This is a genomic window from Acidobacteriota bacterium (assembly GCA_028875725.1).
Lineage (GTDB): Bacteria > Acidobacteriota > Thermoanaerobaculia > Multivoradales > Multivoraceae > Multivorans.
This window is the reverse complement of record JAPPCR010000005.1, coordinates 7501-122843: the sequence shown is the minus strand read 5'-3', so window position 1 is coordinate 122843 and position 115343 is coordinate 7501. Positions and strand designations below refer to the sequence as shown.

Here is a 115343-nt window from a genome sequence, read left to right as displayed (position 1 = left end):
TCAGGATCCCGAGCGCGACGAGATCGCCGACATGGAGCGGTTCCTGGAACGGCTGGTGCGCCGCGTCAAGGTGCCGCTGATGATCGACAGCACGGATCACGAAGTGATGGAACGCGCCCTGACCTGGTGCCAGGGACGGTCGATCCTGAACTCGATCAACCTGGAGGACGGGCTGGAGCGCTTCGAGCGCGTCGTGCCGCTGGCGAAGGAGTTCGGCTGCGCGGTGGTCGTCGGCCTGATCGACGAGCAGGGCATGGCGGTATCCGTGGAGCGGAAGCTCGAAGTCGCCTCCCGGTCCTACGAGCTCCTGACCGGGAAGTGGGGCCTGGAGGCCCAGGAGATCTGGTGGGATCCGCTCGTCTTCCCCTGCGGCACGGGCGACGAGGCCTACCTGGGTTCGGCCAGGGCGACGATCGAGGGCGTGCGTGGCGTAAGGGAGGCGTTCCCCGGTACGCGGACCATCCTCGGCATCTCGAACGTCAGCTTCGGCCTGCCGCTCGCGGGCCGCGAGATCCTGAATTCGGTCTTCCTCTACCGGTGTACCCAGGCGGGTCTGGACGCGGCGATCGTCAACACCCAGGGGCTGGCCCGCTACGCCGAGATCCCGGTGGCGGAACGAGTGCTGGCGGAGGCCCTGCTCGAGCTGGAGCCCGGCGAGGTCCAGGCGGGACAGCGGGCGGTCGAGGCGTTCACCGCCGCGTTCCGCGAGCGCAAGGGCTGGCAGGAACAGGCGCCGCGGGATCTGCTGCCCCTGCCGGAGCGGCTCTCCCGCTCGGTGGTCGAGGGCAGCAAGGAGGGGCTCCGCCCGGACCTGGACGCGGCGCTCGCCGACCCCCGCTGGCCCGAACCGCTCGACATCATCAACGGACCGCTGATGACCGGGATGGCGGAGGTCGGCCGGCTGTTCAACGCCAACGAGCTGATCGTGGCCGAAGTGCTGCAGAGCGCCGAGGTGATGAAGGCGGCCGTCGACCACCTCGAACCGCACATGGAGCGCCTGGAGGGCATGACCCGCGGCCGGGTGATCCTCGCCACCGTCAAGGGCGACGTCCACGACATCGGCAAGAACCTCGTCGATATCATCTTGACGAACAACGGCTTCGAGGTCGCCAACCTGGGGATCAAGGTGCCGAGCGAACAGTTGATCCAGGCGGCACGGCAGCACCGCCCGGACGTGATCGGCCTCTCCGGGCTGCTGGTCAAGAGCGCCCAGCAGATGGTCGCCACCGCCGGCGACCTGCGGGACGGCGGCATCGACACGGACCTGGTCGTGGGCGGGGCGGCATTGACCCGGCGGTTCACCCACAACCGGATCGCCCCGGAATACGGAGGCGTCTGCACTTACGCGGGCGACGCGATGAGCGGCCTCGATCTGATCGAACGGCTCTGCGACGGCGACCGCCGGGGCGAGGTGCTCGAGCGGATCGAGGCTCTCCGCGAGCGGGACCGGGCGCCGGCGCGGACCGGCGCGGGGGCGAAGGCGGCGCCGGCGGCGGAGCGGCGGAGTTCGACCGTGCGCGTCGACGTTTCGCCTCCCGTGCCGCCCGATCTGGAGCGGCACGCCGCGCGCTTCGATCTCGACGACGTGTGGCCGCACCTCAACCTGCAAATGCTCTACGCCAAGCACCTCGGTCTCAAGGGCTCGGTGGAGCGCCTGCGCGCGGCCGGCGATCCCAAGCTCCTCAAGGTCGAGGCGGTGGTCGAGGAACTCAAGGACTTCGCCCGGGAAGCGATGGAGGTGCGCGGCGCGTGGCGGTTCTTCCCCGCGCGCAGCGAGGGCAACCAGCTCATCCTGCTAGAGCCGGGCGGCGGCGAAGCGGCGGCGGAGTGGCTGCTGCCGCGGCAGCCGCGCAGGGATGGGCTCTGTCTCGCCGACTATGTGTTGCCGGCCGGCGACCACGTCGCCCTCTTCGTCGTCACCGCGGGGGCCAGCGTGCGCGAGACGGCGGAACGCCTCAAGCGCGAAGGCGAGTACCTGAAGAGCCACGCCTACGCCGCGCTGGCGCTGGAGACCGCCGAAGCGGCCGCCGAGCTCCTGCATCAGCGGCTGCGCGCCGAGCTCGGCTTCCCCGACCCGCCGGAAATGACGACGCGCGAACGCCTGGCCGCGAGGTACCGCGGCAAGCGCTACTCGTTCGGCTACCCCGCCTGCCCGGACCTCGCCGGCCAGCGCCAGCTCTTCGCGGCGCTCGAGCCGGCCGACATCGGCGTCGAACTCACCGAGGGCGACATGATGGACCCCGAGGCGACCGTCTCGGCGCTCGTGTTCCATCATCCCGACGCGCGCTACTTCGGAGTGTGAAGGGAGCGGGATTCACCTAAGCCCGCGCCGCCGCCTTCTTCTCCCGTTTTTCCCGCTTCTCCTGCCTGGCCCGCTGGAGCGCGGCCGTCCGGTCGAGGTGGTCGTCGCCCAGGCGCTCCAGGTACTCGTCGTAGCTGCCGAGGAAGTCGTTCACGCCCTGGTCCGAGATCTCGATGATCCGGGTCGCGAGGCGGCTCACGAACCAGCGGTCGTGGGAGACGAGGAGCAGCGTGCCCTCATAGGAGGACAGGCCTTCGATCAGCGCTTCGATCGCCTCCAGGTCGAGGTGGTTGGTCGGCTCGTCCAGCACGAGAACGTTCGGCTTGAGGACGACGTGGCGGCAGAAGAGGAGCCGCGCGGCCTCGCCGCCGGAGAGGCTGCCGATCCGCTTGATCGCCTCGTCCTTCGTGAACAGGACGGCGCCGAGCTGGCCGCGGACGAAGCCGATCGGTTCGCCCGGGCAGCAGTCCCAGAGCCAGCTCTCGACCGTCTTCCGTTCAGCGCCGTCCCTGTCGAGCAACTGCTGGCGGTGGTCCTGGGCGAAGTAGCCGGGGTGGGTCTCGTACCCCCAGTCCACCTCGCCGGCGTCGGCCCGGACCTCGCCGAGCGCGATCTTGAGCAGGGTCGACTTGCCGATGCCGTTGGGGCCGATCACCGCGACCCGTTCACCGCGGCCGACCTCGAGCGAGACGTCTTCGAGCACCTGGTTGTCGCCGTAGCTCTTCGAGATGTCGTCGAGCGTCAGCACGCGCTTGCCCGAGGGACGGCGGGAGTCGAAACGGAACAGCGGGTAGCGGCGCGAGCTCTGCGGCAGGGGCTCGATCGTCATCCGGTTGATCAGCTTCACGCGGCTCTGGGCCTGCCGGGCCTTGCTGGCCTTGTAGCGGAAGCGATCGACGAACTTCTGGTGGTGGTCGATCTCCTGCTGGCGCTGCGCGATCTCGGCCTCCCGGCGGGCGCGCTCCTCGACCTTCTTCTGCTCGAAGTTGGAGTAGGCGCCGGGATAGGCGGTCAACGCCTCGTAGTCGATGTCGAGGATCTGGGTGCAGACGTTGTCGAGGAATCGGTGGTCGTGGGAGACGACGACCACGACCCCCTTGAAGTCGGTCAGGAACTTCTCGAGCCAGCGGATCGACAGGATGTCGAGGTGGTTCGTCGGTTCGTCGAGCAGCAGGACGTCCGGGGCGGCGGCCAGCGTCTGGGCCAGCAGCACCCGGAGCTTGAAGCCGCCGGAGAGGATCGACAGCGGCTCCCGGTGGACCTCCGTGTCGATTCCCAGTCCCTCCAGGATTTCGGCCGCGCGCGACTCCAGGGAGTAGCCGTCCCAGCGCATCACGACTTCCTCGAGTTCGGCGTAGCGGTCGCCGTCGAAGTGCTCGTCGGCGCGCTCGAGCAGGCGGTCCTTCTCGACCATCGCGTCCCAGAGCTCGGCGTTGCCCATCATGACGACGTCGAGAATGGGCACCTCCTCGTACTCGAAGTGGTCCTGCTTCAGCACGCCGAGCCGGCAGCGCCTGGGGATGGAGATCGAGCCCTCGCTGGCCGGCTCCTCGTCGCTCAGGATGCGCAGCAGGGTCGACTTGCCCGAGCCGTTCGAGCCCACGATGCCGTACCGCTCGCCCTTGGCGAAGCGGACGGTCGCGCCCTCGAACAGGGTCTGCTCGCCGAAGCTCTTGGCGAGGTTGGAGATGGAAATCATGCGTTAGTCTGCGCGGTTGTAGAGCGTCCCGCCCGGGCGACGGCGGGGCGGAACGAGCGGCGGGGCGGCGAGTCAGGATAACAACGGGATGGGCGGCAAAGAGGTGACGGTGAGCCATGCCGAGTGAAGTGCGCCGCAAGACCCGCGCGGCGGCGCCGGGCGGGACGCTGGACTCCGTGCTCCCCGTCGTCGGCTGGGCCGGAGGCGCCTTCCTGGGCGCCGTGCTGGTGTTCGGTGGCGTCGTCAAGGCGCTCGACCCGCAGGCGTTCGTCAAGCTGGTCGAGATCGAGGGCCTCGACTTCCTGCTGCCGGCCGTCGTGGTCACCGCGATCGCGCTGGCGCTCGAGATGGGTCTCGGCAGCGCGCTGATCCTGGGGCTTCGCCGGGTGTGGGTGCTCGGGCCCTCGGCGCTCCTCGTCGCCTTCTTCCTGTTTCTCACCGGCCGCGCCTACTACCGCGACCTGCGGGGCATCGCGACCGAGGACGAAGCCGGCTGCGGCTGCTTCGGCAACCTGGTCGAGCGGACGCCGGCGGAGGCGTTCTGGCAGGACCTGGCGCTCATGGTGCCGGCGCTTGCGCTGGCGTTCCTTGGCCGGCGCGCGGCCGGGGGCGCACCCTGGATCCGGCTCGCCGTCGTCGGCACCCTGACCGTGGGGCTGCTCGCCTTCGCCCGCGCCGCGCCGGACCTCCCGCTCGACAACCTCGCGACGCGGCTGAAGCCCGACCTCACGATCGACGAGATCTGCAGCGGCGACGGCGACAGCCGGCTCTGCCTGAGCACGGTCGTGCCGGAACTGGAGGAAGGCGAGCACTGGCTGGTCATCGCCGACCTCGACGAGGACCTCGGCAAGGCCGTCGACGGCCTGAACCAGCACGTCTTCGCCGGCGGCCGGATGTGGGTCCTGAGCTCCGCGACGCCGGACGAGAACCGGGCGTTCTTCTGGTCGTACGGCCCCGCCTTCGAGATCCGCGAAGCGCCGCCGACCTTTCTGGCGCCGCTCTACCGGACGCTGCCGCGCTCGTTCCGGGTCAAGGACGGCGTGGTGGCCGAGACGGTGTCGGGCTTGCCGCCGGAACCGTAACTACAGCTGGCGAGCACGCTCCTCCAGGTACACCGCCACCTGCGCCTTGCCGACGCTGCCATCGGCGACGCCGAGGACCAGTTCCGCGATCTCGTCCGGATCGGCCACCACTTCGAGATCGTTGAGCCACAGGAAGGCAAGAGAAGCGGCGAGTGCGGTGCGCTTGTTTCCATCCAGAAAGGGATGGTTCTTGCAGAGATGGAAGAGGTAGGCGGCGGCCATCTCGAAGAGGTTCGGATGGAGAAACTGCCCGCCGTATGTCGCGGCGGGCATTGCCAGGGCAGACGCCAGTAGGCCGTGATCGCGCACTCCTTCTGTGCCGCCGTACCGTTCGATCTGCTCTGCCTGGATCGCAAGCGCTTCGTCAAGCGTGAGGAACTCCGGTTCCACTCGCCCGAACGCCTCGGTCCTACTGCGCCAGACGTCGGAAGGCGCCGGCGTAGCGCTTGTGCATGCGATCCAGTCCCCGCTTGAGCTTCGCTACGCGGTCTTCGTCACGGACCGGGGAGATCAGGATGACGTCGCCGTCCGTCGAGACCTCCAGCATCGTGTCGCTGTCGATTCCGGTGGCCTCGAGGATTCCCTTGTCCAGGACGAGGGCGTGACTGTTTCCGGTTCGGGTCAGGCGCTTCTGCATGGTAAGGACATCCTAGCATTCATGTACGTACACGGGGTGCTCGCGAGGGCTCGTTCGCGAACTCGGCGGCCAGGTCGATGCCGCCGTTGCGCCACGTGACGTCGGTGGCCTGGAGTCGGCCGGCCGGGGCGAAACGGGAGACGCCGGCTTGTTCGAAGGCACGGCGGATGGTCACGGGCAGGTGGCCGGCCACGGCTATGCCCTGAAGCCGGCCGCTCCAGTCGTCCAGCGGCGGGACACTTTCGATCGCGTGGATGCGGACGGTGCGGAGGCCGGGCGACGGACTGATCCGCGGGCCGGGGTCGACGATGACGGTGCCGGCGTCGAGTGCGTCCCCATGCCAGTCGAGGCCTCGAAGGTCGGCGTCCTCGCGGGCGAGGCGGACGCCGGCACGGTCGGCGGCGTTGCTCCGGCCCGGACATAGTTGGAGCGCCAGTTCCCTTAGAGCTTCGGCGAGGGCGGCGGCGAAGGTGGGGGCGGTGTCCGGTTCGGCGAACACGGCGTGGACGGACAGGCAGCCGCGCTGGTCGAAGGTCGCGATGTCGAGCGCCATGCCGCGGGCGGCCTGCTCCGGGTCGGCGCCGGGGCCGACCCAGCCGAGACTGAGCCTGGGGCCGAAGGCGATGAGGCGCCCTGTGGCGGCGGACTGGAGGGTATCGATCGTTGCCTCTTCGCCGTAGGCCACGACGAGGCGAGCGGAGGCGTGGAGTGGCGTCTCGACCGCTTCGTCGCCGCCGGTCCAGGTGACGGCGGCGTAGGCGTCGTGCAGCCTGGGTAGTCGCCGGCCGAGGGCGGCGAGGAAGGCCGGCGCGAAGTGGGGCTCGGCGCGGGAGGACTTGAACAGAGCGGGAGCGCGTGCCGCGAGCGCTGGCAGGAGGGACTGGATGATCAGGCCGGGGGGCTCGGCCGGAAGAACGACCAGGCTGAAGCCGTCATCCCGCTGGCGGTGCGGCCGCTGAAGTTCGGCGGCCGCGGCATCCTCGAGCATGCCTTCGCCGATGCTCTTCAGGCCGTGGTTCAGGCCGGCCGGCGAGAGGCCGGTGGATTGAAGCAGGCCGGGGTCGAGGTCGCGGCGCTCCGGGCTGTTGGCGTCGAGGAAGGCGTCGAGCGTGTCGTTCCAGGCGGCGAGCAGAACGTCGTCCGGGATGGCGCGGAGGGACGGCGCGGCCGCGGCCAGCCGTTGCGCGACGACCGTGGCTGTGGGTGCGCTCACGCGGCGCCCAGTTCCTCGGCGGTCAGGGAACAGCCGCGCAGTTCGGCGCCGCTCGCGCGGCCGAGCAGGCGGAAGGCGCTGCCCTCGCGGACACCGAGGTCCTCGGTGAGGACGTGGCAGACGGAGCCGAGGTTGGCGAGATCGAAGAGCGCCAGCAGGCCGGTTTGGCCCTCCTCGACCTCTTCGAGCGTGTCGGGGTCCAGCACGCGCCACGGCATCCAGGACGGCGTGCGCAGCCGCTCGCCGCCGGGGCGGGAGTAGGCCTGGCTGGTCAGTTCCGTCATGCCGTACTCGCGCACGACGGCGTCCGGCGCGAGGCCGAGCAGGGTGCGGGCGCGTCGCCGGACCGCCTCGGGCGTTGTCTCCAGCCGCTGGCCCTTGAAGCCGCCGGTTTCGAAGACCCGGCTCCCGGCGGGAAGGCGAATGGCGCCTCCCGATTCGCCCTGGAGACGGTCGAGCAACAGGACGAGGGCCAGGGCGGTCGCGAGGACGAGGACGGCTTCGCCTTCGGCCTGCGCGCCCAGCCAGCGGCAGGCGAGGTCCAGGTCGATGCCGCTGCTCGAGACCGCCCAGGCGCTGCCGGGCGCGGCGTGGCGCTCGAAGACGTGGGCCGCCATGAACGAGAGGCTCGAGTCGGGGGCGATCGCGCGGTCCGGGATGAGGGAGAGGATCGGCAGGCGTCCGGAGCCGGCCGGCAGGCAGGCGGCGGCGAAGGTGGCGTCGATCACCGTCCGGTAGAGATCGGGGTAGGAGTGGTAGTGAACGCTCCGGCGTTCCGCGCCGCGGGTGGTGCCGCTGCTTCGGAAGATCTCCAGCGGTTCGGCGGCGGCGAGCCGCAGCGACTTGAAGGCGGAGGTGGGCACGGCCGGAGCGGCGCGCCAGTCGTCGAGCGTGGCGGGAGTGACGCCGCGGCGATCGCAGAGCCGGCGATACGGCTCTACCCGCTCGTAGCCGAAGCGGGCAGCGGCCGCGGCGAGTGCGTCGAAGTCGCCGTCGACCCCGAGGATGAAGCGTTCGATCCGGTGGAGGAGCTGTGTCATGAGAAGAAGGCGGCGGCGGTGGTGGCCGGATGGCCGGCGAGATCGACTTCCTCATCGTCGACCGGGTCGGGCCACCACTCGGCCGGAAGGTGTCGCCGGTACGCGCGCTGCAGAAACCGGCGGTCGAAGAGGGCGATGACGCCGCGGTCCTCGGCGGAGCGGATCAGCCGGCCGGCGGCCTGGACCACGCGGGTCATCCCGGGGACGACGAAGGCGTACTCGAAGCCGCGCTCGAAGCGCTCGTCGTAGTAGGCCTGCAGCAGCCTTTGCTCCATCGTCACCGCGGGCAGGCAGGGGCCGACCACGGCCACGGCGAGCAGCGCGTCGCCCGGGTAGTCGACGCCTTCCGAGAACACGCCGCCCGCCACCGCCAGGAGCAGGGTGTCGCCGGCGAGCGGACTGGTCAGCGTGTCGAGCACTTCCTGGCGCCGCGCTTCGCTGGTCGTCTGCTGCTGGACGACCAGGTTGCGGCCGCAGTCGGGCAGCCGCTCCTGGACCTCGGCGAGAAACCGGTAGCTGGGGAAGATCGCCATCGAGTTCCCCGGCACGGACCGGGCGAACTCGGCCAGCCGCTCGGCGATCGGGCCGTAGTTCTGGTCGCGGGTCCGGTAGGTCGTCGTGACCGAGGTGTCGACGACGACCCGCCGGTTCCCGGCCGGGAACGCGCTCGGCACCTCGAGGGTCGAGGTGCGGTCCGGGTCGAGGCCGAGCAGGTCGCGGTAGAACTCGAACGGTTGCAGGGTCGCGGACAGGCCGATCGTCGAGCGGCAGCGGTTGATCGTGGCTCCCAGGAAGGAGCTCGCGTCCTTGCACAGGATGGCCAGGCTGGGCGCCCGGTCGATCCGCCGGAACAGGAAGCTGAAGGACTCCGCGTGCTTCGGCTGCGAGGCGAGCTGGAGGGTGTTCAGGAACCGCAGCAGCTCGAAGTAGAGCTCGACGAAGGCGTCGTTCGCGGCGAAGGAACGGGTGTCGCGGCGAAACTCCAGGTAGTCCACGAAGCCCCGGTCGAAGGCGGCCCGCAGGCGCCAGAGCTGTTCTTCGGGCGCGGCGCCCTCGGCCACCGCGTTGCGGTCTGGCGTGTCTACTGCCAGGTCGACCTCGCCCTGGATCAGCTCCTCCAGGGCGGCGCAGAGTTCCCGCAGGCGCTCGGTCGGCCCGCCCTCGGTGCCGCGGGCGGCCCGGCGCAGACCCGCGCGAGCCGCCCGGCAGCTTGCCGCCGAGAGCTCCGGGCTGTAGTAGCCGCGGCCGCGATCGATCAGGTTGTGGATCTCGTCGACGATGAGAACGGTGCCGGATAAGTCGGCGTCGCCCTGAAACTCGGTCAGCTTGACGAAGGGGTCGAGGGCGTAGTTGTAGTCGCCGACCACGACCTGCACCCGCCGGCCGAGTTCGAGGCTGATCTCGAACGGGCAGGCCCGGACCCCCTTCGAGACGTCGAAGATCGTGTCCGGTTCCAGCAGGCCGTGCCCGTCGAGCAGCCGGGGGATGACCTGGCTCCGCTGCAGCTTGACGTAGTAGTCGCGGGCGTACTGGCAGTAGTCCTCGTGGCAGATGATCTCGTCGTTTGCGCACATCCGCGCCTTGGCGCGGAGGTGCAGGGCGTGGAAGGCGCGCTCACGGTTCAGCAGGTCGATCACCCGGTTGGCCATCGCCTGCTGCGTGTTCTTCGCGGTGAGCACGAACACGCGCAGGTCCCGCGCCAGCGCCTCGCGGAGCACCGGGAACAGGACGGCGGCGGTCTTGCCCAGCCCGGTCGGCGCCTGGACCAGCAGGTGCTCGCGCTGCTCGACGGCGAGGCCGGAGCGGTCGATGATCTCCTGCTGGCCGGGCCGGGGCTGGTGGAAGGGAAACTCCAGGCGTTCGGCGGCCAGCTCGCGGCGCTGGCGCTCGGCTCTCTCCGACTCGTACTCGCGGACGAGCCGGTTGAGTCGCTGCCGGATGTCGGAGTCGAGCTCCTCGAAGTCGAGTTCCACGTCGAGGCGGTCGATCCCGGCGGTGCCGATCTCGATCAGAACGAGTTCGGCGCGCACCGGCAGCGCGGCGGCGACGCCCGAGCGGTGGACGATCCAGGCGTAGATCGCGGCCTGCCGGCGGTAGGTGGCGAGCAGCGCCGGCGAGGGCTCCGTGTTGGGCCGCACGGACTTGATCTCCTCGATCGCCAGACGGCCGTCCGCGTCCCGGTAGATCCCGTCCGCCCGGCCGGTCAGGGTGATCTTCCAGCCCCGGTGTTCGAACTCGAAGGACAGCTCGACCTCGCGCCGGTAGCTCGGCTCGCGCTCCATCGCCTGTTCCTGGTAGCGGCTGTGGATCGCCTGGCCCACCCAGAGCCGCTCGAAACCGCCGCGATTGGCGAACCCGAGGTGCCTCGCGGCGCTGTGTTCGAGCAGGTCCGCCACGGACAGCCGGAGCGTCCTCCCGTCGTCGTCGAAACGCGGCGGCATAGGCGGCGAGACTACCGTTTCAGCGGTTGTCTTCCGGGGGCCGATGGCATAGCCTCGTTTGCTATGCCTGACAACTTTCCCGGTGCCGACAGCCCCCTCGATCTCGGCAATGTGACCAAGGCGCTGCGCGAGCGCCTGGGCGGTCTGAAGATCATCGCCGTGGTGGTCGTGGCCGGCCTCCTGGCCCTGTCCAGTGTCTACACGGTGCAGCCCGAGGAGGTGGGGGTCATCCTCCGTCTCGGCAAGTACGCGGGCACGACCGAGCCTGGCCTGCGCTTCAAGATCCCGCTGGTCGACGACTTGACCAAGGTGCCCGTGAGGCGCCAGTTGAAGCAGGAGTTCGGCTTCAGCAGCGAGAGCGTGGGGGTGCGAAGCTCCTTCGTGTCCAACCCGGACGAGGCGAACATGCTGACCGGCGACCTGAACGCCGCGGTCGTCGAGTGGGTGGTCCAGTACCGGGTCGTCGACCCCTACCAGTATCTCTTCCGGGTTCGCCGCCTGGACGCGACCTTCCGCGACATGAGCGAGGCGGTGATGCGCAAGGTGGTCGGGGACCGCACGGTGAACGAAGTGCTGACCGTCGGCCGGGCCGAGATCGAGGGCGCGGTGAAGGTCGAGCTGCAGGAGTTGTGCAACCAGTACGAGACCGGGATCGCCATCGACCAGGTGGTGCTGCAGAGCAACAACCCGCCCGAGCCGGTCAAGCCGTCCTTCAACGCGGTCAACCAGGCCGAGCAGGAGCTCGAACGGCTGGTCAACGAAGCCGAGGCGGAGTACAACCGGGTCATTCCCCGAGCCGAGGGTCAGGCGCTGCAGACGATCCAGCAGGCTGAGGGTTACGCGCTCGACCGGGTGAACCGGGCCCAGGGCGACGCGACCCGTTTCAACGCCCTCTACGAGGAGTTCCGCCAGGCGCCGGAGGTGACGCGCAAGCGGCTGTTCATCGAGACGATGGAGCGCGTGCTGCCGAAGGTAGGCCGGAAGATCGTCGTCGACGAGGACGTCGACGGTCTGACGCCGATCATGAGCTTCGAGGGAGTCAGCGCCGCGAGAACCTCGCGGCAGGTCGCGGCCCAGCAGGCCGGGGAGGGAACGCCGTGAAGGTCCTGACCATCCTCCTGGTCCTGGTGGTGCTGCTCGTCGCGAGCAACGCGCTGTTCATCGTTCCCGAGGATCGCCAGGCGATCATCACGCAGTTCGGCGCTCCGGTTGGTGACGCGATCGATACTCCCGGACTGAAGTTCAAGCTGCCCTTCATCCAGAAGGCCCACTACTTCGACCGCCGCTTCCTGGAGTGGCAGGGTTCCGCCGAGGAACTGCCGACGCGCGACAAGGTGTTCATCTTCGTCGATACCTACGCCCGGTGGCGGATCTCCGACCCCCTGCTGTTCTTCCAGCGGTTGCGGGACGAGCTGGGCGCGCAGTCGCGGCTCGACGACATCCTGGACGGCGAGACCCGCAACGCGATCGCCAACCACGACCTGATCGAGGTGATCCGCAGTTCCAACCGCGAGGCCGCGGCTGACGAGTCGTACCCGGACGCCGGCGGCGGCCTCGACGAGGACGGAGGCGGCGGCCTCGAGGAAATCGTCACCGGCCGCGACAAGATCCGCCAGGACATCCTGGCCGCGGCCCAGGACCGGACCGCGGATCTGGGCATCGAGGTGCTGGACGTGCAGTTCCGGCGCATCAACTACGGCCAGCAGGTCGAGCCGGATGTGTTCAACCGGATGATCTCGGAACGGCAGCGGATCGCCGACCGCTTCCGCTCCCAGGGCCAGGGCCAGGCATCGGAGATCCTCGGCAACATGGATCGCGACCTGAAGCGGATCGAATCGGAGGCCTACCGCCAGGCGACCGAGATCCGGGGCCGGGCGGACGCGGAAGCCACCGAGATCTACGCCTCGGCTTACAACCAGTCGGTCCAGTCGAGGAACTTCTACGAGTTCCTGCGCACGATGGAGGCCTTCGAGAAGACGATCGACCCGAACACCTGGTTGGTCGTGTCGACCGACAGCGATTACTTCAGCTTCCTGAAGGCGAGCGGCCCATAGCTGCCGGTTCGGCGGTCAGTCGATAGATGACCGGCCTGATTGGACTCCTGGTCATCCCGGGCATCGCCTGGCTGCTCTCCACGAACCGCTTCGGGGTCCGCTGGCGGACGGTGGTCACGGGCATCGCGATCCAGTTTGTCCTTGCCCTGCTGATTCTGAAGACGGCCCCTGGTCGAGCCTTCTTCGCCGGCGCGACGGAAGTCGTGACGGGTTTCCTCGAGTTTGCCGACGAGGGCTCACGGTTCGTCTTCGGCCAGGGGTTCGACCTCGTTCCCTTCGCCTTCCGGGTGCTGCCGACGATCATCTTCTTCTCGAGCGTGGTCGCGGTCCTCTACCACCTCGGCGTCATTCAGCGGGTGGTCAAGGTCTTCGCCGTGGTGATGACGAAGGTGATGGGCACTTCCGGCCCCGAGTCGCTGTCCGCCTCGGCGAACATCTTCGTCGGCCAGACGGAAGCGCCGCTTCTCATTCGCTCCTACGTCGGCAAGATGACCCGCTCGGAGCTGATGGCGGTGATGACCGGCGGCTTCGCCACCGTCGCCGGCGGCGTTCTTGCCGCCTACGTCGGGATGGGCATCTCGGCCGGCCACCTGATCGCGGCCAGCGTCATGTCGGCGCCGGCGGCCCTGGTCATGGCCAAGCTGATGGTCCCGGAGACCGAGACGGATCGGGTCTCGGCGGATACCGACTTCAAGGTCAAGACCCCCTGGGCCAACATGATCGACGCCGCCGCCCAGGGCGCCGGCGACGGTCTGAAGCTGGCGCTGAACGTTGGCGCCATGCTGCTCGCCTTCATCGCCCTGGTGGCGCTGGTCAACGGCCTCCTCGGGCCGGTGGGGGGCTGGATCGGCCTTCCGGGCCTGAACCTGGAGATGATCCTCGGCTTCCTGTTCCGGCCCCTGGCCTGGGTCATGGGGGTGCCGTGGGCGGAGGCGGACGCGGTGGGGACGCTTCTCGGCCTGAAGACCGCGGCCAACGAGTTCGTCGCCTACTCCCGCTTCGAGGACATCTCGGCGGACAACCAGTTGTCGGAGAAGTCCCGGGTCATCGCCACCTACGCCCTGTGCGGCTTCTCGAACTTCTCGTCGATCGCGATCCAGATCGGCGGCATCGGCGGCATCGCCCCGGAACGCAAGAGCGAACTGGCCAGCCTCGGGCTCCGCGCGATGATCGCGGGCACCCTCGCCTGCCTGCAGACGGCGACGATCGCCGGCCTGCTGATCTGAGCCACCCGCCCGCGGCGAGATCGGGGAGAGGGTCCCAGCGGACGCTCGCCCCCACTTGCTGGATGTGGGGTTGGGGGCTCGCTTCGGTCGACTGCGCTTCACACCGGCCTGCGTTGATGTGAGGGTCTCGACAGGCGCTTGTCTCCAGCCCGCTGGGACCCTCTCCCCGATCTCGCCACGGACTGGACGTCGTCACGGCCGGGCGTCACGCTGCGGTGCAGGCTACGGTGCGTTCCCGGCTGAGCTGGCGGCTGAGGGAACGAGGATGAGCAACTGGATCGCGTCGAAGAGGAAGTGGGCCGCGATGGCGGGCCAGATGTTGCCTCGCCAGATGGTGAGGTAGCTGAAGGCGACGGAGAGGAGGGCGACGCCGAGAAGGAGGAACGGCTGCTCGTAGTTCAGGTGGGCGAGCACGAAAAGGACGTTCGACGTCGCGAAGCCGGCTCTCGGCATCAGGAAGCCGCGAAAGAAGATCTCCTCGACGACGCCCGCGGAGAGGCTGACCATGAGTCGGATCAGCACAGGGAGACTGCCCATCCAGAGAACCATGCCCGGCGCCTCGTTCGGCAGGTTCTCGAAGCCGCCGGCGGCGCCGACGGCGAGTGCCGCGATCAGCACGACGAACAGGACGCTGGCCCAGAGGACGACGCCGGCGCCGAGACCGATTCCGACCTCGACCGGCACGCTCTGGCCGGTCCGGGTGCGCAGACCGAGCTGGCTCAGCACGACCGTGCGGGCGTCGTGCCCGCAGCGCCAGTAGCCGAGGAACAGCCAGAGTGCCAGCGTCACGACCAGGAGGGCGTGCATCAGGAACAGGTTCACGGGAGAAAGGCGCTCGAAGTCGATCTCGTCGACGCGGGACGGCAGGCCGATCTGCCCGGCGGCGGCGAACACGCCGAACCAGAGCACCAGGGCGAGCAGGCCGATCGCGGCGAGGCGGCGCAGGTCGCCCCACGTGGCGTCGGCGAAGCCGGGCGGCAACAGACCGCGCGCCGCCGTGGATCGGTCGATCCACCAGGCGCACGCGGCGCCGGCCACCAGCGGGAGCGCCAGGCGAATCAGGGTCACGGCCGGCATCCTACTGGTAGGGTTCGGCGCTGCCGCGAACCACCCGGGAGAGGGCTTTGGACCGATTTCCAGGCGTTGATTTCATGAACTTCGACTCGCTGCTCAGCGGCGAGGAACGACTCATGCGGGACACCGTCCGGCAGTTCGTCGACGAGCGCGTGAAGCCCATCATCGAGCACTGCCATCGCGAGGCGAAGGCGCCGATGGAGCTCGCCCCCGAACTGGGCGATCTGAACCTGTTCGGGGCGAACTTCTCGGAGTACGGGCTGCCGGGCCTGGGCGATGTCGCGTACGGCCTCGTCATGCAGGAGCTGGAGCGCGGGGACTCGGGCGTCCGCAGCATGGTCTCGGTCCAGAGTTCCCTGGTCATGTACCCGATTCTCGCCTTCGGCTCCCGCGAGCAGAAGGACCGGTTCATTCCCGGACTCGCGAGCGGCCGGATGATCGGCTGCTTCGGGCTCACCGAGCCGGACTTCGGCTCGAACCCCTCGGCGATGCGCACGCGGGCGCGCCGGGACGGGGACTGCTGGGTGCTGAACGGCGCCAAGCAGTGGATCACGAACGGCAACGTCGCCGACGTGGCCGTCGTGTGGGCGCGCACCGACGAGGGGATCCGGGGGTTCCTCGTCGAGCAGGGGACGGAGGGCTTCACCAGCGCCGAGATGCACGGCAAGTTCTCGTTGCGGGCCTCGGCGACCGGCGAACTCTCGTTCCAGAACTGCCGGATTCCGGCCGACAACATCCTGCCGGGGACCCGGGGTGTCGGCAGCGCGCTGCAGACCCTGAACCAGGCGCGCTACGGCATCTGCTGGGGGGGCCTCGGGTCGGCGATGGAGTGCTACCACACGGCGCTCGAGTACGCCCGGCAACGGGTGCAGTTCGCCGGTCAGCCGATCGCCAGCCACCAGCTCGTCCAGGAGAAGCTGGCCTGGATGATCACCGAGATCACCAAGGGACAGTTCCTCGTCTACCAGTTGGCGGGGCTGAAGACGGCGGGGACGATGGAGCCCCAGCACGTGTCGATGTGCAAGCGGAACAACGTCTGGGTGGCGCGCGAGTGCGCGAAGCTGGCGCGCGAGATCCTGGGCGCGAACGGCATCTCGGACGAGTACCCGGTGGTCCGCCACATGCTGAACATCGAATCCGTCTACACGTACGAGGGCACGCACGACATCCACGGCCTCGTGATCGGCGCGGCGATCACCGGCATTCCCTCCTTCAACCCGCCGATGAGCCGCGAGCAGGCGCGCGAGGCCGTCGACCGGCCGGTGCCTGCCGCTGCCGCCGCGGGGGCCGGCTCGTGACCGGGGAGCTCCGGGACCACGACTTCGTCGCCGTCACCGAGGCCGCCGCGGTCGCGGCGGCCCAGACGATGGGATACGGCGACCGCCACCACTCGGACCACGTCGCCGTCGAGGCGATGCGCGGGGTCCTGGCGGACATGGCGATCGACGGCCGGGTGGTGATCGGCGAGGGGGAGCGGGACAAGGCGCCGATGCTCTACGTCGGCGAAGAGGTTGGCCGTCGGGCCGCGGGCGATCTGCAGGTGGACTTCGCGGTCGACCCCCTGGAGGGGACGAATCTCTGCGCCACCGGGGCTTCGGACGCGATGGCGGTGCTCGCCGCCTCCGAGCGTGGCGGCCTGCTCCACGCCCCCGACATCTACATGGACAAGATCGTCGTCGGCCCGACCGCTCGCGGGAAGGTCGACCTGGACGCTCCGGTCAAGGACAACCTGAAGGCGATCGCGGCCGCCTTCGACTGCGCCGTCAGCGCCCTGACCGTGGTCGTTCTCGACCGGGACCGGCACCGGGGCCTGATCGACGACATCCGGAGCGCCGGAGCGCGCATCAAGCTGATCGGCGACGGGGACCTGTCGACGGCGATCGCGGCGGCGGTCCGCGGCACCGGGGTCCACGCGGTGATCGGTGCCGGCGGCGCGCCGGAAGGAGTGATCACGGCGGCGGCGATGCGTTGCCTCGGCGGGGAGATCCAGGGGCGGCTGTCGGCGCTCTCCGACGAGCAGAAGCGGCGGCTCGCCCAGTTCGACATCGAGGATCCCGACCGCGTCTACACCACCGAGGAGCTTGCGCCGGGGGACGACATCCTGTTCTGCTGCACGGGCGTCACCGGCGGCGACCTGCTCCGGGGCGTCCGCTTCTTTGGTGACGGCTTCCGGACGTCGACGTTGACCATGTCGCTCAAGGAGGGCGTCATTCGTTTCGTCGAGACGATTCACCGTGGCGAGGACGGTGGTCCCGTCTACTTCTATTGAGGTGGGGAACGTGGACGACCCAGCGGCGGAACGGCCGTGATCAAGCCGGACCACTGGATCAGCGCCTGGGGCGAAGCGGGCGGCGTCGACCCCTTCGAACCGGACCAGGTGAACGCGGCCAGTTACGACGTCCGTGTCGGCGACCACTGGATCTGCCCAACCCGCGACCCGGAGGAGTTCCACGGCGACAGGATCAAGCTGTTCCCGAACGAGGTCGTGCTCGCCACCACCCTCGAGTTCGTGCGGATTCCACGTTCGGTGGCCTGCGACCTGAAGCTCAAGTCGACGCTAGGCCGGTTGTGGATCAACCACTCGCTGGCCGGCTGGTGCGACCCGGGATTCGAGGGGAACATCACCCTGGAGCTGCAGAACCTGGGCCCGGTGCCGTTCGTGCTCGACGCGGGCCGCCGCATCGCCCAGCTCATCTTCATCGCGATGGAGTCCGAGCCGCGGACCGCTTACGGCGAGCCGGGGGCCGGCAGCCGCTACCAGCACCAGCGCGGCGCGACCCGCGCCCGATCCTGAGTTGGAGGCCGCCGTGCCGGAACCTGTTCACCAGACGATTCGGCTCTCCATCGACAGCCGGTACGAGAACATCGAACTGGTCAAGGCCGTGCTGGACGAAACGCTCGAGTCCCTGCCGATCGACGAAGAGACCGGCTACTGGATGGGCATCGCGTTGCGGGAAGCACTGACCAACGCGATCAAGCACGGCAACGCGCTGGATCCCGAGAAGAAGGTGGACGTGTGTCTCGCGGTGGGCGAGAGCGGAGTCGACATCACGGTCGAAGACCAGGGCAGCGGCTTCGATCCGGGCGCCGTGGCGGACCCGCTGGCCCCCGACAACCTGCTCAAGACGGAAGGCAGGGGCATCTTCTACATGCGCAGGTTCATGGATAAGATCGACTACGATTTCGGCGCCGAGGGCGGCACGAAGGTCCGGCTTCACAAGAAGTTCGGCACCCCGGGCGGCAGCGCCGAAGCAAACCAGGGAGGAGCGAATGAAGATTGACAAGCGCCAGCGGGATGGAGCGACGATTCTCGATCTCCAGGGCAGGATCACGATCGGCGAGGGCGACGTTGCCTTGAGAGAGGCCGTCCTCGCGGCGGTCGGCGAAGGCGCTACGAACATCCTGCTCAACATGGGGCGGGTGCGTTCCATCGACTCCTCCGGCGTCGGTGAGCTGGTTGCCGCCTACACCACGGTAACCAACCGGGGCGGCAAGCTGCGCCTGTTCTCCATGCCGAGCAGGGTCCTCGGGGTGCTCCAGATCACGCAGTTGGTTACCGTGCTGGACATCCTGGAGGACGAGGACGAGGCAGTCGCTTCGGTCGCCTGAGAGAGCGGTGGACGCGGAAGGCAGGGGGCGGTCGCGGGAGCATCGCCACCACGGGGTCGGCGGCGGCCGGCTGGCTGTCGTCTGCCTGTCCCTGCTCCTGGTTCTTGGTCTCGCCGGCGGCGCCTGGCTGGGCGCCAGCGACGACCCGGAGGACACGGGACGGGACTCGATCTACAAGTACCTCACGCTGTGGGAGGAGGTACTTCGGCTGATCCGCGGTTCGTACGTCGAGGCGACCGACGGACGTAGCCTGACGGCGGGCGCCATGGATGGCGTGACGGACGCCCTCGATCCCTTCTCGGTCTACGTACCGCCGGGCGAAGTCGAGTCGTACCGGGCAGCGCGTGAGGTGGGCCGCCGGCACTCGGGCGTCCTCGTGCTCAAGGAGCGCGGCACCGCCTATGTGGTCGCGGTCGACGGCGGCAGCCCGGCCGAGGCCGCGGGCCTGGAGCGGAACGACATCGTCGCCGGTATCAACGGTCGCTCGTCCCGCGCGATGCCCCTGTGGGAACTGCGGCGTCAGCTCGCCGCTCCGGTCGGTTCCGAACTGGACCTGGAGCTGGTGCGGCGTGGCAACAGCGTCGACGTGAGCCTGACCCTGGACGAGTACGAGCCGCTTCCGCCGGAGTTCGAGGAGATCCGGGGGGTCGGCGTGTTGAGGATCCCGAGCTTCGGTTCCGGCACGGCGGCCCAGGTGGAGGCGTTGCTCGACGGCTACGCCGGCGACTCCCTGCTGATCGATCTCCGCGGCGTCGCGGGAGGTTCCGCGAGGGCCGCCTACGCGGTGGCGGGCCTGTTCGCCGTTGGCGAACTGGGCAGCTTGATCGACCGGGAGGACCGGAAGCTCGAGACCTTCGAGGGCGTGGGGGGGCTGTACTCGGGAGACATCGAGGTCCTGACCGATCGGAGTTCGCAGGGACCGGCCGAGATCCTGACCGCCGTTCTGCGTCAGGCGGTCGACGCGGACCACAGCGGCGAGTCGACCTTCGGCCATGCCGGAACGTTGCAGCAGATCGAGTTGCCGAACGGCGGCGGCCTCCTCGAGACGACCGCTGCCTTCTACACGGACCCTGAGGGTGCACGGCTGAACCGCAGAATCCGGGTCAGCGCCGAACACCGCCTGAGTGCGTTCGCCCTGGGCGAGAGGGACGACGGCCTGGATCCGGTCCTGGACGAGGCTCTGATTCTCATCCTGGAGGCGCCCGCCGAGCCGAACCAGCAGTAGCCGTAGCTACGCCTCCCTTCGCTTCGCCCGCTCCCACAGCCGTTCCAGTTCCTCCACTCGGTAGTCGCCGCCGGGTTCGAGTTCCGTCTCCATCGCCGCGAAACGGCGGCGGAACTTCCGGTTCGCCGCCGCCAGCGCGCGTTCCGGGTCCACGTCCAGGTGGCGGGCGAGGTTGGCGACCGCGAACAGCACGTCGCCCAGCTCCTCTTCGACCCGCGCCTTCGCCTCGACGGACTGGCCGGCCTGGTCGCTTGCCGTCTCATCGTCCAGTTCGCCGAGTTCCTCGGCCACCTTGGCCCGCACGGCTTCGATCGAGTCCCAGTCGAAACCGATGCCGGCCGCCTTCTGGCCGAGCCGGTAGGCGCCGACCAGCGCCGGCAGCGAGACCGGCACTCCGTCCAGCACGGAGCGCTCGCCGTCGGTGCTCCGCTTCCGCTGCTCCCACATTGCCGCGACCTCGGCCGCGGAACCGGCCTTCGCCTGGTCCTTCTCGTCGCCGAACACATGGGGGTGTCGCGCGACCATCTTGTCGATCACTCCGCGGATCGCCCCGGCAAGCGGCACTTCCTCCAGCTCGGCGTCCGTCAGCCGGGCGACGTACACCGCTTCGAACAGCAGATCGCCCAGTTCCTCGCTGATCGCGGCGGGATCGCGTTCGTCGATCGCCGCGGCCAGTTCGTGGGCCTCTTCGATCAGATACGCCCGCAGATCCGCCAGCGACAGCTCACGGTCCCATGGGCAGTCGACGCGCAGCCGGTCGATCAGATCGGCGATCGGAGCGAGCGAGCAGGAGTCGGTTCCGGCCGCGTTTCCTTTGCTAGGGTGTTGCATCCTGGGAAGCGGAGGTCGGAAGTGAAGGTCACCGACAGAAGGATGTTCACGGACGACGGCGAACTGCGGGAAGAGTACCGCTTCCTCGAGCAGCAGAAGGCCGGGCCGACCGCCGAACAGCCGCCCTCGGGCGCCAGTCAGGACAGCCCGACGAGTCCGGGCGAGGCGCCGGCCGGCGGGGCTGGGCAGGCTCCGTCCGCGACGCCGTCCCCGGGCCCCGAGGAGGCGGCCTCCCGGATGCCGCCGCGGGGGGCGCAGTCTCCCGGCTTCATGGACCTGGTCGCCGTACTCGCCGAGCCGATCGCCTTCCTGCTCGGCGACGCCCAGCTACCGGACGGTCAGAGCGCCCAGGATCTGCCGCGGGCCCGGCTCCACATCGACCTGCTGTCGGTGCTGCAGGAGAAGACGCGGGGCAACGTCTCCGAACAGGAGACGGCGCTGCTCGAGGATCTTCTCGCGCAGCTCAGGATGCGGTACGTCGAGAAGAGCCGCGGCTGACTGCCTGCTGATCCGGCCCGTCCGAAGGCAGTACCCGGACGTGATCTGAGCATTGTACAGGCAGATTGATGCCGCCAGGGACTTGACAACAGATCGCTTAGGTCTTAGGGTTTCTAGCGCGCTGGGCCAGGCAGGCGGTTGAATCCGCACCCGCCCGGAAGCGCCGCAGAACGGAGAAACCGACCCGTCGCGCTCACCGCGCGGACGATTCAGGAGAGAGAGTCTTGAGCAAGATCATTGGCATCGACCTGGGGACGACGAACAGCGTCGTCGCCATGATGGAGGGTTCGGATCCGAAGGTGGTTCCGAACTCGGAGGGAAGCCGGACCACGCCGTCGATCGTCGGCTTCACGGAGAAGGGCGAGCGGCTTGTCGGCCAGGTCGCCAAGCGACAGGCGGTGACCAACCCGGAGAACACGGTCTTCTCGATCAAGCGCTTCATGGGGCGGCGCCTGGGCGAGGTCTCGGAAGAGCAGAAGATGGTCCCCTACGCGGTCTCGAGCGCCGGCGACGACGTGCAGATCGGAGCCGCGGGCAAGACCTACACGCCGCCCCAGATCTCGGCCATGGTGCTGCAGAAGCTGAAGCAGGCGGCCGAGGACTATCTCGGCGGTCCGGTCGAGCGCGCCGTGATCACGGTTCCGGCGTACTTCAACGACGCCCAGCGTCAGGCCACGCGGGATGCCGGCCAGATCGCCGGACTGACCGTCGAGCGGCTGGTCAACGAGCCGACCGCGGCGGCGCTTGCCTACGGCCTGGACAAGGAGGGCGATCGCACGATCGCCGTCTACGACTTCGGTGGCGGCACGTTCGACATCTCGATTCTCGAGGTGGGCGAGGGCGTGGTCGAGGTCAAGGCGACGAACGGCGACACGCACCTCGGGGGCGACAACATCGACCAGCGGATCATCGACTGGCTGCTGGAGGAGTTCAGGAAGGACCAGGGCATCGATCTCGGCCAGGACCCGATGGCCATGCAGCGCCTCAAGGAGGCCGGCGAGAAGGCGAAGATCGAGCTGTCGGGCGTCCAGGAGACGGAGATCAACCTCCCCTTCGTGACCGCCGACGCCTCGGGGCCGAAGCACCTGAACGTCAAGCTCTCCCGGAGCAAGCTGGAGCAGCTCACCGAGGACCTGGTCAGGAGCACGCTCGAACCCTGCCGCCAGGCGCTCAGGGACGCCGGCCTCGGTACCAGCGACATCGAGGAGATCGTCCTGGTCGGAGGCCAGACCCGGATGCCGGCCGTACAGGAAGCGGTCAAGGAGTTCTTCGGACGGGAGCCCCATCGCGGCGTGAACCCGGACGAGGTGGTCGCGATCGGTGCCGCGATCCAGGGCGGCGTGCTGGCCGGGGACGTCACGGACGTCCTGCTGCTGGACGTCACGCCGCTCTCGCTTGGCATCGAGACGCTGGGCGGCGTCTTCACCAAGCTGATCGATCGCAACACGACGATTCCCACCCGCAAGAGCGAGGTGTTCTCGACCGCCGGCGACAACCAGACATCGGTCGAGGTCCACGTGCTTCAGGGTGAGCGCGAGATCGCCGGCGACAACCGGACGCTCGGCCGCTTCCACCTGGTGGGTATCCCGCCGGCGCCTCGCGGCATGCCGCAAATCGAGGTCACCTTCGACATCGACGCCAACGGCATCGTCAACGTGTCGGCGAAGGACAAGGGCACCGGCAAGGAGCAGAAGATCACGATCACGGGCTCGGGCGGCATCGAGAAGGACGAGATCGAACGGATGGTCTCCGATGCCCAGGCTCACAGCGACGAGGACAGGAAGCGTCGCGAGGCGATCGATGCCCGCAACCGGCTCGACTCCCTGGTCTACGGCACGGAGAAGAACCTCGCCGAACACCGGGACAAGCTGTCCGACAGCGACCGCGGTGAACTCGAGTCCGCGATCGAGGACGCGAAGAAGAGCATGGAGGGCGAAGACGCCGCCGCCATGCAGAGCGCGTCCGCGCGGCTGACCGAGGCGTCGCACAAGCTGGCGCAGGTCATCTACGAACAGACCAGCGCCCAGGCGGCTCCCGACGCGCCTCCGGGCGCGGGCGGCCCCGGGGACGGCGGTCCCCAGGCCGCCGATGACGACGTGATCGACGCCGACTTCGTCGACGTGGATGAAACGTCCGGAGACGGCGGAACCTCCGGGGACAAAGGGGCCAGCTAGGTGACGCCGCCGCGGTCGTCGCGTGGGCGCCGTCCCCCGTCCCGCCGGCGGCGGGTGGGGGGCGGGCGCTACGTGATGATCAGCAAGGTCGCCGAGCGCTACGACATCCATCCGCAGACCCTCCGGCTGTACGAGCGCGAGGGCCTGCTGGAGCCGCAGCGCAGCGACGGCAACACCCGCCTCTACGATGAGGACTCCCTGAACCGGCTCGAGTCGATCCTCACGCTGACCCGGGACATGGGGGTCAACCTGGCCGGAGTCGAGGTCATCCTTACGCTGCAGGAACGGCTGGCGCGGCTCGAGGCCGAGCGGGACCGGCTACTCTCGATCGTTGAACGCGACGCGGCGGACCGCCGCCGGGGTGTCCGGCGCCGGCACGCCCTGGTCTGGGTGCGAAGCGGCGCGCTGGTCAAGGTCGAGGACGAGGATTGAACGGGGAAGATTGCGAATTCTGCCAGGGGCGCGGCTGGATCGTCGACCTCGCCACCAACCGCGCGCGCCGCTGCACCTGTCACGCGACCCGCGTCCGCGGCCGCCGCGTCGACGACCTGGGCATTCCGCCCAAGTACCAGGGTTGCCGTCTGACGAACTTCCGGCTCGCCGGGGACGTGGGCGACCAGCTCCTCACCGCGCGCCGCGACTGCGACCAGTACATCGAGGAGTTCATGGAGCTCGACGGATCGCTGAACGAAGCCGGACTGGTGTTCATCGGCCCGAGCGGCCGGGGCAAGACGCACCTTGCCGTGGCCGTGCTGATCGAGCTGGCCGAGCAGTACGGCGTCGGCGGCCGCTTCGTCGACTTCACCAGCCTGGTCGCCGACATCCAGGCAACCTTCCAGCCCGACGCTCCGCGGAACCAGGCCGACCTGCTGCGTCCGCTCCAGGAGGCGGAGGTGGTCGTCGTCGACGAGCTCGGCGCGCGACGGCCCTCGCCCTTCGTCTCCGACACCCTGTACCTGCTGATCAACGGCCGCTACATGGCCCGCCGGCCGACCCTGTTCACGAGCAACTACTACCTGACGTCCGAGGCCGACGGCGACAACGCCGAGGCCGCTGCCCGTACCCTGGCCGGCCGCGTCCCCGCCAGCCTGATCAGCCGCCTCCACCAGATGGCGAAGCCGATTCTCATCGACGCCGTCGGCGACTACCGGCACGAGTTGCAGGCGCACCAGCATCGGTAACACCCGTCTCGCGGCATCGGCCGGAGGGGGGAGGGTCCCAGCGGACGCTCACGCCTTCTCGGAGTCTGGGGGTTGGGCGCCGGTGCGTCGGCCTTCCGACCGGCATCCGGACGTATTTCCAATAACGTATGGAACAGGCGATGGGAGTACGCGGGTCACAGACCGTCAAGCGGTACCTGACCAACCTTGGGCTGGTCGCCGTGGCCTGTCTGCTGCTGGCGACGGCGTCGGCAGTGCATCCCGGTGCGGCGACGTCTCCTCCGTCGATCGTTCTGCCGGAGGAGATTCGGCTGGGGCTGGCCACGGACCTCGAGCGGGTCGAGGTTGCCTGCTGCGACGGGCCTTCGTGGCTAGCGGACGATGCGGGCCGGCGGTACGAGGTTGCCGGTTCCTTTGAGGTGCTGGCGGCGCCGGGGACGGCGAGCCCGGGAGTCCATCGCCTGCAGGTGGCGGCGTTGAGGGATCGGGTGCAGGCGGAGAAGCTGGCCGGCCGGCTGGCGGATCTGCTCGATCAGCGGGCTGACTCGGTGCTCGACGCGGGCACCGGCCTGTACCGGGTCCGGGTGGGACGCTTCGCTGACCGGGAGGCGGCGGAGCAGGCTCGCGGCCGCCTTCATGTCGAAGGGTTCGACGACGTCTGGATCACCATCGAGGGCCAGGTTCTGGAGGAGCCGGGCTTCGAGGTCGACGGGATCGGCAGGGTTGTCGGACGGAGGCTGCGGCTCGAGTCGGCCGACGGTGTCGTTCGCATCCTCGGTCGCCGTTACCGGGGAGCGCTCGAGGTCTTCCTGAGCGATCGAGCCGGACTGAATGTCGTCAACGCGGCGCCGCTCGAGGACTACCTGCGCGGCGTCGTACCGGTCGAGCTCGGTCCGGACCTGTACCCGGAGCTCGAGGCGATCAAGGCGCAGGCCGTGGCCGCGCGCACTTACGCGGTAAAGCGCCTGGGCGAGTTCGAAGAGGAGGGGTACGACCTCTGCGCCACGCCGCTGTGCCAGGTCTACGGCGGCCTGGAGGTTGAGCACCCCGTCTCGGACCGCGCGATCGCGGCGACCGGCGGCGAGATCCTGCTTCGTGACGGAGCGCTTCAGGAGGCTCTGTTCACGGCGAGTTGCGGCGGCAGCACGGAGCTCGTCGATCACGTCTTCCCTCTTCTGGCGGGCGGGGGCCCCATGGCAACGGCCTGTGTCGAAGGGGGAGTCGTGACCCTGGGGGGCGGCGCCGAGGGCTCGCCCGCAAGGCACCTGTTGAGGTCGGTCGGCGTTCGAAGTGTGCGCGAGAGACGGGTCGATGAGCGACTGGACCGCGCCCGTTCCGGCGGCGATCTGGAAGTTGTCGAAGGGAGCCTGGGCGGCCTCGACGGCGGCTGGCTCGACCTGCGCCAGCAGGGTCGCCGCCGGCTGGTGCCGTTGGCAGCCGAGTCGGCTCTGTTGGTGACCGAGGTTCCGCTTGGGACGCCCCCTGGCGAGCTCGGCGTCCCGGCACCGTCCCTGACGGCCGCGCCGGGCGACCGGCTGCGCGTCTACCTGGTCCGCGGCCAGGTGGTGCTGGTCGTTCACGAGACGCCGAGGCTTGGAGATCAGCCGAAAGCGGAACCGTGGTCGCTCTGGCGTTCCCACGGTTCACTGCGCGCCGCGGTCGAGAAGCGTTTCCCCGGCCTGGGGCTCAGGTCCATGAGAGTGCTCGAGCGCGGCGTCTCGGGTCGGGTGGCCCGCATCGACCTGATCGGTGAAAAGGGCACGGTGGAACTCCAGGGTCTGGCCATCCGCTGGCTGCTCGACATCCCCGAACACCTCGTCCGGGTGACCGCCGAAGCGGGCGACGGCGGCGTTCCCGGCTGGCGCTTCGCCGGCCGCGGCCGCGGCCATGGCGTCGGCATGTGCCAGGTCGGCGCGTACCTCATGGCGCAGCGCGGTTTGACCTACCGGGAGATCCTCTGGCACTACTACGGCGCGGTCGAGATCGGCAGTTTCTCATCGTGAGCGTCGATCGGACTGCCGACGCCTGGCTGGACGACCCCGAGCCCTGGCGCGAGACCCGGCGGCTGGGCCGGGCTCTGACCGCGATCGAGGGCGGCGTGGATACGCAGGCCCTCGCGAGGACGGCCTGGCGGCGCGCCGGCCGCGCGATGACGATCGGCCTGACCGGACCGCCCGGAGTCGGCAAGAGCACCTTGACGGCCGCTCTGGCCCGGGAACTTCGGCAACGGGGGGACCCGGTGGCGGTGCTCGCCTTCGATCCGACCAGCCCGCTGACCGGCGGCGCCGTGCTCGGCGACCGGGTGCGGATGTCCGACCTGGAAACCGATCCGGCCGTCTTCATCCGCTCGATGGCCTCGCGCGGCGCCGGCGGGGGACTGGCGCAGGCCGCTGCCGCGGCGACCGACCTGCTCGATGCCGCGGGCTTTCCCTGGATTCTGGTGGAGACCGTGGGGACCGGGCAGGCCCAGACCGCCATTCGCCGGAACTCGGACCTGGTGGTCCTGGTGACGGCGCCCGGTCTGGGCGACGGCGTTCAGGCGATCAAGAGCGGGACGATGGAGATCGCGGACGTGTTCGTCGTCAACAAGAGCGATCTGCCGGGCGCCGCCGCCGCTCGGCGGTCGATCGTGGAGATGCTCGACCTGGCGGACGGAGCCGGTGGCGAGCCGCCGGCTGTGCTGCCAACCGTGGCGCGGACGGACGAAGGCGCGGCGGAGGTCCTGGACGCGGTGTCCGCGTGTTTCGAACGGCTGCGGGCCGGAGGCGAGATTCGCGACCGGCGGGCGGCCCGCCTGCGGCGCCGGGTGCTCGACCTGTACCGCGCCGAGGTCCTGCGGCTCGCCATGTGTTCGATCGACGACGACCGGTTCGCGCGGACGCTCCTCGCGGCCAGCGCTTCGAAGGCGCTGGACGGGGAGGCCGATTCGCAGCAGAATCGGGCGCCGCTGGAAGCCGGGCCGGCCAGCGATCCCCGTGATCCGGTCGATCCCTACGATCTGGCGGACCGGTTGGTCGGCGAGTTCGTCGGCGGATTCCGGCAACACCGAGGCGCATAGCAATGATCACGGGTCTGGACCATGTCGCGATCGCCGTCCCTTCCATCGAAGAGGCGAGAGCGTTCTACGAGAAGCTGGGCTTGGAGATCGCTGCGATCGAGGTGGTCGAGCACGAAGGAGTGCGGGTAGCGATGATCCCCTGCGGCGGCACGCGGATCGAACTCCTGGAGCCGCTGTCGAACGATTCTCCGGTGGGGCGCTTCCTCGAGCGCCGCGGCCCGGGCATACACCACCTCTGCATGCGGAGCGACGACGTTCACGAGGACGACGGGAAGCTGCGGGAGGACGGCCTGTCTCTCCTGCGCGAGCGGCCCGGCCCCGGCGCCGAGGGCGCCACGGTTCAGTTCGTCCACCCGAAGAGCGCCGGCGGCGTGCTGCTGGAACTGTCGGAGCCGGCGCGGTGACGGGTCGTCTGATTCTCGAGGACGGTTCCGTCTTTCACGGCGAGAGCCTGGTCGAGGGCAGCCGCTTCGCGGAGGTCGTCTTCAACACGTCGATGACGGGCTACCAGGAGATCCTGACGGACCCCTCCTATCGGGGTCAGATCGTGATCATGACCCAGCCTCACATTGGCAACTACGGGACGTACGACGACGCGGAGGAGTCGCACCGGATCTGGGTGGAAGGGTTCGTCGTCCGCGAGTTCACGGCCCGCCGCTCGGGACTGGGCGATGGCGAGCTGGGCGCTTACCTGAACGCGGCGGGCGTGCCGGCGCTCGCGGGCATCGACACGCGGGCCGCGGTGCGGCGCCTGCGCGACCACGGCGCCATGCGGGGGTTGATCACGAGTTGCGACCGGCCGGACGCCGAGCTGGTCGAGGAAGTGCGGCGGCAGCCGACGATGGAGGGGCGGGCCCTGGTCGACGAGGTGACCTGCGAGGCGCCGTACGAGCTCGAGCCGGAGGGCGAGGAGAAGGTCCGCCTGGCGGTGTACGACTTCGGCGTCAAGCGGAACATCCTTCGCTCGCTGGTCCGGCAGGGCGCCCGGGTCGTCGTGCTGCCGGCGCGCACGCCGGCTCGCGAGTGCCTCGCCCTGGAGGTCGACGGCGTGGTGCTCTCGAACGGACCGGGAGACCCGGAACCGCTCCAGGAGATCATCGGCGAGGTGCGGGAATTGATCGACTCCAGGACGCCGCTGTTCGGTATCTGTCTCGGCCACCAGCTCCTGGGTCTGGCGCTGGGCGGCACGACGTTCAAGCTGAAGTTCGGGCATCACGGCGGCAACCAGCCGGTCCGGGACGAGGAGACCGGCGAGGTTTCCATCACGAGCCAGAACCATGGCTTCGCGCTCGCCGGCGACAGCCTTCCCGACGACTGCCAGGTGGCGGCGATCAATCTGAACGATGGAACGGTAGAGGCCTTCAAGGCGACCGGACGGCCGATCTTCTCGGTCCAGTACCACCCGGAGGCGGCGCCGGGGCCGCACGACGCCGCGCGACTGTTTGGGGAGTTCCTCGACGTCTGTGGTTGATGCCCACGAGTCGGGCGCTTCGGCGCGGGGCCGCCGGGTGGTCTGGTGGATCGCCGCGCGCTACCTGCTCGGGGGACGAAGCCGGCTTCTGACGGGAACGGCGAGGTCGGCCCTCGGGTCGACCGGTCTGGGTGTGGCGGCGATGGTTGTCTCGATGGCGCTGATGAGCGGTTACACGGGCTCCGTCGAGACGCGGCTGCTTCAGAGCGGGCCTCTGGTCGTCACGCCCCTGGGTGAAGCCGCGGGGGATCTCGCCGCGGCCGACGAAACGGCGGGTCGACTGCGACGGCTGCCCGGAGTGGAGCGGGTCGGCGTCACGCTGGCCGGTCAGGGCGCGCTGGCGAGCGGGACGAATCCGGCCGGCGTGGACGTCTGGTTCCGGGGCGTCCTGCCGGGGGCTTCCTCCTTCGGGGCCGGCGACGAAGAACTTGGACGGAACGCCGACGGCATCGACGCGATCGTGCTCGGCCGCCAGCTCGAGCGGACGCTTGGCGCGGCGCGCGGGGACCTGCTGCGCCTGACGGCGATCGTGGGTTCATCCTCGGGCCAGCCGCGCTTCGCCTACCGCACGCTCCGGGTCGCCGGGGCCTTCGAGACCGGGTTCTCCGAGTACGACCGGAGGTACGCCGTCCTCCACCGGGACGCAGTCGAGGCCCTCGGCGCGGTCGGAGTGGTCCTGGAAGTGGCGACGTCGCCGGGCGCCGACCCGTCGGTCGTGCACGGGAGAATCGAGGAGTTGGTGGGCGGCGATGCGCTGGTCACCGACTGGCGCCGGGGCAACCGGGAGATCTTCGCGGCGCTTCGGCTGCAGAAGTGGGGCCTGTTCCTGGTGCTGGGCCTGATCGTGCTGGTGTCGACCTTCAACATCGCCGCTGCGCTGGTCGTCATGGTGCGGGAGCGGGGCAGGGACACGGCGGTGCTCGGGGCGCTGGGGCTTGGCCCGCGACGGCTCAGACGAGTGTTCCTGGCCTGCGGGTTGAGTCTGGGCGCCGCGGGCACCGGCCTCGGTCTGCTGCTCGGTTCGCTGGTCAGCGTGATCATCACCCGCTACGAACTCGTACGGTTCGATCCTGGCGTGGCGGAGATCTACTTCATCAGCAGCGTTCCGTTCGACGTGCGGCCGCTGGACCTGCTGGCCGTGGCCGGCTTCAGCCTCCTCGTCGTCGGGCTCGCGTGCTGGTGGCCTGCCCGGCTGGCGGCGTCGCTCGAGCCGGCGCGGGCTCTCCACTGGGAGTAGCCGAACCGGCCGCCGAAGCCGCCGGCCAGACGTGGAAGGAGGGGCTGCTGGAAAGCAACCCCTCCCGGGTGTGAATCGCGTCTCAGTCAGCCCGTGGCCGCTGAGCGGAAGTTGAGGGTTTAGGGCAGGTCCGGACTGTGTCCGGGGGTGGGTTGCAGTTTCGCTGGACGCGGACGCGTCCAGTCGCGACCCGGTGGGTGACGGCACGGGAGCCAGGGCGCGAAGTCGATTGGCCGGTTGCCGATCGATCCTTGCCTGTGGTTCGGTGCCGCCTCTGACAAGAAGTATACGCGACCCGGCGCCAAAGTGTTTCCTCCGCGTCGTGTTTTCGGTACGCGCCGCGATCCGGGAACGCGTCCGGTTTGCCTGTACACTCCGCGCGCTCATGCCGAAGCGGACGGACATCGAGTCGATCCTGATCTTCGGCTCGGGGCCCATCGTCATAGGCCAGGCGTGCGAGTTCGACTACTCCGGCACCCAGGCCTGCCGTGTCCTGCGCCGGGAGGGCTACCGGGTCATCCTCGTCAACTCGAACCCGGCGACGATCATGACGGATCCGGAGATCGCGGACGCGACCTACGTCGAGCCCCTCGTGCCCGACGTGGCGATGAAGATCATCGAGCGCGAGCGGCCGGACGCGCTGCTGCCGACCGTCGGCGGCCAGACCGGGATCAACCTGACCCTGGCGCTGGAAGAGTCCGGCGCGCTCGAGGAGTCCGGGATGAAGCTGCTCGGCGCGGGGATCGAGGCTCTGCGCCTGGGTGAGGACCGCCTGCTCTTCAAGCGGGCCATGGTGGAGGCCGGTCTCGAGGTGCCGGAGAGCGGTATCGCGAGCACGCTTGAGGACGCGCGGAGGATCATCGACCGCCTGGGCTTCCCGGTCATCGTCCGGCCGAGCTTCACGCTGGGAGGCGAGGGCGGCGGCGTCGTGTTCAACCGCGACGAGATCGACGACGTGATCGTCCGCGCCCTGCAGGCGAGTCCGGCCTCGACCGCCCTGATCGAGCAGTCGGTTCTGGGCTGGAAGGAGTTCGAGCTCGAAGTGATGCGCGACGTGGCCGACAACGCGATCGTCGTCTGTTCGGTCGAGAACGTCGATCCGATGGGCGTGCACACGGGCGACTCGATCACTGTGGCGCCGCAGCAGACGCTGTCCGATCCCGAGTACCAGGACATGCGCGACGACGCCTTCACCGTGATCCGGAAGGTGGGCGTCGCGACCGGGGGCTCGAACATCCAGTTCGCGGTAGAGCAGGGCAGCGGGCGGCGCGTCGTGATCGAGATGAACCCGAGGGTGTCGCGAAGTTCGGCCCTGGCGTCCAAGGCCACCGGTTTCCCGATCGCCAAGATCGCCGCGCAACTGGCGGTCGGCTACACCCTGGACGAGATCTCGAACGACATCACGGGAAAGACCTACGCGGCCTTCGAGCCGACCCTCGACTACACAGTCGTCAAGATCCCGCGCTGGGCGTTCGAGAAGTTCGAGCGCACCGCCGGCACCCTGGGCACGTCGATGAAGTCGGTGGGCGAGGTGATGGCGATCGGCGGGAACTTCCGCGAGGCGCTGATGAAGGGTCTCTCCGGCCTGGAACTGGAGGCGGCGTGGCCGCGCCAGGAGGAGCTCGTCAGCGATCCGGTCGGTCTACGACGGCGGCTCAGCACGCCCAACTGGCAGCGCCTCTTCGGGGTCTTCGCCGCACTGCGCCAGGGCTGGACGGTCGACGAGGTGGCCGCGGCCTCGGACATCGACCAGTGGTTCCTGCGCGAGATCCGGACGGTCGTGGAGATCGAAGCGGAACTCGCCTGCTGGGACCTCGAATCCGCTCCGGACGAGCTGCTCCGCCGGGCCCGGCTGAGCGGGTTGAGCGATCAGCGGGTCGCCTCGCTGTTCGGAAGCGGGGAGGACCTGGTGGCCCGCGAGATCACGAAGCGGGGGCTCGACCGCGTCTTCAAGCGCGTCGACACCTGCGCCGCCGAGTTCGTGGCGGTCACCCCGTACCTCTACTCGACGCCCGGGGTGGAGGACGAGGCCCTGCCCACCGAGCGCCGGAAGGTGATGATCCTGGGCTCCGGGCCGAACCGGATCGGCCAGGGGATCGAGTTCGACTACTGCTGCGTTCACGCCGTCTTCGCCCTCCGGCGGGCCGGCTACGAGACGATCATGGTGAACTGCAACCCGGAAACCGTCTCGACGGACTACGACACCTCGGACCGGCTCTACTTCGAGCCGCTGACGTTCGAGCACGTGATGGCGATCTATCGCCGCGAGCAGCCGCTGGGCGCGATCGTCCAGCTCGGCGGCCAGACTCCGCTCAAGCTTGCCCACAGCCTCGAGGCCGCGGGCGTCTCCATTCTGGGCACGTCGCCGGAGGCGATCGACCTCGCCGAGGACCGCCGGCGCTTCGGCGATCTCCTGGCGGAGGAGGACATCCTGGTGCCGGCCAACGGCTCCGCGGTGTCGCTCGACGAGGCCTGCCGGGTGGCGGACGAGATCGGCTATCCCGTCGTCGTGCGGCCGAGCTACGTGCTCGGCGGCCGGGCGATGTCGATCTGCTACGACCAGCCGACGCTGATCAACTACATGCGCCGTGCCGCCGACGTCTCGCCGGGGCGGCCGGTGCTGCTCGACCGCTTTCTCGAGGACGCCTTCGAGGTCGACGTCGACCTGGTGGCGGACGGGGAGCGGGCGGTCGTCTGCGGCATCATGCAGCACATTGAGGAGGCCGGCATCCACTCCGGCGATTCGGCGGCGGTGCTGCCGCCCTACCGGGTGGACGAGGGGGACCTCGACAAGATGCGCGACATCGCCACGCGGCTGGCCCTGAGGCTGGGCGTCGTCGGCCTGATGAACGTGCAGTTCGCGATCTACGACGGAGAGGTCTACGTGCTGGAGGTGAATCCCCGGGCCTCGCGGACGGTGCCCTTCATCGCCAAGGCGGTCGGCCTGCCGCTGGTGCAGATCGCCACCCGGGTCATGGTCGGGGAGACCCTGGAGGAGATCGGTCTCGTCGAGGAACCCCCGGTTGACCGCTTCTTCGTCAAGGCGCCGGTCTTCCCGTTCGACCGCTTCCCGGGCGTCGATCCGGTCCTGGGTCCGGAGATGAAGTCGACCGGCGAGGTGATGGGTATCGGCCGCAGCTTCGGCAGCGCCTTCGCCAAGGCCTGGCTGGGCGCCGGTCACGCGCTGCCCGACAGCGGCGCCGCCTTCCTGTCGGTCAACGACCGGGACAAGCCGGCGCTGCTGCGAGTCGCCGAGCGCCTGCGGGACCTCGGCTTCGAACTTCTGTGCACCGCCGGCACCGCCTCGTTCCTCAGCGAGCGGGGCATCGAGACACAGCGCGTGAACAAGGTGGCCGAAGGACGGCCGCACGTGGTCGACTACCTGATCAACGGCGAGGTCGGCCTGATCGTGAACACGCCGCTGGGCGGCGAGTCGTACAAGGACGACATGGAGATCCGCACGACCGCGCTCAAGTTCGACATCCCGTGCGTGACGACGATCTCGGGGGCGATGGCCGCGGTGGACGCCATCGAGGCGCTGCGCGAGAGCCTGCTGCAGGTGACCGCGCTCCAGGATCTCGGCTCGGCGCCGGTGACCGAAGCCGCGGTCGCGTCGTCCGCGGCGCGTTGACCCGGCTTCAGCCGCGGCGGATGCGCTCGACCTCGCTCTCCAGGCGCTCGGCGAGACGCCGCAGCTCGACGCGGTAGTTCTCTTCCTCCTCGAGCCGCTTGGCCGGGTCCGCGGCGAGGTTTTTGCGGTGGAGGATCTCGAGTTCGGCCACCTTCGCCTGGTGGCGGCTGCGGGCGTCTTCGATCCGCCGCCGCTGGTCTTCGTCCAGGGCGTCCTGCCGGGGCGCCGCGATGCCCCGGTTCTCGAGCTTCTCGAGCGCCCTCTCGTAGGCCGACTTCACCGGCTCACCCCTCGTATCGCAGGCTCATTTTTCGTACTCGCCCCAGACCGTGCGCAGGCGATCCGAGATCTCGCCGAGCGTTGCGCGCCGCCGGACGCAGTCGAGGATGCGGGGAACCAGGTTGTCTTCGCCCGCTGCCGCCTGCCGCAGCCGGTCGAGGGCGGCCGTCGCCGCACTCGCGTCGCGTTGCTCGCGGACCTTTCGGACCCGCTCGACCTGCCGGGCTTCGGCGGCCGGGTCGACGGCGAGGAACGTCGCCTCCTCGTCTTCCTCCTGGGTGTAGGCGTTGACGCCGACGATCACCTCGTCCCTGGCCTCGACCGCCAACTGGTGGCGGTAGGCGGCGTTGGCGATTTCGTTTTGCTGGTAGCCCGACTCGATCGCCTGGGCGGCGCCGCCGAGCTCTTCGATCTGCTCGATCATGCTGCGGGCCTTGGCCGCGAGTTCCCCGGTGAGCGCCTCGATCGCCCACGAGCCGCCGAGCGGATCGGCGACGTCGGCGACCCCCGTCTCGTGAGCCACGATCTGCTGGCTGCGCAGCGCCACCCGCGCGGAGGTCTCGGTCGGCAGACCGAGGGCTTCGTCGGCCCCGTTCGTGTGCAGCGACTGGGTGCCTCCGCAGACGGCGGCCAACGCCTGAATCGCGACCCGGGCGACGTTGTTCTCGGGTTGCTGCGCGGTCAGGGTCGAGCCGCCGGTCTGGGTATGGAAGCGCAGCCAGCAAGAGCGTTCGTTGCGCGGTTCGTAGCGCTCGCGGACGAGCTCGGCCCAGAGGCGGCGGGCGGCCCGGAACTTGGCGACTTCCTCGAGGAAGTTGTTGTGGGCGTTGAAGAAGAAGGAGAGCCGCGGGGCGAAGCTGTCGATCTCGAGCCCGCGCGCCAGCACCAGGTCCACGTAGCAGAGGGCGTTGGCGAGGGTGAAGGCGATCTCCTGGGCGGCGGTGGAGCCCGCTTCGCGGATGTGGTAACCCGAGATCGAAACGGGATTCCAGCGCGGAACGTGCTCGGAGCAGAAGACGATCAGGTCGGTGACCAGGCGCAGGGAGTGGGGCGGCGGGTAGATGTGGGTGCCGCGGGCGATGTACTCCTTCAGGATGTCGTTCTGGACCGTACCGCCGACGTTTCCCCAGGGCGTACCCTGCTCCTCCGCGACCGCCAGATACATGGAGAGGAGGATCGACGCCGTCGAGTTGATCGTCATCGAGGTCGTGACCTGACCGAGCGGGATGCCGTCGAACAGGGTCCTCATGTCCTCGACGCTGTCGATCGCGACACCGACGCGCCCCACCTCGCCGCGGGCGGCCCGGGCATCCGAGTCGTAGCCGATCTGGGTAGGGAGATCGAAGGCCACCGAGAGGCCGGTCGTGCCCTGCTCCAGGAGGTAGCGGTACCGGCGGTTCGACTCGGTGGCGCTGGCGTAGCCGGCGTACTGGCGCATCGTCCACAGTCGCTTGCGGTACATGTCCTGGTAGAGGCCGCGCGTGAACGGGAACTCGCCGGGCGCGGCTTGAGCCCCGTTCTCCCCCGGCAGGTCGTCCGGCTCAAAGAACGGCGGCAGATCGATACCCGAACTCGTGGCGCGGTTCCTGGTCACGGCAGAGGAGCTTATCGCCGCCTCGAATCCGCAGGATCCAGTGCTTCTCTCCGAAGGTGCTCCGCATTTATCGATTAGGCGCTATAGACGGATGAATGCCCATATCTAGTGGCCACCGGAGGCTCCTGGCGCTACATGAAGTGGTTTTTGCGGCGATTCTGCTTGCGCCGAAGGGGCGTTCTGAGCTACAGTTCGGCATTCACCGCTTATGCGCACGGGACCGCGTCGGGACCGTGTCGACCAGGGAGGGAGCAGATGTCGGTCAATGGTTCACGCGCTCACGAAGGCGGTCAGGGCAGGGTTCTGGAGGCGGCGCAAGCCGGCGGCCGGCAGGTGGTAGCCGCGCCCGCTGCGGCCGGCGCCGCGCTCCCTGCGGAGACCCGGAGCGCGGCGGCCACGGCATCGAGCCCGGCGGGCCTGACCATCGAGCGCCGCTACACCGAAGCCGGCGTCCACCCCTTCGACAGGGTCGAATGGGACGTCCGCGACGCGGTCATCGCGAACGAGAAGGGCGAGACCGTGTTCGAGCAGCACGGCGTCGAGGTGCCCAAGGCGTGGTCGCAGACGGCCACGAACGTGGTCGTATCGAAGTACTTCCGCGGCCAGTTGGGCACTCCCGAGCGCGAGTCCAGCGCGCGGCAGTTGATCTCGCGCGTGGCCGACCGCATCGCCGACTGGGGCCGTGAGGGGGGCTACTTCTCCACCGAGGCGGACGCCGGGTCGTTCCATGCCGAGCTCACTCACATCCTCGTGCACCAGTACGCCTGCTTCAACTCGCCGGTGTGGTTCAACGTCGGGATCGAGGAGCACCCCCAATGCTCGGCGTGCTTCATCAATTCCGTCGAGGACACGATGCAGTCCATCCTCGGTCTCGCCAAGACGGAGGGGATGCTGTTCAAGTTCGGCTCCGGCACCGGCAGCAATCTCTCGTCTCTTCGTTCCTCGGCCGAGACCCTGGCCGGTGGAGGCACGGCCTCCGGCCCGGTTTCCTTCATGCGCGGCTTCGACGCCTTCGCCGGCGTGATCAAGAGCGGCGGGAAGACCAGGCGCGCCGCGAAGATGGTCATCCTGGACGCCGATCACCCCGACATCGTCGAGTTCATCCGCTGCAAGGAAGTCGAGGAGCGCAAGGCCTGGGCGCTGATCGAAGCCGGCTACGACGCGGGCTTCAACGTCGCCGGCGGCGCCTACGACTCGATCTTCTACCAGAACGCGAACCACTCCGTGCGCGCCACCGACCAGTTCATGCAGGCGGTGGTCGAAGACCGCGAGTGGACGACGACCGCCGTCACCGACGGCCGGCCGATGGACACGCTCCGGGCGGCGGAACTGCTGGACATGATCGCCGAGTCGACCTGGGTGTGCGGCGATCCGGGCATGCAGTTCGACAGCACGATCAACCACTGGCACACCTGCCCGAACACGGACCGGATCAACGCCAGCAACCCGTGCAGCGAGTACATGTTCCTGGACGACACCGCCTGCAACCTGGCGTCGCTCAACCTGATGCGCTTCTACGACCCGGCCACGGGGTTCGACACCGCGTCGTTCCGGCACACTTGCGAGATCATCATCACGGCGCAGGAGATCATCGTCGACAACGCGAGCTATCCGACGCCGAAGATCGGGGAGAACTCCCACGCCTACCGGCCGCTCGGCATCGGCTACGCGAATCTCGGCGCCCTGCTGATGGCGCGGGGCCTGCCCTACGACTCGGCTGCCGGCCGCGACTACGCCGGTGCGGTGACCGCCCTGATGTCGGGTGCGTCCTACCTGCAGTCGACGCGGATCGCCGCGATCAAGGGCCCGTTCGAGGGCTACGAGGCGAACCGCCAGCCGATGCTGCAGGTCATGCGCAACCATCGGGCCGCGCTCAAGGAGGTCGATCCGGCGCACGTGCCGCTCGAGCTGTTGAACGCGGCCAAGAAGTCCTGGGACGGCGTGGTCGAGGAGGGCGAGCGGAACGGTATCCGCAACAGTCAGATCTCGGTGCTGGCCCCGACCGGCACGATCGCGTTCATGATGGACTGCGACACGACCGGAGTCGAGCCCGACATCGCGCTGGTCAAGTACAAGAAGCTGGTCGGCGGCGGGATGATCAAGATCGTCAACCGCACCGTTCCTCTGGCCCTGGAGCGGCTCGGCTACGAGAAGTCGGAGATCCAGCAGATCGTCGAGTACATCGACGACCACGACACGATCGAGGGCGCGCCCCATCTCGCGGATGAGCACCTGGCGGTGTTCGACTGCGCCTTCAAGCCGGCGAACGGCTCGCGGTCGATCCACCACATGGGGCACCTCCGCATGCTGGCGGCGGCCCAGCCGTTCATCTCGGGGGCGATCAGCAAGACGATCAACATGCCGGAGGAATCGACTTCGGAGGAGATCCGGGACGCCTACATCGAGGGCTGGAAGCTCGGTCTCAAGGCGGTCGCCATCTACCGCGACGGCTGCAAGCGCTCACAACCGCTGTCGACGACGAAGGACGCCGGCGACGACCTGGAGGCCGAAGTCGCGGCGAGGGCCGCGGCCGGCATCACGCGCCGCCGCTTGCCGGACGAGCGGCAGGCCATCACCCACAAGTTCTCGATCAACGGCCACGAGGGCTTCCTCACCGTCGGCCTGTACGAGGACGGCCAGCCCGGCGAGGTCTTCCTGCTGATGGCCAAGGAGGGGTCGACCATTTCGGGTCTGATGGACTCCTTCGCTCAGGCGGTGTCCGTGGCGCTGCAGTACGGGGTGCCGCTTCAGATCCTCGTCGACAAGTTCACCCACAGCCGCTTCGAGCCGTCGGGATTCACGAAGAACCCCGAGATTCCGATGGCCAAGTCCGTCATGGACTACGTCTTCCGGTGGCTGGCGTCGAAGTTTCTGTCGCGCGAGGCGCAGGAGGTCGCGGGCGTGATCCAGCGGTCGGAGCCGGCGGTGCGGGCAGGGTCACCGGCGGACGTGGAACCCGCGGAGGCGGAGAACGGCGCCGAGGCGCCCGCCCGGGAGGGCGGCAACCTCGCTCCGGTGACGTTTCTCCTGCAGCAGGACGCGCCGTCGTGCCACGACTGCGGCTCGATCATGGTGCGGAACGGCAGTTGCTACAAGTGCATGAACTGCGGTTCCACCAGCGGCTGCAGCTGATCCGGGCCGGCTGCTAGTCTGCCGGCATGACAAGACGGTTGGCGGTCGGCCTGCTGGTCGGCTTGGGCGTGGCCGGGGCGGTCCTCGTGGCGGTTTTCGGCTTCCTCGTGTCGAGCATCCTCGCGGGTGGCGAGCCGCCGGAGGTGTCGGAACTCGATCCGATCCTGACCAGCTTCCAGTTGGACACGCTGGACGGGTCGCGGCTGGGTCCGCCGGACTTGCGGGGCGACGTCGTCGTGGTCGACATGTGGGCGTCCTGGTGCAAGCCCTGCGTTGTCCAGGCGGAGATCCTCGAGCGGCTGCGCGAGGAGTACGCCGGCCGGGGTGTGTCCTTCCTCGCCCTGAACAGCGGGGAGGACCTGGAAACGGTCCGCGGCTACGTCGAGAAGACACCGTTCAGCTACCCGGTGCTCCTGGACCCCGAAGACGAGGTGATGGGCGCCGCGGGACTCTACGCCCTGCCGACCCTCCTGGTGCTGGACCCTCGGGGCGACGTCTCCTACATCTCGATCGGCATCACCGGGGCCAGCGTGGTTCGCAACGCGATCGAGGAGGCGCTCGCGTCCGCGACCGGCTGAGGCCCGGGGCAGGCAGCGGTTCCCGCGAACCGGGAGGGCCATCGCGTCGTGATCAACATCCGCAACCTCTCGATCAAGTGCGGCTACTGCAACACCTACCAGACGCTCTGCGCCTACCGCCCTCGCGACGACTGGAACGTCTACGTCTACGAGTGCGAGAACGATGTCTGCGACCCGGAACGCAGCCGGACTCTGGTCGAAGTGCCGCGCGAGCTCGATGAGTTCGCGCGCCGGGATCCGGCCTGGGAACACGGGCGGCGCCACACCGGCGGCGGCCACGGCCACGACCACGACCACGACTGAGCCGACTCCCCGGAAGCGGCCCCTGTCGGCCGAACGCCTGGAAGCGCTGGCGGCCCTTGCCGGCATCAATCGCCTTGAACTGACCATCGAGAAGCTCGTGCTCGGCGGCGACGGCCTCGCGCGGTGGCGCGGGATGCCGGTCTTCGTCCCGCGGGCCGCCCCTGGCGATGTGGTCGAGGTCAGGATCACCGAGCGCCGCCCGAGCTACGCCCGCGCGGAGATCGAAGAGGTGAAGACCCCGGGGCCGCTGCGGCGAGAGGCGCCGTGTCCGTTCTACGAGCGTTGCGGCGGCTGCCAGCTCCAGCACATCGAGGACGCGGCGCAGTTGGGACTGAAGGCGGCGGCTGCAAGGGAGACGTTGCGCCGGCTGGGCGGCATCGACCCGGCCCAGCTTGCCGCGTGCCGCCTCGAGGAGCCGGTCGGCGAGAGGACGTGGGGTTACCGGCTGCGCACTCAGGTCCACCTTGCCAGACGTTCGGAGGGGGACGCGCGTTCCGAGGGGTCCGTCGGCGTCGGTTTCCGGCGGCGTCGCAGTCACGACCTGGTCCTCGTCGACCGCTGCCCGGTGCTCGCTCCGGCTCTCGAGAACGAGCTGCGCGGTTTGTCCTCGCTGCCTGGCGACCCGGCTGCCGCTTCGAAGAAGCTGCCGAGCCGCCTGAGTCTGGCGGCGGCCGGCCTGGAGCCGGACAGCCCGGTCGTGGCGGCGCCGCCTGTTGACGGACTGCCGGGCGGCGATGTCGAGATCGACCTGCTGGGCAGGAAGCTCAGCTACGACGCCCGTTGCTTCTTCCAGGCCCACGGCGGGCTCCTGGAGTCGCTGCTGCTGTCGGCAGTCGGGCCCTTCGAGGGCGACGCCGCCGTGGAGCTCTACGCCGGCGTAGGCTTCTTCACCGCTGGACTCGCCGACCGGTACGGGTCCGTCACGGCCGTGGAAGGCGAGTCGGTGGCCGCCCGCTACGCGCGGAACAACCTGCGCCGCAACGGTCTTCGCCACTGCCGCGTCGAACGGTCGGCGGTCGAGAGCTGGGTCGACCGGCGGCGCGGCGGTCCCGGTCTGGAATCCGGCCTCGACCGGGTGCTGGTCGATCCGCCCCGCGGCGGCCTGGCGCGAAAGGTCCGCAGCGCCCTCCTGAACGCGGCGCCTCGCCGCCTGACCTACGTCTCCTGCGACCCCGCCACTCTCGCCCGCGACCTCGGCGACCTGACCCGCGACTTCGACCTCGAGTCCATCTCCTTCTTCGACGTCTTCCCGCAGACGGCCCACATCGAAACCGTGGCGCAGTTGCGACGGCGTCGGTGATACCCGTTCGCGTCGGCTGGGGCTGACTACTCCTCCACCCACGGCGCACCGTTCAGATGCACCTGGTAGTGGTTCGCCAGGCCGGCCTTCCTGTGCCGGGATGCGGCCTGGAACTCGGGGTTCATCGTCATCTCGATGAAGGCCCGGCGGGTTGGAAAGACCATGATGGCCGCGACATGCCACTGGGGGTCGGAGGGCCCGATCATCACCTGATCGACCATTGTGGTGAACGCTACGTGGCCTCCCAGGTCGGCAAGAACCTGGCCCGCGGCGGCTACGTATCGCTGGAAGGCCTCCTGGCCGGAGACTTCGGCTGCTTCGGTGCCGTACTCCTCGTCGCCGGGAACGTACCGCGCGCGGTCGTTGAACTGGAAGAGGTTGAGCGCGGCAACGGGGGCCTCGGGATCGAGTCCACGGAGGGTCGTTACCTGGCTTTCGTCAGGATCGAACTGCGTCTTCAAAGCGATGCTCCTGCAGGTCGCGCCGGTAGCTGGCGCCCTGGCCCCGGGTTTCAGCCACGATGACTTCGAGTGTTTCCACGCGATCGTGAAGGGAGCCCCATCGGTCCGCCAGGCGTTGCCAGAGCAATCGGGCCAGCGCCTCGACGGTCACGTTCGCCACGGGCAGCAGGACGACCTCCGATGAGGGGAACTCGTATTGCCGCTGCCCGAAGGTCGCCGTCACGGTGTCACCTTGCCCGAGTTCAAGATGCGGGCACTCCGCCGGCAGCAGGACCTTCTCGTCCAGTGCCGCGCACTGCGCCCGGATATCCCGCTTCGCCGCGGCGACCGGCACCAGGAACTCGAGCCCGTCCACCCCGGACCCGCTCAGTTCCACGCTCACCCGGTAGTTGTGCCCATGAAGCGCCTCCGCCTCGTCCGCCGAAAACACGGTGAAGTGAGCCGCCGAGAACTTGAAGTCCTCTTTGCCGAGCTGCAACGAGTAGGTGCCGGACACGGCCCGATCGTAGCGTCCTGAGGAACCGGATGCCGGCAGACCGGCGCACCGACACCCAGCGATCTGGACAGCTCTGCTCTGGGGTCCCCACTATCCCCAGGCTGACGCGCAGTGATGCGCCATCAGCTTGGCCGATCGGCAACGACGACCCGTCCGCCCGGCGTTCCGGGGGAGGGTTCCCAGCGGGCTGGAGGCAAGTGACTTCCTCCGCCGGTCCAGTCACTGACGCCGATGTGAAGCGCCGCCGACCGAAGCGAGCGCCGTCCTTCCCACAACCCAGAGAGCGCGAGCGGCCGCTGGGAACCCTCCCCCGGAACGCCCCAGCGGACGGGTTCTTCCTCCGTCGCTGCGCCGCAGCCGTGTCGCTACAGCAGCTCGGCGACGGCGTGCTCGACTTCGCCGTTGTCGGGGAAGCGACCGAGCTCTTTCTTCGAGAAGACGGGGCGGCCGTCGAGGGCGACCTCGAAGACGCCGCCGCCGCCGTCGACGAGTTCGGTGTCGAGGTCGAACCGCTCCTTCAACTGAGCCGCCAGACCGGCGGCTCGGGGGCGGTAGTTTCACATCACGCAGTATTCGATCGTGACTCGGCTCATCGGATTCCGTCCCGGTTGTTGTCTGTGACTGCGAGCGACTACGGTAGCATGCGCCGATGCGAATGCTGGAGCCGGTCGAGCAGTTCTCGACCCACGAAGTTGGTCCGCGGAGGGACCTCGATCCGGAGCGGGTGGCCCGCCTCGCGGAGCGCGTCCGCGCGATGCTGATCGAGCTCGGTCTCGATCTCGACGACCCCAATCTGAAGACCACCCATGAGCGAGTGGCCCGCATGTACCTGGAGATGTTCCGGGGGATGGACCAGGGCACCAAGCCGCGGGTCACGACCTTTCCCAACGACGAGAACTACCAGGCGATGGTGATGGAGAAGGACATCCCGTTCTACTCCATGTGTTCCCACCATCTCGTGCCCTTCTACGGTCACGCGCACATCGCCTACGTTCCCGGCGACAAGATCCTGGGCCTGTCCAAGTTCGCGCGCATCCTGGAGTTCTACGCCAAGCGGCCGCAGCTCCAGGAGCGGCTCACCGAGCAGGTCGTGAGCTTCCTGGATGACGAACTGCGGGTCCGCGGCGCGATGGTCGTGATCGAGGCCCGGCACCTCTGCGTCGAGATGCGCGGGGTCGAGAAGTCCGGCGTCATGACGGTGACGTCGGCGCTTCGCGGCATCTTCCATGAACGCCCGATTCGGGAAGAGTTCCTGGACCTGCTGAAGGGACGGTGACGTGCGGCGGCTCGGCCTGGCTCTTGCGTTCGGCGTTCTGACCGCCGGCAGCGCCCAGGCCGCCGAGAGCCTCGAGCGGCTCCATCCGGACGACCTGATCAATCCTCTCCTGGGCCCCGGGTACACGAGCTGGCTGGTCGGCCCCGTGGGGCAGCTTGCCGACGAGGAGGAACGGACCCTCTATCTCCTTCTGGAGTCGGACGAGGAGGCCGCCGCCTTCGTCGACGAGTTCTGGAGCCGCCGCGACTCCGGTCTGCGGCGGCAGTTCGACCTCCGCGCGTCCGAGGCGGACAAGCGCTACTCGGAATCCGGCCGGCTCGGCCGGCGCACGGATCGTGGCATGGTCTACATCCTGTTCGGCGACCCGGAGAAGACGGAATGGGAGGAGCATCGCGACATCGATGACCCGGACGTCCAGCTCTGGACCTACGCGAAGAGCACCGCCAAGGGGCTCAACGGCAGGAAGCCGGCACGCCGCTACCGCTTCGCCCGCGACGGCGACATGATGCGCCTGTTCTCGAACGATCCGGCCGACCCGGACAACCGGCGTCGCCGGATGCTCCGCCGGATCCGCGAGCCCCCGCGCCGACCCTGGCGGTAGGGGGTCAGACCCGCGGCGTTCCGCCGCCGGCCGCTAGGGTTCACCGATCGAGTCGAAATCGAGCCGTTCCCCGGGGTTCACGGTGGAGTCGTCGCCGGGGAAGAGGAAGTCCCTCATGTGACTCGTGAGGGTGGCCTGCGCGGCCGGATCCATGAAGTTCAGGCGCAGTTCGTTGATCACCTTGATCTCCATCGCCGCCCACTCGTCCCAGCAGCCGGCGCAAACGCGCTTGGCGATCTCCTCACCCGTGGCGCCGGGCACGGGCGGCCCGGCGAGCGCGTCCCGTTTCCGGCCGCAGCGCGCGCAGATGATCACGGTCGTTCCCCGGGATCCTCGGAGCCGGCTGCCGCGATCTCATCCTGCGTGTCCCGGTACCGCTTCTTGATGCCCGCCTTCTGGCGGTTCCGGACGAGCCAGCGCAGCAGCCTCGATTCGTTGATGCCGACCACGAGGTCGTCGAGCGCCTCGTAGATCGCGGGGTCGTTGATCAGCCGGGCCGCGGTGCCGTCTCCCTCCGCGACCTGGTCCAGGGTCGAGTTCAACCGCTTGAGGAGTTGTTCGACTTCGGTGGTCAGCGATTCGCTCAGTTCCTCGTCGTTCAGGAGCCGGGGCAGGAGGCCGTCGGCCTCGCGCAGGTCGGCGGTGACTTCCCGGAGATCCGCGGCGGCAACCTGGGTGTCCGCCAGGGTCGTCTCGAAGCGGGCCTTCAGTTCACTGTCGCGGAGCAGCGCCGGCGCCAGCCCGTCGCCTTCTCGCAGGAGCCTCAGGGTCTCATCCAGCTCCTCGATCGAAGAGGCGATCCGGTCGCCCATCTCGCGGTCGGTGAGCAGGCGCCCGAGGACTCCGTCGCCGGCCTCCACCTGGCTGGTCAGGCGATCGATTGACTCCAGCGTGTGGATCACCGTGTCGGTGATCCGCTTGTCCTCGCGGCCGGCGACCAACTCGCCGAGCAGCCCCTCGCCGCGCTCCATGCGGGCGAGGATGTTCGACAGGGAACGGGCGGTCACGACCGCATGGTCGACCACGTCCGCGCCGCTGGCGATCAGTTCGTCGACGTCGGTCGGCAGGGCCGCCGGAATCTCCTCGCCGGGATTGAGGAGGACGGCTTCGGGCGAACCCGAGGTGATCTCGACGTACTTGTCGCCCAGAAGACCCAGGGTCTTGAGGCGCGCCAGGGAGTCTCGGCGCAGCCGGCCTGCATAGCGGCGCTCGACGCTGATCCGCACCTCCAGCAGTTCGCTGTCAGGGTCTTCGCTGAGCAGGATGCGGTCGACCCTGCCGACGGTCACGCCGTTCAGTTGGACGGGGTTCCCCTCGACCAGCCCCGCGGCGTTCGGGAACATGGTGCGGTAGCTGTTGGTGGGCGTGAACAGGGCGCTCTGCTCGCCGATCGCGAAGATGAATGCGGCCAGCGCGACGACGGCCGCGAGTACGGTCAGACCCACCCTGATTGTGTTCGAGTCACGCTGCATCGATGTCCTCCTGTGCGGGGCGGGGCCGACCCTCGAGGAACGCCCGGAGGGCGGGGTCGGTGCTTTGTTCCGCTTCCTCCCAGCAGCCGAGGAACCGGAACCGCCCGTCGTGAAGCAGTGCGAGGCGGTCGCCGACGTGGCGGGCCAGGCGAATGTCGTGCGTCACCACGACCGAAGTCGTTCCGAACTCGTCTTTGGTGTTCCTGATCAGACTGGAGATGGTCGCCGCGGTGACCGGGTCGAGCCCGGCGGTCGGCTCGTCGAACAGGACGACCTCGGGCTCCAGCACGAGCGAGCGGGCGAGCGCGACCCGTTTCTTCATGCCGCCGGAAAGCGCCGCGGGCATCCGATCCTCGATCCCCGACAGTCCGACCCACGCGAGCGCCGCGGCCACCCGCTCGCGAATCTCCTCCTCGCTCACGCGCTCGTGCTCGCGAATGGGAAAGGCGACATTCTCCAGGACGTCGAAGGAGTCGAACAGGGCGCCCGACTGAAACAGCATCGCGATCCGCCGGCGCACGGTGTACAACTCGCGCTCGGTCAACTGGACGAGGTCCGTACCCTCGAACAGCACTTCGCCGCCCTCGGCAGGGTCGAGTCCGTTGAGTTGCCGCAGCGTGAGGCTCTTGCCGGAGCCCGAACGGCCCAGCACGACCAGGCACTCGCCGCGCAGAACATCGAAACTCAGGTCGTCGAGCACGGCTCGCTCGCCGAAGCGCCGGCAGAGTCCGCGCACGACGTAAAGCGGTTCCCGCACCGCTTTCCGGCTGCCGGCGGGCCTAGACGAGGACATGGAACAACTTCGTCAGAAAGAAATCAGACACCAGCACCATGATGGAAGCCCAGACGACGGTGCGAGTGGTGGCATGCCCAACGCCTTCGGCGCCTCCGCTTGCGGTCAGGCCGTTGTGGCAGCCGATGATCGCAATGAAGCACGCGAAGAAGACCGACTTTCCAAGGCCGTTGAAGACGTCCTCCATGGTGAGGGTCTGCAGGACGTCGTTGACGTACAGGCCGACGGAGAGGTTCAACTGATTCACAGCGACGAACAGGCCGCCGAGAATGCCCAGCAGGTCGCCGAGGACGGTGAGCACGGGCAGCATGATGAGAGTTGCCGCGAGCTTCGGAACAACCAGCTTCTTTACGGGATCCGCGGCCATCGAGCGCATGGCGTCGACCTGCTCCGTGACCTTCATCGTGCCGAGTTCCGCGGTCATTCCGGATCCGATCCGGCCGCCGACGATGAGGGCCACGAGAACGGGTCCCAGTTCCCGGGTCAACGACTTGGAAACCACGCTGCCGATGTAGTACTTGACCCCGAGTTCAGGCAGGCTGTACGCGGTCTGAAGGGCCAGCACCATGCCGGTGAACAGAGTGGTCACCGAGGCGACGCCGAGGGAGCTGACGCCGAGGTGACCCATCTGATTCAGCCATGACCGGAACTCGTACGGGGGGCTGACGAGGGCGGAAATTCCGCGCGTAGTCAGTAGCCAGATGGCGCCTACCTCTCGCAAGGGCGCCTTGAAATCGATCAGAATCCTGTGTCCAGCCTGTTGCATCTGCCCCAAGGGAAGAGTCTGTTGGAGTCGCTCCTCGTGGCGGGTGCTTGGTGTAGCTTCTTCCAACCCACGGCACCGAGCAGAACCTTGTCGATCCAGAACCCCACGAACCTGCGCCGCACGACTCGGCGCAGCAAGTCTACGGCGAAAGCTCCCCGGGAAGGACGGGGTGGATGGTCGGTGGCGCTGGCCACCCTGACCGGGAACGTCTACCTGTTTCTGGGCAGCGCCGTGATGGGTGTCGCCGCGGCCGTCGCCTCCTGGTTCCCGGGCCGTGACTGGGCCGGAGTCCAGGCTCGTCTCTGGGCTCGGGGGTTGCTCCGGTCGAGCGGTGTCCGGCTCGAACTCCGCTACGCGGGGGGCAGCCACAGGGTCTGGCGGGAGGCCATCGGGGACCGACCCGTGGTCTACATGGCGAACCACCGGAGCCTGTACGACATCGGGGCCCTGCTGGCGACACTGGACCTGCCGGTCCGCTTCCTGGCCAAGCGCAGCCTGTTCCGTTTGCCGTTCTTCGGCTGGGGTCTCAGGGCGGCCGGTTTCGTCCCGGTGGACCGGGAGGACCGGAGTCGGGCCGGCGAGACGTTCGCGGCCGCCACGGAACGGTTGGCGTCCGGTGTGTCACTGGTCGTGTTCCCGGAAGAGACGCGCAGCTCCGGGCCGCGGATGAGGCCGTTTCAGCGGGGCGGGTTCCTGCTCGCGCTGAAGGGGCGAGCTCTGGTGGCGCCGGTGGGCATTCGCGGTACCGGCCGCATCCGGCGAAAGGGCGCTCTGACGGTCCGGCCTCAGGTCGTCGAGCTGTCCTTCGGCGAGGTCGTCGACCCGGCCGCCGTCGGGGTGCGGGGACGGCGGTCGTTCATGCTCGATGTGGAGCGGCAGGTGGGCCGGCTGGCGGGCCTCCGGACCGCCTCGGACACGGGAGAAACGGATGGCTGAAGCGATCGAGAGCAGGGTGCGGGAGTGCCTCCGGACCGTGACCTTCCCGGGGATGAAACGCGACATCGTGTCGTTCGGTTTCGTGCAGCGGGTCGCGGTCACCGGCGGCGACGTGGTCGTGGATCTGCGGGTGCCGACGCGGGACCCGGAGGCCGCCACGGAGATCAGACGGCGCATCGTCGATGCCGTGGGGAACCTCGACGGCGTATCCGGCGTCCAGGTCTCGCTCGAGGTGGCCACCGCGCCGGCGCCGGCAACGGCTCGTGACCCCTCGCTGCTGCCGGGGGTGTCCCATGTGGTCGCGGTGGCCAGCGGCAAGGGAGGCGTGGGCAAGTCGACGGTGGCGACCAACCTGAGCGCCGCGATGGCGGCTCTGGGCCTGCGGGTCGGGCTGCTCGACGCGGACATCTACGGTCCGTCCATCCCCCTGATGTTCGGCATCAACCGCCGCCCGGAGATCGTGAACGGGAAGATCCAGCCCTTCGAGCGCCACGGCGTGCGCGTCATGTCGCTCGGGTTCCTTCTCGATCCGGACACGCCCGTGATCTGGCGGGGCCCCATGGTGATGAAGGCGCTGGGCCAGTTGCTCGGCGACGTGGACTGGGGCCGGCTCGACTACCTGCTGCTCGACCTGCCGCCCGGCACCGGAGACGCGGCGCTGACACTGTCGCAGAAGTTGCCCCTGTCCGGCGCGGTCATCGTCTCGACGCCGCAGGACGTCGCGCTGATCGATGCCCGCAAGGGGCTCGCCATGTTCCGCAAGGTCGAGGTGCCGGTGCTGGGGATGGTCGAGAACATGTCGACGTTCGTCTGCCCTCACTGCGGCGAGACGACGGACGTCTTCAAACGCGGCGGCGTCGAGCGGACGGCCGAGTTGCTCGACTGCGAGGTTCTTGGAGCGATTCCGTTGGACGGCGCACTGGTCCGGGGCAGCGACGACGGGTTGCCGATCGTGGTCTCCGACGCCGGCGGCTCCCACGCGGCGATCTTCCGCGGCATCGCGGCGGCGGTCGAGCGGCGGCTGCTGGAGGTGGCCTCCGAACGGCCGACTCTGACGATCGTCTAGGGATCCGGCTTTCGAACTCATGCCTGTCGCCGTGATCGCCGATGCCCACCTGGGCGGTCCCGGGGGCAGCGGGGAAGATCTGGCCGAGCAGCTCGGCGCGCTCGACTCCGGTCGCTGCGCCCGGGTGTTGTTCCTAGGCGACCTGTTCCATCTCTGGATCGGATCGCGGCGCTTCGAAACACCCGAGATACGGCGGCTCGCGTCCGCGATCCGGAGCCTCAGGCAGCGAGGAATCCGGGTCTCCTACGTCGAGGGGAACCGCGACTTCTTTCTGGCAGACGGCGCTTACGGCGACCTCTTCGACGACTGCGGCCGGGAAGTCGGCTTCGACGCCGGAGGCGCGAGGTACCTCGCGGTTCACGGCGACGGGCTGAATCCGCGCGACTGGCGCTACCGCTGCTGGCGGCGTCTGTCGAAGAACGCGGTCAGCCGGTGGTTGACCTTCCGCTTGCCGCGATCGACAGGCCGCCGTCTCGTCGCGTCCACGGAGCGGGGCCTGGCGCGAACCAACCGTGAGCACAGGGCCCGGATCCCGGGCGCGGTCATCCGGCGCTATGCGGCGCGCCGGCTGGCCGAAGGCAACGACGTGCTGCTGCTCGGACACTTCCACGCCGCCCGCCGCTGGACCGTTGGTGACGGCGAGGTGCGGATCGCTGACGCCTGGTTTCACGATCGGAAGTTGCTGTGGCTGGGCTGACGGCTCCGCTTCCCGACCCGTACCCGGTCCGCCGCGCCGCGGGGATAGCGGGCGTGGTCGAGCCGCCCGGTTCGAAGAGCATCTCGCACCGCGCCCTGAACCTGGCGTTGATCGGGCGGCAGCCCGCGACGATCGAGAACCTGCTGGAGGCCGACGACATCGCGGCTTTCCGCGCTGCGCTCGTGGCGATGGGCTGGCGCGTCCGTTCCGTTTCGGGCTCGGGGCTGCGGGTGGAGCCGGGGCAGGAGGACGGCGCTGAACATGCCATGCGGCTCGATTGCCGGAGCGCCGGGACCTTGCTGCGACTGCTGGTCGCCACCTGCGCGGTGACCCCGGGCGAGTGGATTCTCGACGGCTCCCCCCGGCTGCGCGAACGGCCGATCGGCCCTCTGGTCGCGGCCCTGCGGCAGCTCGGTGCCGGGATCGAGGAGCTCGGCCGGCCGGGCTGCGCTCCGGTTCGGATCCGGGGCGGAAGGCTGGCCGGCGGCCGGGCAGAGATCGACGCCGGCGAATCGAGCCAATACGTGTCCGCGCTGCTGATGGCGGCGCTGAACGCGGAGGGCCCGATCGAACTCCTGGCGCCAGTTCTCGTCTCTAGTCCGTATGTGGACACAACTCTCGAAGTCATGGCCGATTTCGGCGCTCCGGTAGAGGTGCGCCGGGACGGCGAAGCCCGCGAGTTCCGGGTGGAACCGCGCAAACCCGAACTGGTTGACGGTCGCTATCGCGTCGCGGGCGACGATTCGGCCGCCGCCTATCCGGCGGCGGCCGCCGCGATCTGCGGCGGCTCCGTGCGCCTGCGCGGCCTCGCGCCCGCGTCGACCCAGGGCGACCGCGCCTTCCTGGGCCTGCTCGAGCGGATGGGCGCCGAGGTGTGGAAGACAGAGGACGAGATTCAGGTGGAGGGCGGCGGCGCCCTGACCGCGGTCGACTGCGACCTCTCGGCGATGCCCGACCAGGTGCCGACGCTTGCCGCCGTGGCGGCTTTCGCCAACGGCACGACCTGGATCCGCAACGTGTCGCATCTGAGGATCAAGGAGAGCGATCGTCTGGCCGCGGTGGCGACCGAACTGCGGCGCGCCGGCGCAACCGTCGACGAACTGGAGGACGGCCTGCGGATCGACGGCAATCCCGGCCTCGTCGCTCCGCCCGGCTCACTGCGCATCCCGATCGACACCTACGACGACCACCGCATCGCGATGAGCATGGCCCTGGTGGGGATGCGCCGGGGAGGCCTCTCCATTCGGCGTCCGGAGGTCGTCTGCAAGTCCTATCCGGGCTTCTGGGCGGACCTGGAGGAGATCCGGCGATGACACGCATTCTTCGCATCCGTCACCCGTCGCTTCGACCGGTTCCCAAGGGCACGGGGGCAACCGATCTGAACGAGATCCTCGCGACAGACCGCGATCGGGCCGCGTTCCTGCTTCAGGGCGCGGCCCTGCTGGCTCATGTACGGGCGGCCGGGTGGCGGCTCGAGGCCTGGCAGGAGCTTCGCGTGGATGCTGAGGGCGTCCTCCGGATTCCCCCGGCGTCGGTGCAGCCCGCGCGTGACGACCGGCTGCCGCAGGCCCTGTTGAGGCAACTCGTCGTGCTCCTGTTCGGAAGCGAGAGCGCGCCCGGTCGAAGCTCTGTTCGGGCGGTGCTTCGGCCCCTCTTCGAGACCTGGCGAGACGAACTGCTGCCTGTGTCCGGAAACCGGATGGTTGCCGACATTCTGGCTCGGGCGCCCTTTCTGTTGCGTCCCAAGTTCGAAGCCGCGCGCGCCTCCCTCTTCGCGGTCCTGGAGGATCGGGACGGCGAGCGGGTGGCTGTTGCCGGGCAGTCCCGGTGGCGGCGGATTCTGGCGGGCATGGACGGCGGCGAACGCCGCCGCATCGCTGCGGGCGGCGATGCGGCGCGGTCGTACTGGCAACGTGTCAGAGATGCCGACTCCGAATCCCCGCCGCTCGACGCGCCGGAGGACCGGTCGGCGCTGGCGCGCCTCCTTCTCGAGGACGGCCGCTTCGAGGCCGCTCTGAGGCTGGTCAAGGACTCCAGGCGAACAGACGACATCCTGATTCGCCTCCGGGCTCAGCTTCGGCTAGGTCGGACGGTTGCCGCGCGGCGCAGTCTGAGTGCGTTGGAGAACCGGTCGCTCTCGGGTCGGCGCGCACTGGAACAGTGCGAACTGGCGATTGGAATCCAGGCGGCTGCGGGGCGTTCGGATCAGCTTGGAAGCTGGTCGGAGAGGGTGCTCGATGCCACGATCGGTCCCCAGGCGGCGCACGGTCGAGCCATGTGCGCGCTGGCGAAGTGGGAGCTCGGCGAGCTTGACGCAATGGCCAGTCTGCTGGAACCCGCGGTTGGGGAGCCGGACCAGTGGATGGACGTTTTGGCGAGGGCTCGGCTCGCTTCGGCGAACGGTCGGTTCAGTGAGGCGGAAGGACTGCTGGCTGCCGGTCTCAGGCGCCTCAGGGAGCGTCTTCCCGTGTACGAGCGCGCTCTCCTGTGGAACGAGTTGGCGACGGTTCGACTGGCCGTGAACGACTTCGCCAGCGCCGAGCGCGCGGCGCGCATCGCGGTGAGCCTGTTCCGGCGTTGCGATGGACCTGCCGGGAGAGCCGCCGCGCACGGGAAGCTGTCGGAGATCCGGATTCGGACCGGACGGTTTACGGGAGTCCCCGAGACGATCGAGAATCTGCGTAGGGAGAGCCTGATGGCGGGTAGCGCCCCCGGCGTCGTGGAGGCGCGCCTGCTCGAAGCGCGTCTCTTCGTGTCGTTGGGACGCTGGGAATCGGTGCTGGAGTGCTGCGAAACCGCCCTGGAGAATCTGCGCGGTCGGCGAACGGGGTGGCGTCAACTCCGCGCGCTGCGCCTGCTCTCGGCTCGTGCCCTGGTTCAGCTCGGACGTGGCGAGGAGGCGGTGGAGGAGCTCTCGGAGGCGCTCGAACGTCCCCTCGCTGCCTGGACGCCGGCGGAAGTGGACGACCTGTCGCCCCTGCTGCTGCTTGCCGGACTCCGCGACGAGGCGCGCGCGGTCGCGGTCGGCGCGGCACAGGAGGGACTTTGGGGGGCGGTCGGCGAGAAGCGGTCACCGAGCTCCGCGGACTGGCGGCAAGTCGAGGCGCAGGGCCCCTTCCGCGCCGCGCTCACTGTTCACGACCTGGTCTGTCTCGAGGCCGAAACGGTTCCCGTGGAACTGGTGGCCAGCGCCGTGCGCGTCCTCTCGGCCGCCGGCGCCGAAGCGCTCGTCCAGCGTGTGGATGGCGCGCGCGTCGGTCCCTGGCGGGCGCTTCGGCTCTTTCTGGCCACGCCCGACCCCGATCCGGACGCCTATCGGATCCTGATGGCCGCGGCCGGTCATCCGGAGGCCCGACTCGCGGTTCATGGCTCCGCGGGAGGCTTCGGCTCTCTGGACGCGAGTGGGGAAGTCCTGCTCCAGGGTCCAGGCGGCGGGGACCGGTTCGCGGTCGACGCGGCGGCGGGACGACTCGTGCTCAGCGCGACGGGAATCGATGAACCTGCCCGGGCGTTGACGGCCGCGGTCGCGACCCGCCTGTCGGCCTCGCCGCGCCGCCGGCGCGCGGCCTCCGAACTCGCGGAGCCCAGGAGGGCCGCCGTTACCGGCATGGTGGGGAAGAGCAAGGCTCTGCTGGACGTTCAGGCCCGGATCGACAAGTTCGCGGCCCACGATCTGCCGGTGCTGATTCTCGGCGAGTCGGGGACCGGCAAGGAACTCCTGGCGCGCCAGCTCCACCGGTCGAGCGCCCGGGCCTCCCGGCCCTGGTTGGCGGTGAACTGCGCGGCGCTGCCTGACGGCCTGCTTCTGTCCGACCTGTTCGGCCACCGTCGGGGTGCGTTCACCGGCGCCGACAGTGATCGGGTGGGAGTGTTCGAGAGCGCGGACGGCGGCACCGTGTTTCTCGACGAAATCGGAGAGCTGCCGTGGGCGGCACAGGGCATGCTTCTGCGCCTGTTACAGGAGGGCGAGATGCGACGCGTCGGTGAGAGCCGGACGCGGCGGCTCGATTTCCGGCTCGTCTCTGCGACGCACAAGGACCTCGCAGGAATGGTGAAGGCCGGCGAGTTCCGCCAGGATCTCTACTACCGCCTCAGGGTAGCGTATGTGGAAGCACCACCGTTGCGTGAGCGCGAAGCGGACGTGATGTTGCTTGCGCACCACTTTCTGGAGACGTCCGGCGCGCTTGGACAGGACCTGAAGTTCAGCGACGAGGCACGCGCGAGGATTCGCAACTACTCCTGGCCCGGCAACGTCAGAGAGTTGAAGAACGCTATCGATGGCGCCGTGGCGCTTGCCGAGGGTCCGGAGATTTCCGTTGACATGCTCGGACTGCCGAAAGAGCCGGTCGAGGAAGCCGCGCCTCAACAAAGCGGCTACCACTGGAAGATGGAGCAGTACCGGCGTCGACTGATCGGTAAGGCGCTCCAGGAGTCCGGCGGCAACCAGGCCAAGGCAGCCCGCGCTCTAGGCATCAGCCGGCAGGCCCTGTCGTATCTGGTGCGAAAGCTCAACTACGAGCCTCTGACGGAAGACTGATCTTCCCCTCGTTACGGGCCGTCGGTTCTGGTCTTCTGCTATCGTGGCGCTTCGATTGTGATCTTCCTGTAAGGGAACGAACCGGAGCGCCACAGGGCGGCGCAAGGAGAACTTCGTGAGTGCAGCGGCTGCTGGAAGAAAGAAACTGTTGACGTTGGGCGAAGTCGCTCGTCGGGCCGGTGTGTCGATGGCGACGGCGCTGCGGTACAAGAAGCTGTACCAGGACCGGATTTCGTCCGAGGGAACGGGGCGCAAGCAGCGGTATCCGGTGGCGGCCGTCCGGGAGTTCAAGGCGCTCAAGAACGAACGGTCAACGAAGCGCCGGGGGAAGAAGAAGGCCGCGACGCAAGCGGCAGGAACCCAGGCGAAGGCCGCGGCTGGCGGTCCCTCCCTGTTGACGCTGTCCAGCATCAGCCAGCAGACGAAGATCTCCTATCCGACGTTGCAGCGTTACGTTCGGCTGTTCGGCGATCGGATACCGCACGAGGGTGAGGGCCGCAAGCGGCGTTACCACCCGGATTCCGTCGCGGTGTTCCGCGAGCTTCGCGCGGAGAGCAAGCCTGGCCGCAAGCCGAAGGCGGCGCCGGCGGCGAAGTCGCCGGCACGAAAGAAGTCGCCGCCCCGGAAGAAGCGAAAGGCGCGGGCGGCGAAGGCTCAGCCCGCCGCTCCGAAGCTCCTGACGCTTACGGCGGTCGGTCAGCAGACGGGAATCTCCGGTCCGACGCTGCAGCGCTATCTCAAGTTGTACGGTGACCGGATACCGCATGAGGGCGAGGGCCGCAAGCGGCGCTACCACCCGGAGGCGGTGGCGGTCTTCCGCGAGATCCGCTCCCGGAGCATGCGCGGCCGGAAGCCGAAGGCCAAGGTTGCTGCGGCAGCGAAGACGCCGGTGCGAAGAAAGCGAAAGGCCAGAGCTGCCAAGGTCAGGCGCCAGCCGGCGGCCGCGGCGGCCGGCAGCGTGGAGGCGCGGCTGGCGGCGCTCGAGGCCCAGGTCAGCCTGGTGCTGCAGAAACTGGACCAGCCGATCACGGTCACGCTCAATCGCTGACCAGGCGTGGCAGCGTCCCAGCCGCCGTCCGGCGGCCGACCGCCGCCGCTCTAGCCCAGGTGGTCCCAACCGCCGCCGGGCAACGGCTCGAGAGTTCCGTCGACCCGGCGCAGCCTCAGCCCTGGCTGGGCCGTGATACGGCCGACCGGCCGGCACCGGGGATGGCGGAAGTCGGCGTCTGGCGGCAGGGTGAAGAGAAGAACGTAGTCTTCGCCCCCGGCGAGAACCAGCTCGAGTGGATCGCGGCCCACGTGATGGGCGAGGTGGCGGGCATCGGCCCGGAGGGCGAGCGCGCCTTCCTCGAGTTCGCACCCGACGCCGCTGCGCCGGCAGAGGCGCGCCGCGTCCGTGGCCAGGCCGTCCGACACGTCGATGGCGGCCCCGACCGGCGACCGGCGCCCCAGCACCAGGCCCAGTTCGAGCTGGGGCCGCGGCTCCAGGTGGCGGCGAAGGACCCGGCTGGCGACGCGGCTCCGCCCGTCGGTTAGCCCCTCCGGCAGGTTGGCGCGGCGCCCCGCGATCCGGGCGCCGAGGCGGACCAGCTCGAGTCCCAGGGCAGACTCTCCGACCGGTCCACCGATCCAGAGGCCGTCATCGGCACGGGCCGCGTCGCGGGTCAGGGGCGAGCCTCCTTCGGGTATCTCGCCGACGACGGTGAGACTGGCGTCGAGCCGGCCCGTCGTCGTCGGCCTGGCGGTGTCGCCGCCGATCAGTTCGACTTCGTACCGGCGGCCGGCGCGGACGAGGGCGGCGAGGAAACGACGGGCGGCGTGCTCTTCGTCGATGCCGAGCGCGACGAGCATCCACCGCGGCACGGCCCCGGTGGCGGCGAGGTCCGAGAGACTGACGGCGAGCAGTCTGCGGGCGGCGACCGCGGGATCGAGATCGATCGGAATGTGGACGCCGGCGCGCTGCGTGTCGACGCTGAACGCGTACTGCCGCTCGCCGAGCGTGAGCAGGACGGCGTCGTCGCCGATTCGATCTCCGGCGCCCGCGTAACCCGCGAGCCAGGCGATCAGCCGGTCTTCGCCGCCGGCCATGACCGCTCGTGCTCCGGATCGAGCAGCGCGGCTTCCATTACCTGATCGACGTGTTCGACGAACAGGAGTTCGAGACCTCGCGTCACTGCGGCGGGTATCTCGGGAAGGTCCCGCCGGTTTCGTTCCGGGAGGACGACCTTGCGAATTCCGGCTCCGCGCGCGGCCAGCAGCTTCTCCTTGAGACCGCCGACCGGAAGCACTTCGCCGCGCAGCGTAATCTCGCCGGTCATCGCGACTTTGTGATCGATCATGCGCCCGCTGCAGACCGAGACGATGGCCGCGGTAATGGTGACGCCCGCGGAGGGGCCGTCTTTCGGAACGGAACCGGCGGGGACGTGAATGTGAAGATCGTGGTTACGGAAGAAATCACGCCCTCCGGCGCCCGGACCCGCGGCGTACGTGGTGCGGGCGCAACTCAGAGCTGCCTGGGCCGACTCCTTCATCACGTCGCCGAGCTGGCCGGTGAGAATCAGCTTGCCTCTGCCCTTCGGCGCCGCGACCTCGATCAGCATGAGATCCCCGCCGGAGGCGGTCCAGGCGAGTCCGGTCGCCACGCCTACACGGTCGCGGTCGAGCAGTTCCTCGCTGAAGTGACGCGGTTGTCCGATCAGGTTCTTCAACCGGGCCGGCGTCACCCTCAGTTCCCGGCCATCTCCGCGCGCTACGCGTACGGCCGCTTTCCGGCAGAGAGTTGCGAGTTCGCGTTCGAGATTGCGTACACCGGCCTCCTTCGTGTAGCCGCGAATGAGGCTGCGGAGCGCGGGGGTCGTGATGGTCAGGGCGCCGGCCGGCAGACCATTCTCGTCCGTGGCTTTCGGTAACAGATGCCGGCGCGCGATCAGCACCTTTTCGTCTTCGGTGTAGCCGGAGAGTCGCAGCACCTCGAGGCGATCGAGGAATGCGGGCTGAATGGGTTCGAGCAGATTGGCCGTAGCGATGAACAACACGCGTGAAAGGTCGTACTCGACTCCCAGGTAGTGGTCCCTGAAGGTTGAGTTCTGCTCGGGATCCAGCACTTCCAGCAGCGCTGAAGCCGGATCGCCCCGGTAGTCGGCGCCCAGCTTGTCGATCTCGTCGAGCATGAAGACGGGATTGCCGGTTCCTGCCTGATTCAGGCCCTGAATGATGCGACCCGGCAACGATCCGACGTACGTGCGGCGGTGGCCGCGGATCTCGCCCTCGTCGCGGACGCCACCGAGCGAAATGCGAACGAACTTGCGGTCGATCGCGCGCGCAATGGAACGGCCGAGCGACGTCTTGCCGACCCCCGGCGGACCGACCAGGCAGAGGATCGGACCCTTGGCGTCCGGCTTGAGCCGCCTGACCGCCAGGTACTCGAGGATCCGCTCCTTGACGCGATCCAGGTCGTAGTGATCTTCATCGAGCACGGTGCGGGCGTGGTCGAGGTCGATGCGATCCTCGCTCAGGGTCGACCAGGGGAGGCCGGTCAGCCAGTCGAGGTGGGTGCGGATGGTCGCGTTCTCGGCGCTGTCGGGAGAGCTTCGCTCGAGCCGTCTCACCTGGCGCTCGACTTCGGCGGCCGCCTCCTCGCTCAGTCCCTTCTCCTCGATGGCTTGCACGTACCTCTGGATGTCTCCGTGGAGGTCGTCGCCCTCGCCAAGCTCGTCCAGGATCGCGCGCTGCTGCTGGCGAAGGAAGTACTCACGCTGGCTGCGGTCCATCTCGCTCCGGGCCTGGGCCGAAATCCGCTGCTGCATGCTGAGCAGTTCGATCTCCCTGGTCAGTAGGTCGCCCACCTTTCGCAGCCGCTGGATCGGCGGCGTCGTCTCCAGCACGAGCTGGGCTTCGTCCACCCGCAGGTCGAGGTTGCTGGCCGCCAGGTCCGCCAGCCGGCCCGGGTGATCGAGATTCGCGGCGATCACCATGACCTCGGAGGAGATGTCCTTGCCCAGGTTGACGGCCGTCTCGAGACCCTCCTTGACGCTGCGCACCAGCGCTTCCGCCTCGAGGCCGTGGTGAGGTTCGCCGGCCTCGTCCACTTCTTCGACCCGGGCTCGAAGGAAGGGCTCGGTCTGGCTCAGATAGCGAAGGCGGGCCCTGGCGAGACCCTGGATCAGGATCCGCACCCGGCCGTCGGGCAACTTCAGCATCCGCATGATCTGAGCGGCGGTGCCGATCTCGTGGAGGTCTTCCTCTTCGGGCTCCTCGATCGATCCGTCGCGCTGGGGGGCGAGCAGGATGACCCGGTCGCCGTTCAGCGCGTCCTCGACCGCGAGCATGCTCGGGTCGCGACTGATCGAAAGCGGCAGGATGATGTAGGGGAAGATGACCGCGTCCTTGAGCGGCAGCACCGGCAGGACGTCGGGCAGCAGGATCGCGTCCGCCTGCTCATCGACCGGGTTCTGGGCCATGGGGTCACGCTACCAGCCCCAGGCACGCCGCGGGACGGTCTGCGGATGCCGCTCTTCAGTCCTTGCGTGACGCTTCGAGGAGCACCCGCAGCTCTTCCATGAACTCGTCCACGTCCTCGAACTTCCGGTAGACGGAAGCGAAGCGGACGTAGGCCACCTGGTCGAGCGTCTTCAGACGGTCGATGACGAAGTTGCCCAGCTCCGAGGTGGAGATCTCCCGGTCCTCCTTGCGGTGAAGCAGGGCTTCGGCCTCGTCGACGATCTCTTCCAGCGCCGGCAGGCCAACCGGCCGCTTTTCGCACGCCTTGAGGAGGCCGCCGAGGAGCTTCTGCCGGTCGAACTCCTGGCGCCGGCCGTCCGACTTGACGACACGGTAGGCGATGTTCTCGATCTGCTCGTAGGAAGTGAACCTACGGCCGCAGTTCAGGCACTCCCGCCGGCGACGGACCGTCTCGCCGCCACGCACGTCCCGCGAGTCGACCACGCGGTCATCGTTGGCGCCGCAGAATGGACATCTCATGCCGACCCCGGAACGCTACCACCGGGTAGAATGCCGCTCCCATGAGCCGCGTCAACGACCAGCTCAGCGACCGGGACCGCGAGATTCTGCGGGAGGTGATCCAGACGTACCTGTCGTCGGGTGAACCCGTGTCCTCGCGGCGGGTCGCGAAGGACCGCCAGATCCAGTTGTCCGCCGCCACGATTCGCAACGTGATGGCGGACCTCGAGGACATGGGCTACCTGCGGCAGCCGCACGTCTCGGCGGGTCGGCTGCCGACCGAGGCCGGCTTCCACCTGTTCATCGACGACCTGATGTCGGCGGAGGTGGTGAGCGACGACGACCGGCGGCTGATCGACGATCGGCTGACGACCGCGGGGAGTACCGGCCAGGAACTGACCGAGGAGACGTCGAGGCTGCTGTCCCAGCTCTCCCACCACGTCGGCGTCGTCCTGACACCCGCCCTCGGTTCGGCGGTGATGAAGGCGATTGAGTTCGTGCCGCTCAGCGGGCGCAAGGTGCTCTGCGTGGTGGTCGCCGAAACCGGATTCGTCGATAACAAGCTCGTCGTCACGGACGAGCCGATCCCGCGCGAAGACCTGGTGCGCATTTCGAACTACCTGACCGAGAACTACAGCGGACGGACCCTCTTCGAGATCAGGGAGGAACTGCTGCGACTGATGAGCGACGAACGCGCACGGCTCGACGAGTTGCTTCGGCGGGCGATCGAGCTCGCCCGGGACGGCATGAACATCGGCCACGCACCGTCGCTCGTGGTGGACGGGACGCACAGCCTGTTCGATGCGGGACCCGGCATGTCGCGGATCGAGGGGATGTTCCAGATGTTCGCCGAGCGCGCCCGGCTGGCCGGTCTGCTCAACCGCTGCCTCGACGCGGACGGCGTGCGGGTGGTCCTGGGCCAGGATTCGAGGCTGACCGAGGAGCTCGGCTTCGGTCTGGTCGTGCGGAGCTACAAGGCGGGCGACGGCGTCGCCGGATCGGTCGCCGTTGTCGGGCCGGCGCGCATGGAGTATCCGCGGATGGTGCCCTTGGTGAACTACCTGGGCGAACGCCTGTCCGAGGCGTTGACCCGGCGGCTGTAAACAGGGACCTGGCCGATGACGATCGAGGCGAAGGAGAGCCCGGACTCTCACGTGGAGGACCAGGGCCGCGACGGGACGCTCGCGGGCGAGGAGACCCCGGTGGATCGTGACGACGCCGCGCCGGATGTCGAGAGCGAGCTTCGGGCCGCACTCGCGGCGGCGAGCGAGGAAGTCGACCGGCTGCGGCGCGCTGCGGCCGAGTTCGACAATCTGCGCAAGCGCGCCGAGCGGGAGCGGCTCGAGTCGCGCTGGAACACGGCTGCCGGTCCGCTGCGCGAGTTCCTCGGCGTGGTCGACAACCTGGACCGGGCGCTTCAGGCTGAGGCGTCGGCGGACGATCTGCGCGCAGGAGTCGAGATGATCCGGCGTCAGATGGCGGACCTCCTGCGACGGTTCGCAGTCGAGCCGGTGGAGGGTGTGAACGCGCCCTTCGATCCGAACGTCCACCAGGCGGTGGCGCGGGAAGAGAGCGCCGATGTCGAGGAGCCCACCGTCGTGCAGGAGTTGCAGGCCGGCTACACGATGGAGTCACGGCTGCTGCGCGCCGCGATGGTCCGGGTCGCCGTGCCGTCGTCGCCGGCGGCTTCCCGGGAAGCAGGCCCCGAGGAGGACACCGGGGCTGAGGCGGACGCGGCGACCGGCGGCGGCGCCTGAGACACGTCATGCCGCGTGACTACTACGAGGTCCTGGGCCTCGACCGTTCGGCAACCCTGCAGGAGATCAAGTCGGCGTATCGCAAGCTGGCCGTCCGCTACCACCCCGATCGCAACCCGGGCGACAGCGCCGCCGAAGAGAAGTTCAAGGAGGCGGCCGACGCGTACGCCGTGCTCTCGGATGTCGACAAGCGGCAACGCTACGACCGCTTCGGGCACCAGGCCACTCCGGGCGGCGGCGGCTTCGACCCCACGATCTTCGCCGACTTCTCGGACATCTTGGGAGACGTCTTCGGCTTCGGCGGTCGCACCGGCGGCCGCCGCCGGCGCGCCGGCGCGGATCTTCGCTACGACCTGCGGATTTCGTTCGAGGAGGCGGCCTTCGGAGTGGAGCCGAAGCTGCGCATTCCGCGGCTCGAGCGCTGCGAGACCTGCGGCGGCAGCGGCGCGGCCCCCGGGACCGGTCCCATCGCCTGCCGCATGTGCGGCGGCCGCGGCCAGGTCCAGTACAGCCAGGGCTTCTTCTCCGTCGCTCGCACCTGTCCCGACTGCCGCGGGGCGGGGAGCGTCATCCGGGATCCCTGCCCCGATTGTCGGGGCCAGGGGCGGAGCGAGCGGCAGCGCTCGATCCAGGTTCGGGTGCCTGCCGGCGTCGATACCGGCTCCCGCCTCCGACTTCCCGGCGAGGGGGAGCACGGCCGGAACGGCGGTCCGCCGGGCGACCTCTACGTGGTGATCGGAGTCGAGCCGCACGAGCGGTTCAGCCGGCGCGATGCCGACGTCCTGAGCTCGGTCACCATCGGCTTTCCGCAGGCGGTTCTCGGCTGCACGGTGGACGTGGAGACCCTCCATGGCACGTCCGAGCTGGAGGTTCCGCCGGCCACCCCCCACGGTTCGACCTTCGTGCTGCGGTCCGAGGGAATCCCCCGGATCGATGGCCGCGGCCGCGGGAACCACATCGTCGAGGTGCGGCTCAACGTGCCGAGGCCGCGGGACCTCTCCGAGGATGAGCTCGAGCACCTGCGGGCGCTGGCCGAACTCTCCGGGCACGGCGACGGCACGATCCGCGACGACCGTGGCCTGTTCAGTCGAGTGAAGGACCTCTTCTCCGGACACGAGTCGGATACGGATCCCGCGGCCGGCGGCGGCGGGAAGGCGGAGCGAGGTTCCGAGGCCTGAACCCTCGGACATGATCCACCTGCTGACCGAAGCCTCTGATCTCGCTCGTGGAACGATCGAGGTCGAAGGCGCCGACTACCGCCATCTGTTCCGAGCCCGCCGGCTGAAGGTCGGCGACCAGGTGCGCCTCGTCGATGGTCGCGGATCGGCTCGCTGGTCCGTGGTGAACGAGGTGACCGCGCGGCGGGCGGTCCTGCGGGTCGAAGGCGCGGCGCCGGTGTTCGAGCCGCCCCGGCGCGTGGCGCTGTTCGTGGCCGCCGTGCGGCCGGAGCGGGCCGCCTGGCTGGTCGAGAAGGCGACGGAACTGGGATTGCGCGAACTGCGGTGGCTGGTCTCGGAGCGCACCAGCCGTTCCTTGCCGGAACGGGCTCTGGAGCGTCAGCGCCGGGTCGCGAAGTCGGCGCTCGAACAGAGCGGAGGCGCCTGGCTGCCCGAGATCGGCGCGCCCGTCCCGCTCGGGGAGGCGCCGATCGGGGCCGGGTCGGTGGCGCTGCATCCCGGCGCCGCGACGCCGTTCATGGCCGTCGCGGGATCAGCGGAAGCGGTCGTGGTGGGCCCCGAGGGCGGCTTCAGCGAGCGGGAGATGGAGGAACTGGCCGGGCGCGGTGCGATTCCAGCGCACCTCGGACCCCGCGTGCTGCGGACAGAGACGGCCGCGGTGGCCGCGCTCGCCGCTGCCCTGACCGCGACGCCGTGACGGCGCTATTCTCCGCTGGAGGAATGACGTGCGGAACTCCCAGTCCACTCGAGGAACGCCCAATCGAAAGCGGGCGCCGAAGCCGGCGTACGACCGCGCGCTCGATCTGCTGGCGCGGCGTGCGCACTTTGCGGCCGAACTGGGCGCGAAGCTCAGGCAGCGTGGCTACACGGCGGCCGAGGTGGAGAGCGCGGTCGAACGGCTGACGGATGGCGGTCACCTGAACGAAGGCGAGACCGCGCAGATGCTCGTGCGGTCGCTGAAGCGCCGGGGCTACGGTCGGCGGCGTCTCGAACTCGATCTGCGGAGGCGTGGCGCGGACGAGGCGGCGGCCAGTGCGGCGCTCGAGACGGTGGACGACGAGGACGAACTGGAGCGGGCAGCGGGCGTGGCGGCCCGCTTCCGGTCGAGTCATCCTTCCCGCGATACCGCCGCCCTGGCCCGGCACCTGGAACGCCGGGGCTTCCTTCCCCGTACTATTGGCGCCGTCCTGTTCGACGCGGCCGACGACGCGGTCGCGGAACCGGAGATGCAGGGCCAAAGCTCATGTTGAGTCGGGACATCAGGCGAAGCTTCATCGACTTCTACGGCGGTCGCGCACACGCGGAGGTGGCGAGTTCGCCCCTCGTGCCGCGCGACGATCCGACCCTGCTGTTCGTCAATGCCGGGATGGTCCAGTTCAAGAACTACTTTCTCGGCGTCGAGCAGCCGGACTCGCCGCGCGCGGTGACCTCGCAGAAGTGCCTCCGGGTGTCCGGCAAGCACAACGACCTGGAGAACGTCGGGCCCAGTCCCCGGCACCACACGTTCTTCGAGATGCTGGGGAACTTCTCCTTCGGCGACTACTTCAAGGAAGAGGCGATCGCGTCGGCCTGGGAGCTGGTCACCGGTCCGTGGGGCCTCAGGCCGGAGCACCTGTTCGCCACCGTGTTCGAGGACGACGACGAAGCCGAGGACCTGTGGCTGCGGATCTCCGGCCTGCCGCCGGAGCGGGTCCTGCGCTGCGGCGAGAAGGACAACTTCTGGGCGATGGGCGAAACCGGACCCTGCGGTCCGTGCAGCGAGATCTTCGTCGACACGGCGCCGGATCTCCCCAAGGTCGGCTGGGAGGAGGGAGAAGGTTCGGGGCGCTATCTCGAGATCTGGAACCTCGTCTTCATGCAGTTCGAGCGTCACGAGGACGGCCGGAGCGAGCCGCTGCCGAACCCGTCGATCGACACCGGCGCGGGGCTCGAGCGGGTGGCCGCGGTGCTTCAGGGCGTCGACTCCAACTACGACACGGATCTGTTCGGCCCGATTCTGACCGCGGTGGCGGGCGCGGCGGGGAGCGACTACGGCCGGGATCCGGAGGCGGACGTGTCCATGCGGGTGGTCGCCGACCACCTCCGGGCGGTCGGCTTCCTGCTCGGCGACGGCGTCCTGCCGAGCAACGAGGGGCGGGGCTACGTGCTACGCCGGCTTCTTCGCCGCGCCTCGCGCCACGGCATGAAGCTGGGCTTCGAGGAGCCCTTCATGGCCTCGCTGCTGCCGTCGCTCGAGGAGACGTTCGCCGGCCACTACCCGGAACTGGAGAAGGCCCGCGAACCGTCCTCGGCCACGGTCACCGCCGAGGAGACCCGGTTCCTGGAGACGGTCGCGGTCGGCGCCGGGAAGGTCCAGCAGGCGATCGAGGAGGCGCGTGCCGATGGCGGGTCCGTGCTCGGCGGCGAGCAGGTCTTCCGCCTCTACGACACGTTCGGCCTGCCGATCGAGTCGGTACGGGAGATTGCCGAGGAGGAGCAGTTCTCGATCGACGAGGAGGGGTTCGAGGCGGCGCTGGCGCAGCAGCGGGAGCGCTCGCGGGCTGGGACGAAGGCAGCGGGTGTCGTCGAAATCAAGCTCCCACCGCTAGCGGGGGCGGCGGGAAGTACGAGCATCGCCGTGAAGACGGTTCAGCCTGAGATCGAGTTCGTCGGCTATGGGCAGTTGGAAGCGGAGGCCCAAGTCCTGGGCTTCATGGCGACTCGGGAGGTGCAAACGGAAGCCACTCAACAACTCGCCGGTTCTGGGTTTGCCGTGTTCGATCGGACTCCTTTCTATGCCGAGGCAGGTGGACAGGTCGGCGATGTCGGATTGGTGACGGGACCCGATGGCGAGGCGCGAGTCGTGGATACGCAGCGTCAGGGTCCCTACGTCCTGCATCAGTTAGAGATCACAGACGGCGCCATCGAAGCCGGTACCGACGTGAAACTCGAGGTCAACCGCGAAAAGAGGGAAGCCACACAGCGCCACCACACCGCGACCCACCTCCTGCACGCGGCCCTGCGCCAGCACCTCGGCGCCGGGGTGCGTCAGGCAGGTTCCCTGGTTCACCCGGACCGGTTGCGCTTCGATTTCACGCACGGCGCCCCGGTCACGGAAGAGCAGCAGGAAGCGATCGAGGACACCGTCAACGAGTGGGTGCGGCGCGCCGTGCCGCTTGAGATCGGCGAGCGTTCGTACGACGAGGCGGTGGCGGCCGGCGCGATGGCCCTGTTCGGCGAGAAGTACGGCGACCGCGTGCGCACCGTCGAAGTGCCGGGGTTCAGCCTCGAGCTCTGTGGCGGCTGTCACGTCGGTAACACGGGCGAGATTGGCCCGGTGGCCCTGGTCGGCGAGCGCGGCGTGGCGGCCGGGGTCCGCCGGATCGAGGCGCTCGCCGGCGACCGCGCCGACCGGTTGCGCCGGAGTCAGGCGCACTTGCTGGCGACACTCGAACGCGAGATCGGCGCCGACGGAGAACACGCCGCGGCCGAGGTGCGAGCGCTCAAGGAGCGGCTGCGCGAGGTCGAACGGGAGCTGTCCCAACTCAGGCTCGGCGTGCTCGCCGGCGGAGGCAAGCCAGCTCCCGGTCAGGAAGACGGCGGCGACACGCGGTCCATTCGCGGCGTCGAGGTCGTCCTGCGCGAAGTGCCGGTCTCGAACGTGGGCGAGCTTCGCAGCCTCGCTGATGTGCTGCGGGGCCGTTTGGGATCCGGTGTCGTCGTGCTCGGCGCCCGGGACGACGGCAAGGTGAAACTCGTCGCCTCGGTAACGAAGGACCTCCAGGACCGGATCGACGCGGCGGCCGTGGCGCGAGCCATGGGATCTGCGATCTCGGGAAGCGGCGGCGGCCGCCGTGACTTCGCCCAGGCGGGAGGCCGGGCCGACAACCTGAATTCGGCCTTCGCCGCCGCCGAACGGCTCATCGAAGACAGCCTGAGCAGCGCGAACTCCTAAGGGTGCCGGAGGCAGGAAACGTGACCGGGCGGGAAGCGGAACGGCAGCGGCCCGCGACGGGGGCGTTGCTGCGCGCCGGGCTCAACCTGCCGAACGCGCTGACGCTGAGCCGTATCCTGATCGTCCCGCTGCTCGTCGTCGTCCTGCTGACGCAGATCGAGGGCCGGGAGTTCATCGGCCTGGGACTGTTCCTGGTCGCTTCGCTGACCGACTTCCTGGACGGCTTCCTCGCCCGCCGGCGCAAGGAGGTGACGGCGCTCGGCAAGCTCCTCGACCCGGCGGCGGACAAGATCCTCACCTCGGCCGCGTTCATCTCCCTGGTCGGTCTCGGTCTGGCGCCGGCCTGGATGGTCGTCGTAGTCATCGCGCGTGAGTTCGCCGTCTCGTCGCTGCGTTCGCTGGCGGCGGCCCAGGACGTCGTCCTCGCGGCGAGCTTCGCGGGCAAGGTGAAGACGGTGACCCAGATCGTCGCCATCTCGCTGCTGATCATCTCGGACCAGCTCGGTTCGTTCGACCTGCTGGCGCCCGTGTCGCTGTGGGTGGCCCTGGTCGCGACGCTCTACTCCGGCATCGAGTACTTCGTGCGCAACGGCCGGCGCGTGCTCGAAGCGTTCGGGGCATCCCCGGAGCAATGACCGTGTGCTCCCCGGCCACGCCGGCGCTTCCCGTCGCCGGCGTGGAGCGGCGGCGATGATCCAGTCCGTCCTGGCCTGGCTGGCCGCCTTCGCCCGGCGCCGCCATCGGGCCGTGTTCCTGGCTGGGGCCGTGCTGGTCGTCCTCTCCGTGTGGTCGGCGACGCGACTCCGGTTCGACACGGAGATCCTGAATCTGCTGCCGAAGGACGACCCGGTGGTCACGACCTTCCGGTCGACCATCGAAGACTTCGGCAGCCTCGACTACCTGCTCGTTCTGGTCCGCCTGCCGCCGGACGTGCCGCTTGATCCGTACCTGTCGTTCGTGGAGGAGCTGGGCTCCTCGATGGAGGCGCTCGAGGAGATCGATTACGTCGACTACACCCTGGATGTGGAGGAGCTGGCCGAGACCTTCTTCGCCCACGCGTTCGTCTATCTCGACGAGAAGGGGCGCGAGGAGGTGGCGAGTCGGCTGACCGATGACGGACTCAGGCGAAAGGTCGAGGAGCTGAGCCGCCGGCTGGCCACGCCGGAGGGCCTGGCGCTTCGCGAACTGTTCCTGCTCGATCCGCTGGGCATCCACGAGGTGTTCCTCGATCAGTTCGAACTCACCCGCGGCGGCCCACCCTTCGACTGGGCGACGGGCTACTTCCTGTCCGACGACCGGTCGCGCGCGCTCCTGATCGCGCGGCCGGCCGAACCGGCGCAGGAGGTCGAGTTCGGCCGCCGACTGCTGGCGGAGGTGGAAGAGCTGGCCGCCGACCTCGGGAGGCGCTGGCCCGAGATCGGAGGTGAGGATCGGGACGGCGAACTGCTGCCGCTCCCCGACGTGGCCTTCGGCGGCACCTATGTGACGGCGGTCTCGGACGCGGGCACGATCGTGACCGGGCTGATCTCGAACATGGCCACTTCGCTGATCGGCGTCCTGCTCCTGTTCGCTCTTGCGTTCCGGCGTGTCGGCCTCATCGCCTATGCCTTCGTTCCGCTCGCCTTCGGTCTGGTGCTCGCTTTCGGCTTCGCCGGCACGGTGCTGGGTGAGCTGAACGCACTGACCAGCGGCTTCGCGGCGCTCCTGGTCGGTCTCGGGATCGACTTCGTCATCGTCTCCTACGGCCGCTACGTCGAGGAACGGCGCCGGGGCGCCGGCCTGGATGCGGCGCTGGTGGCGATGAGCCGCTCCTCGGGCAGGGCGGTCTGGACCGGCGCGATCACTACGGCGGCGACGTTCTACGCGTTCCTGGTGACCGATTTCGTGGGGCTTCGTCAGATGGGCCTCCTGACCGGCACCGGCATCCTGTTCTGCATGGTTTCGGTCCTCCTGCTGCTGCCGGCGATGCTCGCCTGGCGGGAAGATCACCGCCCGGCTTCGGGAAGGCAGCCCCGGCTGGTTCTTCATGGGCTGGGCGCTCGCCGCCTCGTGCGCTGGAGCTTCCAGCGGCCGCTCACCGTCATCTGCTGTTGCGTGGCGGTCACGGCGGCCGCCGGCGCCGTCGCTCCCCGGCTGGAGTTCGAGGACGCGATCCGGGAGCTTCGCCCGGAGGGAAACCCGGGCGTCGAGGTGGAGGACGAGGTTTCCGAGTACTTCGGCTCGGGGCTCCGACCGACGATGGTCGTGCTTTCGGGCGCGACAGAGCAGGAAGTCATGGAGCTCTCGCACCGGGCCGAAGAGGAGGCCGGAACCCTGGTCGACAGCGGCATCCTGACCGGCGTGAACGGCATCGGCAGCCTGGTTCCGCTGCCAGGCCGGCAGGCGGCGGCACACGAGTGGCTGGACGAGCGCCGGGACCTCTTCGAGCGGCAGCGGCTGCAGTCCCTGTTCGAGCGGTACGCGACGGAAGAGGGTCTTCGGGCGGCGCCGTTCCAGGCGGGCATCGACCTCCTCGCCGACGCCGCGGCGGACCGGACAACGGTGACGCTGTCCTCGCTGCGTGCCGACCCGGGGATAGAGCGGCTGCTGGAGCGCTACATGAGCCGGAACGAGAGCGAGCCGAAGCTCGTCGTCTACCTGTATCCGCCACCGGGTCAGTGGCGTCGCAGCGCGCCGCCCGGGGCTTCGGAGATGGTCGAGCGCCTAGGTCCCCAGGCGGCCCTGTCGGGGGTCAACGTGGTGGGCGAGAGGCTCCGGAACGGCATCCGGATCGACGCCGTCACCGCCTCGATCCTCGGCTTCGTCCTGGTGGCGCTGCTTCTCTTCCTGGACTATCGCTGGCTGCTGAGCACTCTTCTGTCCCTGTTGCCGTTGTCGGTCGGCGTGGTATGGATGCTCGGGGTCATGGTCCTGGCCGGGCTCGACATGAACTTCTTCAACGTCTTCGTCGTCACGATGATCATCGGCATCGGCGTCGACTACGGCGTCCACATGGTGCACCGCTGGCGTGAGATCGGCTTCGGCCCGGCGGCGCTCGAGGGCGAGCGGCTGGTAGAGGCCCTGGGCGAGACCGGCAAGGCGATCGTGCTCGCCGCCGCCTCGACGAGCGTCGGCTTCGGCTCGCTGGCGCTGTCGCACTACCCGGGACTTCGCTCGATGGGCATTGTCGCCATCCTCGGCGCGGTGGCCACGGCCCTGGTCTCGATCACGCTGCTGCCGGCCCTGGTGGCGCTCGGCTGGCGACGGCGCGCGGCGCGGGGAACCTGATGTTCGAGGGTCTGCAGGACAAGCTCCAGGGAGTCTTCCGCTCCCTGCGCTCGGAAGGCCGGATCTCGGAGGATCAGGTGCGGCGGGCCGTGCGGCAGATCCGCCTCGCGCTCCTGGAGGCCGACGTCCACGTCCGGGTGGTCCGCTCCTTCATCGCCCGGGTCCAGGAGTTGGCGCTGGGCGAGGAGGTGTTGAGCAGCCTGACCCCGGACCAGCAAATGATCCGGATCGTCCGCGATGAGCTGATCGCGGTGCTGGGGGAGCCGGGCGCGGAGCTCGAGCTCACGGGCCGGCCGGCGGTGGTGCTGCTCTGCGGCCTCCAGGGCTCGGGCAAGACGACGACCGCCGGCAAGCTGGCGGTGCGGCTTCGCGGGCAGGGCAGGAACCCGGTGCTGGCGGCCGGAGACCTTCAGCGGGCCGCGGCGGTGGAGCAGCTCAGGCAGGTCGGCGCCGCGGCCGGCGCCACGGTCATCGAACCCGGGGCCGGGGAGGATCTGCCGGCCTTCTCGAGCCGTGCTCTGGCGGCGGCTCGCGACGGCGGCTTCGACACGCTGATCTTCGACACCGCGGGCCGCCTGCACGTGGACGCGGAGTCGATGGCCGAACTCGTGGCGCTGGCGGACCGCGTCGACCCCTGCGAGACCCTTTTCGTCTGCGACGCGATGACCGGGCAGGACGCGGTGCGGAGTGCGGCCGCCTTCGCCGAGGGCGCTCCGCTCACCGGCGCGGTGATGACCAAGCTCGACGGCGACGCCCGCGGCGGCGCCGCGCTGTCGCTCCGGGTCGTCACCGAGGTGCCGCTCCGCTTCGTCGGCGTCGGCGAGAAGCTCGAAGACCTGGAGTCCTTCGCGCCGGACCGCATCGCTTCCCGCATCCTCGGCATGGGCGATGTGCTGTCCCTGATCGAGAAGGCCGAGCGGGTCGTCGACCGCGAGGAAACGGAGCGCCTCGCCGAGCGCATTGCGCGCCAGGAGTTCACCCTCGAGGACCTGCGCGACCAGTTGCGCCAACTGCGACGCATGGGGCCGCTGTCCCAGCTCCTGGAGCTTCTTCCCGGTCAGTTCCGCGGCGCCGACCTGGCGGGCGCGGTGGACGAGAGCCGCCTGGTCGCCATCACCGCGCTGATCGACTCGATGACGCCGCGCGAACGCCGCAAGCCCGCGATCCTGAACGCCAGCCGGCGCCGCCGCATCGCCCGCGGCTCCGGCCGCACCGTCCAGGAACTGAACCAGTTGCTCCGGCAGTACCGCCAGATGCGGAAGCTGATGAAGCGCACCCGGGGCAAGTGGATGCAGGGGATCCGCGGGACGTAAGTGGATGCGGCGCAGCGCTTGCCTTCCCGCACGCCGTTCTGCTGCTAGACTGCGCCGCTGCCTCGGCCCCGGCACTGCCGTGGAGCGGGCGCCTGAACGACCCGGAAGAATCCTGAACTCTGGAAGATCCTGACATGGTGAAGATACGACTCCGGCGCATGGGTTCGCGCCACAGACCCTTCTACCGCATCGTGGTGTCGGACAGCCGCAAGGTGCCGACGTCGGCGGTGATCGAGGAGGTCGGGCACTACGACCCCTGCAAGGACCCGGCGGTCATCCGGCTGAAGTCGGACCGCATCGACCATTGGGTGGCGCGCGGAGCGCAGCTCACTGACACCGTCCGCGGCCTGGTGCGGCGGGCGGCCGCGGCGAGCGCCGCGGAATCGTAGAGCGGTCCGCGGTCATGTCGGAGGTCGCCGATCAGCTCGCCTGCGTCGTCCGGTCGATGGTGGATCGCGGGGACGCGGTCCGCGTCGAGGAGATCGAGGAGGAGGACGCGATCGTCCTGCAGGTCGAGGTCGCGCCGGAGGAACTCGGACGCGTGATCGGCCGCCAGGGACGGAGCGTCAGGTCGCTGCGCGCCCTGCTGGAAGTCCGGGGCGCCGAGGCCGGCGAGTACTACGAGGTCGAGATCGTCGAACCCGACTGACAGTCAGGTGGCGGGCGGTCCGCACTCCCGAAGGGCCAGAGATGAAACAGCCGCCGCAGTCGACCGGTAGCGAAGGAGCGGAGATGGTGACGGTCGGCGCCGTCCTGCGTGCCCACGGACTGCGGGGCGAGGTGCTGGTCGACGCGGACAGCGAGAATCCGGACCGGTTCCGGAAGGGCTCCAGGCTTCTCGCCGAGGTAGGGGGCCAGGTCCGGCGGCTGGAGGTGGCGTCGAGCCGGCCGCATCGCGGCATGCAGCTCGTGCGCTTCGCCGACGTGACGGACCGCGACGGCGCGGAGGCGCTCCGCGGCGCCCTGCTCGAGGTGCCGGAGGACCAGGTTCCTGCGGCCGAGGACGGCACGTTCTACTACTTCCAGCTCGTGGGCTGCCGGGTCGTCGACAGGAGGCTTGGAGAACTCGGGGAGGTCGCCGCGGTGGTGGAGGACGGTGGCGGCGTCCTGCTCGACGTGGCGGCGCGTGACGGCGGCTCGGTGCTGGTTCCGTTCGCCGGCGCGCTGCTGCCGGAGATCGATATCGGCGCAGGCCTGATCAAGAGCGACCTGCCGGAGGGACTGATCGAGGTATGCGGATCGACGTCATAACGATCTTCCCCGCCGTCTTCCGGGAGTTCCTGGCGGCGAGCCTGATCGGCCGGGCGATCGCCGCCGGCCTGCTCGAGGTTCACGTCCACGACCTCCGCGACTACACGGACGATCCGCACCGGAGCGTCGACGACGAGCCGTACGGCGGCGGCGGCGGAATGGTGATGACCGCGCCTCCCTGGCTCCATGCCGTGCGCGCGATTGCCGGCGACGGCCCGCGGCCTCACCGCATCCTGCTCTCGCCGCAGGGTGAGCGCCTGGACGACGCCAGGGTGCGCAGCCTGGCGGGTGAGGAGCGGCTGATGCTCCTGTGCGGACGCTACGAGGCGATCGACGAGCGGGTGCGGATGCTGGTCGTCGACTCCGAGCTTTCCGTCGGCGACTACGTTCTTTCCGGCGGCGAGGTGCCGGCCATGACGGTCATCGAGGCGGTGTCGCGGCACATCCCCGGTGTGGTCGGCCGGCCGGAATCCGTCGAGAACGAGAGCTTCCGCTCGGGCCTGCTCGACCATCCGCACTACACCCGCCCGCGGACCGTCGAGGGAATCGACGTGCCCGAGGTGCTGCGATCCGGCGACCATGCGCGCATCGACGCCTGGCGGCGCGAGCAGGCGCTCGAAGCGACGCGCCGCAAGCGGCCGGACCTGCTGGCTGGAGACCCTGGCGGTCAAGAGGTTGCGCCCGGGGCGTCGAACAGGCGATAATCCGCCTCCTGCCGCTTCGCGATCCGCGGTCAGCAGCGACCGGCCGCGGGATGAGGGGAGTGAAGTTCGCCAGGAGACAACAGGGCGCGGGACAGGACTCGCGGCCGAGGTACAGGTGACACGCAATGCACGATCTACAGCAGGTTGAGCAGGAGTACGTGCGGGATGGCCTGCCGGACTTCCGGGCCGGAGACACGGTCAAGGTCCACGTCCGGGTCCGGGAGGGCGCCAAGGAGCGCATCCAGATCTTCCAGGGCGTGGTCATCTCCCGGCGCGGCAGCGGCACCCGGGAGACCTTCACCGTGCGCAAGGTCTCGGGCGGAATCGGGGTCGAGCGCATCTTCCCGCTCCATTCGCCGGTGATCGGCCAGATCGAGGTCGTTCGCCGCGGCAAGGTCCGGCGCGCGAAGCTCTACTACCTGCGGAAGCTCCGCGGACGCGCCGCCCGGATCGAGGAGCGTCGCGACCGCTGAAGGCGGCGGCGCTACTCACCGAGACGTATCGCCTGCGCCTGATGCGCGGGCTCGAGGATCAGTTCGCGGCGGCCGGCTATGAACTCGTTGCCGGGATCGACGAAGCGGGGCGCGGCTGTCTCGCCGGTCCGGTCGTGGCGGCGGCTGTCGTCGTGGGTCCGGACTGCCTGATTCCCGGCGTCAACGACAGCAAGCGGCTCTCCCGGAAACAGCGGGAACGGCTGGCGCGGACGATCAAGCAGAGGGCGGTGGCCTGGGCCACGGGCGTCGGCGACGCGGCGTTGATCGACCGCGTCAACGTGCTCGAAGCGACGCGCCGGGCGATGCGGCTGGCCCTGCGGTCGCTGGCCGTTCGACCCGCGGTCGCCCTGGTCGATGCCGTGCCGCTTGACGAGGTGGAAGTCCGCGGCGCCGCCGTCCCGACGCTGCCGCTGGTGCGGGCGGATTCGCTCAGCTTCGCGGTCGCCTGCGCCTCGATCATCGCCAAGACGGACCGGGACCGGATGATGAGGGCGTACGACCGGCAGTACCCGGGCTTCGGCTTCGCCAGCCACAAGGGCTACGCCTCGGAACGTCATCGCGCCGCGCTGCGCGAGCTGGGGCCGACGCCGCTTCATCGCCTCACCTTCCGCTCCGTGCTGCCCGAGCGGGGGGAAGAGACCAGAGGCTAGCGCCCCGAAACCCCTCGCAGGCTCGGTGTTTCGGCCCATCCCGTCCTCTCCCGGGAGCTTGCGCCTTGAGCTCACGCGTAGCGTTCTGCGGCGCAAGCTCCTAGGATCCCCTTATGCAAGGGAATCGCCTGCTGTTCCTGATCATCGGCGTGATCGTCGCGGTGGCGGCGGCGGTTCTCTGGTTCCTGCCGCGGGCGGAGCGGTTGCGTGCGCCGACCCTGTCGGCCGCCTGGGTCGGCGTCGAGGTCGGGGGCGACGGCGTGGCCAGGACGGGCGACATCGAGATGGCCGCCGGCCAGGGCTTTCGTCTGCACGCCGTGCTGGCCACGGAGCCGCGCCGCGGCGACGAAGCGGGCGAACCCGTTTACTACAGCGCCGTTCCCCAGGTCGAGATCGACGGTCGCCGGTTCGAGGCGCTTCCCCCGGAACGGATCGGAGGTCTGGGCTGGGTGCGGATGCTCTGGTTCAGCGTCGAGCACGGCGTTCCGTTCCGGGAGCTGGAAGAAGCCGCCGATGTCGAGCGTTTCGCCTACGAGCCCTTCTTCCGGCCCGAGTGGGGCAGTGCCTGGTCGATCGACGGCACGCTCGACGCCCACTTCGACGGTTGGCTCGAGAACGACGGTCCCGACATCGACCGGGACTTCGGCACCCTCCGCTACCAGGTCTGGGTCGAGGCCGCGATCGACGAGGACGCCCTGGTCCCGGATCAGCGCGTGAAGTCACCCGCTCCCCCCGACGGCACCCGGCTCGAGGCGCGGTTGGCGGGGGCGCTGGGTACCCCGTCGGCGGTCTTCGGTCTGCCTGGAATCCAGCGGGAGGGGGACGGATGGGACCCTTCGGCCGTCGCCCGGCTGCAGCAGCTTCACGACGACCGGCTCGCCTTCAGCCAGGTTTCCGTGCTGCGGGACATTCTCGCCGCGGGCGGCGTCACCTGGGAGGACCTGACATGGGAACTCGCGCCGCTCGACGGCAGCACCGCGTGGAGCGCTCCGGGCGGGGGTTCGCCGGCGCCGGGTGATCTCGTTCATGTCGGCGACCGTTGGGCCGTCCTGTTCGCGGACAGCGCCGAGGGCGCCGTCGGGATGCTGGACGGCGCGGACCTGTGCCTGGACTTCGACGCCGGCGCCACTGTGCGCCGGCTCGACCGGATCTTCACCGTGAACGAAGAAGGCGAGGGGGATGTCTTCGTGGCGGCGCCGGGGCGACCGTTCTGAGCCCGCCTCAGCCGGCCGCGTCGCCGGCTGAGTTCCTGATCGCTTCCTCCAGCCTGCCGCCGCGCAGCAGTTCGCTGAACACGTGGGGCTCCTGTCCGGGGCGGTAGAGGGCGTAGAACGGGATGCCGTAGCGGCCGAAGCTCGCCAGGTAACGGGCGATGTCGTCGTTCCGGTTGGTCCAGTCGGCCTTCATCGCGACCACTTCGTAGCGGTCGAAGAGCTCGGCCGTCTCGTCGGTCTCGAGCACGAGGCGCTCGTTCACTTTGCAGGTCGCGCACCAGTCCGCGGTGACGTCGACGAAGACCAGCCGGCCTTCGGCGGCAAGCGTCTCGGCCTGGACCGGGTCGAACGGCACCCAGTCCAGGACCTGCACGCCGCCTGCCGTGGCGCCGGGGCCGCGGGATTGGGCGGTCGCGCCGTTCGCGAGCAGCAGCACCAGGAGGGCCGCTGCGACCGCGCCGGCGCGACCGAAGACGCGCAGACCCGTCTTCTGGCTGCGGCTCTGCAGCCAGATGAACAGGGCCAGGGTGAGCAGGCCGATCTCCAGGAAGGCGAGCCGGGCGCTGTCCATCTGGGCCGCGAGCACGTAGAGCAGCCAGATCGTCGTGCCGGCGATCAGAAAGCCCATGACGCCGCGCAGCGTCGCCATCCACTCGCCGGGCCGTGGCAGCAGCCGCGTGGCGCGTGGCATGGCGGCCAACAGCAGGTAGGGAGTGGCGAGGCCGATGCCGACCGCGGTGAACACGAAGACGATCGTGGCCGCCGGCTGGCTCAGCGCGAAGCCGACCGCGGTGCCCAGAAAGGGCGCCGAGCAGGGCGTGGCCATCAGGGTGGCGAACACGCCGGAGAAGAAATGCCCGGAGTAGCCAGCTCCGCCTCCGGCCTGGTGGTTGGCGGCGGGCGCGGAGTGCGAGTGCGAGTGCGAGTGCGAGTGCCCCTCGTCCGCCGAATGCGTGTGGCCGCCTAGCCGGTTGGCGAGTGCGTGCGGCAACTGGATCTCGAACAGGCCCCAGACGTTCAGGCTGAACAGGGTGAGCACCAGGGCCAGGAAGGTCACGAACACGGGGTTCTGGAACTGGATGCCCCATCCGACCGCCTGCCCGGCGGAGCGGGCGAGCAGCGTCGCTCCGGCCAGCGCCCAGAACGAGACCAGGATGCCCAGGGTCGTCATCAGGGCGCCGCCGACGATCTCCCGGCGTGGCTTGCCGGACGCCTGAGCGAACCCGAAGAGCTTGAGCGAGACGATCGGCAGGACGCACGGCATGCCGTTCAGGATCAGGCCGCCCAGCAGTGCCGGGATCAGCGCGGCGAAGAGGCTCAGGCCCCCCGCGTTGTCGGGTGGCGGCGTTGGCGGGGCCGCGAAGGCGGGATGCCCGGTCGGCTCGCCGGTGGTTCCGATCTCGAGCGAGACCGTTGCCTCGGCCGTGATCGGCGGCAGGCACTGGATGTCGTCACAGGCCTGATAGAGGAGTTCGGCCGACACGTCGACGACACCGGCTGTCGCGTTCGTGGGCAGATCGAATCCCGCGTGGATCACCGCTTCGTGCTCATAGACCGCGAGGAGATCCTCCGAGAACCCGAACTGCCACATGATGTGGTCGGGATAGCGGACATCCGGCTGCGGCCAGTCGACGGGCAGCTCGAAGGCGATCTCGGTGGCGATCAGGTAATCGAAAGTCGGTGTGTGGCTCTGGATGTGCCAGCCGTCCTCAATGTTGATCACTGCGGCGATGCGCACGAAGTCGCCGGGGGCGTAGGAAGTGAGATCGGCAAAGGCCTCGAGCGAAGCCATTTGCGGCGTTCTGAACTGGCCGTTCGCCGCCACGGCCAGCGCCAGTCCAGCCGTGAGAAGGACGGCCGTTCCGAGCGCCTTGCTGCTGTTACGATCCTGTTTCATGCCTTCCGGTGAGCGCGAGTCGGCCACGATGGCGGTTACCCGGCGGGTAGCCGAGCTTCGCCGTGAGGGAATCGAGGTCCTCGACCTGGGTGCCGGAGAGCCCGACTTTCCCTCGCCCGGGACAGCCGTGAAGGCTGCGCAACGGGCTCTGGACGAGGGCCGGACGAAGTATACGGTGCTGGAGGGCACGGCCGAGCTGAGAGCCTTGCTGGCCGATCGCTACAGTGCGCAGGGCGCGCCGTGGAGCGCCGCCAACACGCTGGTCACGGTGGGCGCCAAGGCGGCCCTGTACCAGCTTGCCCGCGCGTTCCTTTCGCCCGGCGACGAGGCTGTCGTGCACACCCCGGCCTGGGTCAGTATTCCGGCCCAGGTGCGACTCGCGGGGGCCGAAGCCGTCACCGTGCCGATGGCGGCGGAGGACGGATTCGCCATCCGGGCGCAGCCACTCATCGCGGCAATGACGGAGCGGACGCGGGCGGTGATCGTGAACACGCCGTGCAACCCCACCGGCGCCGTCGCCTCCATCCTCGATCTCGAGCGCCTGGCTTCAGCCTGCGCAGAGCGGGGCGCGCTCCTGGTCTCCGACGAAACCTACGAGCGCTTCGTGTACGACGGCCGGCGGCACGCCAGCGTCGCGGCGCTGGCCGCCCGCTACCCGGACACGGCGGTACTGGTCGGTTCCTTCTCGAAGAGCTACGCCATGACCGGCTGGCGGGTGGGCTACCTGCTCGGTTCGGCCGAGGTGGTCGCGGCCGCGGCCGCCGTCCAGAGCCATGTGACCTCGAACGCGACCTCCTTCGCGATGGCGGGGGCTGAGGCGATCCTGGCGGAGGAGCCGCCCGAGTCGGCGGCGCTGGTCGCGGCCTGCGCGCGCCGCCGGCAGGTCGTGCTCCGGGAGCTGGAACGGGTGCCCGGAGTCGTCTGCCCGCCGCCGGCCGGCGCCTTCTACGCGTTTCCGGACGTGAGAGCCTGTCTCGACGAGGCGTGTCCCGACTCGGCTTCCCTCTGCCGCCGCCTGTTGGAGGAGGCTCGCGTCGCCACCACACCCGGCTCCGCCTTCGGCTGCGAAGGCCACATCCGCCTCTCCTTCGCCTGCAGCGACGAAGAGCTGGCTGCAGGGCTCGACGGCCTGGTCCGGGTCCTCGGCCGATCGATCGGGCGGGTCGTTCCGTCCGTTGCCGCGGGGGGTCGAGTGGGATGAGACCCCTGGCGCGCGGCCTCGCCTTTCACATGCTGACGCTGTTCGGAATCAGGGTGCGGATCCACTTCACGTTCATCCTCCTGTTCGTCTGGCTCGCCGTGCTGGCGCCCGACATGGGCAGCAGCGCGCTGCTGCTGACCTTTGTCGTCGTGGGCCTGTTGATGAGCGTCATCGTCCACGAACTCGGCCATGCCCTCATGGCGCGGCGGTTCGGCATCGAGACCCGTGACATCGTCCTCACGCCGGTCTGCGGAGTGGCCCGTCTGGACGGCTATCCCAAGGGCAAGGTCGAACTGGCAATCGCCGCCGCCGGTCCGCTGCTCAACCTGGTCCTGGCGGTCGTGCTCTTCGTCGGGCTGACGGTCGCGGGGCTCCCGCCGGTGGGCGCCGGAGCGGTGGTCGACGTGGCGTCGGCGCTCCAGTGGCTGCTGGTCGGCAACCTCTGCCTGTTCGCGCTGAATCTGCTCCCCGCGTTCCCGCTCGACGGCGGGCGCATCCTCCGCTCGGCTCTCTCGTTCGCCATGGGCCAGGAGCGGGCGACCAAGGTCGCCACCCGTCTGGGCATGGTCGTTGCCGGTCTGATCGGCCTGGCGGCCATCGTCCCCTGGCAGTTCGGCGTGGCGTTCAACCTGTTCCTGTTCCTGACGGCGTTCTTCATCCTGCTGGGCGCGAGCCGCGAGTCCTCCCTGGTCAAGACCCTCCAGGTGCTGCAGGGCCGCCGGGCGGCCGAGGCGATGATGACCCGCTGCGAGCGCCTGGCGCCCCAGGACACGATCGAGTGGGCGGTGCGCCTGCTGCTCTCGACCACGCAGCGCCAGTTCCCGGTGGTCGACGGCTGGGGCAGGGTGGCCGGCGAAGTGGATCGGGAGCGCCTGCTCGAGTCGGTGACCCGCTTCCCGGCCGACACGCCCCTGCTGGAGCTCATGAACCGGGACCCGCTGACGGTGGCGGAGGACTGCGACCTGCTGGACGTGCTCCGGGAACTGCAGAGTCCGGCTCGGGCGCTCTGGGTCGTTCGCGACCACGAGCTGCAGGGGATGCTCACGGCGGACGGGCTTTCGCAATTCGTCGAGGTGTGTCGCCGGCTGCGACATCGCGACGCGGGAGCAAGCACCTGAGTCGCCTCCAACTGGTAGAGTGGCGGCTTCCGATTCGCATGAACTGAGGGTGGGCGCGTGACGGACGACGCAAAGCGGTCAGGACTCTCTCGCCGATCGTTCCTGCGCAGCGGCGCCGCGGGCGCCCTCTCGGGCGGTCTGGCCGCGGGCCTCCTGACCGGTGAGGCCGCCGGCGCCGCGGCCGCGACCGACGCGGAAGCGCCGGAAACGGTCGGTCCGGGCCCAGTGGAGGTTGAACTCGAGGTGAACGGCGTCGCCCGCCGGCTGGCGGTGGAGCCGCGTGTCACCCTGCTCGACGGCCTGCGCGACCGGCTCGACGTGACGGGTCCGAAACGGGTCTGCGACCGCGGCACCTGCGGCGCCTGCACCGTCCTCGAGGACGGCCGTCCGATCTACGCGTGCAGCCGCCTGATGATCGAGTCCGCGGGACGCAGCATCACGACGGTGGAGGGACTGGGTTCGCCGGACGCCATGCACGACGTGCAGCAGGCCTTCGTCGAGAACGACGCGCAGCAGTGCGGGTACTGCACGCCCGGCTTCGTCGTGGCGACCGCGGCCTTGCTCGCGCGTCACCCGGCGCCATCCGAACAGGAGATCGAAGCTGGCTTGGGCGGCAATCTCTGCCGCTGCGGGACCTACAAGGGCATTCGCGCCGTGGTCGAGGGCGCCGTGGGTGGAGGAGTGAGCGGTGGCTGACTACTCTTGGCCCGAGGCGGACCGGAGGGCGCTGATCGGGTCGCGGCCGGCGCGGCTCGACGGCCCGGTCAAGTCGACCGGTTTCGCGAAGTACCCGTCCGACCAGAACCCGAGTGGCCTGCTGGCGGCGAAGATCCTGACCTGCCCGCATGCCCATGCCCGGATCGTCGGGATCGACACGTCCGCGGCCGAGGCGATGTCCGGCGTACGCGTGGTCCACGTGATCCAGGGAGAGGGCGCCGAGATCCAGTGGGCCGGCGACGAGGTCGCGGCCGTCGCCGCCGTCACCGAGGAGGTGGCGCGCGACGCGCTGCGGGCGATTCGGGTCGACTACGAGGTGCTTCCGCACTTCGTCACCGAAGAGAACCGCGATGGCGCGCCCGATGCCAGGGCCGCCGGTGAGAGGACCGAAGGCGACCCTGACGCCGCCTTCGCCGCCGCCCATCGCACGGTGGAGCGGACACTGGGCATGCCCCAGATGGCCCACATGTGCCTGGAGCCGCATGGCCAGGTCTGTTCCTGGGACGGCGACGAGCTGGAGGTTCACGCCTCGACGCAGGCGGTCTCGACCCTGGCCGGGCAGTTCGCGACGGAGCTCGGCGTGCCCGCGAGCCAGGTACGGATCCGGACCGAGTACATGGGCGGCGGCTTCGGTTCGAAGTTCTCGCCCGACCGCTGGGGCATCGTCGGCGCCGAGCTGGCGCGCAAGGCGGGAGCGCCGGTGAAGCTCTTCCTCGAGAGGGACCAGGAAGTGACCGTTGCGGGCAGCCGGCCGTCCGCTTTCGCCCGCATCCGGGCGGCGGCCGACGAGCAGGGCCGGCTCGTGGCCTGGGACTCGGACTCCTGGGGTTCCGGAGGCCTTCCGGGCACGGGCCAGACGCCCCTGCCGTACGTCTTCAGCAGGCTGCCGAACCGCCGCACCCGCCACACCTCCGTGCCGACGAACCTGGCTGGTTCCAGGGCCTGGCGGGCGCCCAACCATCCGCAGGCGTGCTTCCTGACGATGGCCGTCCTGGACGACCTGGCCGACGAGCTGGGTCTCGACCCGATCGACTTTCTCGAACGCAACCTGGACCTGACCGGCCGGGCCGACACCTACCGGGAGCAACTGGCGATCGCCGGCGAGATGACGTCCTGGAAGGAGCGCTGGCAGCCGCGTGGGCGAGCGCGCGAGGGCGCCGTCCACCGTGGGCTCGGCGTCTCCGTCCACACCTGGGGCGGCCGCGGCCACTCGAGCAACTGCGACGTGACCGTCCATCCCGACGGCGCGGTCGAAGCGCGGATCGGCAGCCAGGACATCGGCACCGGGACGCGCACGATCGTGGCCCAGGTGCTCGCCGAGACCTTCGGCCTCGAACTCAGCCAGGTACGGGTGTCTCTTGGCGACAACGTGTACCCGCAGTCCGGCCCGTCCGGCGGCAGTTCAACGGTCGGCGGAGTCACCGCCTCTACCCGGCGGGCCGCGCAGGACGCCCTGCGCGAGGTGCTCGTCCACGTGGCGCCGCGGCTCGAGGCCGAGCCGGAGCAATTGGTCGCCGGGGGTGGCCGTGTGTTCGTGGACGGGGATTCGGCTCGGGGGATGTCCTGGCGCGAGGCGGCGGCCCAGATCGGCGGCGCGCCGATCAGCGTTCAGGGCCGCAATCCCGGCCCCGGCCGGCTGATCTCCAGCGGCGTGGGCGGCGTGCAGATCGCCGAGGTGGAAGTCGACATCGAGACCGGTGTCGTGCAGGTCGAGCGGATGATCGCGGTCCAGGATTGCGGCCTGATCATCAATCGCCGGCTGGCGGAGAGCCAGGTCTACGGCGGCCTGATCATGGGCGTCGGCTACGCGCTCTACGAGGAGTGGATTCCGGATCCGGTGAGCGGCAGGCTCCTGAACGCGGACATGGAGTTCTACAAGCTCGCCGGTCTCGTTGATGTGGGGTCGCTCGAGGTTCACATGATGACCGGCCCGGGCTACGACGAGCGCGGCGTGATCGGCCTGGGCGAACCGCCGGTCATCTCGCCGGGCGCCGCGATCAGCAACGCGGTGGCGAACGCGATCGGCGTCCGCGTGCCCTACCTGCCGTTGACCCCCGACCGCGTGCTGGACGCGCTGGCCGGACGGGGAGGACCGGCCTGATGCGTCCGTTCGGTTACGCCGCGCCGGCGACCGTCGACCAGGCGGTCGGCCTGCTGGAAGCGGAGGGCAGCGAGGCGCTGGCCGGCGGCACGGATCTTCTGAGTCTGCTCAAGGACGATGTCGAACGGGTCGATCGGCTGGTCGCGCTTCGCGGCGTGCCGGGTCTCTCCGGAATCGAGCTCGACGGCGGCATGCTCCGCGTCGGCGCCATGACGACCCTGCAGGAACTGAGGGACCACGACGGCGCGATCGCGGCCCTGCCCGCTCTGGCCGTTGCGATCGACGGCGTCGCCAGCCCGCAGTTGCGGGCGATGGGCACGGTCGGCGGCGATCTGCTCCAGCGGCCCCGGTGCTGGTACTACCGCCGGGGCTACGGCCTGCTGGCGCTGGCCGCAGACGGCCGCTCGATGGTGACGGCCGGCGACAATCGCTACCACGCTATCTTCCCGGAAGGCGAAGCGCGTTTCGTCAGTCCGTCCAGCCTGGCGCCGCTGCTGGTCGCGCTCGGGGCGGAAGCAGTCGTTCACGGGCCGGCCGGTGAGCGCCGGCTGCCGGTGGAGGCGCTGTACCGTGCGCCCCTGAGCTCGGGAGAGCGTGAGAACACGCTGGCGCCGGGCGAGCTCCTGGTCGGCGTCGAAGCCACCGTCGAGGGATCTCGGTCGGCCGTGTACGAAGTCCGCCAGCGCCGCGCGCTGGACTGGCCGCTGATGGCGGCCGCCGTGTCCCTCACCGGCTCGGGACCGCGAACGGAGCGTGCGCGGATCGTGCTCGGCCACGCCGCGCCCGTGCCCCACGTGGCGACGGCGGCAGGCGACCTGTTGTCCGGGCGGGAACTGACGCCGGAGACGGTCGCCGCGGCCGCGAATGCGGCGGTGGAGGGCGCCCGGCCGATGAGCGGCAACCGGTACAAGGTCCAGCTTGCCCGAACCGCGGTACGGCGAGCGCTCGGCCGCGCCGCCGGGATGGAGATCTGAACGCGATGGCCGACCGTCCGCGCATTCCCCAGGCGCCGCAACTCTGCCGGAGGCTGCGCTGGAAGACGATGTTCATGGCCCTGGCGCCGGTGGAGCCGGGTACGGACGTCGACCCGCAGCACGAGATCGACGACGGCTTCGTCTGGTGTACGCACAGCATGAACTGTCTCGGACCCGACGGCGCGGTGGCCTCCCGGGAGGACTGCCGGGAAGGCAGGCGCTGCTTCGAGAGTTACGGCCCAAACCCCCGAAACCTGGCCCACGGAGACCTGCCGACATGAGATTCACTTCACGAGTTCTCTTCCCCGCTCTGTTTCTGATGGTCGTGCCCGCCGCCGCGATGGCGGCCGGAGTCTCGGGTATGTACGTCGAAGCCCGGACCGCCGACGTCTACACCGGTCCCTGTTTCGCGAACTCCGAAGTCGGGCTGGTCGGCAACGAGGCGATCATGGCCTGGCGGATCGAAACGGGCGGCTGGGACGGCGTCGATCTTTCGGGCCTCTCGGTGCTCGCGGTCGTACGGTCCGATGCGACTCTGGGCGATCCGTACGCCGAGTCGCGGGCCACGGAGTCCGTGCTGATCGTGGACGCGGCCGCGGACGGGCCGCAGCGCTCGGCGCTCGAAGGGTTCGCGCGCGGCATGGGGGGCGTCCTCCTTGCGGATGTGGCCCTGGTGGAAGCGGCGGACGTCACGTTCGATCTGCGGCCAAACGGGGCTGCCTCGGTCTCGGCGGGCAGGCTGGCCACGGTGAAGACGCGGCCGCTCGACCACCGGGACCACCTCTGCGGCAACGAGACGGTCTTCTATCCACCGCTGGCGCCGACGGACGGAGTCGTCCCCGGCGTCGCCATCGAGCACACCTGGCAGGGTCCGGGCCTGGGCGCCACCTGGAAGAGCCCCGGCAAGCGGAGCACCTTCGTGGGTCGGTTCAGCCGCTAGCACCAAGAGCCGTCGCCGCGCCCGGCGTCCCACTGATGATCATCAACAAGCAGCAGATCGGCGACGCCAGCCTGCTGGCGGTGGAGGGCGTGATCAAGCTCGGAGAGAGCGCCCGGTTCCTGGCCGATGCGTTGAAGCGAAGCCTCGCGGAGGGCGACGGCCATGTCCTGCTCGACCTCTCCGACGTCAACTACATGGACTCGACCGGCATCGGCGAGCTCGTCGGGTACCTGGTCAGGCTCCGCGCGGAGGAACGGAAACTCATCCTGGTCCGGCCTTCTGAACGGATCGTTCAGTTGCTGACCGTGGCCGGCGTCGCGTCGCTGTTCCCGACCTACGACACGGTGGAGGATGCCCTCGCGGCGGAGGCCGGCGGGACCTGAACGGAGATGGGGGCGCCCGTGCCGGCGCTCATGGCGGCCTGAAGACGGATCAGCCTTCGGGCGGGTCGAGGACGAAGGCTTCCGGCAGCAGTTCCTGCAGCGTGAACCGGCTCCAGTTGGCCGGGTCGTGGGTCCCGGCGGTGACCGACACGACCGGCAGGTCGCGACAGAACTCGGCCAGGGCGTCGCGGCACTGCCCGCAGGGCGCGCAGGGTGGCGCGGAGCCCGTGGCGATGGCCAGCGCCACAAACGATGTCTGGCCGTCCGCTACCGCGGCCGACAACGCGCCGCGTTCGGCACAGAGGGTCAGGCCGAGCAGACGGTTCTCCACGTTGCAGCCGACGTAGACGTTGCCGTTGGCGGCCAGCAGCGCGGCGCCGACCCGGAAATGGCTGTAGGGCGCGTGGGCGCGTTCCCGGCAACTGACGGCGGCGTCGACCAGAGTCTCCCAGTCGATGCCCTCCCACGTGGCGCCGCGATCCGGCGTCGGCAGGTGGAAGACGGGTTCCGCGCTCATCGTTGAAACCCTAGCAGCCCCGCCATGCCCCCTGGCTCGGACTGGAGGCGCGGAACGTGATACCCTGCGCCGCCGTGAGCGAACCCCCAGTCGAGCCGCCAGCCGGCGGTCAGGAGGTCGGCTGGCAGGACGGCGTTCTGGTCGTCCCGGATCGACCGATCGTTCCCTTCATTGAGGGCGACGGCATCGGGCCCGACATCTGGCGGGCGGCTCAGGCGGTGATGGACGCCGCCGTGGAGAAGGCGTACTCGGGCGAGCGCGCCGTCGCCTGGCTCGAGATCCTGGCCGGCGAGAAGGCCCTGGACGAGACCGGAGAGTGGCTGCCGGCCGCCACGGTCGACGCCATCCGCTACTACCGGGTCGCGATCAAGGGCCCGCTGACGACGCCCGTCGGCGGCGGCATCCGCAGCCTGAACGTGGCGCTCCGGCAGTTGCTCGACCTCTATGCCTGCGTCCGGCCGGTCCGCTACTTCGACGGCGTGCCCTCGCCGATGCGCGAGCCGGAGAAGGTCGACATGGTCCTCTTCCGGGAGAACACGGAGGACGTTTACGCGGGCCACGAGTGGCAGCAGGGGACGCCGGAGACGAAGGCGCTGATCGACTTCGTTCAGCAGAAGCTCGGCCGCGATATCCGCGCCGACTCCGGCATCGGGATCAAGCCGGTCTCGGTGACCGGGAGCAAGCGGCTTGTCCGCAAGGCGATTGAGTACGCCCGTGCCCAGGGCCGCAACAGCGTGACTCTGGTGCACAAGGGCAACATCATGAAGTTCACCGAGGGCGCGTTCAAGGAATGGGGCTACGAACTGGCGGCCGAGGAGTTCGCCGACTGCACCATCTCCGAGGACGACCTGTGGTCGAAGCACGATGGCCGCATGCCGAACGGGCGGATTTTGGTCAAGGACCGGATCTCGGACGCCATGTTCCAGCAGGTGCTGTTGCGGGCCGACGAGTACGACGTGATCGCGACGACCAACCTGAACGGCGACTATCTCTCGGACGCCCTGGCGGCCCAGGTCGGTGGTCTGGGCATGGCGCCGGGCGCCAACGAGGGCGACGGCGTCGCGCTGTTCGAGGCCACGCACGGCACGGCGCCGAAGTACGCCGGCCAGGACAAGGTGAACCCCTGCTCGGTCATCCTGTCGGGCGTGATGATGCTGAACTGGCTGGGCTGGAACGAGGCTGGCCGGTCGATCGAGAACGCGATCAGCCGAGCCATCCGGCAGAAGCGCGTGACCTACGACCTGGAGCGCCAGATGGAGGGCGCGACGCTGCTGAAGACCTCCGAATTCGGCCAGGCGATCATCGAAAACCTCGACTGAAGAGCCGCCGCCCGTGAAGATCCACGAGTTTCAGGCCAAGGGGATACTGCGCCGGTTCGGGGCTGCCGTGCCCCAGGGCAAGGTGATCGACGACCCCGCTCAGGCCGGGCCCATCTGCGAGGACTTCGGCGGCCGCTGCGTGGTCAAGGCGCAGATTCACGCCGGCGGCCGCGGCAAGGGCGGCGGCGTCAAGGTGGCTTCGAGTCCGAGCGAGGCGGAACGGCTGGCCGGTGAGATCCTGGGCATGCAACTGGTGACGCACCAGACCGGCCCCGAAGGCCAGCAGGTGCGCCAGGTGCTGATCGAGGAAGCCCTGGAGATCGACCGGGAGCTCTACCTGGGCGTGACCCTCGACCGGGCCGCCGAATGCCCCCTCCTGATGGCATCGCGCTCGGGCGGCATGGACATCGAGGAAGTGGCCCAGTCGGATCCCGACGCGATCCTGCGTGAGCTGATCGATCCGCTTCTCGGCGTGTTGCCGTTCCAGTGCCGGCGGATCGCGTCCGGGCTCGGATTCGAAGGCGGCACGGCGCGCCAGATCCAGTCGATCGTCTCCAGCGTGGTCGCGGCCTACCTCGAGACCGACGCTTCCCTGGTCGAGATCAACCCGCTGATGGTGGACTCGAAGGGCGATGTCTACGCCCTGGACGCGAAGATGAACTTCGACGACAACGCGATGTTCCGGCAGTGGGACGTCGCCGAGCTGCGGGACGTGCACGAGGAGAATCCGCTGGAGGTCGAGGCCTCCGAGCACGGCATCAGCTACATCAAACTGGACGGCAGCATCGGCTGCATGGTCAACGGTGCTGGCCTGGCGATGGCGACGATGGACATCATCAAGCTCTACGGTGCCGAACCCGCCAACTTCCTGGATGTCGGCGGCTCGGCTTCCCAGGAGGCGGTGGCGAGCGCTTTCCGGATCATCCTCTCCGATCCGGCGGTCAAGGCCGTGCTGATCAACATCTTCGGCGGCATCGCGCGCACCGACCGCATCGCGCGCGGCGTGGTCGCGGCGATCGACGAGCTGGCCGCCGAGGCCACGCCGGTGGAGGTGCCGGTGGTGGTCCGGCTCGAGGGCACGAACGTCGAGGAGGGCCGAGAGGTGCTGGAGCGGGCGGACTTCGACTTCCTCGTCGCCGACGGCATGGCGACCGCCGCCGAGCGCGCGGTCGAGGCCCTGGGAGGCTGAGCCGATGTCGATTCTGGTTGGCGAGAGCACGCGCCTGATCGTCCAGGGCATCACCGGCAGGGAGGGCCTGTTCCACGCGATGGGCTGCCGGGACTACGGCACCGAGGTCGTAGGCGGCGTGACGCCCGGCAAGGGCGGTTCGACCGTCGAGGGCTTTCCGGTCTGGGACTCGGTCGAGCGCGCACGGCGGGTGTCCGGCTGCAATGCGACGCTGATCTTCGTACCGCCGCCGTTTGCCGCCGACGCGATCATGGAGGCGGCCGACGCCGGCGTCGAACTGATCGTGTGCATCACCGAGGGCATTCCGGTTCAGGACATGGTCCGGGTCAAGGCCTTCCTCGGGGGTCAGGGCAGCCGCCTGCTGGGGCCGAACTGCCCGGGCCTGATCACGCCGGGCCAGGCGAAGGTCGGCATCATGCCCGGCCACATCCACGAGCCGGGCAACGTCGGCGTGATCAGCCGGAGCGGCACCCTGACCTACGAGGCCGTGTGGCAGCTCACGAACGAGGGGCTGGGGCAGACCACCTGCGTCGGCATCGGCGGCGATCCGGTCAACGGCACGAGCTTCATCGACGTGCTGGAGCTGTTCGCGGGGGACGATTCGACGGAGGCCGTGGTCCTGATCGGCGAGATCGGCGGTACGGCGGAAGAAGAGGCGGCGGCCTGGATCGGCAAGCATCTCGACATTCCCGTCGTCGGCTTCATCGCCGGCGCCACGGCTCCGCCGGGCCGGCGCATGGGCCATGCCGGAGCCATCGTGGCAGGAGGTAAGGGCACCGCGGCCGAGAAGAAGGCGGCGCTGAGTGCTGCCGGGGTCCTGGTCGTCGATTCGCCGGCCGAGATGGGCGCGCGGCTGTCCGAGGCGTTGGGGAGATGACGGCATGGAAGAGACGCTGACGATCATCAAGCCGGACGCCGTCCGGGCCGGCAACACCGGCCGGGTCATCGCCCACCTGGAGGACGCGGGATTCGCGATTCAGGCGATGCGCCGGATGCGCCTGTCGCAGGCGCAGGCGGAGGCCTTCTACGCGGTGCACCGGGAGCGGCCGTTCTACGCCGACCTGGTCGCCTTCATGACGAGCGGTCCCGTGGTGGCGATCGCGCTGGCGCGCGAGAACGCGGTTGCTCATCTCCGCGACACGATGGGCGCCACCGACTCGACCCAGGCCGCCGAGGGGACGATCCGCAACCTCTACGGGACGAACATCCAGAACAACGCGATCCACGGCAGCGATTCGCCGGAGAACGCCGCGATCGAACGCGCCTTCTTCTTCGCCGCCTGCGACCTGGTCGAGTAGCAGCGGCCCACTTGTCGGCCCGACCCCGCTGATAGGGTCCCGGGTCGGCACGATGGGACCAGTGCGGAACAGGGCTTGACCACGGCGACCCAACTATTTTCCAGCCGGTGGGGCCTGATGCTCGCCATGCTCGGCATGGCCGTCGGCACCGGCAACATCTGGCGATTCCCGCGGATCGCGGCTTCCAACGGCGGCGGGTCCTTCCTCGTGGCCTGGGTCGTCTTCCTGTTGCTCTGGTCGGTGCCGCTGATCCTGGCCGAGTTCGCCCTGGGCAAGAAGATGCGCAGCGGCACGGTGGGTACCTTCGCCGCGATGCTGGGCGAACGGTTCGCCTGGATGGGCGCCTGGATCGCCTGGGTGGCCGCGGCGATCGGCTTCTACTACGCGGTGGTCATGGGCTGGACGCTGCGCTACCTGCTGGCCGCCATCACGATGCAGCTCAGGGGCGAAGCCTCGAGCGAACTCTGGGACCAGTTCTCCTATACGCCCCAGGTGCTCGTTTTCCACGCTCTGGCCCTGGCGATGGCCGTGGTCGTCGTGCTCAAGGGGATCCGGGGGATCGAGGCGGTCGTGCGGATCCTGATGCCGGCGCTGCTGGTGCTGGTCGTGGTGCTCGCCATCCGGGCGGTGACGTTGCCGGGTGCGGTGAACGGTCTCGAGTTCCTGTTCAGGCCCAACTGGAGCGACCTGCTCGACGTCAACATCTGGCTGCAGGCGCTGACCCAGAACGCCTGGGACACCGGCGCCGGCTGGGGCCTGGTGCTGACCTACGCCGTGTTCTCGCGTCGCCGGGAGGACACGAACCTGAACTCCTTCCTGCTCGCGTTCGGCAACAACAGCGTCTCCCTGCTGGCCGGCATCATGGTGCTCTGCACCGTCTTCTCGATCATGCCCGGGGCTCGCGACCAGATCGTTGGCGCCGGCAACGAGGGCCTGACGTTCGTCTGGATACCCCAGCTCTTCAACGCGATGCCGGGCGGCTCGTTCTTCATGATCCTGTTCTTCATGGCCCTGGTTTTCGCCGCCTGGACGTCCCTGGTCGCGATGTTCCAACTGGTCGGCCTGGCACTCGAGGAGGCGGGGCTCGAACGGCGCAAGGCCATCGTCTCGATCGCGGTCGCCGCCTTCGTGCTCGGCGTGCCCTCGGCGCTCTGGCAGCCATTCTGGTCGAACCAGGACAACGTCTGGAGCGTCGCCCTGATGCTCTGCGGACTCTCCTTCGCCCTGATCGTGATCCGCTACGGCGTCACCCGCTTCCGTGCCGAGATGATCAACACCGGCGACCAGGACATGAGGATCGGCGCGTGGTGGGACTGGGTGATCCGGCTGATCGTGGTCGAAGCCCTGGTGCTCGTCGTCTGGATGATCTGGAGCGTCCGCAACGAGCCGCTCTGGGGCCCGCTTGGCGTGGGCAACATGTTCGCGCAGTGGATCGTCGTTGCCGCGGTGCTGATCGCGCTCAACGGCGTCTTCCTGCGCGGATTGAGGAAGCGCGCGTCGAAGGCGTAGCGGCGTCGGTGCGCACCCGCCCGCGGAGGGGCTCAGGGGGAGGGCTCCCAGCGGACCTTGGGGCGCTCGGTCGGGTAATGGGGAGTGGGCACTCACTTCTTCCCGCTCCAAGTACGGCGAAGTGTCCGCTGTGCGAAGAACGACGACGCGCTGACGGAAACACCTCGGCGTTCATGCCCAGACCCCTACGAATGACCACCTGCAAATTGGGGGTGACCGGTGGTCTTGGCATGGAGTAGGTTCACCCCAGTCTACAGCCGGATCGTTGCGGATGAGCCGTCGGCGACGGGCTGTAGCATCCACAAGAGGGAGGCTTTCGACCATGCGGGTGTTCTTCAAGAGGTCCACGCCGCTGCGTGACGCGGCCTTGGCCATCCTATTCTTTGGGCTCTTGGTGCCCACCCAGATCGCCGTTGCAGGAGACTGCTCCTACGAATGCAACGAGCGTGGATGCACGTCAGCAGGTTCAACCGTAACGGGCCAAGGCGGCTGCAGGACGACATCCAGGAAGGTATGTGTCGACGATCCAGAGAAGCCTGGGCCGGTATGCACGACGACCACAACCTGCGATACGATCACCGGGGCATGTGGGGACTTTGGCCCACTCGAAATGTGACTTTCGCGGGAACCGAAGTAGCGCGGAGACGCCATCGACGGTCAACTCGAGAGGAAGGGGCTTCCACCATGCGGGCGTTCTTCAAGAGGTCCACGCCAGTACGTGACGCAGCATTGGCCATCCTGTTCTTTGGGCTCCTGGTGCCTACGCAGCCAGCCGTTGGAAGTGAATGCAACGCCGAATGCAACGAGAATGGATGCTCACAAGGTTCGACTGTAGCGGGCCAAGCTAGCTGCATGGAACGGGTCGACAAGGAGTGCGAGATCAAGGGTTGGATGATGGTCGCCGGTTTCCTCGTCCCGCGGATAGTGTGCACGACGACCACAACCTGCGAGACCATCACCGGAGCATGTGGAGACTTCGGCCCACTCGAAATGTGAAGGTTGCGCCCGAAATGCAGTACCGAGCTGCAGGACCTGCCGCACTGGCCGCGTTTTGCTTGATCCCGCTCTTCTGGTCATCGTCTCCGACTCTGGCGCAGATCGAGTTGAAGGTCGCCGGGGTTGCTAGCCGGGAGTTGGCGGACTTGCAGTCGGCGACGTTCCAGGTACTCGACCCGATCACCCGCGAAGTGATCGCTTCATGGGAATCCGCTTACGGGTTGGCGTTGGAAGGATTCAGGGTCGAGGTTCCCGCTTCAGAGGTCGGCGTGGTAGTTCGGGCGACAGCCCCAGGGGCTTGGTCCCCATCGGTGTATGTGCCGCCCGGAGGTGCGCTGGACCCACTATTCCTGGTTCCAGAGCGCAGGATCGTCCTACGGGTCCGCAGTTCACAACGGGCATTGGAGCGGCTTGCTCGCGAGAATCTCTACGTCCTTGGTCGGGTGTGGACGCCAGGAAGGTGGCTGCCACCCGGCCTCTACCGTGGCCCGTGCGATGGTGAGTGGACGGAGGGCGGGAGGGAGTTGCTCGTCACGTGTCCGTTTGCCGCGGGTGAGACAGTGACCCTTCGTGTTTGGATGGGTCCGTTCCAGGCGTGGACGACGACCGTCACGGATAACTCCGAGGATCTGACCTTCGAGTTGGACGAACCGAGGATCGGCACGACAGTCATTGGTCGGGTGGCCGGCTCTCCGGCGTCGGCGGTCTACTTGGCCGCGGATGACGGGCGCATTCCGGTGGCAACGTGGACCGATTCGGCAGATGGTTCGTTCTTGTTCGAGGGGCTCTCTCCTGGGCGATTCTCTTTGAGGCTCGTGGATTCGCCACTGGACCGGTGGCCAGTTCACATCGAGTCTCTTGGGGATTGGATCGACTTGGGCGACCTGCAGGGTTCGGCCCTGAACCGTTTGACTGTCGAACTCAGGGGCAAGCAGGGAGGCGCACTGACTGGCCTTGCCGTAAACGCTGTGCCTGTTGAGTTGGATGATGAGGACGAAGTCGCAAGTTACGGTACTCCTGTTGGAGGGGAGTTATCCGAAGGCGGCCTCTTCATCTGGGCTGGCTTGCCGCAGGGGTACTACGAACTTGAAGTGTCGAACCAACAGGGGGACCGCTACCACAAGGAGCTGATCAGGTTCCTTGGGATGGACTACACCGTCCTGGAACTCGAGTTGCTACCCGTCGACGGCATCCTACGCCGTGGTGGTGACCCGGTGGAAGGTGCCATGCTGTGGTTCGGGGGCATGTCCGGTGTCGAGCGAGTGGCGATGCGGAGTCGGGAAGATGGCGTCTTCCAAGGGTTTTTGCCTCGAGAGAGCGACTGGTGGCTGGAGCTTACGGCTGAGCCGCAGTGCGACCCCTGCGAGGGGCCGTGGGAACGAGGTTGGCAGGGACTCGACGCGGCGACTGTCGAGCACGTCGGATTCATCGAGGCCAAAGCGGATGACGACGGCGTTGCCCGCATCGACATCGATCTACCAGCAGGTCGAGTGAACGGTCGCGTTGTCGCCCTCGAGGAAGATGTTCTCCGCGGAGTCGAGGGTGTCCAGGTAAGGATCAGGCGTACGCAGAGGACATTTGAAGAGGGAGACCTCGGCATCGGGCCTTGGGTGACGCGATCGGAGGAATCCGGTGGTTTCTCAGTCGAGGGGCTGCCCGCCGGGAACTTCTTGGCATCTGCCGAGGTGTCAAGGCGAGGGGAAGTGATGCTCGCGTCCGGCAATGTACAGTTCCGCGTCGACGAGGGTCTCACGGCTCCCGAAGTGGAGTTGCGCCTACGAGAGCAGCAAGAGGTCCGGGTGGCGGTCCATTCAGGCAGTGCTCCGATAAGAAGAGCGGCGGTGTGGGTTCGGTCCGGATCGGCCGTAGCTGGGAAGTCGCCGATGTCCTTGGACGGACAAGGTGTGTTCTGGCTTCCTGCTCCGACTTCGACGGTGGATATCTTCGTTTGGTCAAACGAGTTTGGCGCGACAGGTGTGCGGCAGGAGGTGACTGGCGGCGTGATCACCGTGAAGCTGGACCAGATCAGAGGTGATCTCCGGCTACCGAGGCGACCATTGGGTGGCCGACTCCTTACCGATTCGGGAGTCGGAATCGAACTGGATCGGCTCAGGAGCCTCACTAGTGCCGTCGTGGATGATGGCGACGAGATCGTCGTCCGCGATCTGTCCCCCGGAACGTACCAGTGGTGTCCGTCTGACCGTGAGGCATGTATACCGGCCACCGTCGTGCCATGGGCAGAAAACCAAATAGATCAGTAAAGGAGAAATTCGATGCGGAAGCGCTTGACTGGTCTTGTTCTGACTCTCGGTCTGTGCCTTGTGGCACAGGCTGTCGGGGCATCCGAGAAGCCGGGTTACCTGGGGTTCGGGTTCCACGTCGATCCGACCTCGGGGCTGCTTACCGTCGCGTACGTGGTGCCGGATAGTCCTTGCTGAAACAGCCGGCATCATGGAGTTTGATGTCCTGACGATGATCTCGGGAACCGAGGTGCGATTCGCGTCACATCGCGAGGCGCTCGACACCGCGCGGCGCACGGTAAGGGTAGGGGTTCCGGTCGAGCTTGCCTTCCGACGCGAAGGAAGGAACCTCTCCGCGGTCGTGGTGCCTGTAGAGCCCCCGAAAGACCTAGCGGCGAAGAATGAAGCGGCGCTGCCCTGCGCGGACTCTGCGCTGACCAATGGAATCGAGGACCTGCCGCCCTGACGCGTCAGATTCGTCACGGCCCACGCCGGCGGCGGCAAGTTGACGATCCGAGAGCCTGCTCACACGCCTTCCCTTGGAAAGGCGCGGCCGTTTGCGTTTGGAGGTGGGTTTGAAGAGCCGCGAAAGGAGTTCGTGCACGTTCTAGCCGCAGGAAGCGGCCGTGTTCATCGTGCACGGACAAAGAGGTCACATCCAAGGAGCATCGGCAACCACGAACAAGATCCCCATCCCTCTGCTCACGGGCTTGGCGCTAGGGACTGAGGCCGGTGCAGTGCAACCACCTCAAGAAGAGGCCGCTTCGCGGTCGAGAGACCTGGCAAGCGTGCTCGAGGTCACCGGCCAGACGATCGAGAAGTGGCAGAAGGCGCACGAAGCCCTGCCGCTCTGCGAGCCGGTGTGGGTGCGCTGCCGAACGAGCCTCTGCACGGAACAGGCGGCACCTACTCTTAATCCCAATCAGTCCCGCACAGGCTCTCTGATCGGACGGTTCCCCTGGTGCTTAGTTGCGTTGTAGAGGTCGAGAAGCCTGGCCCACACTTCCACGCCTACGCAATCTCTGAGCCGAGAGACTTGTCGTACAACCCCAGAGGCTCCCCGCGCGCGATGTAGACCCGCTTCTTGAGCTTCATCGGCGTCAGTTCAACGCCTCTGGCTCCGCGAGGGCGAGGAACCACTAGGGAAGTGACGGCGTGTATCGCTCGCTTCGCCCCCGCTCGGGAGCGGTCCTGCTTAGACCCTGACCAGGCTGAGCACTGTCGTTGTGCGGTCCGGGTTGGCGCGTTTGCCGGGTTGGCCAGAAGGGGACGTCAGCTCAGGCGGCGGTGCAGCCAGGCACGGACGCGCTGGATCCGATGCCACGCGTTGGGCCAGCGGCGCATGATGAAGGCTCTGAGCCGGAGGTTCAACCGGTTGCTGGCTAGTGACAGCAGAGCCACACCCGCGGGCACGAGAACGATGGCGGGTATCAGGGGCAGCGGGCCGAAGATGAGACCGAAGAGGACGAGAAAGGTGCCTAGGGCGAACAGGAGAATGCGTACTCCGACCTGCAGCGGCGGCAGTTCCTCGTCGCCGAGGGGGTGCGCTTGCAGTTCCGGGTGACGCTCAGTCTGCGGCATCGGCGGCTAGGGCTACAACCTGCAGGAAGCGACGCTTGCCCACCTTCAGCAGCACGTTTGCTCCATCCGGCAGGGTGAAGTAGGGATCGCCGATCTTCTCGCCGTCGAGGGAGACGGCTCCCTGCTGGATCAGGCGCCGGGCTTCGGCCCGGCTCCCCGTGAGGCCGGTGTCGGCGATCAGGGTGAAGAGCGCCTGGCCGGACGGAACGACGCGGGTTTCGATCTCGTCGGGCACGCCGCCGCTGCGGAACATGCGGTCGAACTCGGTGCGCGCCTCGTCGGCGGCTTCGGGACCGTGGAAGCGCTTCACGAGGTCGTGGGCGAGGTCGGCCTTCAGGTCGCGTGGACTGGCCCGCCCCCTCTCCGCGTCGGCCTTCTGCCGCTCGATCTCGGTCTCGTCCATGTCGGTGAGCAGCAGCCGCCAGTCCCACATCAGGTCGTCGGGGATCGACATCGTGCGGCCGAACATCTCGCGTGGCGAGTCCTCGAACGCGATCGCGTTGCCCAGGCTCTTCGACATCTTCTGGGTGCCGTCGGTGCCGACCAGGAGCGGCACGGTGAGCGCGATCTGGGGCTCCATGCCGCGGGCACGCATCAGGTCGCGGCCCACCAGGAGGTTGAGCAACTGGTCGTGGCCGCCGAGTTCGACGTCGGCCTCCATGACGACGGAGTCGTAGCCCTGGGTCAGGGGATAGAGCAGCTCGTGGATCGAGATCGGCTCGTGTTTCTCGAAGCGGTCCCGGAAGTCCTCCCGCTCCATCATCCGCGCCAGCGTGTAGGAGCCGGCCAGGCGGACCAGGCCCTCGGCGCCCAGGGCTCCGAGCCACTCGCTGTTGTGCTGGATCTCGGTGCGTTCCCGGTCGAGGACCTGCCAGGCCTGTTCCTGGTAGGTCTCGGCGTTGGCCAGGACCTCGTCGCGCGAAAGCTGGGGTCGGGTGGCCTTTTTGCCGGTCGGGTCGCCGATCATCGCGGTGAAGTCGCCGACGAGGAAGACGACCCGGTGCCCGAGTTGCTGGAAGTGGGCCATCTTCCGCAGCAGCACGGCGTGGCCGAGGTGCAGGTCCGGCGCGGTGGGGTCGAAGCCGGTCTTGATGAGCAGGGGACGGTTCTCCTTGCGGGACTGCTCGAGCCGCTGCCGCAGGGCGTCTTCTTCGACCACGTCGACCGCGCCGCGCAATAGCAGTTCCATCTGCTCGTCCGGGGGAGGAAAGCCGCTGCTCATTGGGCGGAGGGTAGCAAGCCGCTCTTACGCCTCGGCGGACGCGGCGATGCGGCCCCTGGCGACGATCCTGGCGTCCCCGGACAGCCGCCAGCGGCCGGCGCCGTCGGGTCCGTCCGGAGCGGCCTCGAGCTGCAGTTCGAAGCCGCCCCGGGTGGCGGCCGCAACAGGCAGCGAGAGCCGGCCCTCGGCGATCGCGGAGGCGGCTGCCGCCACGACGCCGGTGCCGCAGGCGAGGGTCTCCGCTTCCACGCCGCGCTCGTAGGACCGGATGCCGAGGCGTCCGGGCGGGTAGAGGCGGACGAAGTGGACGTTCGCGCCTTCCGGGCCGAGGTCCGGGTGTGCGCGCAGGGCCGGGCCCAGCGACGCCACCGGCGCCTGGTCCAGGTCTCCCGGCCACCGGAGGACGAAGTGGGGAACGCCGGCGTCGATCCGGCATCCCCGGTGGTCCTCGCCGTTCGCGTGCAGCGTCATCGCCTGGCCCGCTTCCGGAACGGCCACGCTGACCGCGGTGCGTCTGCCGTCGACGGGCTCGGCGACCAGGGCGCCGGCGCCGGTCTCGATCGTCAGTCTCCGGGCGTCCGGTTCCTGTTCGAAAGCGAGCCGGGCCGCGCAGCGGGCGGCGTTCAGGCACAGTGCAGCGCGGGCGCCGTCGGCGTTCGCGTAGTCGAGGGCGTAGCGCTCCCTGGCTAGTCGATGCAGCGTGAACAGGCCGTCGGCGCCGACCGATACTCCGCGCCGGCACCACGCCCTGATCGTCTCAGGGGCCGGCGCCGGTCGCTCGACGAGGGCGATGAAGTCGTTGCCGGCGCCGGACACGAGGAGGAACGGCGTTCCGTCCTGCTCGGTCATCGTGGCCTCTGGGCGCCGTCGCCGTCCTCCTCGTCGTCGCCGTCCTCCTCGCCGTTGCCGTCGTCGGTCTCGGGTTCCTCGCCCGCGTCCTCCGCGCTTTCCGCTTCTTCCGGTTCGGCTGCGGCGGTGTCCGCTTCGGCTTCCGGCTCGGGCGGCCGGATCGGCGGTAGGGGATCGCCCTTCAGGCCGCAGCCCAGGCTGGCGAGCAGGACCGCCAGGACCACGGCAAGCGCGGCCAGCCGAAGCGGGCGACGGTTCCGGGAGGCAGAGGGCCCTCCGGACTCAGAGGACATAGCGGCTGAGGTCACGGTCTTCCACGACGTCGGCGAGCGCCCGGTTGACGTAGCCGGCGTCGACTTCCAGAGTCACCCCGTTCATGTCCGGCGCCTCGAAGGAGACCTCTTCCAGCAGACGTTCCATCAAGGTGGCCAGACGGCGGGCGCCGATGTTCTCGGTATGCGAGTTGACCTGCACCGCGAGCCGGGCGACTTCCCGCACGGCGTCGTCGCGGAAGGAGAGATCGAGGCCCTCGGCGCCGAGGAGCGCGCGGTACTGGGTGGTCAGGGCGCTGTCCGGCTCGGTCAGGATGCGGACGAACTCCTCCTCGCCCAGCGCTCCCAGCTCGACCCGGATGGGGAAGCGGCCCTGGAGCTCGGGGATCAGGTCCGATGGCTTGGCCACGTGGAAGGCGCCGGCGCCGATGAACAGCACGTGGTCGGTCTTGACCGGTCCGTACTTCGTCGTCACCGTCGTCCCTTCGACGATCGGCAGGAGATCGCGCTGAACCCCCTCGCGCGACACGTCGGGACCGTGGCCGCCGTCGCGGCCGGCGACCTTGTCGATCTCGTCGAGGAAGACGATGCCGGCCTGCTCGACCCGCAGCCGGGCTTCCTCGGCGACATCCTGGCGGTCGATCAGCGCTTCGGCTTCCTGCCGCCTCAGGATCTCCCGCGCCTCGCTCACCTCGACCATCTGGCGCTTGCGCTTGCCGAACAGGCCGGGGAGCATCTCCTTCAGGTTGATGCCCACGGCCTCGACGCCCTGGGGAGTGACCATCTCGAACTGCTGGGGCGAGGCGTCGTCCACCTCGATCTCGACCATCCGGTGGTCGAGACGGCCCTCTTCGAGCCACTGGCGGAAACATTCGCGGGTCTCGGTGGGCGCCGCCTGGTCGGCGGGGTCGCCGGACTCGCTGGCCGGCGGCGGCGCCTGGGGGACGAGGATCTGGAGCAGCCTCTCGTCGGCCCGGGACGCGGCGTCGGCCTCGACCGCCTCCCGTTTCTCCTCTCCCACCATCACCACCGCGAGCTCCATCAGATCGCGGACGATCGACTCGACGTCGCGGCCGACGTAGCCGACCTCGGTGAACTTGCTTGCCTCGATCTTGAGGAAGGGAGCGCGAGCGAGTTTGGCCAGCCGGCGCGCGATCTCCGTCTTGCCGACGCCGGTGGGGCCCATCATCAGGATGTTCTTGGGCGCGATGTCTTCGGCGGTCTCCGGGTCGAGCTGCTGCCGCCGCCAGCGGTTGCGCATGGCGATGGCCACCGCGCGCTTGGCGTCCTTCTGGCCGACGACGTGGCGGTCGAGCGCGGCGACGATCTCGCGCGGCGTGAGGTCCTCGACGAAGGGAGCGTCCGGCGCGGGAGCAAGCGTCATGCGCCGTCCCCGCCGGTTTCGAGGCGTTCGACGGTGATCTCGTCGTTCGTGTAGATGCAGAGATCCGCGGTGAGCCGCATCGCCTCGAGCGCGATCTGTTCCGCGTCGAGTTCGGTGTGCTCCAGCAGCGCGCGAGCCGCCGCCAGCGCGTAGTTCCCGCCCGAGCCGATCGCCAGCGGCATGTCGCTGTCCGGTTCCAGCAGGTCGCCGTTGCCCATCGCCAGAAAGCTCTTTCGGCCGTCGGTCACGATCATCTGGGCCTCGAGCCGCCGCAGGGCGCGATCCGTCCTCCAGTCCATCGCCAGTTCGACCACGGCGCGCTCGAAGTTCCCCTGGTACTCGTCGAGCTTCGCCTCGAACCGCGAGAAGAGGGCCAGAGCGTCCGCGCCGCCGCCCGCGAAGCCGACCAGAACCCGCCCCTTGGCGGCGCGCTGGACCTTGCGGGCCCGGGCCTTGACCACCGTGTTCGCGGCGCCGTTGGTGACCTGGTCGTCACTGGCCATGCACGTCGTGCCGCCGCGGCGCACGAGCAGGATCGTCGTCATCGTCTACTGGGGTCTCCGGGCTTCCCGTCGCGGGGCGGTCGCAGCCCGTCTACGGATTCTCTCGCAGAATGTTGAGTAGGGACTCTTCGGGACTCGTCCATCCGGGGCCGCCGATGAAACGGCCGATCTCCTCGCCGTTCCGGTAGACGATCGCCGTCGGGAGTTCCGTGACGGCGAGACGATCCACCTCGGCGTCGCCCCAGGGGTTGTCGTCCCCGAGGCCGTAGTACGTGAAGCGCACGGGCGAGTCCTCGAGTTCCTCGTGGACCTTCAGGCCGCGCGGCATGAAGCGCTCGCAGACGTGGCACCAGGATCCGAATACGACGCGGACCTCGACGCCGGCGCCGAGGGCGGCCACCTCGGCCATCGCCGCGGGATCGCTCTCGTAGGACCTGGCGTCGCGGCGATAGCCCGGTTCGTGGGAGTAGAGGTCCGCGAGCGTCGCCTCGCCGGCCCACGAGGGTCGCTGCCGGAGCTGGGCCAGGACGCCATCGACGGCGAACTCGAGTCCCTTCGGAATGGGCCGGAAGGGCATCGGAGGACCGAACAGGGCGCCGGGCAACAGGTCGAGCGTGTCCTCGCCGACGGGGGAGATCTTGAGCAGTTGCACCTTGCGGGTCATCTGGTTGCGGGCGCTCAGCAGCACCGGGGACGGCAGGCCGTCGGCCACGACGAGGAAGGCGCCCGCGGTGCGGGAGAGGTAGAGCTGGGCGTCAGGCGCTTCCTCGCCCTGCAGGAAGAGCTGGTAGTCACCGACGAGCTGGAAGCCGCGCAGGTCGTCCTGGGCGATGGCGGCGCCGGAGACGGTCAGGAGCGCGACCGTCGCGAGCAGGGACGAGATCGCCCGGCGGGCGGCAGGGAGTTTCATTCGAGAATCCTCTTCTTGAACTGTCGGGAAGGAGCTCAGGCGCCCTTCGCCCTGGGATGGCTTTCGCGGTAGACCTGTAGCAGGCGTCCGGTATCCACATGCATGTAGCGTTGAGTGGTCGAGAGCGAGGCATGGCCGAGGAGTTCCTGGATCGAACGCAGGTCGGCGCCCGATTCGAGCAGGTGGGTCGCGAAGCTGTGGCGCAGGGCATGAGGATGAGCCCCGGCCGCCTGTGCGGTCTCTTCGACGTAGCGGTCGATGATGCGGCGCACCGATCGTGCCGAGAGTCGGCCCCCGCTACGGTTCAGGAAGACCGGTTCCAAGTTCCCGTCGTCGGTGCCGTCCCGAGGCCGGAACACCTCTTCCCAGGCGTCGAGCCACTGGCGGAGCGCCTGCTCGGCCGGCCCGCCGAAGGGCGTCATCCGTTCGCGGTCTCCCTTGCCGACGACGCGGAGCACCCTGGCCCCGAGGTCGATATCGCGCCAGTTCAGCGCGACCAGCTCACCGACCCGGAGACCCGAGGCGTAGAGCAGTTCGAGCAACGCGCGGTCCCGCAGGCCGAGCGGTCCCTCGCGGCCGGCGGGAGCCTCGAGCAGGGCCTCGATCTCGCCCGGACGCAGGTGGCGCGGCAGGGTCTTCTCGACCTTCGGCGTGGGCACCGACTCGGCCGGGTTCGACTGCATCCGGCCCATCAGACAGGCGTAGCGGAACAGGCCGCGCAGCGCCGAGAGGTGACGGCCCTGGGTGCGCCGGGCCAGTCGACGCTGGTTGAGAGAGGCCACGAAGGACCGGACCAGCAGTGGGTCGATGTCATGGAGGTTCTGGTCGCTGTTGCCGCTGGCGGTTCGGAACTCGGCGAAGGCCGCGAGATCCCGGCCGTACGCCCGCACGGTGTGTTCGGAGCAATTCCGCTCCAGTTCCAGGTATTCCAGGAAGTCCGGGATCAGGCGGGCGAGCGCGCCGCGCCGTTCGGCTCGTCTTCCTGGCTCGGCATGGTCGATGGTGGTTCCCACGAAGGCGCTCCCGCGATCCCCATGTTACCGGCCCAGGCCGCGAGTGCCTGGTGCGCCCGGTCGGCGTAGGCGGCGCGTCGGTCGCGTTTCCGCACGCGTCCGGCGAGGGGCTCGAGCAGGCCGTAGTTGATGTTCGTGGGCTGGTAGCGCTTCGGGTTCGACTCGGTGAGGTGTCGGGCCAGGGCGCCGAGGGCGGTCGTGTCGGGAAGCGGAGACGGCTGCCGGTCTCCGTCCTGGAGCATGAGGTAGAGGGCGATGGCGAGACCGGTGGCGGCCGATTCGAGGTAGCCCTCGACGCCGGTCATCTGGCCGGCCAGGCGCAGGTTGGACCGCCCGGCGAAGCGGTACCAGCGATCGAGGTGGAGGGGGGCGTTGATGAAGGTGTTGCGATGGACCTGGCCGTGGCGGACGAAGCGGGCGGATGCGAGTCCCGGCAGGGTGCGGAGCACGCGGCGCTGCTCGGGCCACGTCATCCGGGACTGGAAGCCGACCATGTTGTACTGGCTGCGGGCGAGGTCCTCCTGGCGAAGCTGGACCACGGCGTGGGGGCGCGTGCCGTCCGGCGGCCGGAGGCCTACGGGCTTCATCGGTCCGAAGCGCAGGGTGTCCTCGCCGCGGCGGGCGAGTTCCTCGATCGGCAGGCAGCCTTCGAAGAACAGCGGCCGCTCGAACTCGCGCAGCTCGATCGTCTCCGCCTCCAGCAGGGCGCGGCGAAAGCGCCGGTACTCTTCCTCGCTGAGCGGACAGTTCAGGTAGTCGTCGCCTCCCTTGCCGTATCGCGAGGCCCGGAACAGCCGGTCGTGGTCGAGGCTCTCTCCCGTAACGATGGGCGCGATCGCGTCATAGAAGTAGAGATGGCCCGCACCGATCAGGTTCTCGATTTCCCGGGTCAGGGCTTCCGACGTCAGGGGGCCGGTGGCGATGACGCAGTCGCCGCCCGCGTCTGCTTCGGGCAGGGCCGTCAGTTCCTCGCGCCGCAGTTCGATCAGCGGTTGCGATTCGACCGCGGCCGTGACGTCGGCGGCGAAGCGGGTCCGGTCCACGGCCAGCGCTCCGCCTGCGGGAACGGCGTTTCTGCGGGCCGCGGCGATGATCAGGGAGCCGAAGTACTCCATCTCCCGCTTCAGCAGGCCGGCGGCATGGTGCGGGTCGTCGCTGCGCAGCGAGTTCGAGCACACGAGTTCGGCGAGGTCCGCGCTCGCATGGGCCGGCGTCGACCGCCGTGGCCGCATCTCGTACAGCGTCACCGCCCGGCCCCGGGAGGCCAGCTGAAAGGCGCACTCGCTACCGGCGAGCCCGCCGCCAACGACTACGACGGGCGCGGTCATTGCCGCATCATGGCAAGGCCGTGCCGGCTTGACAAGGTGCGCCGCTCTACTATGGTCCCGCGCGTATGAGCAACTCCCTCGTCATCGTCGAGTCGCCGGCCAAGGCCCGGACGATCGAGCGCTACCTCGGGCCCGGCTACCGGGTGGAGTCGTCGATCGGCCACATCCGTGACCTGCCCCGGACCGCCGCGGAGGTGCCGCAGAAGTACCGCGGGCGGCCATGGGCCCGCCTCGGCGTCGACATCGAAGGCGGATTCGATCCGCTCTACGTGATCCCGCGCGAAAAGAAGGAGCAGATCACCAAGCTCCGAAAGGCGCTCAGGAACGCTGACGAACTCGTCCTCGCGACGGATGAGGACCGCGAGGGGGAGGCGATCGCGTGGCATCTGAAGGAGGTGCTCCGGCCCAAGGTGCCGGTGCGCCGGATGGTCTTCCACGAGATCACCAAATCGGCGGTCGAGGCGGCGCTCGGCGAGACCCGGGACATCGACCGCCGTCTGGTCGACGCCCAGGAAGCGCGGCGGGTGCTGGACCGGCTCTACGGCTACGAGGTCTCCCCGGTGCTGTGGAAGAAGGTTCAGCCGCGCCTGTCCGCCGGCCGCGTGCAGAGCGTCGCGACCCGGATCGTCGTCGAGCGGGAGCGCGAGCGGATGGCTTTCGTGCCCGCGGGTTACTGGACCGTCGAGGTGGAGCTCGAGACGGAGAACGGGCAGGCGCGACGCTTTCCCGCGAGGGTGTCGGCGATCGGCGGCAGGACGGTGGCTCGCGGGCGGGACTTCGACCGGACAACGGGCAAGCTGAAGACCAAGGCCCACCTGCTGCAGCAGGCCGAGGCGGAAACGCTGGGCGAGGAACTGCCGTCGACCCGCCCGGTGGTCGCCGAGGTGAAGGAGCAGCCGTTCACCCGCCGTCCCTACGCGCCCTTCATCACTTCGACCCTCCAGCAGGAGGCCGCACGCAAGCTCAGGTACACGGCCCAGCGCACGATGAGGGTGGCCCAGGGGCTGTACGAGAACGGCTACATCACCTACATGCGCACGGACTCGACCGCTCTCTCCGGGCAGGCGATCGCCGCCGCGCGGCGGCAGGTCGCCGATCTCTATGGCTCCGAGTACCTGCCGGGCAAGGCGCGTGTCTATGCCCGGAGAGCGAACGCCCAGGAGGCGCACGAGGCGATCCGGCCGGCCGGCACCAGTTTCCGCACGCCGGACCAGTTGCGGGGAGCCCTCGACCGGGACTCGCTGCGCCTCTACGAGTTGATCTGGAAGCGGACGCTGGCGTCCCAAATGAAGGACGCCAAGGGCACCAGCACGTCGGTCAGGCTGGACACGTCGACCCCGGGGGCCGGCGAGGTCCGGCTGACCGCCTCCGGCCGGGTGCTGCGCTTCGCCGGTTTCCTGCGTGTCTACGTCGAGGGCAGCGACGATCCCCGGACCCGGGCGGAGGACGAGGAGCGGTTCCTGCCGAAGCTGAGCCATGGCGAGAGGGTCGAAGTGGCGAGCGCCGAGCCGAACGGCCACACCACGCAGCCGCCCGCGCGCTACACCGAAGCCAGTCTGGTCCGCGAACTGGAGAAGCAGGGGGTGGGCCGGCCGTCGACCTACGCCGCCATCCTGCAGACGATCGTGGACCGGGGTTACGTCTGGAAGAAGGGGTCGGCCCTGGTGCCGACCTTCCTCGCCTTCGCCGTGACCCGGCTCCTGGAGGAGCACCTGGGGGATCTGGTCGACCTGGACTTCACGGCGCGAATGGAGAGCGATCTCGACGCGATCGCCGGCGGAGAGCGGGAGGCCAGGCCGTGGCTGCGGAACTTCTACTTCGGCCGCGAGCCGGGGCCGGGAGGCGCCGGTCGCAAGGGCCTGCAGTCGCTGGTCGGCGAGGGGGTCGACGAGATCGACGCCCGCGCGGTGTGTTCGCTGCTGCTGGGTGAGGACGACCAGGGCCGCGAAGTCGCCGTCCGGGTCGGCCGCTACGGTCCGTACGTCCAGGCCGGCGACGACGGGGAGCGGGTCTCGCTGGAGGACAACCTGCCGCCGGACGAGATGACGGTGGAGAAGGCGCTTTCCCTGCTCGAGAGCGCGGCCGAAGGCAAGGGCCCGCTCGGCCACCACCCCGAGACCGGCGAACCGGTCTACGTGAAGACGGGACGTTACGGCGACTACGTCCAGTTGGGCGACGCCGTCGCGGGCGGACCGGGCAGGAAGCGTGGGAGCGGGGCGGCCAAGCCGAAGATGGCCAGTCTTTGGCCGTCGATGAATCGAGCGAGCCTCACCCTCGACGAAGCGCTCCTGCTGCTTTCCTTTCCGCGCGAGCTCGGTCGTCATCCCGAGAGCGATGAGGTCGTCACTGTCCAGGACGGAAGGTACGGCGCCTACGTCCGTTGCGGCAAGGAGAGCCGCAGCCTCGAGAGCCAGGAGCAGATGGCGACGATCGGGCTCGACGAGGCTCTGGCGCTGCTACGCCAGCCGAAACGCCGCCGGGGTTCCTCGTCGGTGCTCAAGGAGCTGGGCGAACACCCCCGGAGCGGCCTCGCCCTCTCCATCAAGACGGGGCGCTTCGGTCCCTACGTGACGGATGGTCAGGTCAACGCGACGGTGCCCAAGGGCAAGGATCCGCAGGACGTCGGCCTCGATGAGGCGGTCGATCTCCTGGCGGCACGCGAGGCGAAGATGGTGGCCCAGGGCAAGAACCCAAGGGCGGCCCGCCCCCGGCCGGCGCGGAAGCGGAGAGCGGCGAAGAAGAAGACGACGCGGCGCTAGGCGGCGCTAGCGGGACGCCAAGGCGTAGTTCGCGCCCTCGTAGCGTCGCACGAGTCCGTCGACTTCCAGGCGGGCGAGGGTGGCGAGGACGCCGGGCACCGGTCGCTGGAGTCGGGATGCGAGTTCCTCCGGGGTTCGGGCGCCTTCCCTGAGGGCGCCCAGGAGGTCGTCGACCTCGGATACGCCGGCGGAGGCGGATCGCGTCGGCTCGGCCGTGTCTTCCGACGCCCGCTCGAGCCGGGCCAGGATCGAGGTGGGCAGGGTTTCGAGCATCGCGTCGGGGTCCAGGGCGGGAATCGCTCCATCCCGCAGCAGCAGGTGGGCGCCGGCGGACTCCCGGGAGAGGACGGAACCTGGAACCGCGTAGACGTCGCGGCCGAGGTCGAGGGCCAGGCGGGCGGTGATCAGGGAGCCCGAGCGCCGAGCGGCGCGGACCACGACCGAAGCGAAACCGAGGGCGGCAATGAGGCGATTTCGGATCGGAAAGTGGTTGGGACGAGGCTGCCGGCCGAGCGGGAACTCGGTGATCAGACAGCCGTGCCGTGCGATCTCGGCCGCGGTCCGGCGGCTGTTGCGGGGATAGTCGACGTCGATGCCGCAACCGAGCACGGCGGCGGTGCTGCCTGTGCCGGCACGGGCCGCCAGCGCGCTGCGGTGGGCCGCCTGGTCGATGCCGCGAGCGAATCCGGAGATGACGACCAGGCCGGCCGCGGCCAGGCGGCGTGCGAACCAGGCCGCCACCTCGAGACCGTACGCGTCCGCCTTGCGTGAACCGACGATCGAGATACCGGGTGCCTGATTCAAGCGGCCGCGGACGTAGAGAACGGGAGGCGCCTGCAGTCCGAGGTCGGCGAGGGCCGGTGGGTAGTCACGATCGACCAGGGTGACGATCTCGATGCCGTTCTTGCCTGCTCGGGCCATCTCGGCGCTGGCGTCGTCGAGGCGGCCGCGCGCCGCGAGCAGAATGGTCCGAACACTGTCGAGCGGCGCTTCGAGGCTGCGGGCCGCCTCCTCGGCGAAGCGGTCGTTCCGGAGTTCCCCGGCCGTGTTGAGCCGTTGGGCGAGGGCGCAGATGACACCGCGGTTTCCGTGAACCAGATTCAGTGCGACGAGGGCCTGTCGGACATCGTCTCCGTCTCTGGGGATGTTCCCGTTCGGGACCGGTTCTCCTGCCATCGCGCTGCCTTCCTTCCGGATCGCGCGGCTCTCCTGGAACGGCGCTCAGAGACAGAGACGGATTCCAGGTCCGTGATCTATACTGGCTCGATGACGCGCACTGCTTACCGTCGGCCGCGCGTTCTGGCGTTGATCGCGGGAGTGCTGGTCCTGGCGACGATCTCGGGCGCCGCCGAAGCGCAGAAGCGCAAGGTGGCCCCCGAGGCCAAACAGCAGTGGCAGTTCGGTGTGGACATGGCCGACCGGGGCCTCTGGAGCGAGGCTCTTTTCCGGTTCGAGCAGGCTCGCCGGATCGAGCCGGAACATCCGGCGATCCTGAGCAACATCGCGGTCGCGCACGAGGCACTGGGTCTGTTCGAGGAAGCCCTGGGCTACTACCGTCAGGCCCTGCGGCTGGCGCCCCGCGAGCGGGACGTTCGGCGGAACTACTCGCGCTTCGTCGAGTACTACCAGAACTTCAAGGGAGACCGGGAGGAGGACGAAGAGGTGTCGTCCGTGGCGGAAGAAGCCGCCCAGCCCACCTCCCCGGAGAGCGGTGGAGGCGGCGCGAGCGGACCGTTTGCCGATGCGCGGTGACTCCTCTCCCGGCTCGCGGTAGTGGTCGGCCTGGAGGTCATGGAATGGTTCTTGCTTGCCCCGATGGTTGGAGGTGACGCGCGTGACGCAAGCTGCCAGTAGAGGATGGGCCGTCAGTAGAGGATTGGCGATCGTGGCCTCGACTGGCCTTCTGGCCGGCCTGCTGGCACCGCTGACGGCGACTCCGGCGAGTGCCCAAGGGACGGTTGAGGTGAGGCTGACACTGCCGATGCGGGCGCGGATCGACCTGGCCGGCCGCGACACGCTGCTGCCGGCGCCCTTCCTGGTTGTCAGCCAGGAAGGCGAAGGCCGGATCGAAGGGTCGGACATCGACGTCCAGGGGGAGTTCGAGCGTTACCTGAACAAGGTGCTCCGTCGCGAGACGGACCTGCGGATCGTCGAGGCGGGGCGGATCGACTACCCGACGTACGACCTGGAGATGCTGGCCAGGGACGAGGACTTCTGGCGCAATCTCGGCGAGACGACGCAGTCGGACCTCATTCTGGCCGGCACTCTCGACTTCGACATCCAGGATCGGTCCGGCTACCGGACCGAGGAGTACATCTCGCCCTTCGACGGCCGCACCATGTACCGGCAGGTACTCGTCGAGCAGACAGGCTTCGAGTACGACATCGTCGTCATGGTCTTCGACGGCTCGACCGGCGAACTGATTTACAACGACAACTTCAAGGACTTCAAGAGCTTCGAGGGCGAGCAGGCGGACCCGTTGCAGGGGATGTTCGAGAACCTGTACGCGCTGGAGGACCGCATCCTGGGCGTCTTCACGCAGAAGGACATTGAAGTCTCGCGCGTGATCTTCACGCCCTAAGGAGGAGCAGTGAGTTCAGCAGCACTCCGACCGGACGGCATGCCGGCCCTCCGCGTCACCGCCCTGGTCTGTGCGCTCCTGGTCTGCGCGGCCGCCGGCCTGCAGGCGCAGGGCTTCGGCAAGAACAAGATCCGCTACGAGGACTTCGACTGGCGGATCTACCACTCGACTCACTTCGACATCTACTACTACTCCGAGAGCGAACCCCAGTTGCAGAAGGTGGCGTCACTCGCGGAGAGCGCGTACGACCAGTTGTCGCTCGACCTGGACTACCAGATCCAGGAGCCGACGCCGCTGATCATCTACAACACGCACTCCGATTTCCTCCAGAACAACGTGATCATCAACTTCATCCCGGAGGGAGTCGCGGCTTTCGCCACCTCAGCGCGGTTCCGGATGGTCCTGCCCATCGACCTGCCGGACGTCGAACTCTACGAGCTCATCCTGCACGAGCTGACGCATATCTTCCAGTACCACATCCTGTTCGGCGGAAGCCTGGGGCGGGCCATGACGAACAGTCCGCCGCAGTGGTTGATGGAGGGCATGGCGAGCTACTTCGCAGAGGATGAGAGCGCGTCTGACCGGATGTATCTGCGAGACGCCGTGGTCAACGATCGACTGCCGCCGATCACCTCGGGCCAGGCGAGCGGCTTCTTCGCCTACCGCTACGGCCACGCCGCTTTCGACTTCATGGAGGAGCGCTGGGGGGCGGACGGGGTAATCGACTTCCTGTTCGAGTTCCGAAACACGATCGGATCGCGGGTGGGCCGGGCGATCGAACGGGCCTTCCGCATGGAGCCCGAGGACTTCGACCTCGAGTTCCGCCGCTGGCTCCGCAACCGGTACCTGCCCGAACTGGTGGCGACAGGAGAGCCGAGCGACTTCGGGCGGCCGTTCCGCACCCGTCCCCAGGGTAGCCAGGAGACGTCGCCGGTGGCCTCTCCTTCGGGCGACCTCGTGGCGGCGTTCTCGACCTTCCAGGGCGACGTCGACATCGTTCTCTTCGACACCCAGGAGCGCGAGCCGGTCCGCAACCTGACGCGGGGATACACGGCGGACTTCCGCCACTACGTCGCCCAGATGCTGACGCTGGGGCGCAAACACGGCAGCGACCTGGCCTTCTCGCCCGACGGCAACTCGCTGGCGGCCTTTGTACGCAAGGAGGCGGGCTACTCCCTCGCCATCGTCAATGTCCTGGGCGGGGGAGTGCGCCGCGTCATCGACATGGAGATCGAGCAGCAGACGGCGCCCGCCTGGAGCCCGGACGGCCGGAGCATCGCGTTCGCCGGCAACCAGAACGGGCAGTACGACATCTTCCAGCTCGATCTGCAATCGCTGGAGATCCGGAACCTGACCAACGACGAGGTCTTCGACGGCTCTCCGTCCTATTCGCACGACGGCCAGTGGCTCGTGTTCTCTTCGTTGCCTGGGGAGAACGGGCAGCTCTTCCGGCTCAACCTGGAGACGATGGAGCGGGTTCGCCTGGGCAGCGACGAGCACCACAACACGGACCCGGTCTTCTCGAGCGACGACCGGACGGTGTACTTCACGTCGGACCGCACGGGTGCCGAGAACATCTTTGGGCTGAACGTCGAGACGGGCGAGCTTCGCCAGTACACGAACGCGATCACCGGCTGCTTCCAGCCCACCGTGCTGGGCAGGGCCGGGAGCGACGACCGGCTGGTGTACACGGGTTTCTGGCAGGGCCGGTTCGACCTCTACGAGACGGACGTCGACGAACCGATCGGGGAAGTCCAGGTCGTCGACCTGGGCGAGACGTCCGAGCCGATCCCGGCGATCGACCTTTTTGAACCGGACATCCAGGTCTCGATCGACGAGTCGAACAAGGAGGACAAGCGAGGTTGGCGACTGTTCCTGGAGGATGCCCAGACCGCGGTCGGCGTTGACGACAACCAGACGTTCCTGGGTCAGGTCTACCTGCAGTTCTCGGACTTCCTGGGTGACCGGCGGCTGTTCACGACGTTCGCCTCGGTCGAGAGCTTCTCCCAGTTCAACGTGACCTACCTGAACCTCTCGAACCGGCTGCAATGGCAGGTGTCGCTGTTCGACGACCGGGCCTTCTACATCGGCTACGACTACAACTACGGGTACTACGAGCGCGGCCGGTCGTTCTTCCAGCAGACCGGCGCCATCTTCTCGATCTCCTATCCGATGAGCTTCTACCGGAGGTTCGAGCTGGGTGCTGGCTACATCCGCCGCAAGCTGGACTATCAGGCGTATGCGCGGGACCACGACTTCAACCTCGTGCTGGATGATTTCGGACGGCCGATTCCGACCATCTCCCCGCGCGAGGATGACTACCCGGTGATCCAGACCGCCCTGGTCGGCGACACGACGGTGTTCGGACCCGCCGGGCCCTCAAGCGGGCACCGCTACCGCCTGTCGGCGGAGTACGCCCCGGACCTCGAGGAGTCCGGCGCACTGACGCAGACCTTCCAGCTCGACGCGCGCAAGTACTTCCCGCTAACGCGGCGCAGCGTCTTCGCGACCCGCTTCTTCGGCAGCATGAGAACCGGCAACTTCCCCAATCCGGTGTACTTCGGCGGCCTGGATACGGTGCGGGGAGTCGACTTCCGCGACATGGTCGGCGACCACGGCTTTTTCACGAATCTCGAGCTGCGCTTCCCCCTGATCGACTTCTTCGTGACGCCGATCTGGACTTTCCAGGGGATCCAGGGGCGCTTCTTCCTCGATATCGCCGGCGCCTGGTTCGACGATGTCCAGGACTTCAACGTCTGGGACTCCGAGAACAGCCGGCTGGACAACGCGATCGCGGCCTACGGCTTCGGCCTCACGGTGCGCATGCTCGGCCTCGATCTGCACTGGGACTTCGCGACCCAGTGGGACTTCAAGGAGTCGGCCGACAGCCGCACGACGTTCTGGATCGGCCAGCGGTTCTAAAGGAGCTTGAGCCGGCAACTTCCGCTCTTCGGCGACGGTGCGCTGGCCGCCGCCGGCCGCGAATCGAAGCTGCGGTCGCGCCGCCGTAAGACGGACGGAGGCACGGGTCTGCGGGTTGCCGTGCTTGGCTCCGGTAGCGGCGGCAACAGCACGATTGTCGAGTGTGGCGAAGGCTGCCTGCTGCTCGATGCGGGATTCTCGTGCCGGGAACTCGAACGCAGGCTGGAGGCGGTGGGCCGTTCCGCCGCCGACGTCGACGCGGTGCTTCTGACCCACGAGCACGACGATCACTGCCGGGGAATCGACCGTTTCGCCAGGCGGCACCAGGTTCCGGTCTACGGCACGCGCGGCACGTACAAGGGGCCGCTGTTGCGCGGTCTCGGCTCTTTCGCCCGTCCGATGGCGCCCGGCGTTCCGCTTGTCGCCGCCGGCTTCCGGATTGACGTGTTCCCGGTGTCACACGATGCGCGGGAACCGGTCGGGATCGTGGTCGAGAGCGCCGGTGGGTATCGCTTTGGGCTGGCGACGGATCTGGGCTGCCGGACGCCGGAAGCGTGGCGAAACCTCCAGGATCTCGACATTCTGGTGCTCGAGTCGAATCACGATCTCGACATGCTGCGCACGGGACCATACCCTTGGCGCCTGAAGGAGCGAGTCGCGTCGAATCGGGGGCACCTCAGCAACGAGGAAGCCGCCGCCGGAGTCGAGGCTCTGCTTTCGGATCGTCTGTCCTGGGTCGTCCTTTGTCATCTCTCGGAAACGAACAACTCGCCGGCGTTCGCGGTCGCGGCGGTGCAGCCGGTGCTCGATCGGCGGCGCTCACGGGCGAAGCTGCTGGTGGCCGAGCAGCATCGGCCTGGACCCTGGCTGGAGGTTGGCGGCTGAGCGCCGGGGGGAGGGATTGAGTTGACGTCGCAGACGAGTCGCCACGGAAAAGGACCGGAAGGCCGTTTCGTGGCTCGGGTTCTGGTCTACCCGCGCGCCGAGGTGCTCGACCCCCAGGGGCGGGCGATCGAGGACGCTCTCGGTCGGATCGGATTCGATGGCGTACGCCGCATCCGCGCCGGCAAGAGCTTCGAGGTCGCGCTCGAGGCCGCGGACGAGGAACAGGCGACCGAGGCGGTCGACCGGATGTGCCGGCAGCTACTGGCCAACCCGATCGTCGAGGACTACACCGTGGAGTGGGTCTCGGAATGAAGTGCGGGATCGTGGTCTTCCCCGGGAGCAACTGCGACCACGACGTGTACCACGTGCTGGGTCACGTGCTCGAGCAGGAGACGACGTTCCTGTGGCACCAGGAGACGTCGCTCGAGGGATGCGAACTGGTCGTGCTGCCGGGCGGTTTCTCCTACGGCGACTACCTCCGGGCGGGTTCCATGGCCGCGCATTCGCCGATCATGGCCGCAGTGCGGCGCCACGCCGAGGCCGGAGGACGGGTGCTTGGTATCTGCAACGGGTTCCAGATGCTGTTGGAAACGGGTCTGCTGCCGGGCGCGATGCGGCGGAATCGGGATCTGCGTTTCCTGAGCGTCGACGTCCACTTGCGGGTCGAGCGGGACGATCTGGTTTGGTGCTCCAACTACCGGCAGGGCGACGTGCTGCGGATGCCGGTCGCCCACGCAGAGGGCAACTACGTGGACACCGAGGGGGCGCTTGACGAGCTGGAGCGGTGCGGTCAGGTCGTGTTCCGCTACGTGGACGGCGCCGGCCGGCGCGAGCCGACCGCGAACCTGAACGGATCGGAGCGGGCGATCGCCGGTATCTGTAACGCTGGCGGCAACGTGCTGGGCCTGATGCCGCATCCCGAGCGATGTGCGGAAGAGATGCTGGGCAACCGGGACGGTCTGGGTCTCCTGGCTGGCGCGGTGGCTGGTGGCGGCCGGCTCGGCGCGCTGGCGGCGGCGGGCGGGTAAGGCCGGTGACGACGCCGGATTCTGCAGCAGGCGAACCGGTCGTCGATTCGGCCCTCGCGGTCGATCACGGCCTGACCGGGGAGGAGTTCGGCGGACTCTGCGAGCTGCTGGGTCGCAGTCCGACCTGGACCGAGCTGGGGATCGCCTCGGCCCTCTACTCGGAGCACTGCTCCTACAAGTCGTCAAAGATCCACCTGCGACGGTTCCCGACGCGGAGCCGGCGGGTCGTCCACGGGCCGGGCGAGAACGCCGGAGTGGTCGACATAGGCCACGGCTGGGTCGCGGCCTTCAAGATGGAGAGCCACAATCACCCCAGCTTCATCGAGCCTTACCAGGGCGCCGCCACCGGCGTGGGTGGAATCCTGCGCGACGTGTTCACGATGGGCGCGCGGCCGATCGCCTGCCTGGATTCGCTGAGGTTCGGCGAGATCGAAGGAGAACGGGGCGGGCGGATGCGGCATCTCGTCGACGGCGTCGTGCGCGGCATCGGGGACTACGGCAACTGCGTCGGCATCCCGACCGTCGGGGGCGAGACCGGATTCCACCCGTCCTACAACGGCAACATCCTGGTCAACGCGTTCGCTCTCGGCGTGTGCCGGGAGGACAGGATCTTCACCGCCACGGCTTCGGGCGCCGGCAACCCGATTCTCTACGCGGGCAGCCGCACGGGCCGTGACGGCATTCACGGCGCCACGATGGCGTCGGAGGCGTTCGACGCCGAGAGCGAGGCGAAGAGGCCCACGGTGCAGGTGGGCGATCCGTTCACGGAGAAGGTCCTGCTCGAGGCGAGCCTGGAGGCGATGAGGAGCGGGGTCGTGCTCGGGGTCCAGGACATGGGCGCCGCCGGACTGACCAGCTCCTGCTTCGAGATGGCCGCCCGCGGCGGCGCGGGGGTGGAGCTCGACCTGGACCTGGTGCCGCTGCGCGAGGCCTCTCTGACTCCCTACGAGATCATGCTCTCCGAGTCGCAGGAACGGATGGTCTTCGTCACCCAGCGAGGCCAGGAGGAGGCGGTGGTCGAGATCCTGTCCCGATGGGGCCTCGAAGCGTCGAAGATCGGCCGGGTAACCGATAGCGGGCGTGCACGTCTCACGTTTCGCGGCCGTACCGTTGCGGACATGCCGGTCGAGCCGCTGGTCGACGGAGCGCCGGTCTACGATCGGCCGGCGGCCCCTCCCGCGGACCTTCGCGAGCGCCAGCGGCTCGTCGACTGCGAAGGACCGGAGGATCCGCTTCGGGCGCTCAAGAGTCTTCTCGGGACGCCGGAACTCGGCGACAAGAGGTGGATCCACCGGCAGTACGACTCGACCGTGCGGTCGAACACGATCGTCGGTCCGGGCTCCGACGCCGCCGTGCTGCGGCTCAAGGGAACCCCTTCGGCCCTGGCGCTGACGTCGGACGTCAACCCGTCCTACTGCTGGCTCGAGCCGCGGATGGGCGGGCGGCAGGCCGTGGCCGAGGCGGTTCGCAACCTGGCGACGGTCGGCGCGGAGCCGGTGGGCATGACGAACTGTCTCAACTTCGGTTCGCCGGAGAACCCCGGAATCGCCTGGCAACTCCGGGAGTGCATCGAGGGAATGGCTGAGGCCTGCCGGGCTTTCGACGTGCCGGTGATCTCGGGCAACGTGTCGCTGTACAACGAGACGGAGGGTGAAGCGGTCCACCCGACCCCCACGGTGGCGATCGTCGGCGTCATCGATCGGCTGGAGGACGTCGGCGCGGAGGGAGACCTCCACCTGGTGCTGGGGTGCGGCTTCTGGCGGCCGGGCGACCGGGTGGTGCTGCTCGGTTCCGACAGCCGCGAATACGGGGGCTCGGCCTATCAGCGTCTGCTCCATGGAGTCGAAGCGGGGTGTCCCCCCGCGGTCGACCTGGAAGCCGAAGCGGCTCTGTGCGCGCTGCTTCGGTACTCGCGGCGCGCCGGCTGGCTGAGCGGCTGTCACGATCTGGCTGACGGCGGCTTGCTCGTCGCGTTGGCAGAGTGTGCGATGGCCCGGGGCATCGGCCTTCGGGGCGCGGTCGGTTGCGGCCCCCTCGCACTGTTCTCGGAGAGTCAGGCGCGAGCGATCGTCACCGTTCCGGCCGCGGGGACGGAAGAGCTTCTGGCGGCGGCGGAGGCGCGTGGAGTACCGGCCAGGGAGATCGGCGACGTGGGAGGTGATCGCCTGGTGCTGGGCTTCGACGGCGGCACGGTCGATAGCGCGATCGACGACTTGCGGCGGGTCTGGACGGAAGCCCTGCCGCGAGCGGTAGGCTAGGCCGGGATGTGCGGCATCTTCGGTATTGAGGGCGCGCCGGACGCGGCGAACCTCACATACTTGGGCCTCTACGCCCAGCAGCACCGGGGCCAGGAGAGCGCGGGGATCGTCTCGTGGGATGGTGAGCAGCTCCATGCGGAACGCGGCATGGGGAAGGTCGCCGAGATCTTCGACGAGCGCAAGCTGAGCGAGCTCGTGGGAGATCGTGCGATCGGCCATACCCGCTATTCGACGGCCGGCTCGAGCGTCATCGCGAATGCGCAGCCGATCGTCGTCATGACCTCGATGGGCCCGCTCGGCATCGTGCACAACGGCAACCTCGTGAGCGCCCTGGCGACGCGCCACGAGCTGGAGGCGGCGGGATCCATCTTCCAGACGACCAGCGACTCGGAGGTCTTTCTCCACCTGATGGCCACCCGGCCGCATCACGAAGTCGTCGAGTCGCTGCTACGGGTGCTGGGCGACGTCAGGGGCGCCTACTCCCTGCTGCTCATCACTCGGGAAGGTCTGATCGCGGCCCGGGACCCTCACGGTTTCAGGCCGCTGATTCTGGGGGAACTCGACGGACAGCCCTGCTTCGCGTCCGAAACCTGCGCCTTCGACCTGTTGGAGGCTCGACCGCTCCGCGAGCTGGACCGCGGCGAAGTCGTTCTGGCCCGGGGCGATCAGATCGAGAGCTACCGCTTGCCGCCGGTCGCGAGGGCTTCCCGCTGCGTCTTCGAGCATGTGTACTTCTCGCGTCCGGACAGTGAGGTGTTTTCCGATACCGTGGCGCAATC

The 115343-nt window shown here is 68.9% G+C and carries 105 protein-coding genes (2 of these 105 only partly in view); 73 read left to right on the top strand and 32 right to left on the bottom strand.

Translation table 11 applies throughout. The features are described from left to right. On the top strand, positions 1-2302 hold the 3' portion of the coding sequence (gene metH / locus OXI49_00735; GenBank protein ID MDE2689018.1) for a methionine synthase. The gene continues 1169 nt to the left of window position 1, outside the view; the window shows 2302 of its 3471 coding nt (coding positions 1170-3471); the start codon falls outside the window, past its left edge; its stop codon occupies positions 2300-2302. 16 nt (positions 2303-2318) lie between these two features. Here the strand turns inward: metH and OXI49_00730 are convergent, their stop codons facing one another. Then, positions 2319-4001, bottom strand: a complete 1683-nt coding sequence (locus OXI49_00730) for an ABC-F family ATP-binding cassette domain-containing protein (protein ID MDE2689017.1) — start codon at positions 3999-4001, stop codon at positions 2319-2321. A 116-nt stretch (positions 4002-4117) separates the two neighbouring features. On the opposite strand from OXI49_00730, the gene OXI49_00725 reads away from it, so the two are divergent. Continuing rightward, complete coding sequence (locus OXI49_00725; protein ID MDE2689016.1) at positions 4118-5083, top strand: hypothetical protein; 966 nt, start codon at positions 4118-4120, stop codon at positions 5081-5083. On the opposite strand, the gene OXI49_00720 is transcribed toward OXI49_00725, so the two are convergent. Genes OXI49_00720 through OXI49_00700 form a run of 5 tightly spaced genes read right to left on the bottom strand, consistent with a single transcriptional unit; the run spans position 5084 to position 10414 of the window. Continuing rightward, the gene (locus OXI49_00720) at positions 5084-5473 is read right to left on the bottom strand and encodes a type II toxin-antitoxin system death-on-curing family toxin (GenBank protein MDE2689015.1); all 390 of its coding nucleotides are present in this window, start codon (positions 5471-5473) and stop codon (positions 5084-5086) included. It lies immediately after the preceding gene. 19 nt (positions 5474-5492) lie between these two features. Beyond that, a complete protein-coding gene (locus OXI49_00715) occupies positions 5493-5720 on the bottom strand; it encodes an AbrB/MazE/SpoVT family DNA-binding domain-containing protein (GenBank protein ID MDE2689014.1) in 228 nt (75 codons plus the stop codon). 19 nt (positions 5721-5739) lie between these two features. After that, positions 5740-6933: a hypothetical protein gene (locus OXI49_00710; protein ID MDE2689013.1), complete on the bottom strand. Its 1194-nt coding sequence runs from the start codon at positions 6931-6933 to the stop codon at positions 5740-5742. Further along, positions 6930-7973: a hypothetical protein gene (locus OXI49_00705; GenBank protein ID MDE2689012.1), complete on the bottom strand. Its 1044-nt coding sequence runs from the start codon at positions 7971-7973 to the stop codon at positions 6930-6932. The genes OXI49_00710 and OXI49_00705 overlap by 4 nt, the downstream gene beginning before the upstream one ends. Further along, positions 7970-10414, bottom strand: a complete 2445-nt coding sequence (locus OXI49_00700; GenBank protein MDE2689011.1) for a PD-(D/E)XK nuclease family protein — start codon at positions 10412-10414, stop codon at positions 7970-7972. The genes OXI49_00705 and OXI49_00700 overlap by 4 nt, the downstream gene beginning before the upstream one ends. A 63-nt stretch (positions 10415-10477) precedes the next feature. Between OXI49_00700 and hflK the strand changes: the two genes are divergently transcribed. The 3 genes from hflK to OXI49_00685 are packed head-to-tail and all read left to right on the top strand — an operon-like array spanning position 10478 to position 13694. Then, positions 10478-11515 carry an FtsH protease activity modulator HflK gene (gene hflK / locus OXI49_00695; GenBank protein MDE2689010.1) on the top strand — a complete coding sequence of 346 codons (1038 nt, stop codon included), beginning with the start codon at positions 10478-10480 and terminating at the stop codon, positions 11513-11515. Further along, positions 11512-12468 carry a protease modulator HflC gene (gene hflC, locus OXI49_00690; GenBank protein MDE2689009.1) on the top strand — a complete coding sequence of 319 codons (957 nt, stop codon included), beginning with the start codon at positions 11512-11514 and terminating at the stop codon, positions 12466-12468. The genes hflK and hflC overlap by 4 nt, the downstream gene beginning before the upstream one ends. A gap of 26 nt (positions 12469-12494) precedes the next feature. Further along, positions 12495-13694, top strand: coding sequence for a NupC/NupG family nucleoside CNT transporter (locus OXI49_00685; protein ID MDE2689008.1), 1200 nt, complete (start codon positions 12495-12497; stop codon positions 13692-13694). A gap of 222 nt (positions 13695-13916) precedes the next feature. Here OXI49_00685 and OXI49_00680 read toward each other — a convergent pair whose 3' ends face one another. Beyond that, complete coding sequence (locus OXI49_00680; GenBank protein MDE2689007.1) at positions 13917-14762, bottom strand: CPBP family intramembrane metalloprotease; 846 nt, start codon at positions 14760-14762, stop codon at positions 13917-13919. Positions 14763-14845: 83 nt separating this feature from the next. On the opposite strand from OXI49_00680, the gene OXI49_00675 reads away from it, so the two are divergent. From OXI49_00675 to OXI49_00650, 6 genes are read left to right on the top strand one after another with little or no spacing between them, the layout of a single operon-like run. Then, a complete protein-coding gene (locus OXI49_00675; GenBank protein ID MDE2689006.1) occupies positions 14846-16066 on the top strand; it encodes an acyl-CoA dehydrogenase family protein in 1221 nt (406 codons plus the stop codon). Then, positions 16063-17037: a class II fructose-bisphosphatase gene (glpX, locus tag OXI49_00670; GenBank protein ID MDE2689005.1), complete on the top strand. Its 975-nt coding sequence runs from the start codon at positions 16063-16065 to the stop codon at positions 17035-17037. Before OXI49_00675 ends, glpX begins: the two co-directional genes overlap by 4 nt. Before the next feature lie 36 nt (positions 17038-17073). Then, on the top strand, positions 17074-17562 hold the full coding sequence (gene dcd / locus OXI49_00665) for a dCTP deaminase (protein MDE2689004.1): 489 nt from the start codon (positions 17074-17076) through the stop codon (positions 17560-17562). Between the two features lie 13 nt (positions 17563-17575). After that, a complete protein-coding gene (locus tag OXI49_00660) occupies positions 17576-18049 on the top strand; it encodes an ATP-binding protein (GenBank protein MDE2689003.1) in 474 nt (157 codons plus the stop codon). Beyond that, positions 18039-18377 (top strand): STAS domain-containing protein, encoded by a 339-nt coding sequence (locus OXI49_00655; protein ID MDE2689002.1) that lies wholly within the window; start codon positions 18039-18041, stop codon positions 18375-18377. Before OXI49_00660 ends, OXI49_00655 begins: the two co-directional genes overlap by 11 nt. A gap of 7 nt (positions 18378-18384) precedes the next feature. Then, positions 18385-19602 carry a S41 family peptidase gene (locus tag OXI49_00650; protein ID MDE2689001.1) on the top strand — a complete coding sequence of 406 codons (1218 nt, stop codon included), beginning with the start codon at positions 18385-18387 and terminating at the stop codon, positions 19600-19602. Between the two features lie 6 nt (positions 19603-19608). Here the strand turns inward: OXI49_00650 and mazG are convergent, their stop codons facing one another. Continuing rightward, entirely contained in the window at positions 19609-20433 is an 825-nt protein-coding gene (mazG, locus tag OXI49_00645) for a nucleoside triphosphate pyrophosphohydrolase (GenBank protein MDE2689000.1), read from the bottom strand. A gap of 21 nt (positions 20434-20454) precedes the next feature. Here mazG and OXI49_00640 point away from each other — a divergent pair, with 21 nt between their 5' ends. From OXI49_00640 to carB, 10 genes are all read left to right on the top strand, one after another. Next, positions 20455-20931, top strand: coding sequence for a DUF1844 domain-containing protein (locus tag OXI49_00640; protein MDE2688999.1), 477 nt, complete (start codon positions 20455-20457; stop codon positions 20929-20931). Between the two features lie 224 nt (positions 20932-21155). Then, on the top strand, positions 21156-23105 hold the full coding sequence (gene dnaK, locus OXI49_00635; GenBank protein ID MDE2688998.1) for a molecular chaperone DnaK: 1950 nt from the start codon (positions 21156-21158) through the stop codon (positions 23103-23105). Positions 23106-23180: 75 nt separating this feature from the next. Next, positions 23181-23537, top strand: coding sequence for a MerR family transcriptional regulator (locus tag OXI49_00630; GenBank protein ID MDE2688997.1), 357 nt, complete (start codon positions 23181-23183; stop codon positions 23535-23537). Next, complete coding sequence (locus OXI49_00625) at positions 23534-24286, top strand: ATP-binding protein (GenBank protein ID MDE2688996.1); 753 nt, start codon at positions 23534-23536, stop codon at positions 24284-24286. The genes OXI49_00630 and OXI49_00625 overlap by 4 nt, the downstream gene beginning before the upstream one ends. Positions 24287-24426: 140 nt before the next feature. Then, positions 24427-26268, top strand: a complete 1842-nt coding sequence (locus OXI49_00620) for a SpoIID/LytB domain-containing protein (protein MDE2688995.1) — start codon at positions 24427-24429, stop codon at positions 26266-26268. Beyond that, a complete protein-coding gene (gene meaB / locus OXI49_00615) occupies positions 26265-27323 on the top strand; it encodes a methylmalonyl Co-A mutase-associated GTPase MeaB (GenBank protein ID MDE2688994.1) in 1059 nt (352 codons plus the stop codon). Before OXI49_00620 ends, meaB begins: the two co-directional genes overlap by 4 nt. A 2-nt stretch (positions 27324-27325) precedes the next feature. Then, on the top strand, positions 27326-27727 hold the full coding sequence (gene mce, locus OXI49_00610; GenBank protein ID MDE2688993.1) for a methylmalonyl-CoA epimerase: 402 nt from the start codon (positions 27326-27328) through the stop codon (positions 27725-27727). Beyond that, the gene (carA, locus tag OXI49_00605) at positions 27724-28794 is read left to right on the top strand and encodes a glutamine-hydrolyzing carbamoyl-phosphate synthase small subunit (GenBank protein ID MDE2688992.1); all 1071 of its coding nucleotides are present in this window, start codon (positions 27724-27726) and stop codon (positions 28792-28794) included. The genes mce and carA overlap by 4 nt, the downstream gene beginning before the upstream one ends. Further along, the gene (locus OXI49_00600) at positions 28787-30031 is read left to right on the top strand and encodes an FtsX-like permease family protein (protein ID MDE2688991.1); all 1245 of its coding nucleotides are present in this window, start codon (positions 28787-28789) and stop codon (positions 30029-30031) included. The genes carA and OXI49_00600 overlap by 8 nt, the downstream gene beginning before the upstream one ends. A gap of 385 nt (positions 30032-30416) precedes the next feature. Then, positions 30417-33662, top strand: a complete 3246-nt coding sequence (gene carB, locus OXI49_00595; GenBank protein ID MDE2688990.1) for a carbamoyl-phosphate synthase large subunit — start codon at positions 30417-30419, stop codon at positions 33660-33662. A gap of 7 nt (positions 33663-33669) precedes the next feature. On the opposite strand, the gene OXI49_00590 is transcribed toward carB, so the two are convergent. Together OXI49_00590 and OXI49_00585 are read right to left on the bottom strand one after the other, a co-directional pair. Beyond that, positions 33670-33942 (bottom strand): hypothetical protein, encoded by a 273-nt coding sequence (locus tag OXI49_00590; protein MDE2688989.1) that lies wholly within the window; start codon positions 33940-33942, stop codon positions 33670-33672. A 24-nt stretch (positions 33943-33966) separates the two neighbouring features. Then, on the bottom strand, positions 33967-35535 hold the full coding sequence (locus tag OXI49_00585; GenBank protein ID MDE2688988.1) for a methylmalonyl-CoA mutase family protein: 1569 nt from the start codon (positions 35533-35535) through the stop codon (positions 33967-33969). A 255-nt stretch (positions 35536-35790) separates the two neighbouring features. On the opposite strand from OXI49_00585, the gene OXI49_00580 reads away from it, so the two are divergent. The 4 genes from OXI49_00580 to OXI49_00565 are packed head-to-tail and all read left to right on the top strand — an operon-like array spanning position 35791 to position 40848. After that, on the top strand, positions 35791-38667 hold the full coding sequence (locus OXI49_00580) for a vitamin B12-dependent ribonucleotide reductase (GenBank protein ID MDE2688987.1): 2877 nt from the start codon (positions 35791-35793) through the stop codon (positions 38665-38667). Positions 38668-38693: 26 nt separating this feature from the next. Continuing rightward, positions 38694-39245: a TlpA disulfide reductase family protein gene (locus OXI49_00575; GenBank protein MDE2688986.1), complete on the top strand. Its 552-nt coding sequence runs from the start codon at positions 38694-38696 to the stop codon at positions 39243-39245. Between the two features lie 48 nt (positions 39246-39293). Beyond that, entirely contained in the window at positions 39294-39548 is a 255-nt protein-coding gene (locus OXI49_00570; protein ID MDE2688985.1) for a hypothetical protein, read from the top strand. Next, positions 39463-40848 (top strand): TRAM domain-containing protein, encoded by a 1386-nt coding sequence (locus OXI49_00565; protein ID MDE2688984.1) that lies wholly within the window; start codon positions 39463-39465, stop codon positions 40846-40848. Before OXI49_00570 ends, OXI49_00565 begins: the two co-directional genes overlap by 86 nt. A 26-nt stretch (positions 40849-40874) precedes the next feature. On the opposite strand, the gene OXI49_00560 is transcribed toward OXI49_00565, so the two are convergent. The 3 genes from OXI49_00560 to OXI49_00550 all read right to left on the bottom strand — a co-directional run bounded on the left by OXI49_00560 (position 40875) and on the right by OXI49_00550 (position 42398). Continuing rightward, positions 40875-41309, bottom strand: a complete 435-nt coding sequence (locus OXI49_00560) for a DUF1330 domain-containing protein (GenBank protein MDE2688983.1) — start codon at positions 41307-41309, stop codon at positions 40875-40877. Beyond that, entirely contained in the window at positions 41287-41805 is a 519-nt protein-coding gene (locus OXI49_00555) for a 6-carboxytetrahydropterin synthase (protein MDE2688982.1), read from the bottom strand. Before OXI49_00555 ends, OXI49_00560 begins: the two co-directional genes overlap by 23 nt. A 365-nt stretch (positions 41806-42170) precedes the next feature. Then, complete coding sequence (locus OXI49_00550) at positions 42171-42398, bottom strand: SelT/SelW/SelH family (seleno)protein (protein ID MDE2688981.1); 228 nt, start codon at positions 42396-42398, stop codon at positions 42171-42173. Between the two features lie 56 nt (positions 42399-42454). Between OXI49_00550 and folE the strand changes: the two genes are divergently transcribed. Together folE and OXI49_00540 are read left to right on the top strand one after the other, a co-directional pair. Then, positions 42455-43081 carry a GTP cyclohydrolase I FolE gene (folE, locus tag OXI49_00545; GenBank protein ID MDE2688980.1) on the top strand — a complete coding sequence of 209 codons (627 nt, stop codon included), beginning with the start codon at positions 42455-42457 and terminating at the stop codon, positions 43079-43081. A gap of 1 nt (position 43082) precedes the next feature. Then, positions 43083-43682 carry a GWxTD domain-containing protein gene (locus tag OXI49_00540; GenBank protein MDE2688979.1) on the top strand — a complete coding sequence of 200 codons (600 nt, stop codon included), beginning with the start codon at positions 43083-43085 and terminating at the stop codon, positions 43680-43682. Positions 43683-43715: 33 nt separating this feature from the next. On the opposite strand, the gene OXI49_00535 is transcribed toward OXI49_00540, so the two are convergent. The 4 genes from OXI49_00535 to OXI49_00520 are packed head-to-tail and all read right to left on the bottom strand — an operon-like array spanning position 43716 to position 46668. Further along, positions 43716-43997 (bottom strand): Fe(2+)-trafficking protein, encoded by a 282-nt coding sequence (locus OXI49_00535; protein ID MDE2688978.1) that lies wholly within the window; start codon positions 43995-43997, stop codon positions 43716-43718. Next, the gene (locus OXI49_00530; GenBank protein MDE2688977.1) at positions 43994-45154 is read right to left on the bottom strand and encodes an MlaD family protein; all 1161 of its coding nucleotides are present in this window, start codon (positions 45152-45154) and stop codon (positions 43994-43996) included. The genes OXI49_00535 and OXI49_00530 overlap by 4 nt, the downstream gene beginning before the upstream one ends. Further along, entirely contained in the window at positions 45144-45947 is an 804-nt protein-coding gene (locus OXI49_00525) for an ATP-binding cassette domain-containing protein (GenBank protein ID MDE2688976.1), read from the bottom strand. Before OXI49_00525 ends, OXI49_00530 begins: the two co-directional genes overlap by 11 nt. After that, positions 45934-46668: an ABC transporter permease gene (locus OXI49_00520; GenBank protein MDE2688975.1), complete on the bottom strand. Its 735-nt coding sequence runs from the start codon at positions 46666-46668 to the stop codon at positions 45934-45936. The genes OXI49_00525 and OXI49_00520 overlap by 14 nt, the downstream gene beginning before the upstream one ends. 225 nt (positions 46669-46893) lie before the next feature. Here OXI49_00520 and OXI49_00515 point away from each other — a divergent pair, with 225 nt between their 5' ends. The 6 genes from OXI49_00515 (at position 46894) to OXI49_00490 (ending at position 54997) form a co-directional block, all read left to right on the top strand. Next, on the top strand, positions 46894-47649 hold the full coding sequence (locus OXI49_00515; GenBank protein ID MDE2688974.1) for a lysophospholipid acyltransferase family protein: 756 nt from the start codon (positions 46894-46896) through the stop codon (positions 47647-47649). Further along, positions 47642-48715, top strand: a complete 1074-nt coding sequence (locus OXI49_00510; GenBank protein ID MDE2688973.1) for an Mrp/NBP35 family ATP-binding protein — start codon at positions 47642-47644, stop codon at positions 48713-48715. The genes OXI49_00515 and OXI49_00510 overlap by 8 nt, the downstream gene beginning before the upstream one ends. A gap of 19 nt (positions 48716-48734) precedes the next feature. Further along, complete coding sequence (locus OXI49_00505) at positions 48735-49412, top strand: UDP-2,3-diacylglucosamine diphosphatase (protein MDE2688972.1); 678 nt, start codon at positions 48735-48737, stop codon at positions 49410-49412. Next, on the top strand, positions 49400-50725 hold the full coding sequence (gene aroA, locus OXI49_00500; protein MDE2688971.1) for a 3-phosphoshikimate 1-carboxyvinyltransferase: 1326 nt from the start codon (positions 49400-49402) through the stop codon (positions 50723-50725). The genes OXI49_00505 and aroA overlap by 13 nt, the downstream gene beginning before the upstream one ends. After that, positions 50722-53949 carry a sigma 54-interacting transcriptional regulator gene (locus OXI49_00495; protein MDE2688970.1) on the top strand — a complete coding sequence of 1076 codons (3228 nt, stop codon included), beginning with the start codon at positions 50722-50724 and terminating at the stop codon, positions 53947-53949. The genes aroA and OXI49_00495 overlap by 4 nt, the downstream gene beginning before the upstream one ends. Positions 53950-54064: 115 nt before the next feature. Further along, the gene (locus OXI49_00490; GenBank protein ID MDE2688969.1) at positions 54065-54997 is read left to right on the top strand and encodes a hypothetical protein; all 933 of its coding nucleotides are present in this window, start codon (positions 54065-54067) and stop codon (positions 54995-54997) included. A 50-nt stretch (positions 54998-55047) separates the two neighbouring features. On the opposite strand, the gene thiL is transcribed toward OXI49_00490, so the two are convergent. Genes thiL through nrdR form a run of 3 tightly spaced genes read right to left on the bottom strand, consistent with a single transcriptional unit; the run spans position 55048 to position 58929 of the window. After that, complete coding sequence (thiL, locus tag OXI49_00485; GenBank protein MDE2688968.1) at positions 55048-56037, bottom strand: thiamine-phosphate kinase; 990 nt, start codon at positions 56035-56037, stop codon at positions 55048-55050. Continuing rightward, positions 56013-58409 (bottom strand): endopeptidase La, encoded by a 2397-nt coding sequence (gene lon, locus OXI49_00480; protein MDE2688967.1) that lies wholly within the window; start codon positions 58407-58409, stop codon positions 56013-56015. The genes thiL and lon overlap by 25 nt, the downstream gene beginning before the upstream one ends. A 55-nt stretch (positions 58410-58464) precedes the next feature. Next, positions 58465-58929 carry a transcriptional regulator NrdR gene (gene nrdR, locus OXI49_00475; protein MDE2688966.1) on the bottom strand — a complete coding sequence of 155 codons (465 nt, stop codon included), beginning with the start codon at positions 58927-58929 and terminating at the stop codon, positions 58465-58467. A 41-nt stretch (positions 58930-58970) separates the two neighbouring features. Here nrdR and hrcA point away from each other — a divergent pair, with 41 nt between their 5' ends. From hrcA to OXI49_00395, 16 genes are all read left to right on the top strand, one after another. After that, a complete protein-coding gene (hrcA, locus tag OXI49_00470) occupies positions 58971-60011 on the top strand; it encodes a heat-inducible transcriptional repressor HrcA (GenBank protein ID MDE2688965.1) in 1041 nt (346 codons plus the stop codon). Positions 60012-60026: 15 nt separating this feature from the next. Then, the gene (locus OXI49_00465; protein MDE2688964.1) at positions 60027-60665 is read left to right on the top strand and encodes a nucleotide exchange factor GrpE; all 639 of its coding nucleotides are present in this window, start codon (positions 60027-60029) and stop codon (positions 60663-60665) included. Positions 60666-60673: 8 nt separating this feature from the next. Beyond that, positions 60674-61843 carry a molecular chaperone DnaJ gene (gene dnaJ / locus OXI49_00460; GenBank protein MDE2688963.1) on the top strand — a complete coding sequence of 390 codons (1170 nt, stop codon included), beginning with the start codon at positions 60674-60676 and terminating at the stop codon, positions 61841-61843. Between the two features lie 10 nt (positions 61844-61853). Next, entirely contained in the window at positions 61854-62540 is a 687-nt protein-coding gene (locus OXI49_00455; GenBank protein ID MDE2688962.1) for an RsmE family RNA methyltransferase, read from the top strand. Between the two features lie 28 nt (positions 62541-62568). Then, on the top strand, positions 62569-63093 hold the full coding sequence (locus tag OXI49_00450; GenBank protein MDE2688961.1) for a regulatory protein RecX: 525 nt from the start codon (positions 62569-62571) through the stop codon (positions 63091-63093). Further along, positions 63087-65777 carry an alanine--tRNA ligase gene (gene alaS, locus OXI49_00445; GenBank protein MDE2688960.1) on the top strand — a complete coding sequence of 897 codons (2691 nt, stop codon included), beginning with the start codon at positions 63087-63089 and terminating at the stop codon, positions 65775-65777. The genes OXI49_00450 and alaS overlap by 7 nt, the downstream gene beginning before the upstream one ends. A 20-nt stretch (positions 65778-65797) precedes the next feature. Then, entirely contained in the window at positions 65798-66412 is a 615-nt protein-coding gene (pgsA, locus tag OXI49_00440) for a CDP-diacylglycerol--glycerol-3-phosphate 3-phosphatidyltransferase (GenBank protein ID MDE2688959.1), read from the top strand. A 55-nt stretch (positions 66413-66467) separates the two neighbouring features. Beyond that, positions 66468-69044: an MMPL family transporter gene (locus OXI49_00435; GenBank protein ID MDE2688958.1), complete on the top strand. Its 2577-nt coding sequence runs from the start codon at positions 66468-66470 to the stop codon at positions 69042-69044. After that, positions 69044-70357, top strand: coding sequence for a signal recognition particle protein (gene ffh / locus OXI49_00430; GenBank protein ID MDE2688957.1), 1314 nt, complete (start codon positions 69044-69046; stop codon positions 70355-70357). The genes OXI49_00435 and ffh overlap by 1 nt, the downstream gene beginning before the upstream one ends. Before the next feature lie 134 nt (positions 70358-70491). Next, on the top strand, positions 70492-70746 hold the full coding sequence (gene rpsP / locus OXI49_00425) for a 30S ribosomal protein S16 (protein MDE2688956.1): 255 nt from the start codon (positions 70492-70494) through the stop codon (positions 70744-70746). A 14-nt stretch (positions 70747-70760) separates the two neighbouring features. Continuing rightward, a complete protein-coding gene (locus OXI49_00420; GenBank protein MDE2688955.1) occupies positions 70761-71006 on the top strand; it encodes a KH domain-containing protein in 246 nt (81 codons plus the stop codon). Positions 71007-71047: 41 nt separating this feature from the next. Then, entirely contained in the window at positions 71048-71608 is a 561-nt protein-coding gene (gene rimM, locus OXI49_00415; protein ID MDE2688954.1) for a ribosome maturation factor RimM, read from the top strand. Further along, positions 71590-72312, top strand: coding sequence for a tRNA (guanosine(37)-N1)-methyltransferase TrmD (gene trmD / locus OXI49_00410; protein MDE2688953.1), 723 nt, complete (start codon positions 71590-71592; stop codon positions 72310-72312). Before rimM ends, trmD begins: the two co-directional genes overlap by 19 nt. Positions 72313-72437: 125 nt before the next feature. Beyond that, positions 72438-72785 carry a 50S ribosomal protein L19 gene (gene rplS, locus OXI49_00405; protein ID MDE2688952.1) on the top strand — a complete coding sequence of 116 codons (348 nt, stop codon included), beginning with the start codon at positions 72438-72440 and terminating at the stop codon, positions 72783-72785. Between the two features lie 41 nt (positions 72786-72826). After that, positions 72827-73456: a ribonuclease HII gene (locus OXI49_00400; protein MDE2688951.1), complete on the top strand. Its 630-nt coding sequence runs from the start codon at positions 72827-72829 to the stop codon at positions 73454-73456. Positions 73457-73569: 113 nt separating this feature from the next. Then, the gene (locus tag OXI49_00395) at positions 73570-74670 is read left to right on the top strand and encodes a hypothetical protein (GenBank protein ID MDE2688950.1); all 1101 of its coding nucleotides are present in this window, start codon (positions 73570-73572) and stop codon (positions 74668-74670) included. 7 nt (positions 74671-74677) lie between these two features. On the opposite strand, the gene OXI49_00390 is transcribed toward OXI49_00395, so the two are convergent. Beyond that, entirely contained in the window at positions 74678-76567 is a 1890-nt protein-coding gene (locus OXI49_00390; protein ID MDE2688949.1) for a thioredoxin family protein, read from the bottom strand. On the opposite strand from OXI49_00390, the gene OXI49_00385 reads away from it, so the two are divergent. The 8 genes from OXI49_00385 to OXI49_00350 are packed head-to-tail and all read left to right on the top strand — an operon-like array spanning position 76566 to position 84001. Further along, positions 76566-77768 (top strand): pyridoxal phosphate-dependent aminotransferase, encoded by a 1203-nt coding sequence (locus OXI49_00385; GenBank protein MDE2688948.1) that lies wholly within the window; start codon positions 76566-76568, stop codon positions 77766-77768. The two genes, OXI49_00390 and OXI49_00385, sit on opposite strands and share 2 nt — an antisense overlap. After that, positions 77765-78886 (top strand): site-2 protease family protein, encoded by a 1122-nt coding sequence (locus tag OXI49_00380; GenBank protein MDE2688947.1) that lies wholly within the window; start codon positions 77765-77767, stop codon positions 78884-78886. The genes OXI49_00385 and OXI49_00380 overlap by 4 nt, the downstream gene beginning before the upstream one ends. Positions 78887-78943: 57 nt before the next feature. After that, positions 78944-79582, top strand: a complete 639-nt coding sequence (locus tag OXI49_00375; GenBank protein ID MDE2688946.1) for a (2Fe-2S)-binding protein — start codon at positions 78944-78946, stop codon at positions 79580-79582. Next, positions 79575-81704 (top strand): xanthine dehydrogenase family protein molybdopterin-binding subunit, encoded by a 2130-nt coding sequence (locus OXI49_00370; GenBank protein MDE2688945.1) that lies wholly within the window; start codon positions 79575-79577, stop codon positions 81702-81704. Before OXI49_00375 ends, OXI49_00370 begins: the two co-directional genes overlap by 8 nt. Further along, positions 81704-82678, top strand: a complete 975-nt coding sequence (locus OXI49_00365) for an FAD binding domain-containing protein (GenBank protein ID MDE2688944.1) — start codon at positions 81704-81706, stop codon at positions 82676-82678. The genes OXI49_00370 and OXI49_00365 overlap by 1 nt, the downstream gene beginning before the upstream one ends. A 5-nt stretch (positions 82679-82683) precedes the next feature. Next, positions 82684-82959: a hypothetical protein gene (locus OXI49_00360; GenBank protein MDE2688943.1), complete on the top strand. Its 276-nt coding sequence runs from the start codon at positions 82684-82686 to the stop codon at positions 82957-82959. After that, positions 82956-83618 (top strand): DUF1326 domain-containing protein, encoded by a 663-nt coding sequence (locus OXI49_00355; protein ID MDE2688942.1) that lies wholly within the window; start codon positions 82956-82958, stop codon positions 83616-83618. Before OXI49_00360 ends, OXI49_00355 begins: the two co-directional genes overlap by 4 nt. A gap of 35 nt (positions 83619-83653) precedes the next feature. Beyond that, entirely contained in the window at positions 83654-84001 is a 348-nt protein-coding gene (locus OXI49_00350; protein MDE2688941.1) for an STAS domain-containing protein, read from the top strand. A 49-nt stretch (positions 84002-84050) separates the two neighbouring features. Here the strand turns inward: OXI49_00350 and OXI49_00345 are convergent, their stop codons facing one another. Then, positions 84051-84518 (bottom strand): cytidine deaminase, encoded by a 468-nt coding sequence (locus OXI49_00345; GenBank protein MDE2688940.1) that lies wholly within the window; start codon positions 84516-84518, stop codon positions 84051-84053. Between the two features lie 74 nt (positions 84519-84592). Between OXI49_00345 and icd the strand changes: the two genes are divergently transcribed. From icd to OXI49_00310, 7 genes are all read left to right on the top strand, one after another. Beyond that, positions 84593-85837: an isocitrate dehydrogenase (NADP(+)) gene (icd, locus tag OXI49_00340; GenBank protein MDE2688939.1), complete on the top strand. Its 1245-nt coding sequence runs from the start codon at positions 84593-84595 to the stop codon at positions 85835-85837. 13 nt (positions 85838-85850) lie between these two features. After that, positions 85851-87026 carry an ADP-forming succinate--CoA ligase subunit beta gene (gene sucC, locus OXI49_00335; GenBank protein ID MDE2688938.1) on the top strand — a complete coding sequence of 392 codons (1176 nt, stop codon included), beginning with the start codon at positions 85851-85853 and terminating at the stop codon, positions 87024-87026. 4 nt (positions 87027-87030) lie between these two features. Continuing rightward, a complete protein-coding gene (gene sucD, locus OXI49_00330) occupies positions 87031-87903 on the top strand; it encodes a succinate--CoA ligase subunit alpha (protein MDE2688937.1) in 873 nt (290 codons plus the stop codon). A 4-nt stretch (positions 87904-87907) separates the two neighbouring features. Next, positions 87908-88324, top strand: coding sequence for a nucleoside-diphosphate kinase (gene ndk / locus OXI49_00325; protein MDE2688936.1), 417 nt, complete (start codon positions 87908-87910; stop codon positions 88322-88324). Between the two features lie 75 nt (positions 88325-88399). After that, a complete protein-coding gene (locus OXI49_00320) occupies positions 88400-89833 on the top strand; it encodes a sodium-dependent transporter (protein MDE2688935.1) in 1434 nt (477 codons plus the stop codon). 1574 nt (positions 89834-91407) lie between these two features. After that, entirely contained in the window at positions 91408-93090 is a 1683-nt protein-coding gene (locus OXI49_00315; protein MDE2688934.1) for a hypothetical protein, read from the top strand. A 190-nt stretch (positions 93091-93280) separates the two neighbouring features. Beyond that, the gene (locus tag OXI49_00310; protein ID MDE2688933.1) at positions 93281-93535 is read left to right on the top strand and encodes a hypothetical protein; all 255 of its coding nucleotides are present in this window, start codon (positions 93281-93283) and stop codon (positions 93533-93535) included. Between the two features lie 806 nt (positions 93536-94341). On the opposite strand, the gene OXI49_00305 is transcribed toward OXI49_00310, so the two are convergent. Genes OXI49_00305 through trmFO form a run of 9 tightly spaced genes read right to left on the bottom strand, consistent with a single transcriptional unit; the run spans position 94342 to position 102131 of the window. Beyond that, entirely contained in the window at positions 94342-94650 is a 309-nt protein-coding gene (locus OXI49_00305) for a hypothetical protein (GenBank protein MDE2688932.1), read from the bottom strand. Beyond that, positions 94637-95872, bottom strand: coding sequence for a tyrosine--tRNA ligase (gene tyrS / locus OXI49_00300; GenBank protein MDE2688931.1), 1236 nt, complete (start codon positions 95870-95872; stop codon positions 94637-94639). Before tyrS ends, OXI49_00305 begins: the two co-directional genes overlap by 14 nt. Positions 95873-95896: 24 nt before the next feature. Then, complete coding sequence (dapF, locus tag OXI49_00295) at positions 95897-96721, bottom strand: diaminopimelate epimerase (GenBank protein ID MDE2688930.1); 825 nt, start codon at positions 96719-96721, stop codon at positions 95897-95899. Beyond that, positions 96718-96945 (bottom strand): hypothetical protein, encoded by a 228-nt coding sequence (locus OXI49_00290; protein ID MDE2688929.1) that lies wholly within the window; start codon positions 96943-96945, stop codon positions 96718-96720. Before OXI49_00290 ends, dapF begins: the two co-directional genes overlap by 4 nt. A 58-nt stretch (positions 96946-97003) precedes the next feature. Further along, positions 97004-98377: an ATP-dependent protease ATPase subunit HslU gene (hslU, locus tag OXI49_00285; GenBank protein ID MDE2688928.1), complete on the bottom strand. Its 1374-nt coding sequence runs from the start codon at positions 98375-98377 to the stop codon at positions 97004-97006. Continuing rightward, a complete protein-coding gene (gene hslV / locus OXI49_00280) occupies positions 98374-98922 on the bottom strand; it encodes an ATP-dependent protease subunit HslV (GenBank protein ID MDE2688927.1) in 549 nt (182 codons plus the stop codon). Before hslV ends, hslU begins: the two co-directional genes overlap by 4 nt. 49 nt (positions 98923-98971) lie before the next feature. Beyond that, entirely contained in the window at positions 98972-99790 is an 819-nt protein-coding gene (locus tag OXI49_00275) for a thioredoxin family protein (protein ID MDE2688926.1), read from the bottom strand. A gap of 35 nt (positions 99791-99825) precedes the next feature. Further along, positions 99826-100803, bottom strand: coding sequence for a tyrosine recombinase XerC (gene xerC / locus OXI49_00270; protein ID MDE2688925.1), 978 nt, complete (start codon positions 100801-100803; stop codon positions 99826-99828). Next, positions 100734-102131 (bottom strand): methylenetetrahydrofolate--tRNA-(uracil(54)-C(5))-methyltransferase (FADH(2)-oxidizing) TrmFO, encoded by a 1398-nt coding sequence (trmFO, locus tag OXI49_00265; protein MDE2688924.1) that lies wholly within the window; start codon positions 102129-102131, stop codon positions 100734-100736. Before trmFO ends, xerC begins: the two co-directional genes overlap by 70 nt. Positions 102132-102196: 65 nt before the next feature. On the opposite strand from trmFO, the gene topA reads away from it, so the two are divergent. Beyond that, positions 102197-104890: a type I DNA topoisomerase gene (topA, locus tag OXI49_00260; protein MDE2688923.1), complete on the top strand. Its 2694-nt coding sequence runs from the start codon at positions 102197-102199 to the stop codon at positions 104888-104890. A gap of 6 nt (positions 104891-104896) precedes the next feature. On the opposite strand, the gene dprA is transcribed toward topA, so the two are convergent. Beyond that, the gene (dprA, locus tag OXI49_00255) at positions 104897-106066 is read right to left on the bottom strand and encodes a DNA-processing protein DprA (protein ID MDE2688922.1); all 1170 of its coding nucleotides are present in this window, start codon (positions 106064-106066) and stop codon (positions 104897-104899) included. A gap of 90 nt (positions 106067-106156) precedes the next feature. On the opposite strand from dprA, the gene OXI49_00250 reads away from it, so the two are divergent. From OXI49_00250 to purF, 8 genes are all read left to right on the top strand, one after another. Then, the gene (locus OXI49_00250; GenBank protein MDE2688921.1) at positions 106157-106642 is read left to right on the top strand and encodes a tetratricopeptide repeat protein; all 486 of its coding nucleotides are present in this window, start codon (positions 106157-106159) and stop codon (positions 106640-106642) included. Positions 106643-106775: 133 nt separating this feature from the next. Beyond that, entirely contained in the window at positions 106776-107471 is a 696-nt protein-coding gene (locus OXI49_00245; GenBank protein ID MDE2688920.1) for a hypothetical protein, read from the top strand. Positions 107472-107480: 9 nt separating this feature from the next. Continuing rightward, positions 107481-110393: a hypothetical protein gene (locus tag OXI49_00240; protein ID MDE2688919.1), complete on the top strand. Its 2913-nt coding sequence runs from the start codon at positions 107481-107483 to the stop codon at positions 110391-110393. A gap of 6 nt (positions 110394-110399) precedes the next feature. Next, positions 110400-111278 carry an MBL fold metallo-hydrolase gene (locus OXI49_00235; GenBank protein ID MDE2688918.1) on the top strand — a complete coding sequence of 293 codons (879 nt, stop codon included), beginning with the start codon at positions 110400-110402 and terminating at the stop codon, positions 111276-111278. 69 nt (positions 111279-111347) lie between these two features. Next, complete coding sequence (gene purS / locus OXI49_00230) at positions 111348-111590, top strand: phosphoribosylformylglycinamidine synthase subunit PurS (protein MDE2688917.1); 243 nt, start codon at positions 111348-111350, stop codon at positions 111588-111590. After that, a complete protein-coding gene (gene purQ / locus OXI49_00225) occupies positions 111587-112306 on the top strand; it encodes a phosphoribosylformylglycinamidine synthase subunit PurQ (protein ID MDE2688916.1) in 720 nt (239 codons plus the stop codon). Before purS ends, purQ begins: the two co-directional genes overlap by 4 nt. A 5-nt stretch (positions 112307-112311) precedes the next feature. Beyond that, positions 112312-114564, top strand: coding sequence for a phosphoribosylformylglycinamidine synthase subunit PurL (gene purL / locus OXI49_00220; GenBank protein MDE2688915.1), 2253 nt, complete (start codon positions 112312-112314; stop codon positions 114562-114564). Between the two features lie 6 nt (positions 114565-114570). After that, positions 114571-115343: the 5' portion of an amidophosphoribosyltransferase gene (gene purF / locus OXI49_00215; protein ID MDE2688914.1), read on the top strand. 631 nt of this gene lie beyond the right edge of the window; the window shows 773 of its 1404 coding nt (coding positions 1-773); its start codon is at positions 114571-114573; its stop codon lies off the right edge, out of view.

Bases quoted from the DNA above. Each gene is read 5' to 3' on its own strand.
- OXI49_00730 (MDE2689017.1), bottom strand. From the start codon at position 4,001: ATGATTTCCATCTCCAACCTCGCCAAGAGCTTCGGCGAGCAGACCCTG.
- OXI49_00725 (MDE2689016.1), top strand. From the start codon at position 4,118: ATGCCGAGTGAAGTGCGCCGCAAGACCCGCGCGGCGGCGCCGGGCGGG.
- OXI49_00715 (MDE2689014.1), bottom strand. From the start codon at position 5,720: ATGCAGAAGCGCCTGACCCGAACCGGAAACAGTCACGCCCTCGTCCTG.
- OXI49_00705 (MDE2689012.1), bottom strand. From the start codon at position 7,973: ATGACACAGCTCCTCCACCGGATCGAACGCTTCATCCTCGGGGTCGAC.
- OXI49_00700 (MDE2689011.1), bottom strand. From the start codon at position 10,414: ATGCCGCCGCGTTTCGACGACGACGGGAGGACGCTCCGGCTGTCCGTG.
- hflK (MDE2689010.1), top strand. From the start codon at position 10,478: ATGCCTGACAACTTTCCCGGTGCCGACAGCCCCCTCGATCTCGGCAAT.
- OXI49_00685 (MDE2689008.1), top strand. From the start codon at position 12,495: ATGACCGGCCTGATTGGACTCCTGGTCATCCCGGGCATCGCCTGGCTG.
- OXI49_00675 (MDE2689006.1), top strand. From the start codon at position 14,846: ATGAACTTCGACTCGCTGCTCAGCGGCGAGGAACGACTCATGCGGGAC.
- OXI49_00655 (MDE2689002.1), top strand. From the start codon at position 18,039: ATGAAGATTGACAAGCGCCAGCGGGATGGAGCGACGATTCTCGATCTC.
- mazG (MDE2689000.1), bottom strand. From the start codon at position 20,433: ATGCAACACCCTAGCAAAGGAAACGCGGCCGGAACCGACTCCTGCTCG.
- OXI49_00630 (MDE2688997.1), top strand. From the start codon at position 23,181: ATGATCAGCAAGGTCGCCGAGCGCTACGACATCCATCCGCAGACCCTC.
- OXI49_00620 (MDE2688995.1), top strand. From the start codon at position 24,427: ATGGGAGTACGCGGGTCACAGACCGTCAAGCGGTACCTGACCAACCTT.
- mce (MDE2688993.1), top strand. From the start codon at position 27,326: ATGATCACGGGTCTGGACCATGTCGCGATCGCCGTCCCTTCCATCGAA.
- carB (MDE2688990.1), top strand. From the start codon at position 30,417: ATGCCGAAGCGGACGGACATCGAGTCGATCCTGATCTTCGGCTCGGGG.
- OXI49_00580 (MDE2688987.1), top strand. From the start codon at position 35,791: ATGTCGGTCAATGGTTCACGCGCTCACGAAGGCGGTCAGGGCAGGGTT.
- OXI49_00575 (MDE2688986.1), top strand. From the start codon at position 38,694: ATGACAAGACGGTTGGCGGTCGGCCTGCTGGTCGGCTTGGGCGTGGCC.
- OXI49_00565 (MDE2688984.1), top strand. From the start codon at position 39,463: ATGAGTTCGCGCGCCGGGATCCGGCCTGGGAACACGGGCGGCGCCACA.
- folE (MDE2688980.1), top strand. From the start codon at position 42,455: ATGCGAATGCTGGAGCCGGTCGAGCAGTTCTCGACCCACGAAGTTGGT.
- OXI49_00530 (MDE2688977.1), bottom strand. From the start codon at position 45,154: ATGCAGCGTGACTCGAACACAATCAGGGTGGGTCTGACCGTACTCGCG.
- OXI49_00525 (MDE2688976.1), bottom strand. From the start codon at position 45,947: ATGTCCTCGTCTAGGCCCGCCGGCAGCCGGAAAGCGGTGCGGGAACCG.
- OXI49_00510 (MDE2688973.1), top strand. From the start codon at position 47,642: ATGGCTGAAGCGATCGAGAGCAGGGTGCGGGAGTGCCTCCGGACCGTG.
- OXI49_00505 (MDE2688972.1), top strand. From the start codon at position 48,735: ATGCCTGTCGCCGTGATCGCCGATGCCCACCTGGGCGGTCCCGGGGGC.
- OXI49_00495 (MDE2688970.1), top strand. From the start codon at position 50,722: ATGACACGCATTCTTCGCATCCGTCACCCGTCGCTTCGACCGGTTCCC.
- thiL (MDE2688968.1), bottom strand. From the start codon at position 56,037: ATGGCCGGCGGCGAAGACCGGCTGATCGCCTGGCTCGCGGGTTACGCG.
- lon (MDE2688967.1), bottom strand. From the start codon at position 58,409: ATGGCCCAGAACCCGGTCGATGAGCAGGCGGACGCGATCCTGCTGCCC.
- nrdR (MDE2688966.1), bottom strand. From the start codon at position 58,929: ATGAGATGTCCATTCTGCGGCGCCAACGATGACCGCGTGGTCGACTCG.
- hrcA (MDE2688965.1), top strand. From the start codon at position 58,971: ATGAGCCGCGTCAACGACCAGCTCAGCGACCGGGACCGCGAGATTCTG.
- OXI49_00465 (MDE2688964.1), top strand. From the start codon at position 60,027: ATGACGATCGAGGCGAAGGAGAGCCCGGACTCTCACGTGGAGGACCAG.
- dnaJ (MDE2688963.1), top strand. From the start codon at position 60,674: ATGCCGCGTGACTACTACGAGGTCCTGGGCCTCGACCGTTCGGCAACC.
- OXI49_00455 (MDE2688962.1), top strand. From the start codon at position 61,854: ATGATCCACCTGCTGACCGAAGCCTCTGATCTCGCTCGTGGAACGATC.
- alaS (MDE2688960.1), top strand. From the start codon at position 63,087: ATGTTGAGTCGGGACATCAGGCGAAGCTTCATCGACTTCTACGGCGGT.
- OXI49_00435 (MDE2688958.1), top strand. From the start codon at position 66,468: ATGATCCAGTCCGTCCTGGCCTGGCTGGCCGCCTTCGCCCGGCGCCGC.
- ffh (MDE2688957.1), top strand. From the start codon at position 69,044: ATGTTCGAGGGTCTGCAGGACAAGCTCCAGGGAGTCTTCCGCTCCCTG.
- rpsP (MDE2688956.1), top strand. From the start codon at position 70,492: ATGGTGAAGATACGACTCCGGCGCATGGGTTCGCGCCACAGACCCTTC.
- OXI49_00420 (MDE2688955.1), top strand. From the start codon at position 70,761: ATGTCGGAGGTCGCCGATCAGCTCGCCTGCGTCGTCCGGTCGATGGTG.
- rimM (MDE2688954.1), top strand. From the start codon at position 71,048: ATGAAACAGCCGCCGCAGTCGACCGGTAGCGAAGGAGCGGAGATGGTG.
- trmD (MDE2688953.1), top strand. From the start codon at position 71,590: ATGCGGATCGACGTCATAACGATCTTCCCCGCCGTCTTCCGGGAGTTC.
- rplS (MDE2688952.1), top strand. From the start codon at position 72,438: ATGCACGATCTACAGCAGGTTGAGCAGGAGTACGTGCGGGATGGCCTG.
- OXI49_00400 (MDE2688951.1), top strand. From the start codon at position 72,827: ATGCGCGGGCTCGAGGATCAGTTCGCGGCGGCCGGCTATGAACTCGTT.
- OXI49_00395 (MDE2688950.1), top strand. From the start codon at position 73,570: ATGCAAGGGAATCGCCTGCTGTTCCTGATCATCGGCGTGATCGTCGCG.
- OXI49_00385 (MDE2688948.1), top strand. From the start codon at position 76,566: ATGCCTTCCGGTGAGCGCGAGTCGGCCACGATGGCGGTTACCCGGCGG.
- OXI49_00390 (MDE2688949.1), bottom strand. From the start codon at position 76,567: ATGAAACAGGATCGTAACAGCAGCAAGGCGCTCGGAACGGCCGTCCTT.
- OXI49_00380 (MDE2688947.1), top strand. From the start codon at position 77,765: ATGAGACCCCTGGCGCGCGGCCTCGCCTTTCACATGCTGACGCTGTTC.
- OXI49_00365 (MDE2688944.1), top strand. From the start codon at position 81,704: ATGCGTCCGTTCGGTTACGCCGCGCCGGCGACCGTCGACCAGGCGGTC.
- OXI49_00360 (MDE2688943.1), top strand. From the start codon at position 82,684: ATGGCCGACCGTCCGCGCATTCCCCAGGCGCCGCAACTCTGCCGGAGG.
- OXI49_00355 (MDE2688942.1), top strand. From the start codon at position 82,956: ATGAGATTCACTTCACGAGTTCTCTTCCCCGCTCTGTTTCTGATGGTC.
- OXI49_00350 (MDE2688941.1), top strand. From the start codon at position 83,654: ATGATCATCAACAAGCAGCAGATCGGCGACGCCAGCCTGCTGGCGGTG.
- OXI49_00345 (MDE2688940.1), bottom strand. From the start codon at position 84,518: ATGAGCGCGGAACCCGTCTTCCACCTGCCGACGCCGGATCGCGGCGCC.
- sucD (MDE2688937.1), top strand. From the start codon at position 87,031: ATGTCGATTCTGGTTGGCGAGAGCACGCGCCTGATCGTCCAGGGCATC.
- ndk (MDE2688936.1), top strand. From the start codon at position 87,908: ATGGAAGAGACGCTGACGATCATCAAGCCGGACGCCGTCCGGGCCGGC.
- OXI49_00315 (MDE2688934.1), top strand. From the start codon at position 91,408: ATGGGTCCGTTCCAGGCGTGGACGACGACCGTCACGGATAACTCCGAG.
- OXI49_00310 (MDE2688933.1), top strand. From the start codon at position 93,281: ATGGAGTTTGATGTCCTGACGATGATCTCGGGAACCGAGGTGCGATTC.
- OXI49_00305 (MDE2688932.1), bottom strand. From the start codon at position 94,650: ATGCCGCAGACTGAGCGTCACCCGGAACTGCAAGCGCACCCCCTCGGC.
- tyrS (MDE2688931.1), bottom strand. From the start codon at position 95,872: ATGAGCAGCGGCTTTCCTCCCCCGGACGAGCAGATGGAACTGCTATTG.
- dapF (MDE2688930.1), bottom strand. From the start codon at position 96,721: ATGACCGAGCAGGACGGAACGCCGTTCCTCCTCGTGTCCGGCGCCGGC.
- hslU (MDE2688928.1), bottom strand. From the start codon at position 98,377: ATGACGCTTGCTCCCGCGCCGGACGCTCCCTTCGTCGAGGACCTCACG.
- hslV (MDE2688927.1), bottom strand. From the start codon at position 98,922: ATGACGACGATCCTGCTCGTGCGCCGCGGCGGCACGACGTGCATGGCC.
- OXI49_00275 (MDE2688926.1), bottom strand. From the start codon at position 99,790: ATGAAACTCCCTGCCGCCCGCCGGGCGATCTCGTCCCTGCTCGCGACG.
- trmFO (MDE2688924.1), bottom strand. From the start codon at position 102,131: ATGACCGCGCCCGTCGTAGTCGTTGGCGGCGGGCTCGCCGGTAGCGAG.
- topA (MDE2688923.1), top strand. From the start codon at position 102,197: ATGAGCAACTCCCTCGTCATCGTCGAGTCGCCGGCCAAGGCCCGGACG.
- dprA (MDE2688922.1), bottom strand. From the start codon at position 106,066: ATGGCAGGAGAACCGGTCCCGAACGGGAACATCCCCAGAGACGGAGAC.
- OXI49_00250 (MDE2688921.1), top strand. From the start codon at position 106,157: ATGACGCGCACTGCTTACCGTCGGCCGCGCGTTCTGGCGTTGATCGCG.
- purQ (MDE2688916.1), top strand. From the start codon at position 111,587: ATGAAGTGCGGGATCGTGGTCTTCCCCGGGAGCAACTGCGACCACGAC.